Origin of the sequence: Streptomyces sp. NPDC093546 (genome assembly GCF_044765045.1) — a bacterium.
GTDB lineage: Bacteria > Actinomycetota > Actinomycetes > Streptomycetales > Streptomycetaceae > Streptomyces.
In genome coordinates this window covers 165,870-273,765 of record NZ_JBIWJG010000010.1, presented here as the reverse complement: position 1 = coordinate 273,765, position 107,896 = coordinate 165,870, and the positions used below count along the sequence as shown (strand labels likewise).

Annotated in this window: 101 protein-coding genes and 5 pseudogenes; 49 read left to right on the top strand and 57 right to left on the bottom strand. The window is 71.3% G+C overall.

Annotation, left to right across the window (positions count from 1 at the left end; genetic code table 11):
* Window positions 1-1,055 precede the first annotated feature (1,055 nt).
* From ACIRNI_RS22915 to ACIRNI_RS22900, 4 genes are all read right to left on the bottom strand, one after another.
* A complete protein-coding gene (locus ACIRNI_RS22915) occupies window positions 1,056-1,460 on the bottom strand; it encodes a DUF6223 family protein (protein ID WP_403553763.1) in 405 nt (134 codons plus the stop codon).
* Window positions 1,461-1,739: 279 nt separating this feature from the next.
* Window positions 1,740-2,165, bottom strand: coding sequence for a hypothetical protein (locus tag ACIRNI_RS22910; protein ID WP_403553761.1), 426 nt, complete (start codon window positions 2,163-2,165; stop codon window positions 1,740-1,742).
* Between the two features lie 59 nt (window positions 2,166-2,224).
* The gene (locus ACIRNI_RS22905) at window positions 2,225-3,121 is read right to left on the bottom strand and encodes an RNA polymerase sigma-70 factor (RefSeq protein WP_403553759.1); all 897 of its coding nucleotides are present in this window, start codon (window positions 3,119-3,121) and stop codon (window positions 2,225-2,227) included.
* Window positions 3,122-3,263: 142 nt separating this feature from the next.
* Complete coding sequence (locus tag ACIRNI_RS22900) at window positions 3,264-4,493, bottom strand: NAD(P)/FAD-dependent oxidoreductase (RefSeq protein WP_403553757.1); 1,230 nt, start codon at window positions 4,491-4,493, stop codon at window positions 3,264-3,266.
* A 770-nt stretch (window positions 4,494-5,263) separates the two neighbouring features.
* Between ACIRNI_RS22900 and ACIRNI_RS22895 the strand changes: the two genes are divergently transcribed.
* Window positions 5,264-5,578 (top strand): hypothetical protein, encoded by a 315-nt coding sequence (locus ACIRNI_RS22895; protein ID WP_403553752.1) that lies wholly within the window; start codon window positions 5,264-5,266, stop codon window positions 5,576-5,578.
* An 88-nt stretch (window positions 5,579-5,666) separates the two neighbouring features.
* Here the strand turns inward: ACIRNI_RS22895 and ACIRNI_RS22890 are convergent, their stop codons facing one another.
* Window positions 5,667-5,792: a hypothetical protein gene (locus ACIRNI_RS22890; RefSeq protein WP_403553749.1), complete on the bottom strand. Its 126-nt coding sequence runs from the start codon at window positions 5,790-5,792 to the stop codon at window positions 5,667-5,669.
* Window positions 5,793-6,872: 1,080 nt separating this feature from the next.
* A complete protein-coding gene (locus ACIRNI_RS22885; protein WP_403553747.1) occupies window positions 6,873-7,406 on the bottom strand; it encodes a GNAT family N-acetyltransferase in 534 nt (177 codons plus the stop codon).
* Between the two features lie 134 nt (window positions 7,407-7,540).
* Here ACIRNI_RS22885 and ACIRNI_RS22880 point away from each other — a divergent pair, with 134 nt between their 5' ends.
* The 4 genes from ACIRNI_RS22880 (at window position 7,541) to ACIRNI_RS22865 (ending at window position 10,420) form a co-directional block, all read left to right on the top strand.
* Window positions 7,541-8,236: a proline hydroxylase gene (locus ACIRNI_RS22880; RefSeq protein ID WP_403553745.1), complete on the top strand. Its 696-nt coding sequence runs from the start codon at window positions 7,541-7,543 to the stop codon at window positions 8,234-8,236.
* A gap of 143 nt (window positions 8,237-8,379) precedes the next feature.
* Window positions 8,380-9,252 carry a pyridoxal-phosphate dependent enzyme gene (locus tag ACIRNI_RS22875; protein ID WP_403553743.1) on the top strand — a complete coding sequence of 291 codons (873 nt, stop codon included), beginning with the start codon at window positions 8,380-8,382 and terminating at the stop codon, window positions 9,250-9,252.
* A 675-nt stretch (window positions 9,253-9,927) separates the two neighbouring features.
* A complete protein-coding gene (locus ACIRNI_RS22870; protein WP_403553741.1) occupies window positions 9,928-10,068 on the top strand; it encodes a hypothetical protein in 141 nt (46 codons plus the stop codon).
* Window positions 10,069-10,195: 127 nt separating this feature from the next.
* Complete coding sequence (locus ACIRNI_RS22865) at window positions 10,196-10,420, top strand: hypothetical protein (protein WP_403553739.1); 225 nt, start codon at window positions 10,196-10,198, stop codon at window positions 10,418-10,420.
* A 245-nt stretch (window positions 10,421-10,665) separates the two neighbouring features.
* Here ACIRNI_RS22865 and ACIRNI_RS22860 read toward each other — a convergent pair whose 3' ends face one another.
* The 3 genes from ACIRNI_RS22860 to ACIRNI_RS22850 form a co-directional block, all read right to left on the bottom strand.
* On the bottom strand, window positions 10,666-11,229 hold the full coding sequence (locus ACIRNI_RS22860; protein WP_403553737.1) for a hypothetical protein: 564 nt from the start codon (window positions 11,227-11,229) through the stop codon (window positions 10,666-10,668).
* A 90-nt stretch (window positions 11,230-11,319) separates the two neighbouring features.
* Window positions 11,320-11,622: a cold-shock protein gene (locus tag ACIRNI_RS22855; RefSeq protein ID WP_403553735.1), complete on the bottom strand. Its 303-nt coding sequence runs from the start codon at window positions 11,620-11,622 to the stop codon at window positions 11,320-11,322.
* A gap of 859 nt (window positions 11,623-12,481) precedes the next feature.
* A complete protein-coding gene (locus ACIRNI_RS22850) occupies window positions 12,482-12,958 on the bottom strand; it encodes a bacterial transcriptional activator domain-containing protein (protein WP_403553733.1) in 477 nt (158 codons plus the stop codon).
* Between the two features lie 757 nt (window positions 12,959-13,715).
* Here ACIRNI_RS22850 and ACIRNI_RS22845 point away from each other — a divergent pair.
* The 7 genes from ACIRNI_RS22845 (at window position 13,716) to ACIRNI_RS22815 (ending at window position 20,289) form a co-directional block, all read left to right on the top strand.
* The gene (locus ACIRNI_RS22845) at window positions 13,716-16,247 is read left to right on the top strand and encodes a S8 family serine peptidase (protein ID WP_403553789.1); all 2,532 of its coding nucleotides are present in this window, start codon (window positions 13,716-13,718) and stop codon (window positions 16,245-16,247) included.
* A gap of 313 nt (window positions 16,248-16,560) precedes the next feature.
* Entirely contained in the window at window positions 16,561-16,737 is a 177-nt protein-coding gene (locus tag ACIRNI_RS22840; protein WP_403553731.1) for a hypothetical protein, read from the top strand.
* A gap of 84 nt (window positions 16,738-16,821) precedes the next feature.
* A complete protein-coding gene (locus ACIRNI_RS22835) occupies window positions 16,822-17,004 on the top strand; it encodes a hypothetical protein (RefSeq protein WP_403553729.1) in 183 nt (60 codons plus the stop codon).
* Between the two features lie 101 nt (window positions 17,005-17,105).
* On the top strand, window positions 17,106-17,342 hold the full coding sequence (locus ACIRNI_RS22830; protein WP_403553727.1) for a hypothetical protein: 237 nt from the start codon (window positions 17,106-17,108) through the stop codon (window positions 17,340-17,342).
* A gap of 61 nt (window positions 17,343-17,403) precedes the next feature.
* On the top strand, window positions 17,404-17,586 hold the full coding sequence (locus ACIRNI_RS22825; RefSeq protein WP_403553725.1) for a hypothetical protein: 183 nt from the start codon (window positions 17,404-17,406) through the stop codon (window positions 17,584-17,586).
* 399 nt (window positions 17,587-17,985) lie between these two features.
* Window positions 17,986-19,293 carry a hemopexin repeat-containing protein gene (locus ACIRNI_RS22820; protein ID WP_403553723.1) on the top strand — a complete coding sequence of 436 codons (1,308 nt, stop codon included), beginning with the start codon at window positions 17,986-17,988 and terminating at the stop codon, window positions 19,291-19,293.
* Between the two features lie 360 nt (window positions 19,294-19,653).
* Window positions 19,654-20,289, top strand: a complete 636-nt coding sequence (locus ACIRNI_RS22815; protein WP_403553721.1) for a hypothetical protein — start codon at window positions 19,654-19,656, stop codon at window positions 20,287-20,289.
* Here the strand turns inward: ACIRNI_RS22815 and ACIRNI_RS22810 are convergent.
* Window positions 20,270-21,022: a hypothetical protein gene (locus tag ACIRNI_RS22810; protein ID WP_403553719.1), complete on the bottom strand. Its 753-nt coding sequence runs from the start codon at window positions 21,020-21,022 to the stop codon at window positions 20,270-20,272. The two genes, ACIRNI_RS22815 and ACIRNI_RS22810, sit on opposite strands and share 20 nt — an antisense overlap.
* Before the next feature lie 402 nt (window positions 21,023-21,424).
* Window positions 21,425-22,080 (bottom strand): annotated as a pseudogene (locus tag ACIRNI_RS22805) (Tn3 family transposase); the annotation flags it as partial.
* Window positions 22,081-23,547: 1,467 nt separating this feature from the next.
* Here ACIRNI_RS22805 and ACIRNI_RS22800 point away from each other — a divergent pair.
* The 3 genes from ACIRNI_RS22800 to ACIRNI_RS22790 all read left to right on the top strand — a co-directional run bounded on the left by ACIRNI_RS22800 (window position 23,548) and on the right by ACIRNI_RS22790 (window position 25,754).
* The gene (locus ACIRNI_RS22800) at window positions 23,548-23,748 is read left to right on the top strand and encodes a hypothetical protein (protein WP_403553717.1); all 201 of its coding nucleotides are present in this window, start codon (window positions 23,548-23,550) and stop codon (window positions 23,746-23,748) included.
* Window positions 23,749-24,157: 409 nt separating this feature from the next.
* The gene (locus tag ACIRNI_RS22795) at window positions 24,158-24,535 is read left to right on the top strand and encodes a phage holin family protein (RefSeq protein ID WP_403553715.1); all 378 of its coding nucleotides are present in this window, start codon (window positions 24,158-24,160) and stop codon (window positions 24,533-24,535) included.
* 364 nt (window positions 24,536-24,899) lie between these two features.
* Entirely contained in the window at window positions 24,900-25,754 is an 855-nt protein-coding gene (locus ACIRNI_RS22790; protein ID WP_403553713.1) for a DMT family transporter, read from the top strand.
* Between the two features lie 18 nt (window positions 25,755-25,772).
* Here ACIRNI_RS22790 and ACIRNI_RS22785 read toward each other — a convergent pair whose 3' ends face one another.
* On the bottom strand, window positions 25,773-26,282 hold the full coding sequence (locus tag ACIRNI_RS22785; protein ID WP_403553711.1) for a hypothetical protein: 510 nt from the start codon (window positions 26,280-26,282) through the stop codon (window positions 25,773-25,775).
* Between the two features lie 440 nt (window positions 26,283-26,722).
* Window positions 26,723-28,255, bottom strand: a pseudogene (locus ACIRNI_RS22780) (glycerol-3-phosphate dehydrogenase/oxidase).
* On the opposite strand from ACIRNI_RS22780, the gene ACIRNI_RS22775 reads away from it, so the two are divergent.
* From ACIRNI_RS22775 to ACIRNI_RS22765, 3 genes are all read left to right on the top strand, one after another.
* Window positions 28,232-28,687: a GGDEF domain-containing protein gene (locus tag ACIRNI_RS22775; RefSeq protein ID WP_403553709.1), complete on the top strand. Its 456-nt coding sequence runs from the start codon at window positions 28,232-28,234 to the stop codon at window positions 28,685-28,687. The pseudogene ACIRNI_RS22780 and the gene ACIRNI_RS22775 overlap by 24 nt on opposite strands.
* Before the next feature lie 315 nt (window positions 28,688-29,002).
* Window positions 29,003-29,128 carry a hypothetical protein gene (locus tag ACIRNI_RS22770; protein WP_403553707.1) on the top strand — a complete coding sequence of 42 codons (126 nt, stop codon included), beginning with the start codon at window positions 29,003-29,005 and terminating at the stop codon, window positions 29,126-29,128.
* Window positions 29,125-29,400, top strand: a complete 276-nt coding sequence (locus ACIRNI_RS22765) for a hypothetical protein (protein WP_403553705.1) — start codon at window positions 29,125-29,127, stop codon at window positions 29,398-29,400. The genes ACIRNI_RS22770 and ACIRNI_RS22765 overlap by 4 nt, the downstream gene beginning before the upstream one ends.
* A 237-nt stretch (window positions 29,401-29,637) precedes the next feature.
* Here the strand turns inward: ACIRNI_RS22765 and ACIRNI_RS22760 are convergent, their stop codons facing one another.
* Complete coding sequence (locus ACIRNI_RS22760; protein WP_403553703.1) at window positions 29,638-35,502, bottom strand: type I polyketide synthase; 5,865 nt, start codon at window positions 35,500-35,502, stop codon at window positions 29,638-29,640.
* Window positions 35,503-36,117: 615 nt separating this feature from the next.
* Between ACIRNI_RS22760 and ACIRNI_RS22755 the strand changes: the two genes are divergently transcribed.
* Both ACIRNI_RS22755 and ACIRNI_RS22750 read left to right on the top strand, forming a co-directional pair.
* Window positions 36,118-36,579: a hypothetical protein gene (locus ACIRNI_RS22755; RefSeq protein WP_403553701.1), complete on the top strand. Its 462-nt coding sequence runs from the start codon at window positions 36,118-36,120 to the stop codon at window positions 36,577-36,579.
* Window positions 36,580-36,820: 241 nt separating this feature from the next.
* Window positions 36,821-37,684 carry a hypothetical protein gene (locus tag ACIRNI_RS22750; protein WP_403553699.1) on the top strand — a complete coding sequence of 288 codons (864 nt, stop codon included), beginning with the start codon at window positions 36,821-36,823 and terminating at the stop codon, window positions 37,682-37,684.
* 193 nt (window positions 37,685-37,877) lie between these two features.
* On the opposite strand, the gene ACIRNI_RS22745 is transcribed toward ACIRNI_RS22750, so the two are convergent.
* Window positions 37,878-38,240: a hypothetical protein gene (locus ACIRNI_RS22745; RefSeq protein WP_403553697.1), complete on the bottom strand. Its 363-nt coding sequence runs from the start codon at window positions 38,238-38,240 to the stop codon at window positions 37,878-37,880.
* 278 nt (window positions 38,241-38,518) lie between these two features.
* Here ACIRNI_RS22745 and ACIRNI_RS22740 point away from each other — a divergent pair, with 278 nt between their 5' ends.
* Window positions 38,519-38,749: a hypothetical protein gene (locus tag ACIRNI_RS22740; RefSeq protein WP_403553695.1), complete on the top strand. Its 231-nt coding sequence runs from the start codon at window positions 38,519-38,521 to the stop codon at window positions 38,747-38,749.
* A gap of 166 nt (window positions 38,750-38,915) precedes the next feature.
* On the opposite strand, the gene ACIRNI_RS22735 is transcribed toward ACIRNI_RS22740, so the two are convergent.
* The 3 genes from ACIRNI_RS22735 to ACIRNI_RS22725 form a co-directional block, all read right to left on the bottom strand.
* The gene (locus ACIRNI_RS22735) at window positions 38,916-39,485 is read right to left on the bottom strand and encodes a hypothetical protein (RefSeq protein ID WP_403553693.1); all 570 of its coding nucleotides are present in this window, start codon (window positions 39,483-39,485) and stop codon (window positions 38,916-38,918) included.
* Window positions 39,486-39,570: 85 nt separating this feature from the next.
* Complete coding sequence (locus tag ACIRNI_RS22730; RefSeq protein ID WP_403553691.1) at window positions 39,571-40,446, bottom strand: PaaX family transcriptional regulator C-terminal domain-containing protein; 876 nt, start codon at window positions 40,444-40,446, stop codon at window positions 39,571-39,573.
* Window positions 40,443-41,087, bottom strand: coding sequence for a GNAT family N-acetyltransferase (locus ACIRNI_RS22725; RefSeq protein ID WP_403553689.1), 645 nt, complete (start codon window positions 41,085-41,087; stop codon window positions 40,443-40,445). Before ACIRNI_RS22725 ends, ACIRNI_RS22730 begins: the two co-directional genes overlap by 4 nt.
* A 145-nt stretch (window positions 41,088-41,232) precedes the next feature.
* Between ACIRNI_RS22725 and ACIRNI_RS22720 the strand changes: the two genes are divergently transcribed.
* Complete coding sequence (locus ACIRNI_RS22720; protein WP_403553687.1) at window positions 41,233-42,267, top strand: alpha/beta hydrolase family protein; 1,035 nt, start codon at window positions 41,233-41,235, stop codon at window positions 42,265-42,267.
* A 180-nt stretch (window positions 42,268-42,447) separates the two neighbouring features.
* On the opposite strand, the gene ACIRNI_RS22715 is transcribed toward ACIRNI_RS22720, so the two are convergent.
* From ACIRNI_RS22715 to ACIRNI_RS22695, 5 genes are all read right to left on the bottom strand, one after another.
* On the bottom strand, window positions 42,448-43,938 hold the full coding sequence (locus tag ACIRNI_RS22715; protein WP_403553787.1) for an alpha/beta hydrolase family protein: 1,491 nt from the start codon (window positions 43,936-43,938) through the stop codon (window positions 42,448-42,450).
* 556 nt (window positions 43,939-44,494) lie between these two features.
* Window positions 44,495-44,674, bottom strand: a complete 180-nt coding sequence (locus ACIRNI_RS22710; RefSeq protein ID WP_403553685.1) for a hypothetical protein — start codon at window positions 44,672-44,674, stop codon at window positions 44,495-44,497.
* Window positions 44,659-44,865, bottom strand: coding sequence for a hypothetical protein (locus tag ACIRNI_RS22705; protein ID WP_403553683.1), 207 nt, complete (start codon window positions 44,863-44,865; stop codon window positions 44,659-44,661). Before ACIRNI_RS22705 ends, ACIRNI_RS22710 begins: the two co-directional genes overlap by 16 nt.
* Window positions 44,866-45,247: 382 nt before the next feature.
* The gene (locus ACIRNI_RS22700; RefSeq protein WP_403553681.1) at window positions 45,248-47,305 is read right to left on the bottom strand and encodes a PA14 domain-containing protein; all 2,058 of its coding nucleotides are present in this window, start codon (window positions 47,303-47,305) and stop codon (window positions 45,248-45,250) included.
* Window positions 47,306-47,957: 652 nt separating this feature from the next.
* The gene (locus tag ACIRNI_RS22695) at window positions 47,958-48,725 is read right to left on the bottom strand and encodes an NPP1 family protein (RefSeq protein WP_403553679.1); all 768 of its coding nucleotides are present in this window, start codon (window positions 48,723-48,725) and stop codon (window positions 47,958-47,960) included.
* A 678-nt stretch (window positions 48,726-49,403) separates the two neighbouring features.
* Between ACIRNI_RS22695 and ACIRNI_RS22690 the strand changes: the two genes are divergently transcribed.
* The 3 genes from ACIRNI_RS22690 (at window position 49,404) to ACIRNI_RS22680 (ending at window position 51,271) form a co-directional block, all read left to right on the top strand.
* Window positions 49,404-49,574: a hypothetical protein gene (locus ACIRNI_RS22690; RefSeq protein WP_403553677.1), complete on the top strand. Its 171-nt coding sequence runs from the start codon at window positions 49,404-49,406 to the stop codon at window positions 49,572-49,574.
* Between the two features lie 844 nt (window positions 49,575-50,418).
* Entirely contained in the window at window positions 50,419-50,739 is a 321-nt protein-coding gene (locus ACIRNI_RS22685) for a MafI family immunity protein (protein ID WP_403553675.1), read from the top strand.
* A gap of 136 nt (window positions 50,740-50,875) precedes the next feature.
* Window positions 50,876-51,271: a hypothetical protein gene (locus tag ACIRNI_RS22680; RefSeq protein WP_403553793.1), complete on the top strand. Its 396-nt coding sequence runs from the start codon at window positions 50,876-50,878 to the stop codon at window positions 51,269-51,271.
* On the opposite strand, the gene ACIRNI_RS22675 is transcribed toward ACIRNI_RS22680, so the two are convergent.
* Together ACIRNI_RS22675 and ACIRNI_RS22670 are read right to left on the bottom strand one after the other, a co-directional pair.
* On the bottom strand, window positions 51,177-51,557 hold the full coding sequence (locus tag ACIRNI_RS22675; protein WP_403553673.1) for a DUF6233 domain-containing protein: 381 nt from the start codon (window positions 51,555-51,557) through the stop codon (window positions 51,177-51,179). The two genes, ACIRNI_RS22680 and ACIRNI_RS22675, sit on opposite strands and share 95 nt — an antisense overlap.
* The gene (locus ACIRNI_RS22670) at window positions 51,554-51,784 is read right to left on the bottom strand and encodes a hypothetical protein (protein WP_403553671.1); all 231 of its coding nucleotides are present in this window, start codon (window positions 51,782-51,784) and stop codon (window positions 51,554-51,556) included. The genes ACIRNI_RS22675 and ACIRNI_RS22670 overlap by 4 nt, the downstream gene beginning before the upstream one ends.
* A 181-nt stretch (window positions 51,785-51,965) precedes the next feature.
* On the opposite strand from ACIRNI_RS22670, the gene ACIRNI_RS22665 reads away from it, so the two are divergent.
* Window positions 51,966-53,276: a cation:proton antiporter gene (locus ACIRNI_RS22665; RefSeq protein ID WP_403553669.1), complete on the top strand. Its 1,311-nt coding sequence runs from the start codon at window positions 51,966-51,968 to the stop codon at window positions 53,274-53,276.
* A 325-nt stretch (window positions 53,277-53,601) separates the two neighbouring features.
* Here the strand turns inward: ACIRNI_RS22665 and ACIRNI_RS22660 are convergent, their stop codons facing one another.
* From ACIRNI_RS22660 to ACIRNI_RS22645, 4 genes and pseudogenes are all read right to left on the bottom strand, one after another.
* Window positions 53,602-54,243 (bottom strand): hypothetical protein, encoded by a 642-nt coding sequence (locus ACIRNI_RS22660; protein WP_403553667.1) that lies wholly within the window; start codon window positions 54,241-54,243, stop codon window positions 53,602-53,604.
* A 412-nt stretch (window positions 54,244-54,655) separates the two neighbouring features.
* On the bottom strand, window positions 54,656-55,558 hold the full coding sequence (locus ACIRNI_RS22655) for a hypothetical protein (protein WP_403553665.1): 903 nt from the start codon (window positions 55,556-55,558) through the stop codon (window positions 54,656-54,658).
* Window positions 55,559-55,594: 36 nt separating this feature from the next.
* Window positions 55,595-55,895 (bottom strand): annotated as a pseudogene (locus tag ACIRNI_RS22650) (NAD(P)-dependent oxidoreductase); the annotation flags it as partial.
* Window positions 55,896-56,552: 657 nt separating this feature from the next.
* Window positions 56,553-56,732, bottom strand: a pseudogene (locus ACIRNI_RS22645) (methyltransferase); the annotation flags it as partial.
* 62 nt (window positions 56,733-56,794) lie between these two features.
* Between ACIRNI_RS22645 and ACIRNI_RS22640 the strand changes: the two are divergent.
* Window positions 56,795-57,001, top strand: coding sequence for a DUF6207 family protein (locus ACIRNI_RS22640; protein WP_403553786.1), 207 nt, complete (start codon window positions 56,795-56,797; stop codon window positions 56,999-57,001).
* 686 nt (window positions 57,002-57,687) lie between these two features.
* On the opposite strand, the gene ACIRNI_RS22635 is transcribed toward ACIRNI_RS22640, so the two are convergent.
* A complete protein-coding gene (locus ACIRNI_RS22635; RefSeq protein WP_403553663.1) occupies window positions 57,688-57,993 on the bottom strand; it encodes a hypothetical protein in 306 nt (101 codons plus the stop codon).
* A 430-nt stretch (window positions 57,994-58,423) separates the two neighbouring features.
* Here ACIRNI_RS22635 and ACIRNI_RS22630 point away from each other — a divergent pair, with 430 nt between their 5' ends.
* Window positions 58,424-59,464: a VWA domain-containing protein gene (locus tag ACIRNI_RS22630; RefSeq protein ID WP_403553661.1), complete on the top strand. Its 1,041-nt coding sequence runs from the start codon at window positions 58,424-58,426 to the stop codon at window positions 59,462-59,464.
* A gap of 457 nt (window positions 59,465-59,921) precedes the next feature.
* Here ACIRNI_RS22630 and ACIRNI_RS22625 read toward each other — a convergent pair.
* A pseudogene (locus ACIRNI_RS22625) lies at window positions 59,922-60,137 on the bottom strand (GNAT family N-acetyltransferase); the annotation flags it as partial.
* Window positions 60,138-60,610: 473 nt separating this feature from the next.
* Here ACIRNI_RS22625 and ACIRNI_RS22620 point away from each other — a divergent pair.
* The 4 genes from ACIRNI_RS22620 to ACIRNI_RS22605 all read left to right on the top strand — a co-directional run bounded on the left by ACIRNI_RS22620 (window position 60,611) and on the right by ACIRNI_RS22605 (window position 64,118).
* On the top strand, window positions 60,611-61,414 hold the full coding sequence (locus ACIRNI_RS22620; RefSeq protein ID WP_403553659.1) for a maleylpyruvate isomerase family mycothiol-dependent enzyme: 804 nt from the start codon (window positions 60,611-60,613) through the stop codon (window positions 61,412-61,414).
* A 657-nt stretch (window positions 61,415-62,071) separates the two neighbouring features.
* A complete protein-coding gene (locus tag ACIRNI_RS22615) occupies window positions 62,072-63,157 on the top strand; it encodes a glutamate--cysteine ligase (RefSeq protein ID WP_403553784.1) in 1,086 nt (361 codons plus the stop codon).
* A 61-nt stretch (window positions 63,158-63,218) separates the two neighbouring features.
* Window positions 63,219-63,404 (top strand): hypothetical protein, encoded by a 186-nt coding sequence (locus ACIRNI_RS22610; RefSeq protein WP_403553657.1) that lies wholly within the window; start codon window positions 63,219-63,221, stop codon window positions 63,402-63,404.
* Between the two features lie 135 nt (window positions 63,405-63,539).
* A complete protein-coding gene (locus ACIRNI_RS22605; protein WP_403553655.1) occupies window positions 63,540-64,118 on the top strand; it encodes a transposase in 579 nt (192 codons plus the stop codon).
* 6 nt (window positions 64,119-64,124) lie between these two features.
* Here the strand turns inward: ACIRNI_RS22605 and ACIRNI_RS22600 are convergent, their stop codons facing one another.
* The 3 genes from ACIRNI_RS22600 to ACIRNI_RS22590 are packed head-to-tail and all read right to left on the bottom strand — an operon-like array spanning window position 64,125 to window position 65,129.
* Window positions 64,125-64,388: a hypothetical protein gene (locus ACIRNI_RS22600; RefSeq protein ID WP_403553653.1), complete on the bottom strand. Its 264-nt coding sequence runs from the start codon at window positions 64,386-64,388 to the stop codon at window positions 64,125-64,127.
* Window positions 64,389-64,392: 4 nt separating this feature from the next.
* A complete protein-coding gene (locus ACIRNI_RS22595) occupies window positions 64,393-64,878 on the bottom strand; it encodes an SMP-30/gluconolactonase/LRE family protein (RefSeq protein ID WP_403553651.1) in 486 nt (161 codons plus the stop codon).
* Window positions 64,833-65,129: a hypothetical protein gene (locus ACIRNI_RS22590; RefSeq protein ID WP_403553649.1), complete on the bottom strand. Its 297-nt coding sequence runs from the start codon at window positions 65,127-65,129 to the stop codon at window positions 64,833-64,835. Before ACIRNI_RS22590 ends, ACIRNI_RS22595 begins: the two co-directional genes overlap by 46 nt.
* A 367-nt stretch (window positions 65,130-65,496) precedes the next feature.
* Between ACIRNI_RS22590 and ACIRNI_RS22585 the strand changes: the two genes are divergently transcribed.
* Window positions 65,497-66,294 (top strand): hypothetical protein, encoded by a 798-nt coding sequence (locus ACIRNI_RS22585; RefSeq protein WP_403553647.1) that lies wholly within the window; start codon window positions 65,497-65,499, stop codon window positions 66,292-66,294.
* Between the two features lie 399 nt (window positions 66,295-66,693).
* Here ACIRNI_RS22585 and ACIRNI_RS22580 read toward each other — a convergent pair whose 3' ends face one another.
* On the bottom strand, window positions 66,694-67,638 hold the full coding sequence (locus tag ACIRNI_RS22580) for a Gfo/Idh/MocA family protein (protein ID WP_403553645.1): 945 nt from the start codon (window positions 67,636-67,638) through the stop codon (window positions 66,694-66,696).
* Window positions 67,639-67,682: 44 nt separating this feature from the next.
* On the bottom strand, window positions 67,683-68,507 hold the full coding sequence (locus ACIRNI_RS22575; RefSeq protein ID WP_403553643.1) for a VOC family protein: 825 nt from the start codon (window positions 68,505-68,507) through the stop codon (window positions 67,683-67,685).
* Window positions 68,508-68,874: 367 nt separating this feature from the next.
* Between ACIRNI_RS22575 and ACIRNI_RS22570 the strand changes: the two genes are divergently transcribed.
* The 3 genes from ACIRNI_RS22570 (at window position 68,875) to ACIRNI_RS22560 (ending at window position 71,341) form a co-directional block, all read left to right on the top strand.
* Entirely contained in the window at window positions 68,875-69,837 is a 963-nt protein-coding gene (locus ACIRNI_RS22570) for a helix-turn-helix transcriptional regulator (RefSeq protein ID WP_403553641.1), read from the top strand.
* 338 nt (window positions 69,838-70,175) lie between these two features.
* Window positions 70,176-70,751, top strand: coding sequence for a hypothetical protein (locus ACIRNI_RS22565; protein ID WP_403553639.1), 576 nt, complete (start codon window positions 70,176-70,178; stop codon window positions 70,749-70,751).
* Window positions 70,748-71,341: a TetR/AcrR family transcriptional regulator gene (locus tag ACIRNI_RS22560; protein ID WP_403553637.1), complete on the top strand. Its 594-nt coding sequence runs from the start codon at window positions 70,748-70,750 to the stop codon at window positions 71,339-71,341. Before ACIRNI_RS22565 ends, ACIRNI_RS22560 begins: the two co-directional genes overlap by 4 nt.
* An 81-nt stretch (window positions 71,342-71,422) precedes the next feature.
* Here the strand turns inward: ACIRNI_RS22560 and ACIRNI_RS22555 are convergent, their stop codons facing one another.
* Window positions 71,423-71,800 (bottom strand): winged helix-turn-helix transcriptional regulator, encoded by a 378-nt coding sequence (locus ACIRNI_RS22555; protein ID WP_403553635.1) that lies wholly within the window; start codon window positions 71,798-71,800, stop codon window positions 71,423-71,425.
* 120 nt (window positions 71,801-71,920) lie between these two features.
* Between ACIRNI_RS22555 and ACIRNI_RS22550 the strand changes: the two genes are divergently transcribed.
* Entirely contained in the window at window positions 71,921-72,796 is an 876-nt protein-coding gene (locus ACIRNI_RS22550) for an NAD(P)-dependent oxidoreductase (protein WP_403553633.1), read from the top strand.
* Between the two features lie 48 nt (window positions 72,797-72,844).
* Here the strand turns inward: ACIRNI_RS22550 and ACIRNI_RS22545 are convergent, their stop codons facing one another.
* Together ACIRNI_RS22545 and ACIRNI_RS22540 are read right to left on the bottom strand one after the other, a co-directional pair.
* On the bottom strand, window positions 72,845-73,195 hold the full coding sequence (locus tag ACIRNI_RS22545) for a hypothetical protein (RefSeq protein ID WP_403553631.1): 351 nt from the start codon (window positions 73,193-73,195) through the stop codon (window positions 72,845-72,847).
* A 7-nt stretch (window positions 73,196-73,202) separates the two neighbouring features.
* Complete coding sequence (locus ACIRNI_RS22540; RefSeq protein WP_403553629.1) at window positions 73,203-73,787, bottom strand: RNA polymerase sigma factor; 585 nt, start codon at window positions 73,785-73,787, stop codon at window positions 73,203-73,205.
* Window positions 73,788-74,080: 293 nt separating this feature from the next.
* Between ACIRNI_RS22540 and thpR the strand changes: the two genes are divergently transcribed.
* Window positions 74,081-74,665, top strand: coding sequence for an RNA 2',3'-cyclic phosphodiesterase (gene thpR / locus ACIRNI_RS22535; RefSeq protein ID WP_403553627.1), 585 nt, complete (start codon window positions 74,081-74,083; stop codon window positions 74,663-74,665).
* 166 nt (window positions 74,666-74,831) lie between these two features.
* Window positions 74,832-75,293, top strand: a complete 462-nt coding sequence (locus ACIRNI_RS22530) for a VOC family protein (protein ID WP_403553625.1) — start codon at window positions 74,832-74,834, stop codon at window positions 75,291-75,293.
* On the opposite strand, the gene ACIRNI_RS22525 is transcribed toward ACIRNI_RS22530, so the two are convergent.
* Together ACIRNI_RS22525 and ACIRNI_RS22520 are read right to left on the bottom strand one after the other, a co-directional pair.
* Window positions 75,247-75,663 (bottom strand): polysaccharide deacetylase family protein, encoded by a 417-nt coding sequence (locus tag ACIRNI_RS22525; protein ID WP_403553623.1) that lies wholly within the window; start codon window positions 75,661-75,663, stop codon window positions 75,247-75,249. The two genes, ACIRNI_RS22530 and ACIRNI_RS22525, sit on opposite strands and share 47 nt — an antisense overlap.
* Window positions 75,664-75,696: 33 nt before the next feature.
* Window positions 75,697-75,858: a hypothetical protein gene (locus tag ACIRNI_RS22520; RefSeq protein WP_403553621.1), complete on the bottom strand. Its 162-nt coding sequence runs from the start codon at window positions 75,856-75,858 to the stop codon at window positions 75,697-75,699.
* Window positions 75,859-76,253: 395 nt separating this feature from the next.
* On the opposite strand from ACIRNI_RS22520, the gene ACIRNI_RS22515 reads away from it, so the two are divergent.
* Entirely contained in the window at window positions 76,254-76,769 is a 516-nt protein-coding gene (locus tag ACIRNI_RS22515; protein WP_403553619.1) for a hypothetical protein, read from the top strand.
* Window positions 76,770-77,068: 299 nt separating this feature from the next.
* On the opposite strand, the gene ACIRNI_RS22510 is transcribed toward ACIRNI_RS22515, so the two are convergent.
* From ACIRNI_RS22510 to ACIRNI_RS22485, 6 genes are all read right to left on the bottom strand, one after another.
* Window positions 77,069-77,989, bottom strand: coding sequence for a TauD/TfdA family dioxygenase (locus tag ACIRNI_RS22510; RefSeq protein ID WP_403553617.1), 921 nt, complete (start codon window positions 77,987-77,989; stop codon window positions 77,069-77,071).
* Between the two features lie 114 nt (window positions 77,990-78,103).
* On the bottom strand, window positions 78,104-79,579 hold the full coding sequence (locus ACIRNI_RS22505; protein WP_403553615.1) for a hypothetical protein: 1,476 nt from the start codon (window positions 79,577-79,579) through the stop codon (window positions 78,104-78,106).
* A gap of 54 nt (window positions 79,580-79,633) precedes the next feature.
* Window positions 79,634-80,236, bottom strand: coding sequence for a cysteine hydrolase family protein (locus ACIRNI_RS22500; RefSeq protein ID WP_403553613.1), 603 nt, complete (start codon window positions 80,234-80,236; stop codon window positions 79,634-79,636).
* 46 nt (window positions 80,237-80,282) lie between these two features.
* A complete protein-coding gene (locus tag ACIRNI_RS22495; RefSeq protein WP_403553611.1) occupies window positions 80,283-81,284 on the bottom strand; it encodes a GlxA family transcriptional regulator in 1,002 nt (333 codons plus the stop codon).
* Between the two features lie 377 nt (window positions 81,285-81,661).
* Entirely contained in the window at window positions 81,662-81,877 is a 216-nt protein-coding gene (locus tag ACIRNI_RS22490; protein ID WP_403553609.1) for a ferredoxin, read from the bottom strand.
* A gap of 5 nt (window positions 81,878-81,882) precedes the next feature.
* A complete protein-coding gene (locus ACIRNI_RS22485; RefSeq protein ID WP_403553607.1) occupies window positions 81,883-83,076 on the bottom strand; it encodes a cytochrome P450 in 1,194 nt (397 codons plus the stop codon).
* 123 nt (window positions 83,077-83,199) lie between these two features.
* Here ACIRNI_RS22485 and ACIRNI_RS22480 point away from each other — a divergent pair, with 123 nt between their 5' ends.
* Both ACIRNI_RS22480 and ACIRNI_RS22475 read left to right on the top strand, forming a co-directional pair.
* Window positions 83,200-83,901 carry a TetR family transcriptional regulator gene (locus tag ACIRNI_RS22480; RefSeq protein ID WP_403553605.1) on the top strand — a complete coding sequence of 234 codons (702 nt, stop codon included), beginning with the start codon at window positions 83,200-83,202 and terminating at the stop codon, window positions 83,899-83,901.
* A gap of 131 nt (window positions 83,902-84,032) precedes the next feature.
* Window positions 84,033-84,674 carry a carbonic anhydrase gene (locus ACIRNI_RS22475; protein WP_403553603.1) on the top strand — a complete coding sequence of 214 codons (642 nt, stop codon included), beginning with the start codon at window positions 84,033-84,035 and terminating at the stop codon, window positions 84,672-84,674.
* A 52-nt stretch (window positions 84,675-84,726) separates the two neighbouring features.
* Here ACIRNI_RS22475 and xdhC read toward each other — a convergent pair whose 3' ends face one another.
* The 4 genes from xdhC to ACIRNI_RS22455 form a co-directional block, all read right to left on the bottom strand.
* On the bottom strand, window positions 84,727-85,536 hold the full coding sequence (gene xdhC, locus ACIRNI_RS22470) for a xanthine dehydrogenase accessory protein XdhC (protein WP_403553783.1): 810 nt from the start codon (window positions 85,534-85,536) through the stop codon (window positions 84,727-84,729).
* 1 nt (window position 85,537) lies between these two features.
* A complete protein-coding gene (gene xdhB / locus ACIRNI_RS22465; protein WP_403553601.1) occupies window positions 85,538-87,919 on the bottom strand; it encodes a xanthine dehydrogenase molybdopterin binding subunit in 2,382 nt (793 codons plus the stop codon).
* Window positions 87,916-89,382: a xanthine dehydrogenase small subunit gene (locus ACIRNI_RS22460; RefSeq protein ID WP_403553599.1), complete on the bottom strand. Its 1,467-nt coding sequence runs from the start codon at window positions 89,380-89,382 to the stop codon at window positions 87,916-87,918. Before ACIRNI_RS22460 ends, xdhB begins: the two co-directional genes overlap by 4 nt.
* 568 nt (window positions 89,383-89,950) lie before the next feature.
* On the bottom strand, window positions 89,951-91,885 hold the full coding sequence (locus ACIRNI_RS22455; RefSeq protein WP_403553597.1) for a hypothetical protein: 1,935 nt from the start codon (window positions 91,883-91,885) through the stop codon (window positions 89,951-89,953).
* Between the two features lie 406 nt (window positions 91,886-92,291).
* Between ACIRNI_RS22455 and ACIRNI_RS22450 the strand changes: the two genes are divergently transcribed.
* The 3 genes from ACIRNI_RS22450 to ACIRNI_RS22440 all read left to right on the top strand — a co-directional run bounded on the left by ACIRNI_RS22450 (window position 92,292) and on the right by ACIRNI_RS22440 (window position 96,391).
* Window positions 92,292-93,857: a TROVE domain-containing protein gene (locus ACIRNI_RS22450; protein WP_403553781.1), complete on the top strand. Its 1,566-nt coding sequence runs from the start codon at window positions 92,292-92,294 to the stop codon at window positions 93,855-93,857.
* A gap of 120 nt (window positions 93,858-93,977) precedes the next feature.
* Window positions 93,978-95,216: an MFS transporter gene (locus ACIRNI_RS22445; RefSeq protein ID WP_403553595.1), complete on the top strand. Its 1,239-nt coding sequence runs from the start codon at window positions 93,978-93,980 to the stop codon at window positions 95,214-95,216.
* 32 nt (window positions 95,217-95,248) lie between these two features.
* A complete protein-coding gene (locus ACIRNI_RS22440) occupies window positions 95,249-96,391 on the top strand; it encodes a DUF4185 domain-containing protein (protein ID WP_403553593.1) in 1,143 nt (380 codons plus the stop codon).
* Here the strand turns inward: ACIRNI_RS22440 and ACIRNI_RS22435 are convergent.
* The 4 genes from ACIRNI_RS22435 to ACIRNI_RS22420 are packed head-to-tail and all read right to left on the bottom strand — an operon-like array spanning window position 96,349 to window position 101,818.
* Window positions 96,349-98,793, bottom strand: coding sequence for a glycoside hydrolase family 3 N-terminal domain-containing protein (locus ACIRNI_RS22435; RefSeq protein ID WP_403553591.1), 2,445 nt, complete (start codon window positions 98,791-98,793; stop codon window positions 96,349-96,351). The genes ACIRNI_RS22440 and ACIRNI_RS22435 overlap by 43 nt on opposite strands.
* Window positions 98,790-99,608 (bottom strand): carbohydrate ABC transporter permease, encoded by an 819-nt coding sequence (locus ACIRNI_RS22430; protein WP_403553589.1) that lies wholly within the window; start codon window positions 99,606-99,608, stop codon window positions 98,790-98,792. Before ACIRNI_RS22430 ends, ACIRNI_RS22435 begins: the two co-directional genes overlap by 4 nt.
* The gene (locus tag ACIRNI_RS22425; protein WP_403553588.1) at window positions 99,608-100,501 is read right to left on the bottom strand and encodes a carbohydrate ABC transporter permease; all 894 of its coding nucleotides are present in this window, start codon (window positions 100,499-100,501) and stop codon (window positions 99,608-99,610) included. The genes ACIRNI_RS22430 and ACIRNI_RS22425 overlap by 1 nt, the downstream gene beginning before the upstream one ends.
* Before the next feature lie 12 nt (window positions 100,502-100,513).
* A complete protein-coding gene (locus ACIRNI_RS22420) occupies window positions 100,514-101,818 on the bottom strand; it encodes an ABC transporter substrate-binding protein (protein ID WP_403553586.1) in 1,305 nt (434 codons plus the stop codon).
* Window positions 101,819-101,957: 139 nt separating this feature from the next.
* Between ACIRNI_RS22420 and ACIRNI_RS22415 the strand changes: the two genes are divergently transcribed.
* Window positions 101,958-103,010, top strand: a complete 1,053-nt coding sequence (locus ACIRNI_RS22415) for a LacI family DNA-binding transcriptional regulator (protein ID WP_403553585.1) — start codon at window positions 101,958-101,960, stop codon at window positions 103,008-103,010.
* Window positions 103,011-103,269: 259 nt separating this feature from the next.
* Window positions 103,270-104,649 (top strand): endo-1,4-beta-xylanase, encoded by a 1,380-nt coding sequence (locus tag ACIRNI_RS22410; RefSeq protein ID WP_403553583.1) that lies wholly within the window; start codon window positions 103,270-103,272, stop codon window positions 104,647-104,649.
* A gap of 30 nt (window positions 104,650-104,679) precedes the next feature.
* On the opposite strand, the gene ACIRNI_RS22405 is transcribed toward ACIRNI_RS22410, so the two are convergent.
* Both ACIRNI_RS22405 and ACIRNI_RS22400 read right to left on the bottom strand, forming a co-directional pair.
* Window positions 104,680-105,297, bottom strand: a complete 618-nt coding sequence (locus ACIRNI_RS22405; protein ID WP_403553581.1) for a flavodoxin family protein — start codon at window positions 105,295-105,297, stop codon at window positions 104,680-104,682.
* Window positions 105,298-105,314: 17 nt separating this feature from the next.
* Window positions 105,315-105,779 carry a hypothetical protein gene (locus ACIRNI_RS22400; RefSeq protein WP_403553579.1) on the bottom strand — a complete coding sequence of 155 codons (465 nt, stop codon included), beginning with the start codon at window positions 105,777-105,779 and terminating at the stop codon, window positions 105,315-105,317.
* A 126-nt stretch (window positions 105,780-105,905) separates the two neighbouring features.
* On the opposite strand from ACIRNI_RS22400, the gene ACIRNI_RS22395 reads away from it, so the two are divergent.
* Together ACIRNI_RS22395 and ACIRNI_RS22390 are read left to right on the top strand one after the other, a co-directional pair.
* Window positions 105,906-106,232, top strand: coding sequence for an alcohol dehydrogenase catalytic domain-containing protein (locus ACIRNI_RS22395; RefSeq protein ID WP_403553577.1), 327 nt, complete (start codon window positions 105,906-105,908; stop codon window positions 106,230-106,232).
* Between the two features lie 656 nt (window positions 106,233-106,888).
* Entirely contained in the window at window positions 106,889-107,182 is a 294-nt protein-coding gene (locus ACIRNI_RS22390) for a hypothetical protein (protein ID WP_403553779.1), read from the top strand.
* Window positions 107,183-107,896 lie beyond the last annotated feature (714 nt).

Sequence of the window (107,896 nt, the reverse complement as noted above, 5' to 3'; positions counted from 1 at the left end):
TGTTCGGGGAGGGGGGGTAGCTGATTGGGGTTCCAAGTTGGGGCTTCGAGTCCGTGGTGGGGGGGGGGGGCGGGGGTGGGGGTGGTGGTCTGGGGCCGGGCACCACCCCCCCCTTTGTTTTGTGTCCCCCCGTCTCGCCCGGCCCCACCACGGTGATGATTGCTCAGCGTCGCGGCCTGCTGATGCGCGCAGCGTTTTGTACGAGGTGGCTGGCTCAGCGGACGACGCTGGGGGCTCCTGCGATTCGGCGGCGGCGGCGGGGCCGAGCGGTGCGTTCCCCGGCCGGCTCTGGCGTGCGTACGGCGGACATCGGCACACCGTCGCGGACGCCCCCGTCTCCGCCTCTTTCACGCGCAGGGACCGTGCCGCATTGCGCCGGGCGCCGTGATGGGCCAGCTCAAGGGGTGGCGGTGAGCCGCTCCTGTCACGCGCCCGGCGCGGCAACATGGTCGGGTCGTACGCTCTCCTTCTGCCCGTCGGGTCAGGTGGTGTCCTGCCGGAAGGCTGCCGGCACGTACGAGCGACGCTCCTCAGATTCATAGGCCTCCTCCCAGGGCTGGCTGTCCTGGCGGACTTGGTCGAAGCCGACGGTCACTTGCCCGATATGCACCCGGCGTGCTGATGGACGGCGATGACCTCGGCAAGTGGCTTCAGCAGCAGGAGCAGGCGGGCATCTGGGCTGACCGCCGAACAGCTCGGCGCGCTGCGGGAGCTGGGCGTGGAGTGGGCGTAGAGGCGGGCGCGCACGGGCCGGCAGGCGTTGAGCCGGCCGGACACGCACGAGCCTGGGCTGTCATGGTCGCGCCTGGGGTCTCGTGCCTGTCCGGCTGGTTCGGGTGAGTTTCCTGGGGACTGCCTCGATGCGGTCGAGGGTGTCGTCGTCCTGCTCGAAGAAGGTGTCCTTGTCCCGCGTGAGGTGGTGTGCGGGTCTGACGTGGTCGAAGTCCCGGGGCTTGTGCTGCTTGTCCGCGAAAGCCCATCGAGCTGGCCGATGACGGTGATGTGCGCGGCATCGACGGTGGCGGCCAGCGGTATGTCGACGATGCGCGAGGAGGTCAGAGGGTTTGGCGGGAGCGGGAGCGGGCCAGCCAGCCGAGGGTGACGGCGATCAGGCCCAGGAGCATGGCGAAGTAGGCGCCGCCGAGCCCGTTGCCGGTGCCGAGGCCGCCGTCGGCGGTGGCCGCGACCGTCCCGCCGACGGCCAGGGCGACCAGACCCGCCGTGAGAGCCGTGACAGCTCCGTTGCGCCGTGCCCAGGTGCCGAGGTGTCCCTGCCTGTCGGGGCGGGCCAGGGCCAGGCCGCCGCCCACCGCCCCGAGGAGGCCGGCGAGCGCCGACAGCGCGGCCCCGACCCGGCCGACGCTCACGGTGTAGACGCTTGCGGCGACCGGCTGGACCGAGGGGTCCGCGGCGGCCGGGTCGGCGCACGCGAATCCGCCGATCAGGACGGTGGCGGTCACAGCAAACACGGATCGAAGGGATTGAAGGGACATGAGGTGTCCTGCCTTTCTGATATTGGTCTGGACTGGTCATCGTGAGACCGGTGGCGCCGGGCTTTGGGCATGGTTGGGCATGGCGGCTCGCTCGCCGGGGCAGGGTGACGCCGGTGATGAGGGTCCGGGGTCCCCCGTCCCGGGCCTGGCCGACCGTTGCCGAGACGGCCCGGACGGCCCTGGTGGCGGTCGGGTTCACCGTCAAGATCACCCCCAGCCGACCCCACAGCCGTTGGCGTTCGGCGGTTACGACCTGGCGGTGGAGCGCGGCAGCAGTCGGGGGGACAGTGCCTGGACCAGGGCCAGCGTGCTGAGGGCGAACATCACCGCGCCCAGGGGGACATGGAACGAGGGCAGGTGGGCTATGCCCAGCGCGACCTGCGCCAAGGCGAGGAGCAGGAAGCCGGTGGCGTACAGAATGGGGCGGGGTGATGCGCCGCCCGGGCGCCAGGCCAGGATCGCGGCGAGCACGTACAGCATGGCGGCCGCGTACATCACCTTCGATCCGACGTCGTGCATCAGGTAGCCGTGGGGCGAGGTCAGCAGCATGCCGGCGGTGACCGCCTGGAAGAAGAGGGTCAAGGTCTGCAGGGCTGTCGCGGTCTTGAGGAAGGTGAGGCCGCCTGGTGCGGCCGTGAGGCCGCCGTGGGCGGTCGTTGTGCGTCTGGTCATGGTGTGGTGCCCCTCTTGTGGCGTGCGGCAATGGGCGGGTGCGGTCGGAGCCGTTGTGGTCAGCGCAGGGTGAGGGGGGTTGCGGAGGTGACGTGGGTCAGCTTCTCGGGGTTGCGGACGAAGTAGAGGCCGGTGATGCGGGCGTCCTCGACTCGGACGGCCATGACGCCGTCGAGCTCGCCGCCCACGTGTACGGCGAGTGCGGGGCTGCCGTTGACCTCGGTGGGCTCCCAGGTGATGGCGGTCTCGATCTTGGCGGAGCCGCCGAGGTAGAAGCGGACGATCTTCTCGGCGCCGACGATCGGGTGCAGTGCGGCCCTCTTGAGGCCGCCGCCGTCGCTGAGCAGAACGACGTCGGGGGCGAGTACGTCGAGGAGGTCTTGCGGGTTCCCGGTCTCGATCGCGCGCTGGAACGACTCCAGGGCCGCCCGGGTCTCCTTCGAAGAGGCCGTTGTGCGGGGGCGGCGAGCGCCGACGTGCCGGCGGGCGCGGTGTGCGATCTGACGGACGGCATCGGGGCTCTTGCCGACGGCCTCGGCGATCTCGTCGTAGCCGACCTCGAAGACCTCGCGCAGGACGAACACCGCCCGCTCGGTGGGGGAAAGGCTTTCCAGGACGAGCATCATCGCCATCGACATGCTCTCGGCGAGTTCGATGTCCTCGGCCACGTCCGGCGTGGTGATCAGCGGTTCGGGCAGCCACTGGCCGACGTACGCCTCGCGGCGGCGCTTCATGGTGCGCAGCCGGTTGAGCGCCTGCCGGGTGGTGATGCGCACGAGGTACGCCCGCTGGTCACTCACCCCTGCCAGGTCGGCCCTGACCCAGCGCAGCCACGTCTCCTGCAGGACGTCCTCGGCGTCGACCGCCGATCCGAGCATTTCGTAGGCGACGGTGAACAGCAGGTTGCGGTGGGCGACGAACGCTTCGGTCGCCAGGTCGGTGGTGTGGTCGGTCATCTCTCGGTTCCCTCTCCCTCGAATGCTTGGTCAGGCCGCCCGCCCCGCAGTGGACGGCCTTCGGCCCGCCGCCGTGCTTGGCCTGCCCGGCGGTTACCCGCGGTCGCCCCTGGGGCGGGTGCACACGACGACACCGGTGTTCTCAGCCATGGACGGCTTCTCCGTTTTCCACGGGCCGGACCGTCTTCGCGAGGGACGGATCCGGCGCGGCGGCCAGGCGGCGCTTGCGCTTGGGCAGGCCGAAGGTCGGGTGCGAGGTACCCCACAGCGACATCTTCACGATGCCCGCCTTGATCCGCGCGGCCTTCCAGCCGCCCACGTACGTCGGCTTCGCCTGCGCTTGGTGATCGACCATCTGCAAGATCCCGTCCCGACGCCCGAGGCTGATGTGGTTGCCGAGGTACTCCAGCTTGGTGTTCGCGATCCTGCCGCCGGTCAGGCGCCCCACGATCGCGTCCGTGGCCTGCCGGCCGGTGTAGCCGGCCGAAGCGCAGGACATCGGCAGCGGCCGGCCGTTGTCGCCGATGGCGTAGGCGCTGTCGCCGGCGGCGTAGACGTTCGGGTGCGAGACCGACCGCATGGTGCGATCGACGACGATCCGCCCGTTGCCGGTGACTTCAAGCCCGCCTCGGGCGGCGATGGGGCCGGCTGCGAACCCGGCCGTCCACACGGTCGCGTCGCAGGCCAGGGCGGTGCCATCGGCGCACAGCACCCGCGTCGCTTCGACGGCTTCGACGCAGGTGTCCTCCAGGACGGTGATGCCCAGCCGATCGCAGGCCCGGCGCAGGTGGCCGCGGGCTCCGGCGGAGAGCGGGGCGCCCAGCTCGCCGCGGGCGATCAGGGTCACCGACAGGCCGGGCCGGGATTCAGCGATCTCGGTGGCGGTCTCGATTCCTGTCAGCCCGTCACCGACGACCAGCACCTTCCCGCCTTCGCCCCGCGCGTCCAGGCTGTCCAGGCGCTCACGCAGGCACAGCGCGCCAGGCCGGCCGGCGACGTCGAAGGCGTGCTCGGCCACGCCGGGGACGCCGTGGTCGGCGACGTGGCTCCCGAGCGCGTAGACAAGCGTGTCGTAGCCCAGCTCGCTGCTGCCGTCTGCGTCGGCCACGGCGACGACCTGCCGTTCGGGGTCGACGGCGGTGACACAGGCCAGACGCAGCCGTATCCCCGTGCCCGCGAAAACGTCGGCGAGCCGTGGGGCCTCGATCTCCTGGCCGGCCGCGAGCTGGTGCAGACGCAGCCGCTGGACGAAGTCCGGCTCGGCGTTGACCACGGTGATCTCGGCGTCCGCCGGGGAGAGCCGGCGGGCCAGGGTCCCGGCCACGTAGGCCCCGGCGTAACCGGCGCCGAGGACGACGATGTGGTGCTTCATGAGCTGCTCCAATCGGGTCGCTTGCCCCCTGACGAGATGGACTGGAACGGCACCCCGAGTGCTGACGGGAACCGGCACCTGCGTATCCGTTGCCCGACCGCCTCGATCTTCTCGGTGATGCTGTCTCCTTCTGTCTCCAGGGGTTCGGCCTCAAGACACCGCGCGACTGATCCCTGTGACAGCCTGTGAGGCACATCACTCCGCAGGAGGGCTCGGCGTGCCACGTCCTCACTCACGGCGCGCGTCCGAGCCGGCAGGCGCTGCCCCGAAGCCCACCGCGGGCCAGGCCACACTCGCCCAACGGCTCTACGACCAGCCGAAGAAGACAAACCAGCACAGGCGCGGCATACTCGGCGTGCCGAGGTCGACGGCGTACGGGCACCTCGGCAAGACCACGAGCGTGTCACGCCGATCGGAGAAGACCGCGGTGCCGAAGCACCGCAAGCCACCGGTGGGTCACTCGTTTCCTGGTGTCCGCGCCAGGACTCCGCGGCGGCCAAGGACAGCGAAGCCACTCGGGATCCGTACTCGTCCCGCATCAGGTGCTGCTCACTGCGGAACCGGCCAGCCTCTGGTGGCGCGACCCGCAGGATCACCGGCTCCGGCCGCCACTCGGCCAGGGGCAGGCGATGCGTTGTCGTACCTCCCCGTGCAAGCTCGATGGCGGACACCGGCGTGGCGATCTCCCCGAACGTCCGCCGGCAGGTCAGTGACTGCTGGAACGCCCCCCGAGCCCCGCTCAACCGGCTGGAAGTCCATGCCGCCCCAGAATGCCCGCGCGCCGACTCCCCGTCACAGGCGACGCGTACGGCGCTACATGCCGCCTCCGGGTCGTCGCCGTCGTGCAGGAGCTCACGCCCGATGCGGACGGCAGGGACGAACGCACCACCGTGCTCGCCGAGCCGTGCCCGTGGTGCGAGGGAGAGCCCACCGGCCGGACGCGATCCGGGGGGCGAGCCGTACGTCGTCTGCTCGACTGGACCGAACGCCAGACGCCCGTCGAGCTGGAGAAAGGCCGACGGGCACGGCGCGCCGCCGAACTTGTGGCGCTGTACGAGGCGTTGCAGGCCGCGCGGGAGGGATGAGTGCTGGGGGAAGGGCACGCGCCCGGCGGAAGTGATGGGGGCCCCACCCCGCCGGGCGCACTGCCCTCAGGACCGGCTATCGCGCTCCTCAAAGATGGTGGCGGAACAGCTCCACGATCACCGCCCACAGGGCACGTACGCCCAGTCCGGCAGCTACTCGCAGGGCGAGTTCACGCCTGACTTTTGCCCGCATGGACGACGGCTTGTCGGCCATATCTCCTCCTCGTGGGACTGGGGCCTGCTTGGGTAGCGGGCCCACCCCCATCGGGGCCTCACGACCACAGCAGCACTGCCTACGAGAGAAGACGCCCCCAACTTAGCTTCACTTTCGGCGACTTCGAAAGGGGAGGGAGCTCACTCGACCGCCCGTGAAGTGACCGGGGCCGCCGCGGTACGCCGCGCCGACCTCGCCGCCCTCCGCACCGCGCTCACCCTGGCGCTCCAGGACGACGCCGAGCGGCTGCGGCGCAGCTCTGGGAGTCGTTCACCGGCGGTGTGTTCGGCGGCAAGGACAACGTGTGTTCCGCCCCCCCCTCGAACGGCCGAGGTCCGCCGACCAGCGCGCCGGCGGCGGAACCGCGGAAGGCCGGGACAGCAACCGGTAAGCAGCACGGACAGAGCCGACCAGGCCACGACAACGACCACCCAGGCCGGCACTAGCGGCCCGGGCACGGTACTGGGCAGCGCCGGGACAGCGCCCAAGAGGTGGAGCGGCCGCAGATGGGCGACGGCGCGCAGCGTCAGCGTCGCGAGACCGCAGGGGGCTCGGACCACTCCCACCGGCACCAGCAGCACCCCGACAGCGGCACGGGCACAGCGGCACGGGGCACGGGGCGGCAGCTCGATCGTGTCGTCCAGAAGCGTTCGGCGTGGTGAGACGCGGCACGACGAAGCCGGCGTGAACGGTGGGGACGGCGTGCAGCAGATGCCAGCACGACAGAAGGGCGGCGGGTCGGCGACGGCACGCCCGCACCCGGTGGCACGACAACGGCGCCCGGACGGCGGCCGCAACCCGTGCCGGCAGGCGGCAGCACGACGGCCGAGAAGGGGCGGCGCGCGGCCGGACGGCCGACGGGGCCTACGGCATGCGGCAGCACGACGGCCGGGCCGGCGGCGGCACGAGCGGCGCAGCACGACGTGAGCGGCGCGTCTTGCAGCACCCTGCTGCGTCAGCTCCCCTGGCCTTAGAGCCGTTGGGGTAGTCGGGCTGCCAGCGGGCACCCGGCGACACTGCCCCCTGCCGGGTGCGCTGGTGGCCTTCACGAAGCCGGTGTTCCTGACGGCCGCCGCCGACTCATGCCTGGTACTCGCTGAGGTCGATGGCGTGCACGCGGAGCGGGAGGCCGAACTGCGGGTCGGTCGTGTCGCGCTCCGGGACCATGCCGAGCTTGCGCATGACGTTCCCGGAGGCCGTGTTGGAGATGTGGGCGATGGCGACCACCCGGTCGAGGCCGCGGTCCTGAAGCGCGAACTCCAGGACCGCGTGGGCGGCCTCGGAGGCGTATCCCTGCCCCCAGTAGGGGCGCCCGATCCGCCAGCTGATCTCCACCTCGTGCTGCAGCTCGGGCAGGAACTCGGGCACGGAGAGTCCGGCGAAACCGATCAGCTCGCCGGAGCCGAGGAGCTCGACGGCGAAGAGCCCGAAGCCCTCGTCGTCCCACTCCTCCTCCCACCGCTCGATGGACTCGGCGGTCTGCTCCAGATCCTGGACGGACCCGTCGCCGATCCAGCGCATCACTTCGGGGTCGGCGTTGATCTCGGCCATGGGGACGAGGTCGTCGTCGGTCCAGCGGCGCAGGAGGAGGCGGGGCGTGAGGATCTCGGTCATGGCTCCATCCTCGCTCACTCCGCATGCCACGGCGACGCACTCACCGTCACGGTCCGCTGCTCGTCACGGCGACAGGCGCATGTCAGGTGGCCTGCCGGTGGGCGAGCAGGAGACGTACCGCCCTGGCCGTCCGCGTGCCCGACTTCCTCGACACCTCCACCTGCCGCACCGGCTCGCGGCGCTGGACCGGCTGCCCCACCGCCGACTACCACCCCGCACGGGTACCGACCCCGATCGTCCGGTTCGGCCCGGCCCTCAACGACTACCGCCAGGACGACGGCCGACTGGATGCCGCGCGGCACTGGCGCGACGCCGAGGCCGCCCGCGCCGCCTGGCAGCGCGCCGGAATGCGCCCGGACCCGATCGCCGTCTCCCTGGCCCGGATCGGCTCCGCCTGGGGTGCCGCCGTCACCACGGCCACCATCGGCGGCCGGGCCGTCTTCGGCGGAACGCTCCGCGAGATCAACGCCGGGGCCCTGGTCCACTACGACGACATCAACCGGGAATTCCCCACCGGCCTGTTCGACCAGGAGATCGTGGCGCAGCTGGCGTTCAACGTCTGGGTGACCGTGCCGGCCACCGGCGGGGCGACCACGGTGTGGCGCCACCGCTGGGAGCCGGCCGACGAGCGGCACCGGGAGGCGTACGGGTACCGGCCCGAGACGGTCGAGCACAGCCAGCACATCAGCCTCGCCCCCGAGCTCGGTGACGGGCTGCTGTTCAACCCGGCGAACTTCCACGCGGTCGAGCCCAACCCGACCGGGCGCCGTATCGCATTCGCGTTCTTCCTGGGCCTGACCACCACCGGCCAGCTCATCGCCTGGTCGTAACCCCTCACCGCAGGAGCAACCTCGTGCACCACTCACCTACGGCGACATCAAGGCCGCCGCCGACCGGATCTCCGGGCGCATCCACCCCGTCACCCTCGCCCCCCTCGACCGCGATGCGATCCGCACCGGCCACCGCGCCCCCCTTGGACGACCGTCCCGAGCAGCCGTGCGAGGTGCGGTTGGCCCTGGAGTTCATGCAGCACACCGGTAGCTCCAAGGCCCGCGGCGCCCAGAACTTCATCCAGGCCCACCGCGACGCGGGCACCCTGCCCGATGCCGGGATCACCATCGCCTCGGGCCGCAACGCCGGCCTGGCCTGCGCGTGGGCCGCCCGGCAGCAGGGCGTGCGCGCCACCGTGTTCCTCCCCACGACCGTCCCGCCCGTGAAGGCGGCCAGGCTCCGCGACTACGGCGCCGATGTCCGCCTCGTCGGCACCGAGTACGCCGAGGCGCTCGCCGCCTGCGAGGAGTTCGCCGCCAGCTCGGGCGCGCTCGCATCGCACTCCCACGACCACCCGCTGATCGCCGCCGGAGCCGGCACCCTGCTGGAGGAGATCCACCAGCAGATCCCCGACCTGGACACCGTGGTGGTCGCCGTCGGCGGCGGCCTTTTCGCCGGCGTCACGACCGCCGCCCAGCACCACGGCATCCGCACCGTGGCGGTCGAGCCGACAACCTGCCGCGCGCTCAACGCCGCCATCGAAGCCGGCCGCCTGGTCGACGTCCCGGTCGACTCAATCGCCGCCGACGCCCTCGGCGCACACCGAACCTCCCACATGGCCCTCGCCGCCACCCAGCACGACCGCGTCCACTCCGTGCTCGTCCCCGACACCGAGATCGTCCACGCCCGACAGGCCCTGTGGGACCACCGGCGCATCGCGGTAGAGCACGGCGCGGCCACCGCGCTCGCCGCCCTGCTCGCTCCGACCATCACGTACCCGACCACGACCTGCCGACCCGACCCAGGACGACAAGCCGCAGCTACCGACCCGCCAACGGCGAGAAAGTCTGCGTAATCCTCTGCGGCGCCAACACCAACCCCCGCACCCTCACGCAGCCCTGAACAGGCAACACAGACCCAGAGGCAGCCAAGCGGAAGGCCGCTCGGCTGCCTCCTTGCTGCGTCGGCGTGCAGCTCCCAGACTTCCTCGCAACCTCGCGCCAGTACCGTTCGGCGTCCCGCTGACGCGCTGGCCGCCCTCGGCCGCGCCCTGCCCTGCTGCTCACCGGCGGCCCTTGCCGCGCGCCGAGCCGGGGCCTTGCCGGCCTCGCGCACGAGCACCTCAGCCCGGCGGTGTGTGCGATGTGCGGCGACAAGATCACCAGCGTGGGTGAGTCGAGAGCAGGGGCCGAGCCGCGGCAAGCCGGTGCACGAGGAGTGCGAGAAGAAAGCTGCAGCCATCGCAGTCAAGCGGTGGGCAGCGAAGCAGCAGGAGAAGCAGGGCGGTGGGCTATCGCTGAAGGAGGAGAACCGGCGGTGCTCGCTACGCAGGATCGCATCCGTGAGCAGTGGCGTGCCCGCAGTCAGCCGAAAGCCGAGCGCGGCGGAACCTGACGCCCGGCCACGTCAGCCGTTGGCCCTACGACGGCGCGCCTGTGTGGCCGGCTACGGCACAGCGCCGCGTTTCTCCCTCTCCCCGCCCGGGCGGCCCACGATGATCGGATCTGCGGCCGTGCGGCACGGTGCCCTGATGATCCCCCAGCTCATCCTCGCCGGCCACACCCCCGAGGAAGCCGAGAAGCACGCCGCCCAGATCCCGGCCTACCGGGACGCCTTAGGCGGGGCGGCGTCGCAACACCCGCGGCTGACGCCGGCCGAAGGGCGGCGGTGAAAGCTGCGGGGCCTCACCCGTTGGTGAGGCCCCGTGAAGCGACTTGTGGTGTGCCTGCGTGGCGCACCAGAGGCTGGCCGGTGGGCTGAGAGAGACCCGGGGCGGGTGCCGCACGGCATCGTGCGGGGTGACCGCGCCACCGGACCGTCTGGCCCTGCCCGCCCGTCGACGCCGTCACGCGCGGTTGATCGCCGCCCTGACGACGCTGATCGGCGCATGTTCCGACGCAGCGGCGGCGGTGTATCAGCCGATCGCCGCCGCCCCGCCCGGCCGGAAGGCCGTGGAGGTGTCCACCTTGCCGTGCATCCAGTTCGCCGAGGTGACCTCGCGCCAGTCCGCAACCTCCGCATGACCGGCCCGCCCGGGTGCCGCGGGCTCAGGGGTGCCGGGCTCTGCCCGGCCCCCCTCGGCCGCTCTGGGGCAGGGCGTCCCGCAGCCCCGGTAAACGCAAACCGCCCCGGGAGGCGGTTGACGTGCCGCAGCATCCGCCAGCAGAAAAGGCCGCCGCCACAGGTTCGCGCGCCGCCCTGCATCAGGCGCCGGCCCGACCACGGCTCTCCGGGCATCGTAGGGCGATGCGCGGAGAGCCGGTGCGCGTCAGGAGTCGTACGCGATGTCGAGATCGCTTGAGAAGGCGGTGCTGTCTTCGGCGGCGGGCCCATCTTGTGCCGAGGATGACTTGCTGATCCCGTCGAACAGCGAGTAGTTGAAACGGAAGCCGAGGTTTGCGGTTCCGGTCTTACCCCCCACCTTCACGCGGAAGGTGTAGTTCCCGTACAGCGTGTAGTCCTTGTTACGCCGGTTGTTGGGTACCGACGTGTGCCAGAAGTAGTCGACGGCGACGTTCGAGTGCTTGTCGTGGTAGGGCAGCTGCATGTGTCCAGCCGAACACGTCATCTTCCCCGTCGCGATGGCCTGCACCTGCTTGGACGTCCGGAAGGACCAGGCCATGGGGGCAGGCTTGCCCACGGTTCCAGCCATGTTCACCTGCCCCGTGAAGGTGCCGTTGGAGTCCGTCTTCGCGTAGGACGGGGCAGACATTTTGAAGGTGTGTTTCCCCTGGTTGACGCCGGCCTGGGCAGGCACGGCACCGAGAGCGAGAACAGCGGCAAGGGCCGTCGAGCCGACCACGGCTGCCCTCTTCGTGGATATGGAGAACACGAGAATCCTGTCTGTGAGCGCACGGCAGAAGAGACCAGGCCCCTGCCAGGCGTGACGGATAGGACCGATTCGGCAGGTGCCGACGCGCGGTCAGGAATCGAAGCGGATGTCCAGGCCGGACGAGAAGCCCGGCCCGCTGTCTTCGTCGGACCGGCGGTGCGATCCGGCCTCCGGCCAGATACTCACGGCGCGCCAGTGGTACTCGTCCTGCTCGGCCGAGAAGGTGACGGACTGGCCGACGGTCAGCTCACGAAACCCCTCGGCCTGAATGACCGAGAAGTGCGCCCACACCCTGGCCGGAAGGGCGTCGGAGGCGAGCACGCCCCATCCCTCTTCGCTGTGCCACTCCAGCACGCGGCCGGTGAACACATCTCCAGACGTGGTCTCGGGCATGGCCGTTCCCGCTATTCCAAGGCCGCCTCGCCTTTCGGCACGCACTGTGGTCAGCAGCGCTCAACCGAGTCGATCACGAACCTAACAGATATGCACTGTCGCAGGAATGCGGTACATGCGTGATCTTCGTCCGGGTCGCCGCGCCGCCGACAGCAGCGCCGCGGCGGCCTACCGGTAGGTCCAGACGGCGACGGGCTCGCGCTCCCCGCGATCACGCCGTCTTACGCAGCGCGGCTCCGCGGGCGTGGCCGGCGGAGGTGGGTGGGCGGCCGCCGTGGCGGGATCCGCCGCCATGGGCGCGGAGTTGCGGCTGCGGGCTTGCGTACGGCGCCGCAGCCGGAAGAAGACGATGACTGCGAGCAGCACGGCCACGTTGATGGTCAGCAACCGTCCACACCTCCCCAACGATCGGCGCAACAGACAGGGGCTGCAGGCGCCACCCTGGCGTTCTTGCGTAGCGGGGCCTGAACGATGTTGGAGCCGGGTTGCCGACGAATGGCACAAAGCCATCGGGCCTGGCCGGATACCGCGCCGCTCGGCTTGCCCCCGAGGCGCGCGGGTACTCAGGCGGCCCCTCGCGGCCTCGGGAGTCGGCTTCATCGACCGCGAGCAAGGTCGGCAGCGGTGCCACTGGATGAACGCGCGAGCGGCGGGGCGGTGGGTGTCGTGGGCCGGGATGGTGCTTCATCGCGGCAGTAGCCGCCGAGTGGCAGCCCGGTGAGGCCTAGCCAGAGCCCGACTGCCTACGGCAGAGGCTGCACGCCAAACTGATGGCAGCCGATGCTTATGACTGCCGCTAGTTTCAGGGACCAGTTGACGCCTTCGGATTATCGGCGGTGCGCACGCCGGTGATGCACTCTCACCTTGGCATCAGTTCCTCAACGAGTTCCTTCATCTGTGGCGACGGAGAGATATTGAATTCTCGCTCAAGGAGATTTCTGTATTGCTGGTAGCATTTAAGAGCGCTCGCTACATTTCCTTCTGAGATATGCACTTCCATGACGATCCGGTGAGCGGTTTCGCGAGCTGGATCGATGGCAACCGCCGCCAATGCGGTTTGCAGTGCAGGAACGTACTGCTGAATCGCTTGAAGTTGCTGTGCCAGCGCCTCCAAGGCGTGCAGTCGCAGCTGGTCCCAGCGATCACGTTCGAGCGACAACCAGTCTTCCGGCCACTCGGGAAGCAAGTCCTGTCGCAGGTCCTCCACGAGCTTGGTCTCTAGTCCGGAGGGCGCGCGCATCCCTGCGGCCACCTCGCCGGCCACTTTCGATACGTCATGCATGTCGACTTGGACGCTCGGCGACAGGCGCAGGGACTGTCCGATGACTTCGATCACCGTGGCAGCACTAGCTCGCCGCGCGTGACACAGGGCAGAGCGGAGGTTCCCCGCGGCCCGGCAGGGAGTGCAGTCGGGCCACAGGTGTTCGGCGGCCCAGCCGCGCTGAGCACCGTCCTTCTGCAGGGCGAGGAAGGCCAAGAGGCGCTGAGCCCCCAGGGGCAGGCAGATGTTGTTGCCGCTGTCCGAGAATTCGAATGCCCTCAGCAAGTGAAGGCGTACGCCGCTTTCAAACACTCCCCCACTGTGCCCTCGGCAAGAGCCCGACGCATGTGCAGGCGGCAGCTCGGCGGTGATCGGCACGCTGCCGGTTCGTGCAGGTCACGCCCTGATCACTCCCGCGTACGGGGTCCGGGAATGGAACAGAAACGCTATGGGAACACAACCTGAACGCTGCAGGCAACGCCTTGTGTCGGGCGCCGCGTGCCCTGCTGCGGAAAGACACAGCTGTACGTCGGACCGGAGCGTTTTTTCACGGGAATTCTTACCGCCCTCGGGCTGCCCTTGAGCAGCGCACTCATGGCCGTCACACGATCCCGAAACGGCTCAGACACGCAGCGCAAACCAATCGTCGGCATTACGCGAATGACAAGGTGCGAGCCTCAGGGATAAGCACTTTCCTGCAGCTTCGGTTCCACCCTCTGGCAGGGGTTTTTTCCTTACGAAACCGAGTGGCGGGAACGACACGCCAGATGTTCGGGCGACGTCTCGGGCTGGCTCCACAGCTCATGCTGAAACGGACGGATAGGTGGCTTTGATGCACGTTCGCTCGGTCCTTGCCGGCCTCCCCTTCGAAGATGAACCCCTTGGTGATCCGGAGGTGTGCGTCGCGGTGCTGGACGGGCCGGTCGATCTGAGGCACCCCTGTTTCTCGGGAGCAGACCTCGCCAGGCTCACCACGCTCGTACCAGACAGCGCCAGCCCGGGGCTGATGTCACTGCACGGTACTCACGTCACCAGTCTTTTGTTCGGCCAGCCGGGTAGTCCGGTGACGGGCATGGTTCCGCGGTGCCGAGGACTGATCCTGCCCGTTTTCCGAGACGCTGCGGACGGCCGAGCCCCACAACTGGACCTGGCGCGGGCGATCGAGCAGGCGGTGCAGCAAGGCGCGCATGTCATCAACATCAGCGGCGGTCAGCGATCATCTGACGGCCAGCCGGAAAGCATGCTGGAACGAGCCCTTCGACTGTGTGATGACAACGGGGTGCTGGTGGTGGCGGCAGTCGGCAACGATGGATGCGACTGCCTCCAGGCACCGGCAGCCACGCCGACCGTGTTGGCAGTCGGCGCTTCCGGAGCCGACGGCGCGCCTCTGGAGATGAACAACTGGGGTACGGCATACCGCAAGAACGGCGTCATTGCCCCAGGAGAGGACATCTCGGGCGCTGCCCCGGGCGGCGGCACCAGGGAACTGACGGGGAGCAGCTTCGCCACTCCAGTAGTCGCCGGTGTTGCTGCCCTTCTCGTTGCGGCTCAACTCCGCCAGGGGCGCAGGCCCGATCCAAAAGAGGCAGGCCGGGCCATTCTCACGACCGCGCAGGCCCCGGCGTGCCTCCCCAAGGAGGCAGCCCACTGCCGCCGCCATCTTGTCGGCAGGCTGGACGCGCCACGGGCCTTCGCCCTGATCACCGGTAATAGCGCCGATGGGTCTTCCGCCGCCCCGGACGGCGAACCACAAACCGTCGCCGCGCACGCGCACGAACCAGCAATGGCTGCTGAGGTCCTGCACGCGCGCGATGAAAAGAACCACGGACCTGAGGGATACGCGATGGAAACCAACCACCTGAACGCTGGCTCACCGCAGGAGGCCGATCTGGTGTGCCCGGGCGCAAGCCCTACGGCGAACACACCGCCCGGCTCGGCGCTCGGCGACGAGGGCGCACCGTCATCCGTCGTCCCCGCCTGTGGCTGCGCATGTGCAGGAGGCGAAGTCCGGAGCGGCCAGAACGCAACAGTGGGGTCAGCTGCCGACAGTGGCGCGGCGGCGACGTCCGCCGTCACCCCGTGCTGCGGCGGTGGGGCGCCGGGCGCCTGCCGCCAGGCCAGCAGCCAGGAGCCACCGGTGAGGGTGACCAGCAGCGGTGGGGAGGAGACAGGTGCTGCGGCCGGACCGCTGCCCGGCCGTGAATCGGCGAGCGTCCCTGGTCTCTCTCCCTCCGGCATGCGCGCCGCCGCAGGACAGGGGACGGCGCCCACTTCACACCCCTTGGTTTTCGCGATCGGGAGGATCAACTTCGACTTCGGCACCGAGGCGCGCCGCGACAGTTTCCGCCAGCAGATGGGATTCACCATCGCCCCGGAACCGGACCCGCAAGGTAGGCCTGTCTACCGGGAGGCGAACCCATACGACCCTCTGCAGATGCGCAATTACCTCTCTGCGAACCCGTGGGCTTCCGACAAGCTCATATGGACCCTGGAAATCGACCGCACGCCGATCTACGCCTTGGAAGCCGAGCCAGCCTACGGGATGGACTGGGGTGGGCCGATCGAGGCGCCGCCACCCGCTACCTCTCCCTCGACTCGTCAGTCCTCCGAGCTGGCCGACGCCTACTACCCGCCGGTATCCCGGGTCTACAAGGTATTCCGTGACGCGATCTGGGGGCAGGTCGCCGAGCAGCCGCTCAAGGAGCCGGACGAACCGGATCAACCGCAGGGGTTTCTCGCCGCGCAGAGGCAGGGCGGGGGAGACACAGGAACACAGATGCGGGACTACATCTCCCGAGTGTCCATCCCCGGACTGCTGACCGGGGAGACCGTCAGGCTGTTCAGCGGCCAGACCGTCCCGAAGGTCCGGGTGGACGCGCGCGGAGTGCACTGCTGGAACGAAACGGCGCTGGTCGACGCCGTATGCAAAGCGATCAAGCAGCATGAAAAAGATAACGAGGCGAACTCCTTCGACGACCGTGAAGTAGAGATGACCATTCGAGCGTTCCTGGACAAGGTCTACTACCAGTTCCGGAACCTGGGTCAGACGTCCGCCGACCGCGCGCTCAACTACGCCGGTACCAATGCCTACAACGTCGGCAAGGAGATCGCGGAGGGGCTGCTGTCGGCCGGATACGTTCCCGGATCCCCAGCCGCCAAGAGGCACCTCTACACATTGGACACCATCACCGTACGAAAGAGCGCCTTCGAGCGCCAGGGGTCGGACTGCCAGGACGTACTCGTCAGCTTCATCGATCCCGAGAACGACAGGCGCGCCAGGGTGACCTACCTGTTCCCCGTCGACGTCAACGAAACCATCCCCATCACTCTTGGTCCGGTGCACCGCTTCCTCGGCGACTTCTAAGCAACTCCGCGCCGATGAGAGAAACCTGAGGCCCACCATGACGGAAAAGAAACCACCTGTGACGCTGCCGCTCCAAGTCCCTCCGGTGTTGCGCACCGAATGGAATGCGATTACCGCTCGAAACACGGACACAGGACTGGAAGCCTCTGCGAAGTGCAGCGACCTGACCGGGGCTGCGCGCCAGATGTGTCTCCGCTCGCTGGGCGTCTCGATCTGATGGACATCGAGGCGGCCGCGGTCGAAGGCACTAGACAGGGGAGGCCACTCCACCCGGCACACACACCGCCGAAGCCCCCGTAAAAGGAGAATCACGATGTATGCCTGGAATGAAAGGCATGAGCAGGACAAGGGCACACGCCCCCTGCCCACCGCCCTGGCGATGCCCCAACAGGCCCCGCCGGTCAACCGCACCCGCACCACGCCCGCCGACCCGGACGATCCCCACGGCGTTGAGGCCAGCGGCCTTCTGAGGACCCTGCTGGGCCTCTGACGCACCAGGCGAGTTCCCGAGCGTCGCGATCACGGCTTAGCCGACCGGTCGGCACGTGCAACCGCAGATGACAAGGAGGAAGACATGTTCGAACGGATTGAAAAGCACGAGCAGGACAAGGGCACACGCCCTCTGTCCACCGCCCTGGCGATGCCCCAACAGGCCCCGCCGGTCAACCGCACCCGCACCACGCCCGCCAACCCGGACGATCCCCACGGCGTTGAGGCCAGCATCGGCCTGGGCGACATCTTCAAGGTGCTCTTCTGACGCAGTGCATACCGCGCCGGCTGCCGGCCTTATCACCGGCTGCCGACGCGGTCGTCCTAACCCCAAGCGAGCACCTGACAGCGGGAATGGAAGTGACCGCCATGGAGCTCAACCTGCCGGTCCAAAGAGTGATCGACCGCCGCATACCGCTAGAACCGTTCCTGGTGAAAACCGCGTTCAAGGACCTCGACGGGACGCCGAGCGTGATGGAACACGAAGTGGGCGGTGCTCACGGGCATGACCCGAACGATCCCGGCCCTTGGTACTGCGAGCACGCCCCGGACAGCTGCGCGCCGGCATCAGCCATCGCCGGGAGTGCTCTCTCCGGAATCTGGTGAAGCATCGAACGACCATCTGACTGTCAGCCATCAAACCCGCACAGATGCGAAGGAGACCCCAATGAACCACCAGACGACGTGGGAGAAGCCACCGCCGACGCATAACGCGCTGCAGATGCCAGCCCAGGCCCCTCCAGTCGACCGTACTCGCGTCACACCACAGGCCGAGACCGCCACGTCCGGCGTCGAAGCCAACATCCTGCCGCTGCCGATTCTGGCCGGGGTTCTAGGAAGTCTGTTCTGAGCAGCCATTGCTCACCGGCGCCCAGCACGGCTGACGCATCACCCGGACGAGGGCGGCAGCAGTGCCACGGCGTCGCTCACAAAAGGTCGGCGGGGTACACAGCGACACGGGAGACCAGCCCGCGTATCCGCAGGACAGCAGCGCGGGCCGCCTTCCCCGCCCCCCTTCACCAGCGGGACCGGCGCCGCAGACCCGTGAGCGGCCCGGCCCCGCCCGATCCGGGAACACTATGCGACTCGATCCGCCGAAACTCGCACCGGCGATCGACTGGCGGGAGCACTCCCTGCCGCATCGCATCGGCGTCATAGCCTGAGCCCTGGACCGGCCTGAGTTCCTGGTGCATCAGCCGCCGAAGGGCCCCTTCGGCCACCCGCCACCGTGACGAGAAGGAGCGGAGCCATGGCGAAGCTGCGATCGGCGATCTCCTGGTCAAACGACAAGACCTATCTCCTCTACGACAACGACACCTACGCCGTGTACAACTCCATCACCGGCCTCCAGGAGGACTCCGAGCTCGGCATCGGCGACTGGCATGGACTGCCACGCTCGCCCGACGCGTTCGTGTGGTGGGGCGTGGGCAAGGCGTTTGCCTTCACCGGCGCCGAATATCTGCGCTACGACGGCCCTTCGGACCAGGTCGACCCCGGCTACCCGCTGGCAATCGGCCCCCAGTGGCCCGGCCTGCCCACCGGCGCCGGCGGCGGGCCCGACTGGCGCAACGGCATCGACGCGGCCGTGAACTGGGGCAATGGCAAGCTGTACCTCTTCAAGGGCGACGCGTACGTGCGCTACGACATCACCGCCGATCGGGTGGACCCTGGCTATCCCGTCAAGATCGCAGACCGCTGGACCGGCGTGTTCCCCGCGAACCTGGACGCCGTGACGTACGCGGGCGGGAGGTACGCGTACTTCTTCCGCGGCGGACAGTACCAGCGCTTCGACCTCGACGCCGACCACGTGGACGACAGCGGTACCCTCGACGCCTCCTTCCGCTTCGCGCCCACACCCTCCGGAGGCATGGCACCGGCCCGGCTGCTCACCCTCGCTCAGGCCAACGGACTGATGGCCGACCTGATACGGCGCGGCAAGCTCACCCTCAAGAGCCCGCCGTTCGTCGACGGGCCGACCGGGATCGTGTCACCGAAGCCCGCCCAACGCGTGGTGGTGAGCCCGCCGGCCTTCGACGGCATCCGCTACACCAACCAGATCGCCCCGGCGTCGACCATCATCGACAACCTCGACCAGCGCATGCTGGTCGCCCTGTACCGGCTGACCCGCTGGACCAACTCCTCAGCGCCGGACATCGCCGAGCTCCTCCACCTAGGCATCGGGCACGGCGGCCCCGACCCGAAGGACTGTCACAACCAGGGCCGGGCGATCGACCTCTCAGCGATCAAGGGCGAGGTCGACGGGGCCGGGTTCACACGATCGGTGCTCAAGCACTGGGGCGAGCTGCCGCGGCCTCCTGGGGTCAAGGTCCGCATCAGCCCGTCGGCCGACCCGCTCGCATACGGGCTGTTCACGACGGTCTTCCGGTTCGGAACCTTCGAGTGCGAGGGCAACGGCATCGGCCCGCAAAACAAGTGGCCCATGCCCGAACTGGGCGAGGGCGGCTTCGTGATCTATCCGGACCATAAGAACCCGGGCCTCGCGGCGGCCCATCAGAACCACTTCCATATACAGGTCGGCGTCACGAGACTGCCATGACGGCGCCGCTGCCTCGCCCGTCTCCAACACCGCTTCCGCGATGGCCGGGTCCGTCTGGCGCGGTCGCGCGGCCTGGTGGTGCGCTTCGAGGGCGGGGAGGTAGCCCTCGGGCGAGGTGCGTCGCTGTACGACGGAGGGCGCGGTCGGCTGCGGGTGCGGGCTGGCGGCCGTGGTTGTGGGGTCGGCCTTCGCCGGTGTGGGCGGAAGGATGTGCAGGGTGCGGATGTTCGCCTTTGGCACCCGCTCGTTGGCCGCCGCCATCAGCTTGGACGCGCTCCAGCGGAGCTTCGTGCCGTACGCGGGAGCGGCGGAGGCGACGTCCAGGCGGCCGGTGTCCGCGTCGAGCGCCACAGCCTGGACGTGACCGGCGAGCTCCGGCGCGGCCGCGGCGACGACGTCGCCGAACTGGGCGAGGACGCGGTCGCCGACGGCCGGGGCGACCATGCCGCGCTCGGTCATCATCATGCCGATCGCCGCGCCGAGCCCGAGAGGCTCGTGGCCGTCACGGCGTACGACCGCGCCGGTGCGCCGCTTCGGTTCCTTGCGGCGGCTGCCGTTCTTCTTCGCCGCTTCCCGGGCTGCGACCAGGGCCTGGCGGGCGAGGTCGATGCCGCTGAGCTCGGTGGTCACGCGATCACCGCCCCGGCCGTGTGGCCGTCCAGAAGGCGCGCGGCGAGCTCGGGCAGCCGGTCCGTCCACGGCGCGGCCGCGGCCTGCTTGGTCCGCGCCGCCTGCTGCTCGCGCAGCTGCTCCAGCCGCACCGCGAGCAGGTGCTTGGCAGTGCGCTCCCGGGCGGCCTCCGCCTTCTGCGTCGCGGCGGCGACCTTCCTCGGCAGCCTCCGGGCCGGTCGTCTCCAGGGCGGCCGGGTCGGCGATCTTCAAGAACTTCTCCCACTCGGTGGCGATGTCGCGCTTGATGGTCCGGCGGACCTCGGCGGTGACGGCGGCGACGTCGCCCGCGGCCTGTTACCAGAGCTCAGTGGCCCATGGCAGTGAGCTTGTCCCGCAATGACTTCAATTCCTTCGAAACGGTGACGTTGGGGATCTTCGCTAGGCGGTCCGCCACGGCGGCATTCTTATCCAGGCAGGCGGGGTCGTTGATGTTCTCAATGATCCATGTGTCCCCCTTGGGGTAGAACTCTCCGTCGCCACCTGCATCGACAAGGGCGATGGGGCCGACAGCCGTCTTGGTCCCGTCATGCTCGAAGACGATGTCTACCACCCCGTACCAGGCCGGTCCCCACCCGACCGTTTCCGGCCCCATCGTCAGGGTCAGGCGGTCGACCTTGTTGTCCTCGACGAGGAAGCTGATGTCCTTCGACTTCTCGTACGGCGTCTTCGGCAGCTCGTACGGCATCGGGAAGTCGTAGTTCATAGAGACCGCCAGCTCTCCGCCCGTCACGTGGCAGCCAGGCAGTTGTCCGGCTTCGCGGAGCCGTAGCGTCGCCTTCGTGATCAGGGAGGGTCCCGGTGCCCGGTTCTCGAAGGTCACGTCCACGCGCGGCCCGTGCGGACCCTTCTCCTTGTCGGGCTCGGCACCGTCGATCCCGTTCTCGATATAGGCAGCGACACGCGAAACTTTGAGCTTGGGCTGGCGTTCAGTCTCTGCCGCAGCGGCGCTTGCCTGGACCTCTCCGCTCTTTGCTTGTGAGCGCCCGCTGTCGGAGGAGTCGTTGCTGTAGTAGATGAAGAGGGGGACACCCACGACTGTGGCGGCTGCGGCGACCATGGCGATGATGTTGGGGGTGTGCCGCCAGCGCGAACTCGGATCGCTGCTAGTGACCGGTGTGCCGGTGGCCGGCGGTGCGGCTGGACCACCAGCGGATGTCGACGGAGTCGCCGACGGAGTCGCCGGTCCTGACACCGTTCCTGGTGTAGGCGTGGTTGGGGGAACTGTTGTGGGCTGCGGAGCAGAGGCAGGTGTGCCTTGCCCACCTGGCACGGTCCCGGGTAACTGGGCACCTGCCCCAGTGCTCGCGGGGCTTCCGTCCGCACTTCCGTCGGTGCTGCCTGAAGGGTTCGGCATGTGTTTCCCCCAACCAGTTGGTGGCCCAAGTCCTAGTTCTCCGAAGAAGATTATTGAGGATCTCGTGCACTGATCGGAAACCTCTAAGCCCTCTGCTCTCTGGTGTTACTCGTCGTCCCTCACATCTGGGTCGCGCAGGGGCCGCATTCCGTCGGGCAGGTCGGGGAGCTGGAAGGAGTACCGGCCGAGCATGTTGACGTGGTGGCGGACGAACAGGGAGAGGCGGGCCACGTCCTCCTCGCGGACGTCGAAACCGTCGGCGCGAAGCTGGGTGACGGCGACGTCCATGTAGCGGGTGTGGAAAAGCACCAGGCCGAGGGCGCCGATCTGGTCCTCCACGCCATCCTGGTACCGCTGGTACAGCTGCCCTGCCCGGCCGTGGGAGATCTTCCTCGCGAGGGCTTGCCGGCCCTCCTGGAGGTTGGCCTGCACCTTGATCTGCCGCCGGTAGCCGGGCTCGTAGGCGAGCCGCAGGATGTGCAGGGCCTTTGCGATCCGCCCGTAGTGGGCGATCGCGTCGCCGAGCGGGGTGGGACGCCCGCCGCGCGAGAGCGTCCGAATCACGCCGTAGGCGCGGACGGCTCCGGTAGGGAAGGAGCCGATGATCCGCAGGATGTCCTCCCAGTGCCGTTCGATCCGGGCGGGGCGATCCGGCCGCGGGCCGCGTCCTGGAAGGCGCCGTAGTCGGCGGCGCGGTCGATGCGCCACGTGTTCTGGTTCGGCAGGTCTGCCAGCTGCGGCGCGTACGCGAACCCAGCCAGAGCCGCCGCCACGATCGCCCTGCCCCGGCGAAGACGCGGCGGCGCGTTTCCAGCAGGCGTGCCACACCCCGTATTTGCGGAGGCCCGGCGGGTGTACAAGACCGAGCAGGGCCGCCCCTGGTTCCAGCACCACCCGCGCGGCGACGGTTGGATGCACGACGAGCGCGTCACCTCGGGCGCGCCGCCGACGGCCGGGCCGGATGCTGCACGGCGCACTAGAGCGCCGTACGACGGTGACACACGAGCCCCGGCGTGGAGGCGGTCCGGGCTCGACTGGCTGCTGCGGCGGCACACGGGCGGTGCGGTGCACTGGCGCGCTGGTCGACATCCGCGGGCTACTGGCTCCAGGTTCGCGGGCGCCACAAGGAGCGGTCGCCTGTCTGGCCGCCACCGTACGGCCATCGGGAGGCGACCCAGGGGAGCAGAGCACCGGGGGCAAGACAGTGCTGCACGCGGTGGCCGGCAACCCGCACTTGACCGCTGACATGGTGGCCCGCCTGCACAACAGCGCGGACCCGTTCGTGCGCATCACGGTGGCCTGCAGTCGCCATGTGACCCCCGAGGCCCGGGACCGGCTGCTCGCGTTGGTGGAGGCCGAGGACGCGGCGGGCAGCACCGACGCCGCAATCGCCCTCCACTTGTCGTCCTGCCAGCCGAGCTGGCTGCGGGACGCACCGCTCGCCGAACGGCTCACGCACCTGGACAGCCCGCACGCGGTGTTCCGGCGCGTACTGGCGACGTGCCGGGACCTGCCGGAGGAGGCCTGGCGCGACAGCCGGCACTTCGACGGCCGGCAGCTCCGCCCCTGCGCGCTGCGCGACAAGCCCACGCCTCTGCGCTCCCACTACGGGGAGCCAGCACACAAGGCGTGCGCCGAAAACTGGATCGCCGCGAACCCCGCTGAGGCCCGTCTCGGCCGGTTCCCCTCCGACGTCCAGCCCCAGGCGCCAGCGCGACGACGACCTCGTCTGACCCTCCAACAGGAGGCCCCTCATCAGCAGCAACCGCAACGTCGACCACGCCCTCGCCTACCCCGAGCCGCCCGCCTCCCCACTGTGGCACCGCCACGGCGTGCAGGCCCGGCCGCTCACCGACGCACAGCGCCAGCGCAACCGCGAGCTCCTGGAGCTCGCGCAGCACACCCACCGACCCCACTCCCCTCGCCCACCCAGACCCTGGCGGAGGCCAGCTGATACACACCAAGCACTACGCCGTCGACGGCTGGGTCGACGCGATCCCCACCCCCGGCCCGCACGGCACCGCCACCTTCGACCTGATCATCCGACCCGCCGACATCGACACGCTCGACGAGGACGCCCCGACACGGTCGTCACCTGCACCAGCGCAGACCCCCGCATCACCACGCTGGTCCTCACCAACATCCAGCTCGGTGATCTGCTCCGCGTCATCGGCACCCTGGTCCAGCCCGACGACCCCGCCGCGCCCGGCCGGCTCACCGTCGACGCGTTGGAGGTCCTGGCCGCCGCACCGATCCTGGAATCTCGCGAGCTGGTCTTCGATCGGTACGGGCCGTACGTCGTCATCTTCAACGCCGACGGCGCCGCCGTGCCCGTCTTTCTCGCGTCCGGTGAGTGGGTTGGCGAGGCGACGAGCGCCGACCTCATCGGCCCGCTGATCGACGCCTTCGAGAACGGCGGCGCCCGATGAGGCCCGCCGTTCCCGCACAGCGCACCATCCTTCAGCGGTTCCCCGTCGGCCAGCCTTGCGGCTCGCGGCCGCCGACGAGTGCGCCGCCGTTCCAGGGCGCCCAGGGCGTTGCTGCCCGCGTCGTGATGGATCTCGCCAGCGACCAGTTCCTCGTGGTCAACGACACCCGCCCCCACTAGCACCCACCACCGCGAGCGCCGCGCCCGGGCCTTCCCGACCGAGCGCGGCGCTCGCCTTCGTCTGACCAGCCGATGGCCGGGGACCCGTTCGTACGTCCGCACGGGGCGCCACCCGTGCGGACGTGCGTACGCCCCGAGCGCGGCCCCGGCGCGGCCCCGGTCCGGTCGGGCGCCGCCGCGGCGGGCGCGAACGGCGGTGTGCCCGGGCCCGCACCGGGTACCAGCGCGTCATGAGGCAGTCGGCCGAGGACGTTCACACCATGGTCCGGGAGGACACCACGGTCCGCGAGGACATCGACACCGCGCGGGACGAGGCGGCACTCGGCCTGTCGGAGGCGCGCCACGGCGTCGTGGCGCTGGCAGCCGGCGGGGCGTGCGGGCTGCTCGCCCTGCTGTCGGCCCACTCGACGCTGGTGCGCGGACTGGAACGGGTCTGGGCGACCGAGAAGGTCACGGGCGCGCTCACCGTCGTCTACGCGTCGGGCGCCTCCGTCCTGGTCCACTACGGGGCCAAGCGCATGCGCGTGGCCCGCGCCGCCTCCCGTGAGGCACTGCACTCCTCGGTGGACGTGGTCCGCCACGTGGTCGACGAGCTCAAGGACGCCTGACCACCGGACCCCGCCCCGCGGGTCCTTCACGAGTCCCGGCCGCTGGACCCCGCCGCGGGCCCATGGCCTGGGACCGGCCTCGGTCGGGCGCTGCTCCGCCGGGCTCATCGCCGAGAGCCGGCCTAGGTCGGGCGCCGCCCTGCCGGGCCCCATCGCCAGGAACCGGCCTGCCGGGCCGCCGGGGCGGGTCCCCATCGCCGGACCCGCCCGCCGGAGCCGCGCCGCCGGGACCTTCAAGGGGCAGACCGCGCCCCGCCGGGCGCCCCCGCCCGCCCCGTTCGGCGGGCCGTAACGATGGCACCCGACCGGCCGGACACGGCCGTGTCGGCGCCGTCCGCACCGTTTGCGCGGCGAGGATCGGCGGATGGGCGTCCTCCTCCCCACCCTCTTCGCGCTGTGCGCGGCGACCGCCAACGCGGTCGCCACCGTCCTGCAGCGCCGTGCCACGCTGACCGTCCCCCAGACGCAAGGCTTCCGCCCGGGCATGCTGATCGACCTGCTCCGCAAGCCCCTCTGGCTGGCCGGCATCCTGGCCGTGATCGTCGCCGGTGTGGGCCAGGCCGCCGCCCTGGCGACCGGCCCACTCGCCCTCGTACAGCCGCTGTTCATCCTGGAGCTGCCGCTCGCCCTGCTGTTCGGGTCCCTGGCGGACCGTCAGCGGCTGCCGCCGCGCCAGTGGGCGGCCGTGGCCGCCGTGGTCGCCGGGCTCGTCGTCGCCATGCTCGCCGCCTCACCCGAGGGCAACCGCACCCACGTGCCCCTGGACCGGTGGGTGATCACCCTGGCGGTGTGCGCCGCTGTCGTCCTCCTGCTGACGGCCACCGCGCTGCGCAGACCCCCGGGCATGGCCCGCGCCGGATGCCTCGGTGCGGCCACCGCGGTCTGCTACGCGCTGACGGCCTCGCTGATGAAGACGTCCATGCACATCCTCGACGACGAGGGCGTCACCGCCTTCTTCACCACCTGGCACACCTACGCCTTCGCCGTGTGCGGGATCTGCGCACTGCTGCTGCTGGAACACGCTCTTCAGGGTGGGCCGCTGGTGGCGTCGCAGCCGGCCCTCACCCTCGGCGACGCGACCGTCAGCCTGGCGCTGGGCGTGCTGCTCTACGAAGAGCACCTGCGCGGCCACTGGTGGCTGGTGCCGGAGGTGCTCGGTGTCGGCCTCGTGGTGGTCGGCGTGTTCGCCCTGGCGCGGGCCGAGAGCGCCCGCGAGTGACGGGGCCGGCCGGGCCGATCAGCCGTCCTCGTCCAGCGCCGCCAGCAGGGCCCGGGCCTCGGTGTGCGCCCGCTCCACGTCGACGTCGTCGCAGATGACCTCCAGGCCGAGGGCCGTCATGTGCGGGGTTCCGGGGAAGTCGACGTACGACTGGTAGGCGAAGTAGGCGCGCATCCCGTCGTCGGGATCGCGCCCGACGCTCAGCGTCGCGAAGCGCTCCTCCTCGGCCGGCCCCGAGACCAGCGTGCGCGTGCTGCTCTCGCTCAGGTGGAGCTCGCGCTCGTAGCGGACGGGTGCCGTCGGCAGATCCAGCACCGCGCGGGCGAACTCCCGCGCGTGCGCCGCGTCGTCGAAGGCCAGCAGTTCACTGAAGACGGGCAGCCCGGCGAGGAGCAGCCAGCGCCGGTGCCCGTCCCCCTCCGGCGGCTCGTACGCGACCGACAGCACCGCCGACCCCTGCTCCGCCGGCCGGTGCGGCCACCCGGTCGTGTGCGGCCACGTGTACGTGAAGACCTGCTCGAACCACATGCCCCGCCCTCCCCCGAAGCGGCCCCTACGAGCCATTCGTCGTGAAGCCTAGGCGGTCGCACCGACAATCGTCTCGGAACGGTGCCCCGGCGGCGTGAAGCGGTCCCTGCCGACGCGTCAGCCCCGCCGCGCGGGGTACGCGCGGAGCGTGACACGACAACACCACCAAACGAACGACGACATGAATCGAAGGCACTGATGAATCACCTCGTGACCGCTTCCCAAGACGCTTCGGCCGCACCCGCCTGGCTGCACCTGACGGTGATGGCCGTGGCCGTGCTGATCCTCTTCTACAGCCTCGCCCGGCGCAGCAACTGAGCGGCGCACAGCACTGACCCGCACGACACCGGACCGGCGCGGCAACGGCCAGCGCCGCGACCGACCAGCACCGCGACCGACCGGCTTGCGACCCGCCGGCGCCGCGACCGGCGCCCGCCGTCCTACGGGGCGTGCTGAGCCAGCCGGCCGCCCTCCTCCTGGCACAGCGCCTCACGGGCCGCGCCCAGCGCCGCCGCCCGGTCGTACGGCACCACACCGCTCCGGGTGCGCCGGTCGAGCAGGTCGCCCTCGTCGAGGGCGCCCTCGTGGCGTACCGCTCAGACGAGTTCCGCCACCGTGACCGGGTGGCCCGGCACCACGGGGCGCGCCATCTCCGGATCCCGCAGGTCCAGGGCGTGCACGGCAGGCGCCTCGGTGCCGTAGCGGCGGACGAGCCTGCGGGGGACGTCCAGCGCGGCGAGCCTGCCGGGGGAGGCGCCCCCGACCAGCGGCAGGGCGACCGTGCGGCACGGCCCCGCCACGAGGCCGTGCGCCGCGACGGCCGTGTCCAACGCGTCCTGTGCCATGCGCCGGTACGTGGTCAGTTTGCCGCCCACCACGGTCACGGCACCCTCCCGGTTCGTCAGCACGGCGCGCCTGCGGGACATGTCGGCCGTATGGGACGAACCGGACGGGTCCGAGGCATCGAGCAGCGGGCGCAGCCCGGCGAAGGCCCCGATAACGTCGGCCCTGCCCAGGGAGACGTCGAGGGCCGAGCTGAGCACGTCGAGCAGAAAGCCGATGTCCGTCTCCGGGGCCTCGGGCACGTCCGGGACGTCGCCGTCGACCGGCTCGTCCGTCAGCCCCACGTACACCCGGCCGTCGCCCTGCAGCAGCACCAGGACGAAGCGGTTCGACTCGCCGGGGATGGGGATGTGCTGGCCCGCGGTGAGCGAGCCGAGGTCCTCGGAGCGGAGCACCAGGTGGGTGCCCCAGGAGGGCCGCAGCCGTATGTCGTCGATCAGGCCGCCGGCCCAGACGCCGGTGGCGTTGACGACGGCGCGGGCCCGGATCCGGGTCTCCTCGCCGGTGAGTTCGTCCCGCACCCGTGAGCCGCCGCCGTCCAGCGCCAGCGCGTGCGTGCGGGTCAGGATCCGGGCGCCGTGCGCCGCGGCGGTACGGGCCAGGGCCGTCACCAGCCGGGCGTCGTCGCTCAGCCGGCCGTCCCAGGAGAGCAGACCCCCGCGCAGGCCGGCGGACCGGAGCACCGGCGCCATGTGCCGGGTCTCGACGGGCGACAGGGCGCGGGGTGCCGGCAGGGTGGCGCGCGAGGTGCGCGCCGAGGCGCGCAGCAGGTCGCCGGCGCGCAGTCCGGCCCGGGCCCGGGCCGCCTGCGAGCGGGAGACCAGCGGGGTGAGCGGGAGGACGAACGGCTGGACGGCGACCAGGTGCGGCGCGGTGCGTACCATCAGCACGTCCCGCTCCACGGCGCTCTCGTGAGCGGCGTCCAGCTGTCCGGAGGCGAGGTAGCGCAGCCCGCCGTTGATGAGCTTGGAGCTCCACCGGCAGGTGCCGAAGGCCAGGTCGTGGGCGTCAATCGCGGCGACCGTCAGGCCCCGGGAGGCGGCGTCGAGGGCGACGCCCGCGCCCGCCGCCTCCTGGCCCGCCACGGCGACGACACGACCGTGGTCATGGTCGACGCCGACAGGTTCAATGAAGTCAACGACCGGCTCGGGCACGCGGCGGGCGACACCGTCCTCGCATCGGTCGCGGCCCGCCTCACGGCCTGGGCGGGCCCACGCGCCGCGGTCGGTCGGCTCGGAGGCGATGAGTTCGCCGTCGTCCTGGAGCTGCCCGCCACCCACCGCGCGCTCCGCCTGGAGCAGCTGGTCCGGATGCTGCACACGCCGGTCACCCTGGACGACGGCCGCACCGTCGACGTCGCCGCCTCGGTCGGCGCCGCCACCCCTGACGCCGTCGGTTCCCGCGACCTGTCCGCGTTGCAGCGGGCCGCCAACGCCGCCCTGTACGACGGCAAGCACTCGGGCCGGGCGGTCCTGGCGAGTGCCGCGCACGCCACCGTGCCGTCCGTCAACGGGCGCCGTGCGGGCAGGCCGGGCACCGCGATCTTGGGGCGAGCCGCATGAGCCAGCCCACCGTGCCCGAGGGCGACTGGATCCGGTGCATCAGCATCAGGCAGCCCTGGGCCGTCTGCATCCTGACCGGGAAGCAGACCGTGGAGAACAGGCCCCAGCCGTCCTGGCGGCCGGGCCGGGTACTGCTGCACGCGGCCAAGCAGATCGACCGGGCCGCCCTGCGCGAGCCGCTGGTCGCCCGCACGATCCGCGGCCGTGACCTGGTGACAGGCGCCGTGGTCGGCATCGCCCGCATCACCGACTCCCACCAGAACCCCGCCGGAGCCCCGTCCTGTTCCGCTCGATCGGGATGGGCAGCGCGAGCTCGTGGACGTCGTCGAGGACCCGGTGCCAGACGCCGGGCTGCGCCCAGGGGGGCAGCCCGGCCCGTGGCGGCTGTCGCCGGACCTGGTCACGCAGGTGCTCCAGCAGTTGCCCCACCTGCGGCCGTGACCCGCAAACGAGGCAAGCCGCTGTTCGAGCCGGGCCTGGTTCCGGCTCGAGGCGATCTCCTCGAATGGCGCGACAGCCGGCACTGCGACGGCCGGCAGCTCCGCCCCTGCGCGCTGTGCGACAAGCCCACGCCTCTGCGCTCCCACTACGGGGAGCCAGCACACAAGGCCTGCGCCGAAAACTGGATCGCCGCGAACCCCGCTGAGGCCCGCCTCGGCCGGTTCCCCTCCGACGTCCAGCCCAAGCGCCGGCGCGACGACGACCACGTCTGACCCCTCCCCCAGGAGGCCCCTCATCAGCAGCAACCGCAACGTCGACCACGCCCTCGCCTACCCCGAGCCGCCCGCCTCCCCACTGTGGCACCGCCACGGTACGAAGGCCCCCAACTTCGATGGCAAACGATCCAACTTCGATGTCAGAGGACACGGGGATTGCGTACGGGAATTGCCTTATGGCAGCGGATCCGTCCGCCTCGGCGGGATCCGTCAGCGCGGAGCCATCGGACAAGCTCAAGTCGTCGACCGTCCCTTCCGCAGCCAGGTGTGCAGCGCGCGGGCGGTGTCGGCGGCGTACTCGGTCATCATCGTCTGGTGGTTCCCCGGCACCCGCACGATGTCGTGGTCGAAGTCCCAGGTGCGGACGGGCCCTTCAGCGACCGGGCCTTCCTCGCCCTGACCGCCGGGTGGGGTGGGCGGCGCGTCCGCGGCGGCCGCGGCGAGAAGCACTGGCGTCGCGAGTGTCTCGGGCAGCCAGCCGTCGAACAGGTCCACGTACGCTCCCTGGGCGGTCACCTGGTCCTCGGTCATCAGGGCGAACGCCTGATCGTTGACGACGATCCCCTGGAGCTGCCGCGAGACGTAATCCTCCGGCACGGTGTCCGTCGGGAGCCACGTGTCGAGCAGCAGCAGCGCCCGCGGCGGTACGCCCTGGGCCTCCAGCCGGGCGGCGACCGCCTGTGCCAGCCAGCCTCCGGAGGAGTATCCGGCCAGGGCGAACGGGCTCCCCCCGAGCCGCCGCATCACCGTGTCGGCCTGGAGGTCGACGACCAGGTCGCGGTCGGCCGGCAGGGGTTCGCCGTCGCCGAATCCTGGGAGGGGGAGCGCGAACACGTCGTGCAGGCCGTGCAGGTGCAGGGCGAGCCGCGCGAAGTTGTGGGGCCCGGACGGGGCGACCATCGGCGGCAGGCACACCAGGGCGGGGGACGACGGACCGGAAGCGAGCCGGACCATCCGCCGGCTCGCGCCGAACCCGGCGGCATCGTGGCACACCGGCCGCAGTTTCGCGGCGGCCCGCAGCACCCCGACGCCTTCCCTGAGCATCCCGGAGCTGGCCGCCCGGCGGTAGACCTCGCGTACGCCCGCCGCGCCGGCGGGCGCCGGGAGGCGCGGGTCCGCCGGGGTGAGGTCGGCCGGGGTGGTTCCCGTCGAGGCCGTGGCCATCGACACCTCGGTGAGGTGGCGGGCGAGGCCGGCCACGGTCGGATGGTCGAAAGCCACCGACGTGGGCAGGGTGAGGCCCGTCGCCGAGGTCAGGCGCCGGCTCAGCTCCACGGACGCCAGTGAGTCGAACCCGAGCTCCAGGAAGCGCCGTGCGGGGTCGACGTCCTCCGCCGAGGGGTGGCCGAGGACCTCCGCCGCCTGCGCGCGGATCAAGGCCAGCGCCGCCCGGCCTCGGTCAGCGTCCGGGAGGCCGGTCAGACGTACGGCGGGGCCGGGAGACGCGTCCTCCCGGGCATCGGGGGCGCCGGGTGCCTTGTCGCCACGGGTGGGAGAGGTGTCGCGCAGCGCGTCGAAGAGCCGGGTCTCCCGGCGGGCCGTGAACGACGGCAGGAAGCGGTCCCAGTCGACGTCGGCGACGGTCAGCCCGGTGTCGCCGGCCGCGACGGCCCGCCACAGCTCCTCCGTCGCCCGGTCGGGGGCCATGGGCAGCAGCCCTCCCCTGCGCACGACGTCCCGCACGGAACGCTCGGTCCCCATCCCCGCCTCCGCCCACGGGCCCCACGCCACCGCGGTCGCGTTGAGCCCGCGGGCGGCCCGGTGCCGGGCGAGGGCGTCGAGGAACGCGTTGCCCGCGGCGTAGGCCGCCTGCCCGGTGGAGCCCCAGGTCGCGGCGACGGAGGAGAACAGCACGAAGGCGTCCAGCGGCGCATCCGCCAGGAGTGCGTCGAAGTGGGCGGCGCCTGCGGCTTTCCCGGCCAGCACACCGGCGAAGTCCGCCAGTGCCGTCTCCGTCAGCGGCGCGACGCGGCCGGCGACCCCGGCCGCGTGGACCACGGCCGTCAGCGGCTCGTCGCCCGGCAGCGCGGTCAGGAGGGCGGCGACCTGCTCCCGGTCCGCGACGTCGCAGGCCCTGACCAGCACGTCACACCCCGTCGCTCGCAGCTCATCCGCCAGCTGCCGCGCACCGGGCGTGTCCATGCCCCGACGGCTGGTCAGCACCAGCCGCCGGGCGCCGTTGCGGGCGAGCCACCGGGCGCACCGGGCGCCCAGCGCGCCCGTACCACCGGTGATGAGCACGGTGCCCCGCGGACGCCACCGCGCCGGTTGCGCCCGGCGCGGCTGCGCCCTCTCCAGGCGGCGCGCGTACAGCCCGGATGCGCGGACCGCCAGCTGGTCCTCCCCTCGTGGCAGCGTCAGCGCGGCGGCGAGCCGCATCGACGCCTGGTCGTCGAGGGTGGCGGGGAGATCGACGAGGCCGCCCCAGCCGTGCGGTCGTTCCAGAGCCAGGGTGCGGCCCAGGCCCCAGAGCATCGCCTGCGCGGGCTCGGCAGGGCTTTCGGTGGCGTCGACCGCCACCGCGCCGCGGGTGGCACACCACAGGGGTGCGGGGACGTCCAGGTCGGCCAGCGCCTGTGCGAGGCAGACGGTGAGGGTGAGGCCGTCGCCGAGGGGGGCGGTGCGTGAAGTGGTGTCCAGGCCGAGCAACGAGAGGAAACCCGCGAGGTCTTCCCGGCCGGGCAACCGCCGGCGCAGGAGTTCCGTGAGTCCGGCCCGGTCGGCGTCGCCGGAGCCCAGCCTGATCGGCAGGGCCCTGCCGCCGGTGCGCTCGATGGCCCGGGACAGCCGGAACTCCGTCTCCCCGTCAACGCCCGCGGCGGGCAGCAGCAACGGCCACACCCCGGTCACGGAACGGTGGCCGGTCGCCGGTGGAGCGTCGTGGTGCCGCCACGCCTCGCGATAGCGCCACCCCGCCGACCGGTCCGGTCCGCCGCTCCGGCGGCGCTGCGCCGGCACCGATCGGTTCTGCCGGTCGAGCCAGTACCGCTTGCGCTGGAAGGCGTACGTCGGCAACTCGACATGGGTGGCCCCGCGCCCCTCGAACGGCGCCCGCCAGTCGACGTCCAGGCCCTGGACGTGCAGCTCGGCCAGAGCCGCCGGCAGTGTCCGGTCCTCGGCGCGGCCCTTCCTGGTGGCTGCCGTCGCGACCGCCTGGTCCGCGCCCTGGGGAAGGCAGGCCGGGACCATCGCGGTGAGCACGGCGTCGGGGCCGAGCTCCAGGTAGCCGGTGACGCCGTCGTCGTGCAGGCGGCGGACGGCGTCCAGAAACCGGACGGGCCGGCGGACGTGGGCGACCCAGTACTCGGGCGAGGTGAGTTGCTCCGCGGTGGCCGGCTCCCCGAAGAGGTGGGAGACCACCGGCACGGTGGGCGGGTGGTACGCGAGGTCCTCGGCCACGGCGCGCAGCTCGTCGAGGGCGTGGTCCATGTGGGGCGAGTGGAAGGCGTGGCTGACGGGCAGCCGTGTGGTCCTGCGGCCCCGTGCCTCCCACGCGGCGGCGACGCGGCCGACCGCGTCCGCGTCGCCCGCGACGACGATGGCCGCGGGGCCGTTGACCGCCGCGACGGTGACCCGGTCCCCCAGCCCCTCCAGGGAGCGGAGCACCTCCTCCTCGGCCGCTTCGACCGCCGTCATGGCGCCGCCGGGCGGACAGGCCTGCATGGACCTGCCGCGCGCGGCGACGAACGCGCACGCGTCAGCCAGCGACCACACCCCGGCGATGTGAGCGGCCGTCAGCTCGCCGACGGAGTGGCCGGCCAGCGCGACGGGCCGCACTCCCCAGGCCTCCACGAGCCGGTACAGGGCGGTCTCGAACGCGAACAGCGCGGGCTGGGCGTACTCGGTCCGGTGCAGCAGTTCCGCGTCGGCCGAGCGGTCGGGCGCGAACATCACCTCCCGCAAGGGCCGTTCGAGGTGGGGCGCCATGTGCAGGCATACCTCGTCCAGGGCGCGCGCGAAGACGGGGTGGGTGGCGTACAGCCGCCGTCCCATCCCGTTGCGCTGGCTGCCCTGGCCGGTGAAGAGCACGGCCACCGGTAGGCCGTCCATCCCGGGCCGTACACGGCCGGTGACCAGTCCGGGCGCCGACCGGCCCTGAGCCAGTGCCTCCACGGCGCCCAGCAGTTCCGCCCGGTCGCGCACGGTGGCGACCGCGCGGTGCTCGAACCGGGTGCGGCCCGCGAGGGTGAACGCGGTATCCAGGGGCGTTAGTTCCGGGCGGGCGGCCAGGTACGCGGCGAGGCGGCCCGCCTGCTCGCGTACGGCCGCCGCCGTACGGCCCGACAGTACGACGGGAACGGCGGAGACAGCGGGGACGGCGGCGTCCGTAGCCGTAGCCGTAGCCGTAGCCGTAGCCGTGGCCGTGGCCGTGGCCGTGGCCGTGGCCACGATGGCGGTGGAGTCGCCGCCCGCACCGGACGCCGGGTCTTCTCCCCCAGCCGGTGCGTCCTCGGGCGCCTCCTCGATGATGGCGTGGGCGTTGGTGCCGCTCACCCCGAACGCCGACACCGCCGCCCGGCGCGGGCTGTCCGCGCGCGGCGGCCAAGGCACCGGTTCCGGGAGCAGCTGCACGTGCCCGGCCGACCAGTCGACATGTGGTGACGGCTCGGCGACGTGGAGAGTGCGCGGCAGCACCCCGTGGCGCATCGCCATGATCATCTTGACCACCCCGGCGACGCCGGCGGCGGCCTGAGCGTGTCCGATGTTCGACTTCAGCGAGCCGAGGTGGAGCGGCCGGCCGGCGGGCCGGTCCCTGCCGTAGGCGGCGATGATCGCCCGCGCCTCGATCGGGTCGCCCAGCGCGGTCCCGGTGCCGTGTGCCTCGACCGCGTCGACGTCCGCCGCCCGCAGACCCGCGTTGGCCAGTGCCCGGCGGATCAGCCGTTCCTGCGCGGGTCCGCTGGGCGCGGTCAGCCCGTTGCTCGCGCCGTCCTGGTTGACGGCGGTGCCGCGCAGTACCGCCAGGACCCGGTGTCCCCGCCGTCGCGCCGCGTCGAGCCGTTCCAGCACCACCACGGCCGCCCCCTCGGCCCACCCGGTCCCGTCCGCGGAGGCCGAGAACGCCTTGCACCGCCCGTCCGGCGCCAGCGCCCGCTTCCGGCTGAATTCCGACAGCATGCCCGGCGTCGACATCACGGTCACACCGCCGGCGAGCGCCAGGTCGCAGTCGCCCGCCCGGAGCGCCTGTCCGGCCAGGTGCAGCGCCACCAGCGACGCGGAGCACTGCGTCTCGACGGTGAGCGCCGGCCCCTCGAAGCCGAAGGTGTAGGCGATCCGGCCGGAAACCACGCCCAGCGCGTTGCCGGTGAGCATCTGGCCCTGCGCCTCCGGTGGGGCCTCGTGCCAAGCCGGTCCGTAGTCCTGGAGGGAGACTCCGGCGAAGACCCCGGTCCGGCTGCCGCGCAGCGCGCGCGGCTCGATGCCCGCGCGTTCCATGGCCTCCCAGGAGGTTTCGAGCATCAGCCGCTGCTGTGGGTCGAGTGCCACCGCCTCCCGGGGGCCGATCCCGAAGAAGTCGGGGTCGAAGCGGTCGACACCCCTGAGGAACCCGCCGTGGCGGGTGTAGGTGGTGCCCGGCGACCGGGGGTCCGTGTCGTACAGCGCTTCCAGGTCCCAACCGCGGTCCTCGGGCAGTCCTCCGATGGCGTCCCTCCCCTCGGCGACCAGCCGCCACAGCTCCTCGGGGGAGTCCGCGCCCCCGGGCAGGCGGCACGCGAGACCGACCACCGCGAGCGGCTCCTGAACCGCGGGGGCGGGGTCGATGGCCTCCCACAGCGGCGGGCGTTCGTCGCCCTTTCCGGACGGCCCGAGGAGTGCGGACCGCAGGTGGCCCGCCAGGGCCTGGGGCGTCGGGTGGTCGAAGAACAGGGTGACGGGCAGCCGCACCCCCGTGACCTCGCAAAGATCGGCGCGCAGCCGCTCCGCCACCTCCCGGTACACGCCCAGCCGCCGCCAGGGGGACGTCATCTCGACGGACCGGTCGGTGACGCCCGTCACTGCCGACAGCCGCGCCCGAACCAGATCGCGCAGGGCCAGGTGCTGCTCCGGCTCAGGAAGGCGACTCAGCCTGTCACTCCACGGGGTGGTGTCGTGTTGCACCAAGGGTCCGTGCGCATTCGCCACGCTTCACTTCCCATGTTCCGTACTTCCCATGTTCCGTCGCCACCGCGCCCGCCCCCGCCGTCCGCTCCTGCCGGAGCCCCTCGGCGCGGACGGGCCCGCCACTGTGGGGAGCCGTGTCGGTTAGGTTCAACGGCACAGCCTTCACCGCGTCACGCTTTCGGCGGTACTGCCGTGGTCCGGACCCGCGTCACATCGGTGATCGCTGGAGGGCAGGGCCGAAGGGGCAGAGGTTCCGGACGGCTTGCGCATGCGGTCACCATCCAGGGCGAGCGGCAGGTACAGGGGCGCGCCCGCACGGACGGTACGGCGGTGGCGGTAGGGCGGTGGTACGGCTCCTCCGGGCGCGAGGCCGGGGCCGTCGAGCCGGCGCCCTCGGGGCGGTCTCTTCGGGGCGTGCCTTGGGACTCGCAGGCGGGCGACGTGGGGAGCGGAGGACGTGGCGCACCGGGGGCCCTTTGTGCCATCACCCTGCGGCCGGGCGCCCGGGCCCGACGTCGGCCGTATGCCTCTCACTCGCCGCCACCCACTCGGCCCATGTGATCGACGGCTATAGGCTCGTTGCTGCGACTGCCTCGTGACCAGGAGGAGGGCATGGCCGAGTTGGTGCAGGAGCAGCTGTTGGACGTCGAGGTCGCCTATCGGGGCTTTGGCTTCGAGGAGTCCGACGACAGTGCGGTCCCCCTGCCGTTCGGAGACGGCTACGAGTGGGGCGTGTTCCTGAAGCAGCATGAGCGCCGCTTCGACGTCTTCAGCGGCGGACATACCCACACCGCCGCGGTGACCGTCCGGGTCTGGGACGGTGAGCCCGACGTCGCGCAGGATGGCTGGGACGAGCAGGGCGAAGTCGACTTCGAAACGACGACCGGGGACGTCGCCGTGTGGGCCGCGGCTCTTGGCCGGTCCGACCACCTGATCCGCCTGGGCCGGCCGGGATGGTGGAGGGTGCGGGTGGGATGCGCGGGACGGGCCGAGGTCGAGCGGGTGACACGCATCGAGGGTGTCGCGTACGGGGTGGAGAAGTATGTGATCGATTTCTGGCCGAAGGCGGTGTGAGGGCCGCAGCCGGCACGGCTGTGTGAGCTCGCGCCGGCCGGGGCCCGCCCGCTGGGTGGTGAATACGCCGAAAGTGGCGCCGTCCTTGTCGGCGGGGGTGCCGACGCCAGTGGAGTCGCGCAAGGGGGTGACCACGGCCCCCGCCCCGGCCCGGTCGGCACGCCGTCACTCTCTGGGCACCGGAACCTCGAAGCGCCGAAATCGGATGGCCGACAGTCTCCCCCGCGGTCATCCTGACCCGATGGGAGACAGAGCCAACGTCGTCGTGGTCCGCGAGAACCGCACACATGAGCTGTACCGGACCGGCTGGGCGGTCGGCATCGACCTCGATCTCTTGGAAGGGCCGACGCCGGTGCTCGCCATGCTTTCCGGACTCCGCCAGGACGGCTGGTGGTTGGACGAGACCATGGCCCAGGGCGGGATACTGCTCGACCTCGGCCGGAAGGTGCTCCTGTTCTTCGCTTGGGAGGGCCCCAGCACCGAGCTCCGCCACCGCGCGGCCATGTTCGAGCTGATCCGAGCCGCGTGGCCGGGCTGGGAGGTCCGCTGGCTGTACGACGGCTCGGCCGAACTGCGTGAGTACGTCGGGCTGGACCCGGAGTACGTCCGCTGCCGCGATACGCCCCTCTCTTTGGCCCCGTTCCTCGCCCCGGACGACGAGGACTTGGCCGGGCCCGACCCAGGCGGTGTGGTGATCACGGTCGGCACCAACCGCTGCCACGTCGCCTCTGACGCCTTCGACCACCCCGTCCGCGAGGGCGCCGCCCTGCTCGGGCGCCTGGCAGACGCCCCTGGGCACGGAGGCTGCCGCCTCCACGTCAACTCCGGCATCCACATCGACCCGGAACGCCGCCAGCTGGGCTGGTGGACGCTGTACTCCTCGCCGCAGGCTTACCGCGTACCAGAGCTGTGGCCGGGCTGGACGGTGGAGTTCTGGCAGGACGACTGGCAACGGCACGTCAGAACCAGCGACCGCTTCTCTCCGGCGGCCTTCGACGCCGGAGAGGAAGCCAGAGCCGCGGTGCTCGCCGAGGCCGGGGAGCGCCGGGCCGCCCGGGCCCGTAACCGCGCGCAGGTCACCGGCCCGCGGACCTCACCGGCTTGATCCCAGGCGGGGATGGCCGCAATCGGCCTGATCATGGATCACTGGCCGACGCCACGCGTAGCAGCTCGGTAGTCGGCGGGCACGAGTCACGGTTCTCGTAGGTCGGCAGCGTTCTGTTCACCGCTGTTGGCGGGTTCCGCTCGCGACGGAGGGCGGTCGGCGAGCCCCTCTGGGGCCCGCCGACTTCTTCGCATCACCTGTAGATCGCGATGGGCGTTCCGCAGGACCACGAACCGGCCCAGGAGCAGGCGGTGATGGAGCCGGACAGGAACGTCCCCGGGAAGGGGTACGTGAGGGTGCCCGGTATCCACTTCTTCGTGCCGTTCGCCGCCTCGACGACCCGCGAGTTGGTCGACCCCTCGGTCGTGTTGATCTTGAGGTAGACAGCGGAAGATCCGGAGTAGGAGCCCAGGTCCGTCAGGCTTCCATTGATCTTCACGCCCGTGCTGCCGACGTAGTAGGAGCCGGTGAACCTGGCATCGCGTGCGGAGGCGTCGACGCCGGCAGCATGTGCGGAGCTGCTGGCCGCGAAGGCGAGCAGTCCGGCAGAGGCCACTACGGCGGATGATTTGGCTATTCGGGACAGCCGAGACATGAGGGGATCCTTCCAGTAGCAGAGAGTGGGCGTCACGGAGATATCCGGCGACGCCTGGCAGCCTGTACCAGGCACTGCCGCCTCACAACGGTTTGACCTGTCCGGGACAGGAACGGGACAGGCTCGGACAGCCTGTCCCGCTCTGCGATGCCGGTGGTCGCCCGCACCTTCCGTGAGCACCCGCCAGCTACCGACAGTCACAGGAAGGAGAGAGTTCTCCCCTCCGTGCAGGAGCCGACTTGCCCGGCACCTCGCTGCTCACCCTGATGACCCCGCACGCGGCCATCAGCGCTGCCGACCACCTCCGGGCCGTCCAAGCCGACGACGTCGACGCCGCCCGCGAGTTCGCCGGTGCCGAACCACGGATGCCCGAGCTGCTCGTCCAGCTCGTCGACCGGCACCGCCGCACCGCACCGGCGCGCCACGGCCGAGCGGGCTCCTCGCTCACACACCCCTTGACCACGGCCTGACCGGCGGCCCGAATGTGCCGCAGCGAGAGGGGAACGTGCCGGGAGCCGTACCTGGTCAAGAGGGGGCGGCGGACGCACAGTCGCGACCCCGCGCGGGACGGCGCCGGGATGCGGTTCCGGCTCAAGCCGCGGCGCGTCGCGGGCTCACACGGTCACGTTGGAGCCGTCAGGGGGATGGCAAGGCCCGCACGTGGTCGGGCGAGAGGTGCAGCTCATACGGCAGGCAGCAGTCGGAGCAGAGGGTCGCGACCAGTGTCCCGCAGGCGCAGACCTGGTTCAGTCCCCCGTCGGGAGTCGCTCCGCAGCATGCGGCGGAGGCGTGCCGCGTCGTCAACCCGCGGCAGTCGTCCGGGTTCACGACGATGTTGCCTCGCGGCCCCCGCGAGACCAGTGGCCGCCCGTCGATGTCGTAGTGCGTTCCGTGCCGTGGCATCACCGGGCCGGGTGTCTCGGCGACGACGAGAGGCGGGCCGTACGGTTCCGTCTCGATCGCGTAGCAGCCGGACGGCACGGTGGCCGGCGACGGCCCCATTTCCTCCGCGTCCCACCAGGCGTGGTCGGGAGCCTCGGGCACCGCCGGCAGACGCTTCAGCGGCCCCGTAAGCACAGCGCCGCAGGCAGCGCACGCGAACACGGTCAACTGCGCGGTCCGCTCGACCATGGTGGCGTCGGGCACGGCGGTCTGCTCGCTGTGCAGCTGGGCACGGGCCCCATCCTGATGGCGCTGATCTTCCATGGAGGGACCGTAACGAAACGCGCCGATCGACCCGCGGCCGCCTCCGCCGCAACCAGACGGACGACCGTGGCCGCGGACGTCGTGTTCAGCGCGCCGCACCCTCTGCCACCTCTCGGGTGATGTCGGCGTAGAGGCGGAAGAGGACCGGGCGGGCTTCGCCGTGCTCTCGGTGGTGCAGGGCGGCCCAGCACCGGGCGATGAGCTCCCGGGCCTGGGTGCCGGGCCACGGCTGGGGCAGGAGTTGGGGCGGCAGGAGTGGGTCGGGTTCCATGGCGCGAGTGAGTTCGGCGGCCAGTTCGACCGCGAGGGTGAGAAGTGCGGAAGGGGAGAGCCGGTCGGGGCCCGTGAGCACGGCGAGGCGGGGCTGCGCGAGACGGCTGAGGCGGTGGTAGCGCTCGGCGATCTCCTGCAGGGGCCACAGCCGGCGGGCGAGTTCGGCGGGCTCCTGGGTGGCGCCCCTTCGCAGGTCCGTCGTGGTGAGGAGGGTGAGTGCGTCGTGGGCGCCGAGGCGGCGGGCCGCTTCCTCGACGTACGGTTCCCAGGTGTTGGCGCAGACGTACAGTCCGCCCTGGAGCGGGGCACCGCCGAGGTGGACGAGGGCCTCGCGCAGGGAGTCCCGGGCCGTGCGCGCCGATTCGGGTACCGCGAAGGCGGCGAGGTGCCAGACGCCGTCCCAGGGCGCGAGCCCGGCGTCCTGCTGGAACGCGTGCCGCAGGAAGTCCGCGTTCGGGGCGAGGGCGCGCATGGTGTCCGCGGTGGCGTGCAGCTCCGCCTTGCGGCCTCGGCCCTCGTGGGTGAACCGGCCTTCGGCCACGAGGCGTTTGACGCACAGCCGCACCTGCTGGTCGCTCATGCCCAGGGTGTTGGCGACGCTGTAGAGCTCGTCCGCGCGGACGGTGCCGTCCTCGCGGATCAGCGCGTGGACGAGCATGCGGGTGGGGATCTCGATGCGTTCGGTCATGGTGTGCTCCATCCTCTCCGCCCGTTCGCCCCGACAGGGCGGTGCATGGTGGTCACCGCGCCGAAACCCATGAGCCCGCGAAGCCAGGGCATGTGCTCGGTCCGTACGGCCGTGAAGCCGCGCCGCTCGTACAGGGCCCTGGCCCGTGGGTTGGTGTCGATCACGTCCAGTCGGATCTCCCGGCAGTCCCCCTCGGCCGCGACCGCCGCCACTTCCTCGATGAGCAGGCTCCCGACACCGCGGCCACGTACGCCGGCGTCCACGGCGATGCCGTCCATGACGAGCTGCCCGGGCGCCGGTTGGCGTTCGAACAGGGCGAGGAGCAGGAGCCGGTGCAGTCCCCGCAGGTGCCCGTACGCGCGCAGTACGGCGGCGGCCGAGCCCCCGGTGAGGGCCCGCCCGCCGAGCTGGTAGCCCGCGAGGCCGACGAGCCGCCCGTCGAGGAACGCGCACACCGCGCGGTCGGCGTTCAGGTGGGCGGCGAGGAAGGACACCGCCTTGTCCGGCGGGTTCAGGGCGGGGCCGAGTTTGCGGCCGAAGGCGTCCCAGTACAGCTCGGCCGCCCTCCGCTCGGCTCCTTCCGGTATGCCCCGCCAAACTGTCACCGGCCCGGCGCCCGTGTCCGCCGTGTCACGTTCCACGCCGTTTCCCCCTCTTGGCGCCGTATCCTCTACCTGAAACTATCATTTTATAAACGATCGTTCCAGTGGTGATAGTTCTGATGCTGCGCACACCGAATAGAGGCGGTCAGATCCCATGGGTCCAAAGATTCACCCCCGACGGCGCGTGCTCCGCATCGCCGTGTGGTCGCTCGTCCCGGTCCTGGTCGTGGCCGCCGGTCTCGTCGGCGTGGTGCTGTGGCAGAACACCTACGACATGGCGGAGCAACGGGTCTCGATACGCCACGGCGGCCACACCCTCAACGGCGTACTGGCCACTCCCAAGGACGGCCGCAAGCGGCACGGCCTGGTCGTGTACGTCCACGGCGACGGCCCCGTCAACGCTACCCACGACGGCGGTTACAAGCCCATGTGGGAAGCGAACGCCAAGGCCGGGTACGCCTCCCTGTCCTGGGACAAGCCCGGAGTCGCGGGCGCACCCGGCGACTGGCTCGACCAGTCCATGGACGACCGGGCCGACGAGGCGGCCGCCGCCATCGCCTGGGCGCGCGCCCACCCCGACATCGATGGCGACCGGATCGGGCTCTGGGGCGCCAGTCAGGCGGGCTGGGTCGTGCCGAAGGTCGCCGCCAAGACGCCCGTGAGCTTCGTCATCGCCGTCTCGCCCGCGATCAACTGGCCCCGGCAGGGCCGCTACAACCTTCTCGCCGAGCTGCGCGCCGACGGTGCGTCGGCGGCCCGCACCCAGGCCGAGATCGCCAGGAGCGAGACGACCCGACGGCTGCTGGAGCGTGGCGCGGCCTTCGAGGAGTACGTCAGGGCGATGGGCGGCGACGCGGACGGCATGACCGCCGACCGCTGGGGCTTCATCTCCAAGAACTACACCGCGGACGCCACGCGGGATCTGCGCGCTCTGCGCGGCGTACCGGTACTGCTCACCCTCGCAGGCCACGACATCAACGTGGACACCGCCGACACGGAGCGCGGCTACCGCAGGGCGCTGGACGGAGGCGGTGCGCTGACGGTCAAGCGATACCCGGACGCGGCCCATTCCCTGCTCAAACGGTCCATCGAGCAGTCGGACCTCAGGACCACGCTCACCGCCCTCTTCGTCCCCCGTTCGCTCTTCGCGGACGGATTCCTGGACGACCAACGGCAGTTCCTCGAGGATCTCGGCCGAGACGGCAACGCCAGTCCATGAAACTCCCGCACGGCCGGCCACGGCGTGTGGCGCACGTTCGCGTGGACCGCCCGGTGCACTTCGAAGCGGTTGCCGACAGCCGCAGGCGCGCTTCTCCCCGCGGCGGACGTGCGGCGACGGCTGGAGACCCAGCCGTCGTCGAAGAGGCCGCCGTGCCGTCGGCTGCCGTGGCACGACCGATCAGCGGCTGTTGTCCGGGAGGTGGATGCTGAGGCTGCCGTAGTCCGACAGAACGCCGGCCAGGTCACCGGGTTCGTGCCGCAGGGTGGTGTCCAGAAAGGCGAGCGTGGCCGCGGCGACGACGTGCGGGCTGTGGGTGCGGCCCAGGGAGCCGACGATCGAGGGCACAGGCGGCAGGTACAGGGGCCCGTCCATGAAGGTCAGGTGTGCGGCGCCGGGGATGGTGAGCCGGTAGCTCGTCGCGGTGTTGGGCTGGAGGGCCTCGGTGAGGCGGGGTGGGTAGCGCGGGTCGGTGGCTGGGGTGATGGCCTGGGTGAGCGCGAGCGTCGGCTGCTGGAGGGAGGGAGAGGTGGGGCCGTGGGGGTAGCCGTCCAGATCGATGACGGCGTCGAACCTGCGGTCCTGCCGGGCTGCCTGGAGAGCGGCGGCACCCCCCATGGAGTGGCCGGTGGCCGCGGCCCGACTGGTGTCCAGGCGTCCGGTCAGCGGGCCGGCGATCTCGCCTCGGTCCAGACGGTCCAGCTGGGTGAGGACGAAACTGAGGTCGGCGGCCCGAACAGCCGTCCAGACAGCCGCCAGCTTGTCGTCCTTGTCCCGGTCTCCGGTGGAGTCGGTCTTGGTGTTGATGGTTCGGCCGTCGGTGAGGACGACGGCGGCGGAGTCGTACGGGTGGTCGAGGCCGACGACCACATAGCCATGGCTGGCCAGTTCCTCCGCCCAAGCGGTGTTCTGGGTACGCACTCCGCCCGACCCGGGCGAGAACAGCACGATCGGGAACCGTCCGCCCCCGTCGGCCACCGGGGCGTTGAAGACCGCATGGGTGCGGGCACGCGGGACGCCGTCGACCAGGAAGCCGGGCAGGCCGACTTGGCGAACGAGGGCGTCGGAAACGGTACGCGCCTCCTGCTCCGTGCGTCCGAGGTACTGGGCCTGCCGCGCGCCTGCGGGGCTCTTCCGCGCGGGATACCAGAGCTGGATCACCACCGTGCGGCGGTCGTGCGCAACGGCGGTGAACGTCTCGGGGCGGTGTGGGTCGGTCCACTGCATCACCCGGGTGCCGACCGCGAAGCTGCCCGACGGCTCGGGGAACACGGGTACGGGAAAGGCCCAGGCGGCCACCGGGCCCGTGGCAAGCAAGCCGAGACAGGCCGCCGACCCCGGCAACGCCAGCCACCACCGGGCCCGCCGCGCCGGCCGGCCGGTACGGCGTCGCAGCAGGGGAACGAGGGCGAACGGCAACGTGACGGCAGCGCCTGCCAGTACCGGCAGCATCTGCCAGCGGATCCCCACCACACCCAGCGTGAGCGTGGACGCCACGAGAACCGCCACCGCCGCGTTCGTGACGTACGGGCGGGCCGCAGGGGGGAGCCAGCGCGCCACCACCAGCCCAACGGCCCCCAGCAAGACAAGAAGTTCCAGAGGGGACATGTACAGCCCCGCGATGATCTCGGTCACCCGGCCATCCTCGGGGCAGGGCAGACGATGCCACATCCGTCCCAGGTCGCGACCGCATGCGACCAGAGTCGCAAACGAGCACGCCAGGTGAACCACCGCTCCGCGACTGCAGGAGGTAGCGAGTTGCTTCTGCTGCGATGGTCTCTCGGCGGGGCGCCATCAGACGGTCAAGTCGTGTACTTCGCGGGCCCGCGGCTACCGGCGCGCCGCCGGCCCGCGCCGGGGCGGGAGGTCTGCGTTCCCTGTCCCGGCGTTCCGGCTGCTCCGATGCTCCGACCTCTGCTCGATCGTCCACTGCCCCACGGAGGTCGTGTGCTGACGGTGTACCACTACCGGGAGCATCCCGCGGTCCGACTGACGGCCGGCACCCGGCAGTCGTACGCCGTGCGGTGAACAACCGGCGATGTCGTCCAGCGCCACCGGGCGCCGGGCAGCAGCACGGCGCGGCGCGGGCGGCCCGGCACGGCGCGCGGCGAACGGTCCAGACGTGCGCCGGGGCGGCGATGGCCGGCCGTACGCCGACCTCTCGAAGGGACGGACACCGGGAAGCGGCGCAGGGCGGGAAAGCCGGGTCTATGAAGAACCCCGGTGGTCAGATCGCGGTGGGTACGTAGGGCGCTGCCGCGACCTGGGCCATAGTCCGCAGTTTCGCGAAGTAGGAGGCGCAGTACTCCTCGTTGATCAGCGGGACGATCTTGTCGAGGTCGGCGATACAGCCCCACAGGCAGGCGATACCACTGTCGTCGAGTCCGCCCTTCAGCTCCCTCCGCACGGGCCGGCGACGTCGGCGTCCAGGAGGACCAGGTCCACGCCGTCGAAGTCCACGCCTCCTACTACCGGTACGAGTTCGCCACCGTCGCCGTCACGCATTCCCTGTTCGCCCTGGAGCACGTCCTCGCCGAGCGTCTGGGCACGAACGAACCGCTCCGCCGCCTCATCGAGCGGGCCGCCGACGCAGGGCACGCGGCTGTTCCCCCACTCCGGCCCGGACGCGGCGCTCGACCTGATCGACTCCCGATCCACCCCCGGAGGGGTGACGATCCAGGTCTACCGGCCCACCGGCCGCCCGCAGTACGTGACGGCCACGCCGACCTCGAGCTCACGAGGTGGGCGCCGCACTGACGTACGTCCGCGAGCTTTCGCCAGGGCCGGTGTCCGGCACGTGATCGCTCATCGCTCCAGCCGGCAGGTGCTCCCCGCAGTCGCCTGCGGCAGTGCGCCCGCCCCGGCCCCGTGAACCCTGGAGGTCGTCGAGCCCTTCGGGCCGGTCCTCCCACGGATCCACGGTCCGGCCGAGGCGGGGGCGGTCACCCTCTTCCAGCCCGCTGGGGGCCGGTTCCAGTCCCTAGACTCGGTCCTGGACGACGGTGTACCACGGGAAGACCCCCACCACGCTGCCGTCGGCCCGTACGGCCTCCAGCGTGTAGAAGTACGTCTCGCCCCTGATCGCGGTGGAGTCCGTGTAGCTGCGCGTCTCCACGGGCAGCAGCCCGCCGTGCAGGGGCTCGTACGCCTCGGTCTGCGTGTTCCACCGGTTGATCCGGTAGCCGGTGACCGTGCCGCACAGCACGGTGTTGTCGCACTTCCAGTTGATCGACGGCTCCGGGGAGCCGATCACCGTGGTGTGGGCCGCGGTGCCGACCGGCCAGTCCTTGAGCACCTGCACGGACGGGAGCAGGTTGAGCTCAGTGGCCTCGACGATCGAGATCCTCGGGTCGCTCAGCCACAGGGCGTTGCCCCAGCGGTCCTTCGCCAGGACCGCGTACACGTGCCACTCGCCGTCCGGCAGGTCGCCGCAGAGGGCCGCGAGCGGGTCGGCCGTGCCCATCCGGCAGTCCGCCGAGATCCACCGGACCGTGCCGTCGTCCTGCCGGACGCCGACCCAGACGCTGTAGCCCGCGAGGTCGTCCTCGGTCGAGGCGGCCCAGCTCACCAGCACGCCGTCCTTGCGCGGGGTGGCCTTCACGCCGGTGACCGGGGCGGGCGCGACGCTGTCAGCGGTACGGAGGGTGACCGGGGCGGACGGCTCGGACTCGTTGCCGGCCGCGTCGACCGCGGTGACCGCGTAGGTGTAGTACGCGCCCTTGGTCATACCGCTGTCCCTGCAGTGGCCCTCCATGGGATCGGAGCCCTGCACGCTGTAGTAGCCGCAGGTCACGCGGGTGAGCTGGGCGGGGTCGAGCGTGGTGCCCGGCGAGCGGTGGACACGGAAGTGCCCGCCGTTGTCGTGTTCCTGGAAGAACGTGCCCGGCATGGTCCATTGGATGTGGTTGCCGTCCTGGCGGGCGTCCCCGGCGGTGAGGGTCGGGGCCTGCGGCGGGGTGCGGTCGACGCCGTCGCCGACGGCCGTGGCGGAGAACGCGCCCGCGTTGCCCGCCGCGTCGAACGCGCGGACCTGGTAGTACCGGGTGTTGTGCACCGGCACGGTCCGGTCCTCGTACGTCGCCCCGTTGGTGCTGCCGAGCAGCGTGAACGGGCCGGTGTCCGTGCCGGCCGCGTGGACCTCGTACCGATCGGCGTCGGCAACGTCCTGCCAGCGCAGGGTGTTGACGAAGGAGTCTTCTCTTTGGACGGTGATCCCCGTCGGCGCCGCCGGGCCCGTGCGGTCCACCGTCGCGGCGGTGACGTCGAGGCTGCCGGTGGACTCGCGGCCGGCCTTGTCGACGGCGCGGACCTCGTACAGGAAGGTCTGCCCGGTGGCGGGCGGCGAGTCGACGAAGGAGGGGGAGGCGAGCGGCGAGGCGCCGCTGACGTTCGCCCACTGGGCGGTGCTCAGCCGGCGGTAGACGCGGGAACCGGCGAGGTCCATCTCCTTGTTGGCCGCCCAGCGCAGCGTGGTCTTGGCGGTGTCCCGGCTGTACGTAGCGGTCAGACCGGTCGGGGCCAGCGGCTTGACCGTGTCGACGCTCGCCTCGGTGCGCGGCGTGTAGGTGAAACCGGCGTAGGCGGAGCCGGTCCAGGCGACGTAGTCCACGCGGATCGTGTGGCGGCCGGCCGGGATGTTCAGGTCCACGGTCTTGCGCGCGGTGGTGGAGACGTTCCGCCACAGGTCGATCTTGCGCACGCCGTCGACGTAGACGCGCATGCCGTCCTGGGTGGCCGCAGAGAGCCGGAAGGGGCCACCGGAGCCGAAGTCGCGGGTGAGGGACCAGCGGATGGAGAAGTTGTCGTTCGGCAGCGTGACGCCGGCCGGGTCGCCGGAGCCCATGTTCTCGTTGATCGCCGAGTCACAGGCGGTCAGCTTCGGGGTGCCGCTTAAGGACGCGTTGGCGAAGTACTGCGCCGTCCAGACCGGAGAGGCGCACGTGACGGCCGCGGAGGCCGGGACGGCGGTGATCAGGCCGCCGGCGGCGGCGAGGGCGGCTGTCGCGGCCAGCGCGCTCAGCCGGGTACGAGTCTTCACAGAGAAAGGGGTTCCTTTCGGATCAGGCGGACTGACGTGAAACGTCAGACGCCTGTGTGACTCGTGAGGCAGGGGCGGGGTTGCCCCAGCACTCGCACGTTTTTTCGGGGTGGAGGTGCGGGTGTGGGGGCGCGTCCTGGCCGTTCGCCCGGAGCCGCGCAGCGCCAAGGCGAGCAACCGACCGTCGCCGTCGCCACGCTCGACCGACCACGCCCGTCCGTCAGTCCGTCGGTCCGTCGGTCCGTCAGGAGCCGCACCTGCCGCTATCGGCGGTCCAGGGCGTGGAACCGGTCCCGATAGGGCTGTACTTGATGGGTCGCCGGCCCCGAACCGCTGTCCGACTTCTGCACCGTACGACGTCGGCCAAGCCCTGGCCGACAACGTGGACGCCGCTGTACGAACACGGGTGGCTGGGACCGCTCCCTGCGGGGCCACGTCGCGGTGGCCTTGCGCCGCCTGGGCCTGTAACCCGCCTTCGCGTGAGCGCGCGGGACGCAGCCCGCAGACCGGCCCGGTGCTGGACCAGTACCGAACTCATGCGCAACCGGCGGGCGGCCTGTTGATCACCCACCAGTCAAGCCGCCAGGCCAGCACGCCCCGACCTCAATCGCGTACCAAGTCGTAACCGGCAGCTTGACCGACCGGGCAAGTCCTAGGCGTACGGGTCGAAGGGGACGCCGGCCGGCTTGGCCTTCGCCAGGTGGTCGGTGAAGCTGCCGTCCTTCAGTCCGAAGTGGGCGCTGCCGAAGTCCGCCCGGCTGAGCTCGTCGCGGAGGCCGGGCGGGTAGCCGTCCCAGCCGATGAGTGCGGGGAACTGCCAGGTGCCCTGGTGGTTCTCGGGCGGCTCGTCGTTGCCGTTGGCGGCGCGGAAGCAGTGGGTACCGATGCCGTCCTTGTGGTAGACGATCTTCGGGTGGGTGCCGTCCCAGCGGATGGCGTCCCGGCCGTGGACGGTGAAGGAGCCGTGGTTCGAGGTGGAGACGTACTGGGCCTGCCCGTTGTGGATCCAGACGACTACGTGCTCCCAGTCGTGGCGGTGGCCGCCGAGACCGCTGCCCCAGACCGCCTGGTCCTTTTCGAAGTAGAGGCCGTAGAGGACCGCGCACCAGCCGTTGTCACAGAGCGCGCGGGAGTAGCCGTTGGTCTGGGTGAGGACCCAGGAGCCGCGGCACTGGCTGCTGACCGTGCCGGACGGGGTGAGTCCGGGGTTGAGGGTGCCGTCCGGGCCGATCGCGGCCGTCGGGTAGCAGCCGTCGGTGTCGTAGTCGTACGCGGGCTGGAAGGTCTGCTCCAGGGCGGACGCGTTCGCGGGAAGCGGGGGCGGCGGTGCGGCGAACGCGCCTTGCGGGAACGTGAGGAGGAGCGCGAGGGCGGCGCCGAGGACGGCGGCCCCCTTCGTGACGCGGCGCGAGGTCTTCAACTCCGGCTCCCTGCGGGGGTCGAGGCGATGGGTTGAGGGGTCGCACCGCGTGCCGGACGGTGGACCGGACGATCGCGCGCTGACATGCCCACTCCAAGCCGGCTCCAAACGGCCGGCAACCGCCCGACGGCTGCGAACGTCGTGATCAGGAGTGCCGGGCAACGATCACCGGACGCCCCGGGGAAGGACGGATGACCGTGACGGGACGGAGAGGAGAACCGGGAGTGGAGGGCGCGCCCGAGCCGGACGGCGGACCCGCACGGCCGCCCGGGCCGGTCGGCTGCGGGCGCGCGGCCGCGGGCGCTGGTGGCAGCGAGCTCTCATCGGGAGCGCCGCCGTGACCGGCGGGGGCCTCTTCCACCGGATCGTGCCCGCGCCGTGCGCATCGCGGTGGCCTACAGTCGCCATGTGACCCCCGATAACCCGGGAACCGGCTGCACAGGACCTTGGTCATGACCTTCGAACCCGGCGCCAACTCCTTCGGCAACACCCCCGCGCGGCGGACGGGCAACGCGGCAGATCAGGCCGAGGCCGGCGGCGAACTCGACGATGCCGAAACCACCCAGACTTCCCGCGCCAGGCGCTGCGTGGTTTCGTGGACGAGCCGAATCCGCGGGTACGTCTCCTCGCTTTGCAGGACCCCGATCTGCCCGTTTCGGAACTGCGGCGGCTTGCCGCGTGCGAGGAGTCGTCCTGCGCGCGGCCGTGGCCAAGCACCCCAACGTCGATGCCGAGCTGCTGGACCAGCTGCTGGCGGACCCGGAACCCGAGGTCGCCGACGAGGCCGCGGCCAATCCCGTACTTCCACGGAGCCGGATGGACCGCATCCTCGCCGAAGCCGGCCTCTGACAGCCGCCGCCCGGGACGCCTCAGAAGTGGACCCGACAGTGAAGTGGCAGTCGAAGGTCCGGCTGCTGCTCCAGCAGACGCAAGCGCAGTCGATCCTCTGCTCACGCACCACCAGTGTGTGGTTCGGCGGCCGGCCTCTCGCAGTTACGGACCGCTTCCCCAAGACACTCCATGAGGCAGTCCCCCTACAGCGGAACACACGCCGGCTGGCGCAGCCCGCTCGCGGCTGCGGGCCGACCTCGACGTCGCAGCGGGGCCCGGAGCGGCGAGGGCGAACGGGTCCCCGGGTGCGGCGGAGGCGCGGACCAGGCGCGCGCGGTACAGCAACCGGCTCGAGCGGGCTGCCGTGCGGCGGCGCAGCTTCCGAACGGCACCGGACAAGCACACGATGCGGCCACACGGCGGGACGGCGACCGTACGACGACATGGCCTCGACGCAGCGCGCGGCGGGAGGACGGGACGCAGCGGTGGCGAGCCCCCGACACGGGCGATGGAGGTGGCACCGTACGGCGGGCGGCGGGGACCGTCCCGAACGCGCGGCCGCGCGAGCGCCCCGGGCCCACGGCGGAGGCGGAGCGCTTACGGAGGCGGAGCGCGGCGTGGCAGCAGCACGGGTGAGCGCGGCCAGCGCGCGCGAGGCCGTTCCGCGGGCAGCGGAGCGGCGACACGGCGTACCCCCGGGGAAGGAAGCCGGCGCCGGGCTGGCACATACGAGGGCTACGCGCCATGCCGGTGGCCCAACGCCGCGAGCGCGCCCGCATCCGTAGAAAGAAGGTCATCCGCTGCGGCGGACGACTGGCGAAAGCCGCGTGACCATGCGAACAACACCGGCGACACTGACGCCATGACCCTTGATCGCGAGGCACTTCAGACCAGCTGGAACCGGACCCGTGGCCACCTCGACGCCGCCCGGGGCCAGCTGACGGGCCTGCCGAACATCGACCTCTCGGCGACGCTTGAGTTCCTGGAGCACAACGAACTGGGACTGGCCTTCGACTGTCTCGTCGATCTCGGTGACGACCTCAACCTGCCGCTCAACTTCTGGCAGCACCTCGACCGAGCAGCTCGTGACATGCGGCTCTACAGCGATGCGCTGCGCAAGTCCCACCTCACGGCCGCCGACCTCTGCCGCCGCCATCTCGCAGCTGCCTCCGAGCAGGAATGACCCGCCAACCCGGCAAAGCTCCCCGGCCAGAGCACTAGACGGCCGTCGACCGGCACGCAGCGCCGGAGCGCCCCAGCACCGAAGCAGCCGGCAGCGGGCGGCGCGCTGGTGGCCGGAGCGCAAGGGGCACCTGCGGGTGCCGCTCGGCGCGGACTGGCAGGGCTACCCGCTGGCGCGGTGGGTCCGCTGGCAGTGGGCGGCGTACGCCTCCGGACGGCTCGACGGGCAGCGCGGCGCGGTAGGAGGGCTGGGGATGGTGTGGGACCCGGCCGAGGCGGACTGGCAGGACAACCTCGCGGCCGCGCGGCTGTACATGGGCCGGTACGGGACGCTGGCGGCTCCGCGCACCACGGTGGTGGCCGAGCCCGGCGGGCAGGCCGAGCTGACTGCGGCGAACGACCCCCCGGGCACGCGGTACAACGGGCGGCGGGCGCGGCTCAGTCGAGGATGCCGGGCTCCGTGCCGGGCCGGCGGTACGGGCATTCCTCGATCCCCGGCCTCATCAGCGCACGACGGGCTTCCTGCTCCGTAAGGGGCGTGGGGTGGCCCGGCATGCGGCAGTCGGCCAGGTGGACCCGGACCGGGGTACGGGCCTGGTCACGGCGGCGCTCCAACCGGTATGCGGTCGTCGGTTCGAAGGGGACGGAGGGCTGTGGTGCGGCGGCCTGTTCTCGGCGGCGTACGGCGATGGCCTGGCGGACGCGGTCGAGGTAGAGCTCGAGCCAGTTCTCGATGACGAGGAGGCGGGGTAGGTCCGGTGGCAGGTCCGGAGTAGCTGCCGCGTCCCGTCCCGGTCGCGGGGCGGGGAGCGGGTTCACTGTCCGGCCTCACGCTGGGCGAGCTCCTTCAGCTCCATCCGCGCCGCCGGCGTCCCGGCCGGGCTGGACCAGAAGGGGTGAGCGGCGATCCGGGAAGACAGCTCCAGCAGCTCGCGGCGCCCGACGGTCGGGCTGATCGCCGACGCGGGATCCGCGAGGCGCCGGTAGGCGGTGTACCAGGAGGTCTGAGCTCGGAGCAGGTCGAGAGGAAAGTCGTGCGCATCCACACCCCGATTAGATCGCATGTTCGATTTCTGGGGCAACCGCACATCCCGGCACACCGGAGGAACCCCACCGCCGCAGGCCTGGCACCGACTGCGGCGGCACGGCGGCTCCGTGATCGGGGCGGTCGGTGTTCACGGAACAGCACCGGCGTGCCGTTCCTTGTCGATGGGGTATTCGTCAGCGGTGATCTCGGCTGACTTCCTCTTCGCCCTGTTCGGGGCCGGGGCGCTCACGGCGGCGGTGGTTCCGCGCCTGGTCGCCGGGCGCCCTGTGTCCATGCCGCTGGTGTTCCTGCTGTGCGGGTTGGCGTTCCAGCTCCTGCCCGTGCCTCTCCCTCAGATCGATCCGGTCCGGGACCGGCTGTGGGTCGAGCACCTCACGGAGGTCTGCGTCATCGTCTCGCTCATGGGCGCCGGCCTGGCCCTGAACCGTCCCTTCGGCCACGGCAGGTGGCGTACCTCCGGACGACTGCTGGGCGTGACCATGCCGTTGACGATCGCGGCGACGGCCGTGCTCGCGTGGTGGCTGCTGGGCTGGCCGGTGGCCGCAGCACTGCTGCTGGCCGCCGTACTCGCTCCCACCGACCCCGTACTCGCCTCCGAGGTGCGAGTCGGTGCGCCCACCGAATCCGAGCACGACGAGGACGAGGTGCGCTTCGCGCTCACCAGTGAAGCCGGCCTCAACGATGGCCTCGCCTTCCCCGTGGTCATGGCGGCGATCGCCCTGGCCGGCGCGGGAAGCAGCCTGCCGGGCGGCCGGATCGGTCATTGGCTCCTCGTCGACGTGGGTTACCGGTGCGTTATCGGCGTGCTCGCCGGCCTCGCCGTCGGCAAACTTCTTGGCTGGCTCTTCTTCCGCGCCTCCCAATCGGCGATGCGCCTGTCCGAGCACCGGGAGGGCTTCGTCGCCCTGGGCGCCACCTTCTTCGCCTACGGGCTCACCGAGCTTGCCCACGGCTACGGGTTTCTCGCGGTCTTCGTCACCGCCTGCCGCATCCGCGCCGCCGAGCGCGCACACGGCTACCACACCGTGCTGCACGACTTCGTCGAGCAGATCGAGCGACTACTCACCGCCGCGCTGCTCTTCCTCCTCGGCACCTTCATCGCACAGGGTGCGCTGGCGCCCCTGACCTGGCAAGGGGCAGTGGTCTGTCTTCTGCTGCTGCTCGCCGTGCGCCCCCTCACCGGCTGGCTGGCCCAGCTGGGCACGGCGGCCGGCCCCCGCGAACGCGCCGTCACCGCGTTCTTCGGCATCCGCGGCATCGGCTCGCTGTTCTACCTCGCGTACGCGCTCGGAACCGAGGGCTTCCGGGTACCGGCCGAAGACCTGTGGGCCCTGGTCACCTTCACCGTCCTGGTCTCCGTCGCCCTGCACGGCGTGACCGCCACACCCGTCATCTCCCGCCTGGACCACCTGCGCCAGCTCCAGGCCCGCCGCAAGTCGCACGTCCGGCACGGACCGGACGAAGACGACGTGGCGAAGGAACGGCTGTGAAACACACCCCGCCCACACCGATCACCGCGGGCTGGGCACCCAGCCACCACCACGTGCGGCATCCGCTCCACCACCCGCCGACACCATGAGGACGACGAGCTGCCCAAACACGGCTCCCCGACCATGAGGGGAGCAGCACCGCCCGGTCCTGTCAGCGAAGCACGGTCGGCCGGCGCGCAGGGCGGCCGGGCCGCTGGCTTTGTACACGAGAACGGGATCTCAAAACGATCAAGCGCAAGATGTACGGCCGGGCCGGCTTCGGCCTGCTGCGGGAGCGAGTGCTCCTTGCCTGACCACAGTTCTGTCGCTCGACGAGCGGGGCCGTTCAGCTGATCGCGAGCGGCGTGGGATCCAGGCCCAGCTTGTTCCGGCATGCGTCGACGGCCCGCATGACCCAGGCGGTCACAGCGTCGCTATCTGCCGCAATCGCGTGAAGCTCACGAGCCTTCTCCTGGGCTTCGACCATCCACGGCACCAGCGCGTCCTCTCGAAGGATTCGCTCGAAGTGATCGCGGGCCGCGTCTGGGTCCCCGGCCAGAGCGGCCGCGATCCCAGAGTCGAAGCTGTCCCAGAGGAATCCCCGCCGCACCGGCCTCGACGTCAGGTACCGGGCGACGTCCGGCAGTGCCGGGAACTTCTCCCTCAGCGCGGTCACGTTCGCAGCCGCCTGCCGACTGAGTTCGAGTGCCAGCCGCGTGAACTGCTCCTCGGTGCGAAACAGCTCGGAGCCGATCCGGACTGCGTCTGCATGGAAGGCCAGGTGGTCCACGTCGTGCCACAGCCACATCGCACCGACGTACAGACCGCTGCCGGCAATCCGCGGCGGAGTGAATTCCACAACCCCGAGCCACCACCCCTGATCATCAATCCACAGCCGCGACCGCCCGCGCTGGACCAGGCCGAGGGGCTTCAGGGACTCCCGCGCCGCCGCGGTAATGATCCGGAGCACCGGACTGCGATCTGCCATGACCTGCATTATCGACTGTCCCGCCGACACACCGTCGGTCGCAGTGGCACATCACCATCGCAGAGCCGTCCAACAGCACTGAGCGTCACCGCTCCACAAAAGTTGGACCAGAACCGTAACTGGTAAACAAAGCCACCGGCCCGCCTCGAGCGCGCCGGATAGACCGGCGGACGACACCGCCGTCGCCGCGTACACGGCGGGCACCGCGTAGTGAACCACCTCGACGACATCACCGGCAGCATCACCGTCGGCAAGGCCGCCGACCTCGTCGTCCTCGACCCGGGCCCGTTCGCGGGGCCCGGGTCGAGGAGATCGCCCCGCGACGCGGGTGCTCCGGACCTCCGCGGAAGGCCGACGCGTGTATACCGCGCCGGACGTCGGAGCCGAGGACCGCCGGGCCTTTCGGCAGGGGTCAGTGCTCCGGCAGTTCCCATGAAGCGAACCAGTGGGGGAACGGTCCGGCGGAGGGCGGGAAGGCGAACGGCGGGGTGCGGTCGGTGAGCAGGCGCAGCACGAACTCGCCGGTACCGCAGTCGAAGCGCTGCCACTCACCGTCCAGGTACTGCACCAGGACCGGCCAGTCGTCAGGATCGGCCGGTCCGGTCAGCCAGTGGAAGGTCAGCTCCTGCTCGGAGGTCCCCCATATGAGCACGCCGCCGGGCGCGGGGTGGACCGGGTGCGGCCGGTACAGGTCGGCGTACCGCGCCATGTCCCGGCCCCACGAGACCAGATCCGTGCCCAGCGCACCCGGCACCAGCAGGTCCAGGTACTCGTCGAAGCTGCCCGCGCCGAAGGCGTCGACGATGTCCTTGTAGTCACCGGGCAGCGCGGTGCCCAGCGCGGCCTCCGTCGCGGCCCAGTCGACGCCGCGCCGATCGGGCTCCGTCCACCCGGTGACCTGCCGCAGCAACTCCACCCACCCGACACCGGGCGGGCGGGTGAACGCGCGCCGGGCGAGGACCGCGACGCGGCGCGGGCCGTCGGCGGTGGCCGTCACGCCGTATCCGAACCAGTGCTCGGTCAGCACCCACCCGCGCAGCTCAAGCAGCCCGCCCTCGCCGCCGATGGGGAGCCCGCCGTCCCCGCCCACCGGCGGACCGTCGGGCACCCCTGCCGCCGTACCCCCGACGACCCACGCACGTACAGGCAGACCCGCCCCCTCGACCACGTCCGCGGCGACGCGCTCCAGCTCGGCCAGATCCTCCGCGTCACTGGGCACACAGACATGCCCTGCCCCATGAGTGGGCAGCGGGCAGTGCAGTTCAGGCGCGCGCCAGGCGTCGTTCAGACGGGCGCGCAGTGCGGATGCGTCCATGCGGCCAAGTGAACAGCACGGCACTGACAACGCGAGTCAGTCGCCCGAGATCAGCCGGAGCGAGGTGCCTGCGAGAAAGGCAGTGATGTACTCGACGGCCTGGGTAAAAGGTACGGGAATTGCCTTCCGTGACATAGCCGAGGTGCGGGGTGGCGGGGACGTTCGGCAGAGTGCGACGCAAGGGGTCGTCGGCGGGAAGCAGCTCGGTGTCGAAGACGTCGAGTCCGGCGCCGGCGATCCAGCCCTCGCGCAGGGCGCGGAGCAGGGCCGCACGGTCGACGATGGCGGCGCGGGAGGTACTGATCAGGTAGGCGTGCGGCGGCATGGCGCGCAGTTCGCGTCGATGGGGATGAGCGACCCTGCCGCGCTCGGTCATCATCATCGTGAGCGCCGCGCCGAACCTGAAAGGCTCGTGGCCATCACGCTGTACGCCCGTTCCGGTGCGCCGCCTCGGCTTCGCCGTGCGGTCGGCGCAGCTCTGCTTCGCCGCCTCCCGGGCGGCGAGCAGGGCCTGGCGCGCGCGGTCGACGCGGCTCAGCTCGGCCGTCACGCGAGCACAGCCCCGGCCGCCTCGCCGTCCAGCGGGCGCGCGGCGAGCTCGGGCCGCCTCACCGACCAGCGGACGCGCGGCCAGCTCCGGCAGCCGGCCCGTCCGCGGCGCGGCCGTGGCCCATGAATCATCCTCGGGCGCGACGACGGTCATCGTCTCGGCCTGAAGGTCCCGGACAGTGCCAGGCACCAGATACGCGGCGGCGAGCCAGAAGCTGTCCGCCTCGTCCGGTGGCAGAGAGAGCCGTGTGGAGTGTGCCGAGCCGGGGTGGGCCTTGATGCGGGCATGGTGGTCGAGAGCGCTGAGCCACCGGTACCCGAGCAAAGGCCGGTACCGACGCGGTCTGCCCCGCAGGACCGCTTCGACAGCACCCGCCGGGGGGCGGGTGACGAGCAGCTGCCCGAGCCAGCTCGGCGTCCGGGTCGCGAGCGTCGTCAACAGCCGCCTTCCCGGCGCGAGCGGCTCGACCCACGTCGTCGGGACGCAGGGCACGCCGGTTCCGGGGTGGATCCGGTCGTACGGCGCCCGGGCCTCGTGCCCTCCGAGCGCGTCATGCTCGACAACGGCCGTGCCCAGAGCGAGCCGGCCCGGGTTCCGCCGGGCGAAGGCCGCCATGTGAGGATCGCGCTCGACACCGGACGGCGCGGTCTCGGCTCCACGGGCGGGCGCAGCACCACGAACAGCACATCGCCGAGCCCGGCTTGGTCGTCCGGGACGTCACCGCCGTAGACGAGGACACCATCCGCGCGGTGATGGAGAGCCTGCAGCAGCAGTGGGTGACCTCCGGCATCACCCCGGTGTGGCGTACGCCGGGCGAGGCTGGGGTCAAGGCGCGGGTGTACGCGGATACCCGACGCCCGGTACTGCGTCCGCATCACGCTAACCCTGGATGAGCAGCCCCTGAAGTCTTTCCGGGAGCCGAGGAGCGGCCGCCCCCTCCCGGCCCGGGCATGCTCGGCCGTCCACCGCTCCCACCCGACCTTCAACAAAGGCTCTTGCCACTGACTAGGTGATCTTTCTGGAGCCCCTGCGCGGACGATGCGCGCCCACCGGCGTCGGTGTCGGGGAGGCTCCCGCCAACGAGGCAGGCAGCTGCAGGACGCAGCAGCGCTGTGCGGCCGATGGGGTAAAGACGTTCGTGCGCGCCTCGTGGCCACCCAGGAGGAGCTGGCCGGAGCAGGGGCCGGTGATTGCTTCGGTGCTGCCGCACCGCCGGAATCCGGCAAAAGGGGGGCGCCGCATCCCGCCCGGTCCTGTCAGCGAAACGCACCCCCTCTGCCTGTCTACGGCCGGGCCACGGCCTGCGCGACCGGCGCCGCGTGAGGCGGCGGCCCGAGTCCCTCGCACAGGGCTGCCTCCCCGCGCTCAGCGAACCGGCCGTCCGGGCCGAGCCGTCGGCTGGGGTACGGAGACCGCTGAGCAGCACATCGCCGAGCCCCGGCTCGTGGTCCTGGACATCGCCGCCATGGCGGCGATCCGGATGGGCATCAGCAGGTGCCGGTAGCCCTCTGCATCCCGTTGGCGCCTTGACGGTGACCAGTACGGCTTGCGGTGGAGTTCACACCACGGCGCCGGGCGCTCACTCGGCGACGTCGATGTGAAGGTTCTCCGCAGGCTGGTCGGCTTTGTCCTCCCTGGGCAGCCCCAGGTCACCGCATTGGTTAGCCGGGGCGCTCAACGACAACGCGAGCACTCCCGCGACCAGACCTCCAGCGGTATGCCACGCGGGGCTCGCGGTGTGCGTGGAGCCCTGGTTGACACACTGGTTGTCGTGCGCGCTGTTGCCGAAGCCGATGACCGAGGTGGCGCCCGCCGCGGTGGCAGCGCACACCACAAAAGCGGCTGCGGCCACGGCGATCGAGATTCCCCGCTTGCTCACTGACACGGTGAACAACCTCCTGCGTATCAGGGAAAGTGCCGGTGTACCGGCACGACGTGTACGTCGCCGACAACGACCGCGCCGCCTGCCGCGTCGCGGCCGTCGCTGCCCGGCGACACAACGGCAGGGCACCGACGCCCTGCCGGACCCGTCGAGGGGCGAGCAGTGGGGCGAAGCCGGTGGGTCGGCTGACAACGGCGGGCCATGGCACGGGACTACGGTCAGGTGGACCAGAAGCACCCGGGCCAGGCCGCCGGGGCGTGCGGCCCGCACCGTACGACGCGCACAGCGCCGGGACAGCCGAGCGCCCCGGGCAACTGGGGCCGTCCGCAGGCTCGCTCCTCCCCTGCGGTCAGCTCCCCGGCCCCGATCCAAGACCGATTGTCAGTGGTGGGTGAGACGATCACAGCATCAGGTCGAAAGAGGGGGAGCAGTCATGTCCGGAAAGCAGAACTACATCAATCACGTTGCTCTTGTGCTGGATGCCAGTTCGTCCATGTCACACCTGAGCCGCAAGGTCATCGAAGTGGCCGACCAGCAGATCGCCTATCTGGCCCGCCGGTCGCAGGAGCTGGACCAGGAAACCCGCGTCACCGTGTACGTCTTCGCGCAGAAGGTGGAGTGCGTCATATACGACAAGGACGTGCTGCGGATGCCGTCCTTGAAGCAGCTCTACCGGGTCGGTGGAATGACGGCGCTGCTGGCGGCCACGCTGAAGTCGCAGAGTGAACTCGCGCAGACGGCTCAGCTGTACGGAGACCACAGCTTCCTGACGTTCGTCCTGACCGATGGTCAGGAGAACGCGAGTCATCGGTGCCCGGGCGCCCCTTCCCGCGATCAGCGGGAATTGGTGCAGGCCGTGGCCAAGATGATCGAGACCCAGGAGGACAACTGGACGCTGGCCGTTCTCGTGCCGGACCAGATGGGCAAGCGAGAGGCCATGCAGTACGGGTTCCCCAAGGACAACATCGCCATCTGGGACGCCACGAGCACACAGGGGCTGGAGGAGGCCGGGCAGGTCATCCAGGAGGCCACCGAGAAGTTCATGGTGGGCCGCACCAAGGGCATCCGGGGATCGCGGGCGGTGTTCTCCACGGGCGCGGACGCGGTGAACAAGGAGACCATCAAGGCAGCCGGTCTCACACCGGTGGACCCCTCCCAGTACCAACTGATACCGGTGACTCGCCCGGCGGCGATCCGGGAATGGGTCATCGAGAACGGGCACACCTACCGCACCGGTTGCGCCTTCTACCAGCTCAGCAAGTCGGAAAAGATCCAGGCACGGAAGCAGATCGCCGTGCTGGAGAAGAAAACGGATCGCGTGTACACGGGGCCGGAAGCCCGGGCCCTTCTCGGTCTGCCCGACATGGAAGTGCGCATCAAGCCCGACCACAACGACGACTTCACGATCTTCGTGCAAAGCACAAGCGTCAACCGGAAACTCGTACCCAACACTCGGCTTCTTCGGATGAGCTGACACCGCGGAGCCCCTCCGGCTCCAGGACCAGTGCAGCTCCTTCCTCCACTGGGAATAAGCAAGGCAAGGCCAGGCAGACAACCCAGCCGAAGCCAAGAAGTCCAAGACCACCGCCGACGACCAAGCGGCCGACTGGGCCGCAGGGCGCGTCCAGGCGCTCACGCAGGCGCCGCGCGGAGGGTCTGCCGACGACATCGAGGGCGTGCTCGGCCGCACCGGGGCAGCGTGATCGGCGCTGCCGAGCACGTGGAGAGGCGCGTCGTAGCCGAGCTCGCCATCACCGTCGGCGTCGGTCACGGCGATGATCTGGCGCTCGGGGCCGACGGCGGTGACCCGGCCAGGCGCAGCCGTATCGACGAAGCCGTGACAAGCGCTGGCGGCGGGCTGCCTGTTTCCTCCCGCCCGCCTCGGCACTTCGGGCGGAAGTGGCGTGGAGCGGCAGGATGACTTCGTATTCCCAGGGCCTCTCATGCAGTTGTTCCCACGCGGTCCGGGTGAGTTCGTACTCGACTTCACCGTGCTCGGAGCCCTCGATCGCCTCGCGGCTGGTGGGTCGGCCACCGTTGATGAACCGCATGACCTCCGGGTCGTTGTCCAGGACGAACAGGTGGTCGGTGTCGGCCGCTGTGAATGCGCGCAGGACGAGCCGGTCGGTCTCCACGAAGTTGGACATGCCGCGATCTTCATCAGGGGCCGGCCATGCTTGCCACCGGCTTTCCGGTCGGCGCCGGTTGGTGGTGTTCATGCCGCGCAGGGCTACCCGGCCTCGCCCGTGCCGTCGCGCGGCGCGATCCGGCGGCCGGGGTCGCTTCCTGTCCGAATCCGGCCACGTCGGTCGCGGTAACGTCCGGGCGCAGCCGTGCGTAGCGGATCGGACGACGTTCGAGCGCCGTATTACGTGGCCTTCGATCGCGTGCACGCGGGCGCGGCCTGACCGCTGGCCGTACGCGGCCCCGTCACCGGCTCCCTCGCAACGCCGTGACACCGCCGCTTGCGATGCGTCGGCCGCAGACCCATGTTCTCCCCGGCCGCTGGAAGCGTCTTCACGTGCAGCTGTTGTTCTCATTCCGCCTGCACGGCTGCTCCTGGTCGCATGCACATGCCGCCGGTGTGGGTGCCTTGTAGCCTGGGTGGAGGAGGTGCGGTATGGCCCCGCCTACTGTCTCTGCCAAGGACATTCCCCGGACTTCCGCGGCTCGGGCGCGCGCGGTCAACGAGGCGGAGGTACGAGCCTCGCTCGCGATCATGGGTGCGTTGGATGTCGGGGCCTGGTCGAGGCCGACGGTGTGCTCTGGGTGGACCGTCCGGAACATGGTGGCCCACGAGGTCGGTCAGTTCGAGGAGCTGCCCAAGCCCTGGCTCTTGATCACGCGAGTTCGACGGGCCCGTCGGAGGCATCCCGAATTGGGTGCGCTGGACGGCCATAACGAAAGCCAGGTCGAAGATCGTGAAGGGGTCCCAGGAGAGCGGTTGGTCGCGGAGTTCGCTCGCATCGCCCCGAAGGGGGTGCGCTCGTTGGCCCGTGTGCCGGCTTCGGTACGGCGTCGGATCCGCACGAGCATGATCTTCCCGGAGGCGAAGGCGCTTCCCGAGGACTCCATGGAGTACCTGAACTGCGTTCTCCTCGCCCGTGACACCTGGATGCACCGCATCGACATCTGTGACGCCACCGGTACCGAGTTGGCGCTGGACGCGCACGACGGCGAAATCATGGGCCAGGTACTGCTGGATCTGGCGCTTGATTGGACCGGTCCGTCCTGTCTGCTGGAGCTTTCCGGCCCGGCCGGTGGCCGATACCGGCTCGGCAGCGGTCCCCCCGTGGTCATCCTGCGGGCCGATGCCCTTGACTTCGCCCGCCACCTCTCGGGGCGGCCGCCACGAGGTGAGCTCACGTTCGAGGGCGACGGGGCGGCCGCGGCGGCTCTCACTGCGGCGCGGGTCCTCTTCTGAGCATCACCGTTCCCACCGGTACCCGACACACGACGGGGCAAGCTCCCGCCGCCTGCCGACCATGACCGCCAGTGCAACGCCCGGCCCACTATCCCAGGGCCACCGCCCCACCCTCCCCACGCGGGCCCGGGCCGTCCGCGTCGTCGGCACGGTACTGAGCGGCCACGGCCGTCGCCTGTCTGGGCTTGTTCCTTCTGGGCATGGACCTGACCGTCCCTGGACATCGCGGTCCCCGCCTTGAGCAGGACTTGCGCCCCTCCACGACACAGGTCCAGTGGACGGTCGCCGGTTAGACACTGCTGCTGGGCGGCACGGCCTTACCTTCCGACCGGTGACCGGCGCCGCGCGCCGCACAGCTGCCCCCGTAGCCGCCTACTGGCGGCTTCGCGAGGTGGCAGCCCGTTTGCGGAACGTCAGCCCTTCCAGGCCGCCGTTGTTTCCGCGGGGCCGCCCCCGGCGATCAGTATCTGTGTCCGCTCGCGCACGTCCCGCTCCCCGTAGTTGAGAGATGTCGTCTTTGCGTTCTATCTCGGGCTTACCGTCCGTGACAGCATGATGACCATGACGAGTACAGGGCGTACGTCTGCCGGTGCACAGGGACTGCTCCCAGGCCATGGCCGAAGCCGAGCAACCGCAGGCAGGCGGGCCCCGTTGACGGTGGGAGCGGAGGAGGAATTCCTCCTGGCCGATCCGGTGTCGCGCGCGGTGAGCGCGGAGGCGGACAACGTGGTGGCCGAGGCGTCGGGTGAGCTGGGCGATCGCGTCGGTACGGAGCTGACGCGCTACCAGGTCGAGGTGCGAACCGACCCTCACACCAGCCTTGCGGACTTCGCCGAGCAGGTCCGTTCCACGCGCACGGCGGTCGTACAGGCCGCCGACCGCCGCGGTCTGCGCGTCGCCTCCAGCGGCACTCCCGTCCTCGGCCAGGCCTCCCCGCCGCCGCTGACGGCCGGCCCACGCTACGCTCGGAGCGCGGCGATGTTCCGTGCCCTGGACGACGAACAGAGCGTCTGCGCCTGCCACATCCACGTCGGGATCCCCGACCTCGCCACAGCGTTGCAGGTCAGCAACCACCTGCGCCCCTGGATCCCGGTCCTGATCGCCCTCACCGGCAACTCGCCCTACTGGGCGGGGCGCGATACCGGTTACGCCAGCTGGCGCAGGACAGCGTTGGGACGCTGGCCTGTGGCCGGGCCACCGCCGTACTTCGAGTCCACCGCCCACTTCGAGGACCTCGTCGCCGCCTTCATCGCCACCGGCAGTGTCATGGACCGCGGTGGCCTGTACTGGGACATCCGGCCCTCCCACCACGTGCCCACGCTCGAATTCCGCGCCGCCGACGCGACCGCCACCCCGGGAGAGACCGTGCTGCTCGCCGGCCTCATCCGGGCGATGACCGCTACCGCCTTGCAGGCCATCACCGCCGGCGAGGCGATTTTCCAGCCCGGGCCTGAGATGCTGCGCGCCGCTTGCTGGCGCGCGGCCCGCGACGGTCTGGCCGGGCAGGGCATCGACCTGTCCACCGGCCGCCTGTCCCCCGCCGTCGACCAGGTCGACCAGCTCCTGGCATGGGCGCAACCCGCTTTGAAGGAGCACGGCGACGCGGAACTGGTGAGCACACTCTGGTCACGCGTGCGCGCCGCCGGCGACGGCGCCGACCGGCAACGTGCCGCGTACCGACGCAGGGCCCGTCGCACCGATGTCGTCGACCATCTCATCTCCACGTTCACCGCGTCGGGTTGAGATCTCCCGCCCGCTGCCGCAGACGGGCCGATCCGGCCGGAGTCGGGTTCCGCCCCTGTCCGTGTGTGAAGGGCAACGACGCACGAGCGGCGGGGACTGCAGGGACCTGCCCGCCCTCGCCGTCAACATCCGTGCCGACGCCGAACGCCGCTACGGCGGCGCAGAACACGGATGGCGGGCCGGCGTCGAATGGACGCTGCCGTGGATCGAGGACACCGCCGGCCAGCTGACCGCGGGCAGGTCGTAGGCAGTGGTGCCGGCTTGGGCGTCAGGGCGTGCCGCCGGAGTAGGAGAAGCGACAGTTCACGCCGGGGCCGGGTGTGCGGGGTTCACCGGAGCCCGGGTCGTACGGGGGCGGCCGCCAGCCCGCCGGGAGAGCTCGGTGGACAGGGCGACGCCGTCGTCGACTTCCGCGATCAACCGGGGCGGATCGACGTCGCACGCCTTCGTGGCGCGGTGGCGAGTGCCGCTGCCTCGGGCAAGCGACGGACGGTCGGTGCCGGCGGTGGACGTCTCGCCGTGGTTGCGGCCGGATGCCGACACCTGCTCGAACCGCTCGTTCTGTCACACCTTCGGCCGGGGCCTGGGTAAGCACCAGATGGTGCCTGGCTGGCCCTACTCGATCGTGGCCGCGTTGGAGACGGGCAGGGCTTCCTGGAGGACCGCGCTGCTGGACACGATCCGCCTGGAGCCCGGCGCGGACCTGGCCGCGGCGACCACCGAGCAGGTCCGCGAGGTCGTCGAGCGTCTCGTCGTGGCCGGTCTGCAGCAGGCTGACGACCCAAAGGCCCTGGTCGTGCTGGACGCCGGTTACGACGGACTCTGCGTTGCGTACCTCCTCGCGGACCTGCCGGTCGAGGTTCCCGTTACGACGTCGGACGCTTCCTGGCCACCTGGCGAGTCCTCCACCCGACCCGCACACCACAAGGCCGGCACGAAGCCCCGACACGCTAGCGGGTAGGCAAGCTCAGACGCGTAGAAGGAATCCACCGATCTGGTACTCCAGCCCCTCACGGAACTCCAGGTGCGGGATGGCGCTCTGCATCGCCGAGTACAGCGCGGGCGGCACCTCGTAGACCGCAGTCTCAAGGAAGTCGTCGTCCCGGCCGGGGAACAGGTCCCTGATCCTCAGAATCTCCACTCGGTTGAGGCCTGTGACGTGTGCGGCTTGCTCGTCGCTGTCCCAGCCGATGAGGTCCCACCCAAGGGTTTCGGTGTTGATGTCGTTCACGCGCCTACGGTAAGCGCGAACTGCGTGAGGTTGAACGGTAAGCTGAGAGCCTGCGGTCCTCCGCACGGGCTCCGGCCGCCGCGAAGACGCTGCCGTCCGACAGCGTGCCGTCGTCCCATACGTCGAAGACCCGGATGAACCCCGCCCGGGTGTCGGAGACGTACACCTGCCGTTCGTGGGGCGAGAAGACGACGCTGATCGGCGCGCCGAAGCCGTCGGCGACCAAGCGGACCCGGCCGGCGACCGGGTCGATTCGGTACACGGTGTCGGAGCCGAGCTCGCTCTCCGCCCGCCCGGTAGCCCTGTAGGCCGTGGTGATGCCGAAGTCCGGATCGGAGAACCGTGTCGAACCGTCGGACTTCACCGTCGGCGTCCAGGGTGTTGCCCTTCGGAGCGGCAGGGAGCCCGTCACCAGCATCCGGTCGTTGGGGATGTCGCACCAGCTCAACTGCCGCCAGGCGGACAGGTGGACCGGCCCTTCGGCTGACACACGTTCACCGGGTGCTGCCATCGGCATGCCCTTGGCTGCCCGGACGGCAGTGCCGTCATAGCCCTGCCCGCGTCGCCGGACGGCCGTGAGCGGTCGAAGTAGGCGGTGCCGCACCCGCATGTGCAGCGCGCGCTCACGCTGACGAGCGGACCCTGCTTTTGCAGCGCGACATGCACCCGATCATCCGCGCTCGGGAGCAGCGCCGCCACGTTGGACACGTCGACCACGTCGGCGGGCAGGCTCTCGGTCATGCCGTGACCGTGCTTGCCGGGCGCTTGGTACGCCGCCGTGCGCGGTGGCGGAACCGGTTCCGATGCCGATCTCCAGGTGCACCGTGAGGTGCGGGAATCCGCTCGGCCATCGCCGGTGGAGGAGGCCGTGCACCGGTGCGGCAGGGCTTTCCGGCAAGGTGACGAGAAGTCCGTCCTGGTCGGCTAAGGTGTCAGGGCCATTACAGCCATCAGCGGGTGAGCGCCGTTCTGCCGTGGCCGGGTATGCCCGCACGGCGGGCGCGCCCGCCACCGCGGACAGTCGCGCCGTGGTACGCGGACGGATCTCCGTATCCATGTATCCATCCGTCTGGGCGTTCGTACGTTTCATGTGTTCGGGGGAGCATCAGTGAACACCCGCCGGGGCGCGTCCGCGTCCCTCCGGTCGATACCCAGTCCGTTCGCGGTCGCCACGGCGATGACCGCCCCGTCCCGGCCCGACCGGATCGAGGACCCGCTCATCACCGGCCTGCAGTGGGCCCGTACGGCGGTGGGCTTCGTCGCCACCGCCTGGCTGCTCCTGGCGTTCCCGCTGGCCGAGGGCCGCGAGAAGGTCGTCCTGGGCAAGCTGGAGGACCTGCTCATCGGAGGCGGGCTCACACTCACGGTCGGTTTCGTGGCGGTGACGGCCTTCATCGTCGCGGCCCGCGCGCCGCTGGGCCGCCGGTACGCCGCCCGGCTGCTCGGTCCGCTGTGCTCGCTGAGCGCGATCGCGTTGGGCGCCGGAGTGTCGTATGTGATGGTCAAGATGCTCAAGGGCGAGATCATCTCGACGGCCGACATCGGCTACCACGGCATCCTGATCGGCCTGTTGGTCATGGTGCTGTTCTTCGTCGGCGCGGTGGTCTGCGCGCTGGTCCTGGTGTTCGCGCTGCTGTGCACGATCGTCGCATTGGTGTACGGGGTGAACTCCTGCTTCCGCCTGGGCGATGTGCACGAGCTGCTGCCGGCCCTGATCTCCCCGATGCTGGTGTGGTCCCTCTTCGGGCTGGGCCTGTTCGACGGTCCCGACGTGGCGGCTCCGCCGCTCGTCCTCTACACCTTCCTCCTCGGCGGCCCCCTTTCGGTCACGGCGCTGTCGGTCTGGGAGGTGCGCAGGCTGCGGGCCCGGTGGGGTGTGACGCTGCGGGGGGCGCTGGGGAGATAGCCCGGATGCCGACATCCTCAGGACCGTCGACGGCAAGCGCCTGCTCGACACGTGCCGCGCTGGTCACGAGTACACCCGCCACCAGCGGTCCTCCTCGGCACGAGCCACTTCGGCGCCCGTACTGACGCGCGTCGAAAGCGGAGCTTCGGCAGCGGGGAGGGCAAGAGGGGCGTGGGGCAGGGTGGCGCGGCGGGACGTGCAAGCCGGAGCCGAGCCGGAGCGGGCGTTCGCGCTGGCGCATGCGTGGTGGTGCGGTGGTGGAGCAGGCCTGCGCTGAGCGGGGACCAGCCGGCCGCGCGGATCGGGGGTTTTCTGTGCCGTCCGTCTGACTGCACGCCCTGCCCCGGCCCCCGGGGCGTCGGCCGCTCGGACGGCTCAGTGGGGGCCGGAAGACGGGGGTCAGACGGGGTTGTTGACCTGGTGGTCCAGGTCGAGGGTGAGCTGGAGCGCGTCCAGCACACTCGCGGGGGCGATCTGGTTGTCCGCCTCGCCGCGTACCACCTCCAGGACGTGGCCGATCATGGCGGTGTACTGGTCGGCGGGCGGGAGCGTGAGCTCGTGCGCACCCTCGGCGGTGTAGGCGGTGACGGTGCCGGAGGGTTTGCCGTCGAAGCCCATCATGGACGTGGCGTCCAGTACGCCGTGCTCGAAGGTGGCGGTGTAGCCGCTGCGGGCCCCCCACGCTTGAGGCATGAGGGAGGAGATCGAGCTGCGGGCCGCCGCGCCGTCGAAGCGGAAGGTGGCGTCGATGGCTCCGGAGTCCTCGCCGCGCGCCACCGTGGTGACGGTGGTGGCCTGGGGCAGGCCGAGGGTGCGGGTGATGATGTCCATGTCGCTGTGCAGGGCCTCCAGCGGCAGGACCTTCAGCCCGAGCGAGGCGCCCGGCCACAGGTGCGCGGTGAGGTTCCACAACGTCAGCTGCTCCAGGCGCCCGTAGGCGCCCTGCTTCACCGCGTCGAACAGGGCTTGGTTGGCCGGGATGAACCGCTCGAACATGTCGACGAACACGTGCTTGTCGCTGCGGGCGGCGGCCTCGACCACCCGCTTTGCGTCTTCGATGTCACCGGCCAGCGGCAACTCGACCAGCGCGTGCTTGTCCGACCGAAGAGCGCGCAGCACGAACTCGGCGTGCAGCGGGAGCGGCAGGCAGATGTCCACCAGGTCGAAGGAGTCGTCCTCGAACGCGGCGTCCATATCGGTCGAGGAACCGAACCCGAACTGGGCCGCCACCTTCGCGGTCTTGGCCGCGTCCCGGCCGAACATCACCACCTCCACGTCGCCACGAGCGGCGTAGACGGCGGCGTGCGCCCGTCCGAAACCGGTTCCCAGCAGTGCGATCTTCATCGTTCGTCTCCTTGCGGTGCGTGTGTGGTGGGGGCGTAGTGGGCTCAGTGAGTCGTGGGCCGGGTGAGGAGGCCGAAGCGGTTCCCGTGCGGGTCGCGGATACGGGCGCGGGCCGGGCCGCCGGGCGTGGAACGCGGCTGATGCTCGACCCGTGCGCCCTTCTCCTGCGCCGCTGCAGCGGTGGCGGCCATGTCGGTGACCAGGAAGGTGGGCATGACGTAATCCACCGCGCCACGGTGTTCGCCGCTGTGATCCCACAAGAGGCCGGAGGGATACTCGGCGCCGGGGCCGAAGACGGCCAGGCTGGGCACCTCGCCGCCGGCGTCGTCCTGCTCGAACCGCCAGCCGAACCCCTGCGTGTAGAAGTCGATGGTGGCCTGGACGTCGGTGGTGCCGATCTCGAAGCCGTCCATCGACCCGGCCTTCGGCGTGAAGGCGGCCTCCTGCATGTACTCCTCGGTCCCGGCGATGCGCTGCTCGAAGCGTGCGGAGGTGGTTTGGGAGAAGAGGGAGAACAGGCTGCCGCGCGGGTCCTTCAGCCGGACGAAGACGGTCACGTCCCCCACCGGCGTGGCTGGTACCACGACCGTGGCGCCCAGCTCGGTGAGCTTGTCGACGTCGGCGTGGACGTCGGTGGACAGGATGGAGAGGTTGATGGCTTCCTCGCCGGTGTCGCCCTGCTGGATCGCGCCCATCGGCCACGGCGCGCCGGAGGCGAGGATGCGGGTGTAGGTGCGGCCGTCGATGGAGGAATCCGGATCGACCTCGAAGGACCAGCCCAGCAGAGGGGCGTAGAAGCCGGTGATGGCCTCGGGGGTGGTGGTGCCGATCTCGAACCAGACGACCTGGCCGGGAGAGATGCGGCTCATGAGGATTGTTCCTTTCGTGCGACCGCGAACGTGGCATGTGTTCGCGGGTCGGGTTCTTCGTGTCGGACCTGACCTCACCCCTGGGGGCGGGGCCACATGCTGGGCCGGATGAGTGAGCCCGCGCGGTGCCCGCGGCGGGTCAGGCCGCCGAAAGCGTGGTGTCCTGCTGCTCGGGCCGCCCACGCGGACGACGGTGACACCGACCGCATCCATGAACGAGGCGATGAGCACCACGGTCAGCGCGACCCACCTGCACGGATCCCCCGTGTTCATTGGCGTTTCGGGGGTGTTTGCTCTCGGACATGCCGTCCAAGCTAAGGGCCTATTAGGACATCCGGCGTCCGTAAAGAGGAGCAATCTGGAGGGCATGACGACCGACCTGCCCGCCCGGATGCTCCGCCTGCTGTCCCTGCTCCAGACCCGCCGCGAGTGGTCCGGAACCGAACTCGCCGAACGCCTCGGCGTCACCGGCCGCACCATCCGCCGCGACATCGGCCGCCTGCGTGACCTGGGATATCCCGTCGAAGGCACCACCGGCCACGCCGGCGGCTACCGCCTCGCCTCCGGTACCGCCATGCCCCCGCTGCTCCTCGATGACGACGAAGCCATCGCCACCGCCGTCGCCCTGCGCACCGCCGCAGGCCACCTCACCGGCATGGAGGAGACCTCACTGCGCGCCCTGGCCAAACTCGAACAGGTGCTGCCCGGCAGGCTGCGCACCCAGGTCGCGGCCGTGCAGCAGACGACGGCCACCATCGGGTGGGAAACCCGAGGCCCACGCGTCGACCCCGCACTGCTGGGCGGACTGGCCGCGGCCTGCCGCGACCACGAGATCGTCACCTTCGACTACACCACCCGCCGCAGCGGCACCGCCTCCCGCCGTGCCGAGCCCCACCACCTCATCGCCTCCGGCGGCCTGTGGTACCTCCTCGCCCACGACACCGACAAAGACGACTGGCGCACCTACCGCCTCGACCGCATCACCAACCCCGCCCCCACCAGGCGGTACTTCACCCCGCGCCCGGTTCCCGGCAACGACCCGGCCGCCTACGTCTCCGACAAGATCGCCACCGCTCCCGCCCGTTACCGCGCCATCGCGACCGTGCAAGCCCCGGCCGACACCGTCCGCCGCCGCACTTGGGCCCTGGCCGGCCGGATCCGTCCCCTCGACGGGACCACCTGCACCGTCGACTGCTCCAGCAACTACCTCCCCGCCATCGCCCAGGCCCTCGCCGCCCTCGACGTCGACTACACCCTTGACACCGACCCTGAGGTGACCGCCTACCTCCACCAGACCGCCGTACGCATGCAGCACGCCACCCACTCATGACAGGCCGACCGGCACCCACGCCCGGCCGGCGGACCCGTGTGGCACACCCCGCGCCGGACCGGTCCTGGAAAGCGGTTCCTGCCAAACCGGCGAGGCGCCGCCGGTTCGGCGGGATGGACGCGCGGGGCTGCGGCCTGTTCGCGACGGCGTACGGCAATGGTCTGGTCACTCGGTCGCGGTAGAGGTCCAGCCAGTTCTCGATGGCGAGAGGGGCGTATCCCGCCCGGTGTGCCGACGGCTGCGGCTGCGCTTCTCTCAGGTGTCGGCGTCCGCGGCGTTCGAGGCGGCTCTGCCGCATGCCTGGCCGTACGCACTCTACAAATGTAGAGTCCCGAGGTATGAATGGTCTTGCAGGCACCCTCGTTCCCCGCCCGGACTTCGGCTCCCGGCACCAGATCGTCATCCCGGCTCCGGTGGAGGCGGTGTGGGCGGCGTGGCAGGAGATGGAGCAGGCCGGTGGCGACGGGTGGGGGCCGCTCGTCCGTGTGCTGTTCGCCGTGCGGCGGCAGCTCGGCCGCCTGAAGAGCCGGGGCGGCGGCACGGTACCGGAGGAGAACGTCAGGGACCTGAAGGACAGCTTTCTGCTGCTGGCCGAAGAACCACCACGAGAGACGGTCCGCGGGATCGTGGGGCAGTGGTGGACCATGGGCCCAGCCGGCGGACGGCCGGACGTCACAGGGCTGCGTGAGTTCCTGGCGTTCGACGAACCCGGCTACGCGAAGGCGACCTTCAGCATGCGGTTCACCGTGGACGCCGCCACCGGCGGTACGCGTGTCGTCACCGAGACCCGGGTCCTGTGTCTGGACAAGGCGGCTCGTCGAGCCATGGGCCGGTACTGGCGGCTGATCGGGCCGTTCAGCGGCCTCGTCCGCCGGATGATGCTCGGCAGGCTCAGGAAGCGGGCCGTCGCGTGAGCAGGGACAGGAGCCCCCGCGTACAGGCGCTGCTCACCGCGGCGGTGGAAGTGATCGCCGACGAGGGCCTGCGAGGGCTCACCCACCGGGCGGTCGACGGGCGGGCGGGGGTGCCGGCCGGGTCCACCAGCTATTACTTCCGTACCCGGCAGGCGCTCCTCGCCGCTGTGGTCGCGTTCATCGCCGAACAGGAAGTGGCGGACATCGAAGCGGCGACCGTCTCCGAAGAACTTGCCGCGGAGCCGCCGGTACGCCAGATGGCGGACCGCTTCGCCGGCGTACTGGCCCACTGGCTCGGCTCCGAGCGCGACCGCACCCGCGCGCGCCTGGAGATCGTCCTCTTGGCGGCACGCCACCCGGAAGGGGAGCTGGGCTCCGAACTGCTCCGCGCCCGGGAGCGGTTCGTCGGCCAGGCGCAGCTGCTGGCGACCACGCTCGGCAGCCCGCATCCGGAAGAGGCCGGGCGGATCATGGTCGCCTTCGCCGAGGGGCTCACGTACGACGGGGTGACGCGGTCCGGCCCGGACACCACGGACCGCGCGGCCTTGCGACGGATGCTGGAGAGGGTCCTGACCGCCCTGACGCCGTAACACGCACTTGCTGCGACCCGTACGAAGACGGCAGGGACGCCGCCGGGCCGGGTGTTTCCTCCCGTGGGGGCGCTCCGACTTCTATCGCCGAGCTGTCGCGGCAGCGTCGCCGGAGACCTTTTCGGCCCCGATCCGCCGCATGCGTTCGGTTCCCCACTCGCCCAGGGAGGCCAGGGCCACGTTGAGCGAGACGCCGTGCTCCGTCAAGGAGTACTCGACCTTCGGCGGCACCTCGCGGTACACCTCGCGGTGCACGAGCCCGTCTTCTTCCATCTCCCGCAGATGTTGGATCAGCATCTTCTCGCTGACACCGGGCAGGCCGCGTCGAAGCTCGGCGAACCGGCGCGTCCCGTGGTGGTGGAGCTCCCAGAGGATGAGCGATTTCCACTTGCCGGCGACCACGTCCATCGCCGCGTCGATGCCGCAGAAATAGGGGCCGCGTCGTGCTGCGGTAGCCATCCGCCCTCCAAGAGGTACTTACTCATGGGTGAGTACCCCACTCATTAGTCCGTACTGGTCAACTTTAGCGGCTGCGGAGAGGATCGAGGAGAAGGACGAACACGAGGGGGAACGCCAAGAATGACAACCGACAACAGCGTCCAGGTGAGTGTCCTCGGGCTGGGAGCTATGGGCAGCGCTCTCGCGAGCGCCCTGGTGAAGGCCGGATACGCGACCACGTGCTGGAACCGCTCACCGGGGAAGGCGGACGACCTCGTCGCGCAGGGCGCCAAGACCGCCGACACGGCCGGCGACGCGGTTCGGGCCGGCCGGTTGGTGATCGCATGCCTGCTGGACCACGCGTCCGTCCATGAGGTGCTCGATCCGCTCTGCGATGAGTTGGCGGGACGAACCCTGGTCAACGTGACGACGACGACGCCTGCTCAGTCTCGGGAGTTGGCGGATTGGGCCGCCCGAGCCGGAGTCGCGTATCTGGACGGCGGCATCATGGCCGTACCGCACATGATCGGCCGGCCTGAGGCGTCGATCCTTTACAGCGGATCTGCCGATGTCTTCCAGCAGTACAGGCCACTGCTCGACCTGTGGGGAACCAGTACCTACTTCGGTGAGGATGCCGGGCTGGCGTCCCTCTACGACCTCGCCCTGCTCGCGGGCATGTACGTCATGTTCGCCGGATTCATGCACGGCGCCGCCATGGTCGCGCCGGCCGGGGTGACGGCGGGCGAGTTCGCTGCCAAGGCCACACCCTGGCTGGCCGCCATGACCGGCGCCTTCCAGGGTTTCGCCGCAGTCATCGACGGCGGGGACTACACCGTCGAAGGGCAACAGAGCCTGCGGTTCTCCGACCTCGGTGACGTCCTGGGCGCCAGTTCCGAGCAGGGCGTCAGCACCGAGGTGGTCTCCATGGTGCAGCGGCTCATCCAACGTCAGGTCGATGCAGGCCATGGAGAGGAAGGCTTCGCCCGAATCATCGAGAGCATCAAGCAGCCGGGCTGAGGACTCGCGCACCCGGGGCGATCCAGGATCACCCCGGGTGGCGGTTCCCTAGCGTTTCGCGCGGGTCAGGTCGCACCTCCCGTTCGCGCAGGACCGGCGCAGTCGGCCGGCCGAGACGGTTTCCGCGAGGCCGATCGCCCAGCACATGGGGCAGCCGCGCAGCGCGATCAGGCCCACCGGGGCGAGCAGCAGGCTCGCCGGGCCGGTGATCGGCAGGAGGGACAGGGAGGCGGCAAGCGCGCCGAAGCCGAAGGCGCCGCGGGTCAGATGGCGTGGGACGGTGGCGCTCGCGAAGCGGCCGCGTGGTGGTGATACCAGTGGTGTCTGTGGTGCCGGTGTGGCGTGTGCACCGGCACCAGGGTCGGCGAAGTGTGTCGTCGTGGTCGCATCGGGGGTCATCGTCGGTTCACCTCGTGTCGGCCGGTTCGTCGCGCAGGGCTTTGCGTACCGCGGAACGGGCCCGGTGGAGGCGGGACTTCATCGCGGCGGTGCCGAGCCCGAGCCGGTCGGCGACGGTGCGGCCGGGCAGGCCCTGGATGTCCCGCATGACCAGCACCTGCCGCTGGTCGTCGGGCAGGGCCGCGACGGCCGCTGCGACGCGTTCGGCTTCCAGGCGCAGCAGGACGTCCTCCTCGGCGGACCGCGTGGTGCCGCCGAGCGTCTCGAACCGGTCCGGCGTACCGAGCCCGCCCGCCTCGGCGTCCGGTCCGCGGTGGAGCAGGGCGCGGGTGCGGCGCAGGCACTCGTTGCGCACGATCCGGAACATCCACGACGCCAGCGCCCCGGAGGCGCGCAGCATGCCGATCTTTCGGTAGAGGATGATCAGCGCTTCCTGGGCGGCGTCCTCGGCGTCTTGAGGTGTGGCGCACAGCGAGTGCGCGAACCGTTGCACGTGCGGGTAGGAGCCGTACACGAGCGCGGTGAGCGCCTCGACGTCGCCGCGTTGCGCCGCGGCGACCAGGGTCGCGCCGGGCCAGGTGCGGTCAGCCACGCTGCCGCCTCCGGCGGCGCAGCAGGGTGGCGGTGCACGCGCACAGCAGCAGCACGGCGGCCGCGGCGGCGATGACGACGGTGGTCATGGGGGTCCTTCCGGTCGGGGTGCGCGGCGGACGCGGTCGTCCGCACACCTATGAGAGGCACGACCGGCGCGGAAGGATTCACCCCTGTCCGCACTCCGGTGGTTCGCCGTACGAGCTACGAGGTCGGTAACGGGTTTCCCTTCCCGGCGTTCCCGCGTGCCACGGGGAAAGCGGGGACCGGCGCCAGTGGTGTACGAAGTCCTTCGTGAACGAACAGATTCCGGCCGAAACCATCCGTGTCTTCATAGCCCTCGCTCCGCCCGACGACGCCAAGGAGGAGCTGGCGCAGGCGCTGCGGTCCGCCTATGACGCCCACCCGCGCCTGCGGTGGAACCGCATCGAGGACTGGCACATCACCCTGGCGTTCCTCGGTGAGCTGCCGCGGTCCACCGTTGCGCTGCTGCAGCCGCCCCTCGCGGAACTGGCGGCCGGGCGCCGGCCCCTGCGGCTGGCGCTGCGCGGCAGCGGGCACTTCGACGAGCGGGTGCTGTGGAGTGGAATCGGCGGGGACCTCGAAGGTCTGCAGTCGCTCGCGGGAGAGGTGCGGACGTTGGTCAAGGACCATGGTGTCGCCTTCGTCGACCGGCCGCTGAATCCGCACCTGACGCTCGCCCGGGCCCGCCGCGACGACACCTCCGGCGTGGTGCGGGCCGCCGCAGGACTCTCCGCGTTCACCGGCCGTACGTGGCAGGCCGAGCGTCTGCACCTGGTCGGCAGCAACTACGGCCGTGGCCCCGGTCCGATCCACTACCGGGACATCGACTCCTGGCCCTTTTGCGGCACGGGATGAACCCGCTCGGAGAAAAGCGGACCGGTTCTGTCCGCTCAAGGTGTCAGGGTGACCCCACGGACGGAGACGATCCGCAGCCGGTCCCCGGCGGACCGTTCCCCGTGCGGGAAACCCGCAGGAAGCCCGCAGGAAGCCTCAGGAAACCCACGACGGACGGAGCAACCCGATGAGCCGCCACATCCAGGTCACCTTCGACGCCCACGACCCGCGGGCGCTGTCGTGCTTCTGGCGCGACGCGCTCGGCTATGTCCACCCGGGCCCGCCCGGAGTCGACCTGCCCGAGGGCGCCGACCCGCTGGCCGCGTGGGACGACTTCCTCGCGCGGATCGGCGTACCGGAGGAGGAGCGCAGCACGCGGTCGGCCATCGAGGACCCCGAGGGGCACGGCCCCCGGCTGTTCTTCCAGCAGGTCCCCGAGGACAAGGTCGCCAAGAACCGCGTCCACCTCGACATCCGTGCGGCTCCCGGGCTGGAGGGAGAGGAGCGGATGGCGGCGCTGGAGGCCGCCTGCGACCGGCTCGTCGCGCTCGGAGCGACGCGGGTACGCCGCTTCGAGCCCGCTCCCCCGATGAGCGCCGGCTTCATCGTGATGGCCGACCCGGAGGGCAACGAGTTCTGTCTGGACTGACCGCGGGCAGGGCCGTCAGGTCCTTGAAGAACGGGTGGCTGTAGGAGTGGTTGCCCAGGCCGTGCCCGGCGGCCGCGATCCTCCGGACCACCTGGGGGTTCCGGTCGGCGAACTCGCCCGTGAGGAAGAACGCGGCAGGCGTCCGGCGGCGGGCCAGCTCGCCGAGGACGCGGTCCAGGCCGACGTCGTTCCACGCCGCGTCGCACAGGCGGGGCCCGGGGCGGCAGGGCCGCGGCGGACGAGACGGCGAACAGGGGTGGCGGCTGCCACGAGCAGGCGGCGGGAGAGAGAACCGTGTACGGCGAACAGACCACGCGTTGTCATACCGCCCTCGTCGGCCGGCCGCCGCCCGCCCTTGCGCCTGGACCACGCCGTGTCCGTACGCCGGGCGCGTTCGCCGCCCCTACCGGGGCGTGTCGGCACTCGGGGTCGTGTCCGGGACGCAGATGATCCCGTCGAACGCCTCCAGGGCGGGGATCTCGATGAACGTCGTGTCCAGGCGCGTCCGGACCGGCTGCGCCAGTCCGTGCCGGCGTGCGTACGCGCGCAAGTCGCAGGCGTCCACCAGCGCCGGCTCCCCGGGGACCCCGGCGAAGAGCGCTTTGACACTGTCCGGCGCCGCCTCGGGAGTGGCCGCCGGGCCCCAGCCATGCCGAGCGGATGCTCCTCGACGAGGAACCGCAGGACGCGGTGGCGCAGCAGGCTGTCTGGCGTGGCTGGAGGTCTGCTCTTGGAGCGATGACATCGAGGTCACGCTGTCCGCCGCACGTCGGTGGCTGCGGTCGCGCCGTTGAGCCGCCGATGCCGGGCCACCGTGTCGGCGGCGGTGTGGCCGGTACGACTTGTGCGTGCGCCCGGGTGACACGCGGGCCGTTGAGCTGCGGTGCGGAGGCCCGCCCTTCTACGAATCGGCGTGATGAAGCACGAAGCACACCGCTGCCTGCCCCGTGGGGGAAGACCATGAACAAGCACCTCGCCGCCGCCCTCGCCGTGGCCGCCACGGCGGTCCTCGCCACCACCGGCTATCTCACCCACCAGTACGTCACCTCCCCCGCCGCGCCGCGCGAGGCCATCGCCCGCCATGCCCCCGAGAGCGCCCGGGAAGTGGCGGGCAGCGCCGACGACGTCTTCCACGGCACCGTCGTCCGCCACGCCGGGCGGCGTACCATCGCCGAAATCCCCTCGGAGCTGTACGAGGTGCGCGTCGGGCGCGTCTTCAAGGGCGGGGTGAGCGGCACCGTCACGCTCACGCAGCCCGTCGGCAACCCCCGCCTGGCGGTGGGCGGGAAGTACGTCTTCGCCACCGCGTCGTGGCACAACGAAAGCGACGAGCACGCCGTTCTGGCGAAGGCCCGCCCCACCCCGGCAGCCGACCTCGGCGCGCCCGTACGGGGGGTGGGCGGCGGCTCGGCGCCGACCGTCGCCGAGTACTGGCAGGACGCCGTCGACCGCCAGATCGTCGCCGCCCGCGGCTGACCGGCGACCGCCAGTGCGGGTCACCCGAGGTGGCCTCCGGGTGCGCCTGGGTCTTCAGCGCCCAGTACGCGCCCGAGCAGCCGGCCGGCAGCGGCGGGAAGCGGTGGTCCTTCACGTCCGTGCTCCAGTGATGCTCGCCGCCGCAGTCGCACTCGTAGATCCCGCTCGCCGGGACGATCTCACCGGGGTGCCACGACGTCTTCTCCTCGCCCATGCCACCAGGTCTGCGACGCCGGTCCCGGGACCGCTGCCCGAGCGGCCGCGCGGGCGGGTGTGGACCCGGCCAGGGAAGCCGGGTGTCAGTCCACCCACACGCGTACGAGGCACCGCCGGCGCAGCGGATCGTGAGGGGTGTCGGTGAAGGCGGTGCGGCCGTGCAGGACGGCCGCGTTGTCCAGCAGCAGGAGGTCGCCCGGGCGCAGGCGGACCGGGACGGCGGTGCCGGGGGCGGTCAGGATGTCGTCGAAGGCGTCCAGGGCCGCCAGGTCCGCGGCCGACAGGGGTGCGGCGGCCTCACGCTGGCCGCGTTCGATCCAGTGGCGGTTGTACTGGACCAGCAGACGGCCCTCGTGCCGACGGAAGACGGGGTAGACGCGGTCGAAGCCGTCGCCACGGCCGAAGTGGAAGTCCCGGTACAGGCGGGGCAGGGCCGCCGGGTGGCGGGCGAGCAGCCGGTCGTGCACGGTGTGGCCGCTGGCGAGCAGCGACTCGCCGCCGCGAGCCGCCTGGCGTACGCAGAGGAGGCCGAGCAGGCGCGGCGGCCCGGGGGGCCCTGCACGGTCGGTGTGGAAGGCCAGGTCCCCATCGTCCCTGCCCTGGTGCGCGGGGTCCGCCGACGGGTGGCCGGCCGGGAGCTGTGCGGTGAGGACCGCATGTCCCTGACGGGCGGTGTTCGGCGGTCGAGGCGTGCCCAGGTACGAGCCGAACCAGTGGGCCAGGGCGCAGCACTCCTCCTCGGTGCGGCCGTCGAGCGGCCATCCGCGTACCACCGCCACTCCCGGGCCGCCGCTCAACTGCTCTGTGACGCGGGTGACGAGCGCGGCCGGTGGGGGCGGCAGGGCCGTGCCGGCGGCGCCCGGTCCCGCGCTCCGAAGGTTCTCCGCCCAGGCGGACGGCAGGGTGATCAGCCAGTCGTCTTCCCGTAGGGTGCCCCGGCTCCAGGCTTTGGGGCCGCCGACAGCGTCGGGGTCGGCTGTCACCATGCCGTCGGCTGTCACCATGCCGTCCTCCACGTCCCGCACCGGACAGGGCACAAGCGAGCGCTCCCAGCCTTTCCCGCCGGTGCCGTGGCGAAACGGCGTCAGGCCAGGTGCTCCCCTGTTCACCTGAAAGCCTCAGCCGCCCACGCCGGCTTCCCGCTTGCGCCGCTCGAGCACATAGTCGCTGAACAGGTGCCTGCTCCGGTCGAGGAGCTCGCCGACCTCGGCGGCGCCGTGCGGTTCGTCCGTCGCCGGGTGCCAGCGCTGGACGGACTGGCCGGCCCAGGTGCGGAGCTTGTCGTCCGGGTCGTTCAGCAGTCCCACGGCGGCGCGCAGCGCCACGATGCCGCCCCGTGCGTCGAGCAGCCGGAACGCGGCCAGGCGCACGTGCCGCAGCCGGTGGGGCCCGGTGCGCTCCATCAGCCATGGCGCGGGCAGCTGCTTCGCACAGGGCAGCAGGGAGACGGTGGCCTGGCGTACGACGGCGGGGGCCGGGTCGTCGAGCAGGGGCCGCAGGCGTGCCACGTCCGTGACGTCCAGGGCTCGCAGCCCCGCGAGCGCCTGGGCCCGGACGCCCGCCGCCGGGTGGTCGACGAGCGGCCACAGCGTCCCGGCGTCCGCACGGTCTCCGCACTCGGCCAGGCCGATGACCGCGCCCGGCGCGATTGCGGGGTCCTGCGGCTCCGCGCACCATCGCCGGTAGCGGGCGGCCGGATCGTCTCCGTGCTGCCGCACCACGTACCGCGCGCAGGCGCGCACCAGTGCCGACCGGTCCGCCAGGTACGCCTCCGCCCGGTGCGGCTGCCCGGCCGCCCGCAGGGCCGTGACGCCCGCCGAACGCGTACGCGGGTTGCGGGCGGTCAGCAGCGGGGTGAGCACGTCGTCCGGCACGTCGCCCAACACGTCGCCGTCCCGCAGGTCGGCCAGAGTGGCGAGGGCCGCACTGGCGCAGAGGTCCTGGACGACGGTGTCAGCGTCCTGGTGGGCGGCGCGGGCCAGTTCGGCGGGGCTCAGCAGCCGCCGCGCGAGGGCGAGGCGGTACGCGAACCGCCGCACGGCGCGGTCCGGGTCGGTGAAGAGCGCCGAGAACCGCTCACGGGGAGCGTGGCGCAGGGTCTCCTCCAGCAGGCCCTCGCCGAAGGCGCCCCTCTGCCGCCTGCCGACACGCAGGATCAGCGCGGCGAGGGCGACGGCGGCGGGTACGTCGAGGGCCTCGCGCAGGACGTGGCGGGCGCGTTCGCGTACCGGTGCGGCCCAGTCGGCACAGCGGACGACGACCAGCGGCAGCAGGTCGGGGCGGTGCCTCGACCGGTGCACCGCCGCTTCACGGACGCGCCCGTCGCGGTGGCAGAGGGCGAGTGCGAGCCGGGGATCGTCGAACCCGCCCAGCTCGTCGATCCGCGGGCGGGCGTACCGGCGTGCCCCCGGAACGCCGAGCCCGTACCACGGGACGTCCCGCACCCCCGCGTCCAGCGCCAGCCACGCGCAGGGATCCGCGGTGGCCAGCGCGCGTTCCAACGGCATGCCGTCGGCGAGGCGCAGGGCCGCGGCCACCCCGCCCTGGTACGTCTCACGCGTCGCCACTCCGGCTCCCGCTCCCCCATGTGCCATACGGGCCATCCTAGGGAGCGGGCCTCGGCTCCTCCCAGGCCGTCAAGACGGCCGTCAGGGCGTGAGGTCCCGCACGCGGCGCGCGACGGGGCCGAACAGGTCGCCGATGGTGGTCAGGGCGGCGTTGTGGAGGACCTCGGCGGGCAGGGCGGTGCCGTCGGGGGCGGGGAGCGAGCGGGTGGCGGTGGCCTCGGCGACGACGGTGGGGCGGTAGCCGAGGTTGAAGGCGCCCTGGGCGGTGAAGGTGACGCACATGTGGGTCATGAATCCGGCCAGCACCAGGTCCGGACCCGCGCCCAGGTCGCGCAGCGTCTTCTCCAGCTCGGTGTCGTGGAAGGCGTTGGGGAACCTCTTGACCACCACCGGCTCCCCCTCGACCGGGGCGACCTCGGGGCTGATGGCGCCGATCTCGGCGCGGATGTCGTACGGGGTGCCCTCGCCGCCGTCGTTGACGACGTGCACCACGCGCGTGCCCTGCGCCCGGGCGGCGGTCAGCAGCCGCGCGCCGGCGGCGAGGGCCACCTCGCCTCCCTCCAGGGCCATGACGCCGGTGCGGTAGGTGTTCTGGAAGTCGATCATGATCAGGGTGGCGTCGGCGAGCGTGGGGAGCTCGTTGTTCAGCCCGATGACGTCGCGCAGTGTCGTGGACGTAGGCATGGCTGTCTTCCTCTCGGAGGTCGGATGGGGTGGAACCGGCCTGTCGTCAGGCCGTGGTCGTGGTCGTACGGAAGCGGCGCCGGTACGCGGCCGGGCTCGTGGCGATCTGCCGCCGGAAGGCGCGGTGGAGGGTTTCCACGGAGCGGAGCCCGGTGACCCGGGCGATGTCCTCCAGGGACTGGTCGGTGGTTTCCAGCAGGCGGCGGGCGGCCTCGACCCGCAGGGCCTCGACGTACGCGGCGGGTGTCGTCCCGGTCTCCTGGGTGAAGACGCGGGCGAAGTGACGCTCGCTCAGGCACATGCGCGCCGCCAGCGCGGCCGCCGACAGGTCCGCGGTGAGGTGGTCGGCGACGTAGAGGCGCAGCTCGTCGATGTCCCTGCGGGATGCCGGCGGGCGGCTGATCGGGACGCTGAACTGGCTCTGGCCGCCCTGGCGTTTGAGGTACACCACCAGGTGCCGGGCGACCGCAAGCGCAAGGTCCTCACCGTGGTCCTCCGCGACCAGGGCGAGGGCCAGATCGAGGCAGGCGCTGATGCCCGCTCCGGTCCACACCCGGCCGGAGCGGATGAAGATCGGGTCGGGGTCGACGGCGACCCGAGGGTGGTCGGCGGCGAGCCGGTCGGCCGTCGACCAGTGGGTGGTCGCGGCCTTGCCGTCCAGCAGGCCGGCCGCGGCCAGCAGGTGGGCACCCACGCACACCGAGGCGATCCGCCGTGCGTGGGGTGCGGTGTCCTTGATCCAGTCCACGACGTGGCGGTCGATGCGGGGCCGGGGGCCGTCGGTGTGCGCCTCCACCGCGCCGGGGACGAGGAGGGTGTCCACCGCGTCACCGACGTCGGCGAAGCCGATGTCGGTGAGGAGGCGCACGCCCGCGGAGGTGGCCACCGCCTCCCCGGCCCGCCCGGGTCCGGCCAGGCGCACCTGGTAGCGGGCGCGGCCGCCGGACTCCCGGTTGGCCAGCGTGAAGACCTCGGCCGGCCCCGTGACGTCGAGCAGATCGACGTCGGGGAAGACCGCGATCACGACGCGGTGACTGATCTTGGACATGTCCACATCGTCGGGCCCGGCAGGTACGGCCGCAATGACGAGCTCCTGTCACATCCGGACATCGACACCTGCGACCGCACGAGCCGGCTCACCGTCGCTCACGCCGAACTCGTCGAGCCCGCCGACTTCAAGCGGCTCGGCAGGCTGGACGTCGTCGCCGCCATGGGCTTCCACTGGGCCAAGCCGACCCCCGACTCCGTCGGGCCATCAGCCGGTCATCACCCGCACCGCCGCGCCCGACAGCCCCTACGCCGAGCAGGGCCCGATGACGCCCGATCTGCGCCTCAGCCGGGTGGCGGCCCTCCGCGCGGCCACCCGTCGGGTGGCCGGGCGACCGGGTGGCCGGGGCACGGCGCGTTTCAGGGGCGCGGCGCGACTCAGGGGCGCGGGCCGAGGGTGCGGTGGCCGTCGCGGACGACGATGGCCAGCGCCGGGCAGGAGTCGGCCGCGTCCAGGGCGCGTTCGTCGGGGGCGAGCTCCTCGCGTACCGGCTCGGCCTGCGCGCCCTCCAGCCGGAACAGGTCCGGGGCGAGACCCGCGCACATGCCCGAGCCCATGCACTGGTCCCGGGCGATCTCCAGGGTCCAGGTCACGGCGGTCACCACCCCACCGGCATCGCGCGCGGGCCGCGGACCAGCATCTCGTTCTTCCAGGCGACATCACCCGCGAGGCGGATCCGGGGAAAGCGGGTGATCAGCGCCTGGAGCGCCTCCTGGAGTTCGAGGCGGGCCAGCGGCGCGCCCAGGCAGTGGTGGACGCCGTGGCCGAAGCCGAGGTGCTGCACCCCGGTGCGGGTGACGTCCAGCCGACCCGGTGCGTCGAACTTCAGCGCGTCGCGGTTGGCCGCGCCGACCGCCACCAGTACCGGCTCCCCCGCGCGTACGAGGGTGCCGCCCACCTCGATGTCCTCCTTGGCGTAGCGGGGGAACGCCGCGGCGCTGCCGAGGGGGACGAAGCGCAGCAGCTCCTCGACCGCGCCCGCGATGAGCTCGGGCCGCTCACGGAGCAGCTGGAGCTGGTCGGGGTGTTCGAGGAGCGCGTAGAGGAAGTTCGGGATCTGGCTGGCCGTGGTCTCGTGGCCGGCCACGAGGATGCCGACGCACAGGTCGACCAGTTCCAGCTCGGTGAGCCGGTCGCCGGTGTCACGGGCCTCGATCAGCCCGGTCATCAGGTCCGGGCGCGGGTTTTCGCGGTGGTCCTCGATCAACGCGGCCATGTAGGCGCGCAGTTCGTCGCGGTTGCGCTGGAACTCCTCGGCGGTCAGCGAGCTGGTCGACAGGGCGGCGTCGCTCCACAACCGGAACTTCGGCCGGTCCTCCTCCGGTACGCCCAGCATCCGGCAGATCACGGCGACCGGGATGGGCAGCGCGTAGGACTCGACGAGGTCGGCGGGCGGTCCGGCGGCCTCCATCTCGTCGAGGAAGGCGTGCGCCAGTTCCCGTACCTGCGGGCGCTGCTTCTCCACCTGGTGCACCGTGAAGGCCTTCGCCACCAGCGTGCGCAGCCGGGTGTGCTCGGGCGGGTCCATGCTGAGGATGCCGGCGTCCTGCCGCCCCTCCGACTGGCGCGGCTCGTCGTGCTGCAGCGCGTCCGCCCGGCTGAAGCGCCGGTCGCCGAGGACCAGGCGGGCGTCGGCGTACCGGGTGGCCAGCCAGGCGGGCTCGCCGTAGGCCATCCGTACGCGTAACAGTCCGGGGTGTTCGAGCGCCTCCGTGTACGCCTCGGCCAGGCCGAGCCCTTCGGGTTCGTTGAACGGGTAGACGAGCGGAGCCTGCTCGTCAGTGGTCGTCATCGGGGGTGACCTCCCTGGTGTAAGCAGCTGCTTACGAACCTATGGTGGGGCGGGTGGACAGTCAACGGCGCCTGGGGCGAGGGGCCTTGGACGGTGCGCCGGACGAGTGAGGGGTGGCGGAAAGTGGCGGGTGCGAAGGTGGTCGCGAAGGCGGAGGCGGAGGCCGTGCCGGGGGCCGGCGGGGCGGAGGCGGAGCGGCCGCGGGCGGGTACGGCCACCCGGGACCGGCTGCTCATGGCCGCTTCCGCCCTGTTCGCCGAGCGGGGGTACGAGCGGGCGACGGTACGGGAGATCGCCGCACGCGCGGGGGTCAACCAGGCACTGCTGTTCCGCCATTTCGGCTCGAAGCAGGCCCTGTTCGGTGAGGTGGTCGCGCGGGGCGGGCACGCGCAGCTGCGCAGCACACCCCCGGAGCAGTTGGTCGAGGTGGTGGTGCGGAGCCTGCTGCGCCCCACGGCAGAGGGGAAGCCCGCGGAGGCGGAGCACGCGGGGGTGGACCGGTCGCTGGAGACGCTGCTGCGGTCGGTGGGCGGCGACGACGAGGTGGCGGCGGTGGTGACGGCGCTGGGCGACGAGTACGCCCGCGCCCTGGCCACCCTCAGCACCGCGGACGACCGGGGGCTGCGCGCCGACCTCGCCCTGTCGTGGCTCCTGGGCATCGGCCTGATGCGGGTGGTGGTGGGCAGGCAGCCCCTGGCCGACGCGGACGCGGACGACGTGTGCCGTCTGGTCGGGAGCGCGCTGCGCCACCTGCTGGAAGGGCTGCCCTCGCCGGCGGAGCGCCATGGGGCGGCCGAGCCGTGCACCGACGAGGCCGCACGGTGACGAGGCCGCGCGGTGACGAGACGGGACCAGCCGGGCATGTGGGCACGGGCCGGGCAGGCCCGCGGACCGTCCGGGCGGTGCCGAGCGCCCCGCTGCGCCATCCTGCGAGGCCAAGGCCGTAATCTGGCCTCATGACTACTGCCCAGGCATTGACGCCCCGTGAAGCCTTCGAGGTGCTGTTGGCTGGCAACAAGCGGTTTGTCGCTGGTTCGCCGGAACATCCCAACCAGGACGCTGCTCGGCGGGCCGAGACCGCGCCGGCCCAGTACCCCTTCGCCGTGATGTTCGGCTGCTCCGATTCCCGGCTGGCCGCCGAGATCGTGTTCGACCGTGGGCTCGGCGACCTCTTCGTCGTACGGACCGCCGGGCACGTCACGGGCTCCGAGGTGCTGGGCAGCATCGAGTACGCGGTCAGCGTGCTCGGCAGCCCCTTGGTCGTGGTCCTCGGCCATGACGCCTGCGGCGCGGTCGCGGCCACCCGCGCCGCCGTCGAGGAGGGCACGACCGCGGGCGGCTACGTCCGGGACGTGATCGAGAGGGTGACTCCGAGCGTGCTGGCCACCCGCGCCGCCGGCCGTACCGAGGACGCGGACTTCATCAGCGAGCACATCCGGCACACCGTCGATCTCCTGCTGGACCGCTCCAAGGTCCTGTCCGAAGCGGTCGCGGGCGGGCGGGTCGCGGTCGTGGGCCTGTCGTACCGGCTCGCCGACGGCACGGCCCACCTGGTCACCGCCCGCGGCCTCGAGTCGGAAACCGCCTCCGCCTCCTGACCTCCTACTCCCCTGGCCGCCGGCCCCACGACGGGCCGGCGGCCCCCGTGTCTCAGCGGCGGTCCCGCTCGAAGGCCAGGAGCAGATCCGCCGCGACGCTCACCGCGATCGTGGCGGGTTCCTTGCCGGTGATCCCGGTGACGCCGATCGGGGTTCTGATCCGGTCGATCGCGGCGGCGTCGTGGCCGCCCTCGGTGGCCAGCCGGTGCCGGAAGCGCGCCCACTTGGCGGCTGAGCCGATCAGTCCGATCGAGCCGAGAGCGGGGGTGCGCAGGGCTGCGTCGCACAGCGCGGCGTCCTCGGCGTGATCGTGCGTCATGATCAGGACGTGGGTGCCGGGCGCCAGCTCGGCGAGCACCTCCTCCGGAAGCAGCGGCGTGTGGTGCACGTGGACCTGCGCCACCGCGTCCGCGAGCACGCCGAGCCGTTCGTCGGTGAGCATGTCGGAGCGGGTGTCCACCAGGTGCAGGTCCAGGTCGTGGCGGGCCAGGACGCGCGCCAGCTCCAGGCCGACGTGCCCGACGCCGAAGATCGCCACCGCCGGGACCACCGGCAGTGGTTCGAGCAGTACGGTGACGGCTCCGCCGCAGCACTGCACGCCGTGCCGGCCGGTGACCTTGTCGTTGAGGGCGAAGTCCATCAGCTCCGGCTCCGCGTCGGGCGTGGTGACCAGCTCGCGGGCCCGATCGATCGCGACGGCCTCGATGTTGCCGCCGCCGATCGAACCCCAGGTGTCGTTCCGCCCCACGACGAGCTTGGCGCCGGCCCTGCGGGGTGCGTGGCCGCGCACGGTCGCGACGGTCACGAGCACGCCGGGTTCCCGGCGGGCTCGCAACCGCGCGACCGCGGCCACCCAGGTCATGTCAGGCATTGCTCAGAGCGGTCGCGTGGGCGGGGGCCTCGCTGCCCGCGTCGCCGCCGCCGGCCGCTTCGATCGCCCAGTACACCGCCTCCGGTGTCGCGGGCGAGGCGAGTTCCACGCTGACTCCGTCCGGCCCGAACGCCGCGGCGGCCTGCCGCAGCGCCTCCCGGACCGAGAAGGCCAGCATGAGCGGGGGCTCGCCCACCGCCTTGGACCCGTACACCGCGCCCTCCTCGGTGGCGTTCTCGAGCAGGGTGACGTGGAACTCCTCAGGCATCTCCGAGAAGCTCGGCAGCTTGTACGTACTCGCCGCCTGCGTCAGCAGCCGGCCGCGGTGCGGCCCGTCACCGGTGTCCCAGCGCATGTCCTCCAGCGTCAGCCAGCCCGCGCCCTGCACGAAACCGCCCTCGACCTGACCGATGTCGATCATCGGGGACAGGCTGTCGCCCACGTCGTGCACGATGTCCACCCGCCGGATGCGGTACGCGCCGGTGAAGCCGTCCACCTCCACCTCGGTCGCGGCGGCGCCGTGTGCGAAGTACTTGAACGGCGAGCCCCTGAACGCCTTCGCGTCCCAGTGCAGGCCCTCGGTCCGGTAGAAACCGGCCGCCGACAGCTGGACGCGCTGGAAGTACGCGGTGCGCACCAGGTCGTCCCAGGCCAGCTCCCTGTCGCTGCCGAGGATCCGCGCGACGCCCTCGACGATGCGTACGTCCGAGGCGTTCCCGCCCAGCTGGGTGGCGGCCACCTGCAGCAGCCGCGCGCGCAGCTGCTCGCAGGCGTTCTTCACCGCCGCACCGTTGAGGTCCGCTCCGGCGCTGGCGGCGGTGGCGGAGGTGTTGGGCACCTTGTCGGTCCGGGTCGGGGCCAGCCGCACCTTGTGCAGCGGGATGCCCAGCGTGGTCGCGGCGACCTGCAGCATCTTGGTGTGCAGGCCCTGGCCCATCTCGGTGCCGCCGTGGTTGATCAGGACGGAGCCGTCCTTGTAGATCAGCACCAGCGCGCCGCCCTGGTTGAAGGCGGTGAGGTTGAACGAGATCCCGAACTTCAGGCCGGTGATCGCGAGCGCCCGCTTGGTGTGCGGGTGCGCGGCGTTGAAGGCCGCGATCTCGCGCCGGCGGTCGTCGATGCCGGCGTTGTCCTTGACCTGCTGCCAGACGGCGGAAATCCGTTCGGGGTGGGTGACCGGCTGTCCGTACGGCGTCGTCTGGCCCTGGCCCGGCCGGTAGAAGTTGCGCTCCCGCAGCTCCATCGGGTCCAGGCCGAGCAGCGGCGCGCACCGGCCCATGATGTCCTCGATCACCAGCATGCCCTGGGGTCCGCCGAAGCCACGGAAGGCGGTGTTGGAGACCTTGTGGGTCTTGGCGATGCGACCGGCGACGCGGGCGTTGGGGATCCAGTAGGTGTTGTCGATGTGGCACAGCGCGCGGGCCACCACCGGCTCGGACAGGTCCAGGCTCCAGCCGCCGTCCGCGGTCAGGGTGGCGTCGAGGGCCTGGATGCGGCCGTCGGCGTCGAAGCCGATCTTCCACGTGGCGTGGAAGCCGTGCCGCTTGCCGGACATGGTCAGGTCCTGCGTCCGGTTGAGCCGCAGCCGCACCGGCCGGCCCGTCAGCCGGGCGCCGAGCGCGGCGACGGCCGCGAAGCCGTGCGGCTGCATCTCCTTGCCGCCGAAGCCGCCGCCCATGCGCAGGCACTGCACGGTGACCTCGTGGCTGTGCAGCCCGAGCACGTGCGCGACGATCTCCTGCGTCTCCGAGGGGTGCTGGGTGCTGCTCTGGACGAACATCTGCCCGGCCTCGTCGACATGGGCCAGCGCCGCGTGCGTCTCGAGGTAGAAGTGCTCCTGCTCGGAGAACTGGAACTCGCCGGTGAACACGTGCGCGGAGTCGGCGAAGCCGGCGTCCACGTCGCCGGTCTCCATCACGGGCCGGGCGCCGTGGAAGCTGCCCGCCGCGATCGCGTCCCGCAGCGTGACGATGGAGGGCAGTTCGTCGAGTTCCACCTCGACGGCCGCCGCACCGAGCCGGGCCGCCTCCAGGGTCTCGCCGAGGACCCAGGCCACCGCGTGGCCGTGGAACATGACCTCGTCGGGGAAGAGCGGTTCGTCGTGCTTCATTCCGGCGTCGTTGACGCCGGGTACGTCGGCACCGGTCAGCACGCGGACCACACCGGGCACGGCGAGCGCGGGCTCGGTGCGCAGGGCCGTGATCCTGCCGTGGGCCTTCATGACCTGGACCGGGTAGGCGTGCAGCACGTCCTTCGTGCGGTGGACCAGGTCGTCGGTGTAGAGCGCGGCGCCGGTGACGTGCAGGTGGGCGCTCTCGTGCGGCATCGAGACGCCGACGACGGGCTTTTCGGGACGCTCGGACAAATGGCTCATGACGACACCGCCTCGGTGGTTTGCGCGTACAGCTTCCGCAGGCTCTGGCCGAGCATCGCGGAGCGATAGCCGGCGCTGGCGCGGTGATCGTCCATCGGCGTGCCCTGGGCCCGCAGCACCTGGGCCGCCGCCTCGACGTTCTCCGCCGTCCACGGCTTGCCCTCCAGGGCCGCCTCGGCGGCGAGGGCGCGGATCGGGGTGGCGGCCACGCCGCCGAGGCCGATGCGCGCCTTGCGGACGATGCCGTCCTCGATGTCGAGCGCGAAGGCGACTGCCACGCTGGAGATGTCGTCGAAGCGCCGCTTGGCGATCTTGTGGAAGGCCACGACCGGTGACAGCGGCAGCGGGACGCGTACCGCGCGGATCAGCTCACCGGGGCGGCGCACGCTCTGCCGGTAGCCGGTGAAGTAGTCGGAGAGGGGGATCTCACGCTCTCCGTCGGCGTCGGCGAGCACCAGCGTCGCGTCCAGCGCGAGCAGCACCGGCGGGCTGTCGCCGATCGGGGAGCCGGTACCCAGGTTGCCGCCGAGGGTCGCGCTGTTGCGGATGAGCCGGGAGGCGAACTGCGGGAACAGCTGCGCCAGCAGCGGGACGCTCCCGTCGAGGCGGCGTTCGATCTCGGTGAGCGTCAGCGCTGCCCCGATCTCGATGTGGCCGGACTCGGTGCGCAGCTCCCGCAGTTCGGGCAGCCGGTCGACGGCGACCACGCAACGCGCGCGGCGGGAGCGGATGTTCACCTCCACGCCCCAGTCGGTGGATCCGGCGACCACCACCGCGTCGGGCCGCTCGCGCAGCAGCCGCAGCGCTTCGGCCAGGGTGCCGGGCCGCAGGAACGCGCTGTCGCCCTGGGTGTACGCGGTGGCGACCGGCTGCGGCGGGGACTGCTCGCGGCGCTGGGCCAGCGGGTCGTCCTCGGCGGGCTCGCCGACGGCGAACGCGGCATCGCGGATCGGGCGGTACCCGGTGCAGCGGCACAGGTTTCCGCTCAGCGCGTGCAGGTCGAAGCCGTTCGGCCCGTGCTCGGGGTCGGTTTCGCCGTCGGCGGGCGCCGCGTGCGCGCAGCGGCCGGGCCGGTAGTACTCGGCGGCCATGCTGCAGACGAAGCCCGGTGTGCAGTAACCGCACTGGGAGCCGCCGCGGACCGCCATCTCCTCCTGCACCGGGTGCAGTACGGCGGGCCCGCCGGCTTCGTCGGTGGTGGCGAGACCCTCGGAGGTGACGATCTCCTGACCGTCGAGGGCCGCGACCGGCACCAGGCAGGCGTTGACCGCCACCCAGTCGGTGGGCTTGTCCGTCCCGGGGCGGGCCACCAGCACGGAACAGGCGCCGCATTCGCCCTCGGCGCAGCCCTCCTTGGTGCCGGTGAGACCGCGCTCGCGCAGAAAGTCCAGCACCGTGGTGTGGGGTGCGGCCGGGGAAATCGGTGCTTCTTTCCCGTTGACCGTGATCCGCGCCGCTACCACAGCACGTCCTCGTTTCCGGGCGCGGTCGATCTGTTTGTCCAAGTCGCCATGTGAAAGCCTTCTATTTCGGTGGCGCAGCTCAAGAACCCGCATGAATGGGCACGTAACGACGTGCCGCAGGCGGTGAAGGAAAACAAAAGGATGCCGGGGCCTCAATCGGGCAGACCGGAAGAAAGGCCGCTTAGCAGCCGTGTGCGACGCGACCCGGAACCCAGGCGGCCTGGTGGGCGAGGCGATGCAGGTCGGAGAAGGTGAACATCCGACATCGCCTCCTTTCCAGCGCTCACGGGTCGGTGCGCTGAAATTACGTCCCCGCAGGTCCATCGGTCAAGCTCCGGATGAGCCTTACGGACCCGACAGACATCAGCGGTGCGGTTGGTGGCCCTGTTACCCGAGTTGGCCGAAATGAGCCGCAGAGCGGCGAATCCGAGGACGAGGAGCAGCCAGCCCGCGAACAGGTCCCCACGGCCTCATCGTAGGCCGTGGGCGAGCGGGCCCCGAGGGGGCGGCGAGTCCGCGAGCTCCCCGCCCACCGCACCGTCGTGTACAGCGCTTCAGCGCTCCGCGGTCAGGAGCTCGCGGTCAGCAGCTCCTCGATCGTGCCGAGTTCCGGGCTTCGCGGATCGCAGCCCGCCAGTCGGTGGTACAGCCGATGCCAGGCAGCTTCGTCCGCCACCGGCAGGTGCGTACGGACCAGGGCCGTGAGCTGCTCCACCGCTTCGCCGATCTGCGGCGGGGCGTCCGGTCGGTGCCGGGCGTCGCCGAGGTGGCGCAGGACGCACGGGCCCCGGCCCACCCGCCGCAGCAGGTCCTCGGGGGTGACGAGCCCCTCCGTGAGCAACTCCTCGAGGGGGCCCGTCTCCTTCTCCTGATCGCTGCTGTAGCCCAGTCCGGCCCACAGCGTGCTCCCGTCCGCGAGCCAGTTCGCGGCGTAGGAGCGGTGCCTGCGGTAGTCGCCGCGTATCGCGTCGATGTGGCGGGCCGCCACGTCGGGCGGTGTGCCGGGGCGGTTCACCATCTGTGGCCAGTACCGGAACGGCTCGCGGGCGTGCTCCGCCTCCAGGTAATCCCAGTCGGGGTTCGCGAGGAGCTCCATCAGCCGGTCCGCGGCGCGCGCGCCGGCCCGCGGGCCGAGGCGGCGCAGGCGCGAGGCGAGCTTCGGCGTGGTCAGCTCCTTGTCCGCCCGGGCGCGGAGGGCCGCGAGCGGGTCGGCGGTGGCCAGCGCCTTCTCGCAGATGCGGGTGACCGCCGGGCCCACGAGTCCGGTGGCGAGCAGGGCCGACAGCCGGGCCGGTCCCCCGTGGCGCAGCACGTTGAGGCAGCCTGTCAGCTGCTCCGGCATTTTGAACGACTCCCGGTGCGTGCTGGCGAACGCCGCCTCGACGAGTTCCGGCTCGATGGCGTGGAGGCAGTCGGGAAGCGCTCCCCACGGAATGCGGTCGACGTACGGTGCGAGCGGCACCGCCGGGTCGGTGAGGGCCTGGCGGCGCTCCTCGGCGCAGACGTAGAAGTGATTGTCCAGGACGGCGAGGTGGACCTTCGGATCGCCGTACTCCAGGAGCCGTAGCGCGGTGCCCCGGGTCAGGTCGATTCCGCGGGCGATCACCAGCAGGGCTTCACGGTCACGGCTGCGCAGGAGGTACTCAAGGACCGCCCTCGGCGTGCCGTGGCGGAGGGCGACGACGTACTGCGCCAGCAACCTGCCCGTACCGGGCGGAAGTTCGGGCATCAGGGCGTCCAGGACGTCGGCGTCGCACCGCAGCAGTACCTCGCCCGTCGGCCACCACCACTGACCGTGGAACAGCCGGTCCTCGATCGCGCGGCCCGTGGGCGGGCGGTCGGGCAGCAGGCGGGCGGGGTCGACCGCCTCCGTGTCCTGGGACCGCTGTGCCAGGGCGGGCCAGCTGAGCCGGGTGTCGGGGCCTGCGCCACCGGGCCGGCACGCGTCGTCGACAGTGGTGAGCAGCTTGAGCCAGGCGGTCGGCTCGGTTCCCAGGGTGGTCGTCAGGTACAGCCGCACCTCCCGTTCGAAGGCGCGGCGGGCCCGGCCGAGGTCGGATTCCATGGGGACCGGCATCGTCCAGCGCGCCGGGTACACCTCGACGACGTCGCCCGCCGTGAGCGTCCCGGCCTCGTACGCCGTCGCCAGCCGGTGATCGAGGGCGGAGCGGCGGCCGGCGGCGAGCGGGAATTCCGCCACGTCATGCCGCAGGCGCTCGAGTGCCTCGCGCCCGTCGGCCGGAGGCGTCGGGTGGAGCACCTGGGCGTCCGCCGGCAGGTCGCAGCGGCGCCATGCCTCGGCCAGCCACTCGGGGCGGCCCACCGACCGGGGGTACCGGTTGCGCGGCGTACCCCCCAGACGGCGCACCACCTCGGCATCAGCGGGCAGCGGAGGGGCGTCGCCCCCGTTCTGTTCGGCAGCGAGGCGACGCAGGAGGTCGATGGCGGCCACCGCCGCCCGGTGGACCTCCACGTACCGTGCGTCGTACGGACGGTTCCCCATGATGTGTCTCCCCCGATGGTTGTTCTCCGATCAAGAACAGTGGACCACGGAGGTCTGACAGTGGGACGGCGGGACCCGAGGGACATGGCCAGGTGCTCCGAGCGCGCCGACTCCCGGGGTGCCCGCACTGAATTCGGTGGCGTGAGGCTCGGCGGCCTGTGTAGGGTCGGCGCCGCGACCGCGCCTGACGATGCGCTCGGCTGCGGCTACTTCTTCTGACAACCAAGTGACGCCGCCGCCCCTTTGATCTCGCCAGGCGCGGGCGTCTTCGCCCCGGCGGTCTCGCGGCCGGGGCCGTTCCGTTCGTTGGATCCGGGGGGATTCGCTGCCTCGTTACACCCGACGCGTCTCGAAGATGTGGTCCGAGATGCTCGTGGCGCCGCATGTCGCGGCGGCCGCCCGCGCCATGCCCGCCCCGACACCGCGCCTCCACAGGCTCGCCGTGCCGGAGTTCCGCACGTACCCGGGCGGTCCGGCCTTCGTCCGGGAGCCCCGCGAGGAGCTCTTCCTCCTCGCCGTGGGCAACTTCGTCTCCCAGCAGACCTTTTACGAAGGCGGCCGGGAGCGGGACGACCGGTACGTCCGGCTCGTCCGCCAACTCGCCGTCGAGGACCCGGTGTGGACCGCCGGTCTGCTGCGCTGGCTGCGCGGCGAGGGCAACATGCGTACCGCGTCCATGGTGGGCGCCGCCGCGTACGTACGGGCCCGGCTCGAAGCCGGGGCCACCGAGGGTCCGTCCAACAGGTCCGTGATCGACTCGGTGCTCCAGCGCGCCGACGAGCCCGGCGAGTTGCTCGCCCACTGGTTCACGGCGTACGGGCGGAACGTGCCGCAGCCCGTGAAGCGGGGCGTCGCCGACGCCGTACGCCGGCTGTACACCTCGCGGTCGCTGCTCAAGTACGACACCGCGGGCAGGTGGTTCCGCTTCGGCGACGTGCTCAACCTGGTGCACGCCTCCCCGGACCCGGGCAAGCCCTGGCAGGGCGCGCTCTTCCGGTACGCCCTGGACCGCCGCCACCACCCGGAGCGTGCGGTGCCGCCGATCGCCGACCAGGTGCTGACCGCGCACCGGGCGCTGACGGGGCTGCCGGCCGCCGAGCGGCGCGCCGTGGTCACCGGACCGGACGCGACCACGCGGCTGGCGGCGGCGGGCATGACGTGGGAGGCCCTGGCGGGCTGGCTCCACGGCCCGATGGACGCCGCCGTCTGGGAAGCCGTGATCCCCTCGATGGGGCCGATGGCACTCCTGCGCAACCTGCGGAACTTCGACGAGGCCGGGGTCTCGGACGAGGTCGCGGCGCAGGTCGCCGCACGGCTCTCGGACGCCTCCGAGGTCGCCCGGTCCCGACTGTTCCCCTTCCGCTACCTGGCCGCGCACCGGCACGTGGCGTCGCCGCGCTGGGCGGACGCGCTGGAACGGGCGCTGGGCCACTCGCTGGCCAACGTACCGTCCCTGCCCGGCCGGACGCTGATCCTGGTGGACCGGTCGGACTCCATGTTCTGGGACACCGTCTCCGAGCGGTCCACGCTGACCCGGGCGGACGCGGCGGCCGTGTTCGGCACCGCGCTGGCGATGCGGGCCGAGCGAGCGGACCTGGTGGAGTTCGGCTGGGGCAGCGCGGCGGTGCCGTTCGAGCGCGGTGAGCCGGTACTGGAGGTGATGAAGCGGTTCCGCAGCATGGGGGGCACCTACACCGCGAAGGCGTTGCGGAAGCACTACCGGGAGCACGACCGGGTCCTGATCGTCACCGACGAGCAGACCGCCGCCTACGACCCGGGCGGGCCGACCGAAGCGGTCCCGGCCGGCATCCCGGTCTACACGTGGAACCTCGCGGGCTACCGGCCCGCCCACGGCCCCACGGGACCACACCGGCACACCTTCGGCGGCCTCACGGACGCCGCGTTCCGGATGGTCGGACTCATCGAGGCCGGGCGCGAGGCCGCTTGGCCGTGGACCACCGACTCGACCTGAGCCAGGCCGATGCGGGCGATCCGGCCCCGTACCGCCGATCGGGCGAGAGCCGCGGGGCAGGGGTTCTCGTCCCTCATGGCGTTCCGTGGACCCACGGCTCACGTGCCTAGGGTGATCGCCATGACCGGTACGTCCTCTCGGATCGAGCACGGCGCACACCGCGGCCGGCGACGACGCCTCGGCTACCCGGCGGCGGCCGCCGTCTTCGCCATCGGCATGGCGGGCACGACACTGCCCACGCCTCTGTACGGGCTGTACCGCAAGGAACTGGGCTTCTCCGAGCTGATGGTGACGGTCGTCTTCGCCGTCTACGCGGTGGGCGTGATCGCCACCCTCCTGCTGGCGGGCAACCACTCCGACCGGGCCGGGCGCCGCCCGGTCCTGCTGTACGCCCTGGGGCTCGCCGCGGCGAGCGCCGTGTGCTTCCTGCTCGAAGGCGGGCTGCCGCTGCTGTTCGCCGGCAGGATGCTGTCCGGGTTCTCGGCCGGGCTGCTGAGCGGCGTCGGCACGGTAACCGTGATGGAGCTGGCCGCACCGGGGCAGAAGTCCCGCGCGGGATTCGCCGCGACGGCGGCGAACATGGGCGGACTCGGCTGCGGGCCCCTGCTGGCCGGACTGCTGGCCGAGTACGCCCCGCTGCCGCTCCGGCTGCCGTTCCTCGCCCATCTGGCGCTGGTGGCCGTCGCCTGCGTCCTTGTCCTGGCGCTGCCGGAGACCGTGGCCGAGCCGCGCCGCCGGACGCCCCTGCGGCCCCAGGGGCTGCACGTACCGCCCGAGACGCGCGGGGTCTTCGTCCCCTCGGCGCTCGCCGCGTTCGCGGGCTTCTCGCTCCTCGGACTGTTCACGGCGGTCGCCCCGAGCTTCGTGTCGCAGACCCTGGGCGTGACCAACCTGGCCGTCGCGGGGCTGGTGGTGTTCGCGGTGTTCCTCTCCTCGACCGTGGGGCAGTCGCTCACGGGCCGGCTCACCCTGGCCACCGCCGCACCGCTCGGCTGCCTGGTGCTCGTGGTGGGGCTATTCCTCGTCGGCGCGTCCCTGTGGGTGAAGGCCATGCCGCTGCTGGTGGCGGGCGCGGTCTGCGGCGGGCTGGGGCAGGGCCTCGCGTTCCGGGCGGCGGTGACCGCGGTCGGGAACGCCGCGCCCGCCGAGCGGCGGGCCGGCACGATCTCGTCGTTCTTCGTCGTGGCGTACGCCGGGATCTCGCTGCCCGTGGTGGGGGTGGGGGCGCTGACGATGTGGCGGGGGCTGGAGCAGGCGGGGCTGATCTTCACCGCGTGTGTGACGGTGCTGGTCGCCGTCGTCGGTCTGCACCTGGCGCGGCACCCCGCCGGGCCCCGCCGGATGGACTCCGCCCGGTGAGGCGGCATCGGAGGCGCGGCGCGGAGGCGGGCGTGACGTCGCGTCGTACCGGGCGACGGCGGCGTATCGCGTGGGGCGTCTGCCTCGCGGTGTGCCTGGCGCTGCTGCCGGCGGCGGCCTGGGCGTCGGCGCGGGCCGCGCGCCCGGCGGACCGGGCTCGAGACCAGGACGCGCCTTCGGCCCCGGCGCCCCGGGCGGAGGTCGTGGCCCTGGTCGCGGGCCAGGGGGACGGCGACGTCAACCGGACCCGCGACCGGTTCGCCGTGCACGCCACGGACCTGGGCGTGATGTGGCGGGACAGCCTCGGCCGGGTGGCGGTCGCCTTCGGCGACACCTACGGAGAGGGCTGGGGAGGCAAGGGCGCCGGGCCCGCCACCGCGGACTGGCGCTTCAACACGCTGGCGCACTCCACCGACGGCCGCCTGGACGACGGCATGCTCATCGACTCCATGGTGACCGACCGGCCGGGCCACGCGGCCCGCTTCCTGCCCGGTGACCCCGGCCTCGACGAGGTCACCGTCATCCCCACGGCCGGTGTGAGCGCGCTGGGCCGGGACTACGTGCACTACATGTCCGTACGCTCCTGGGGGCCGCCCGGCAGGTGGGTGACGAACCACGCGGGCATGGCCTGGTCCGACGACGGCGGCCGCACCTGGACCAAGCCGTCCGCGGCACGGTGGGACAACGCGGGCGGCACCAGCACCTTCCAGATGGGGGCGCTGGTGCCGTGGGGCGGCCACGTCTACCTCTTCGGTACGCCGAGCGGCCGGTTCGGAGACGCCCGTCTGGCCCGGACGACCGCGGCGGCCCTGCTGGATCCGGCGGCGTACGAGTACTGGACCGCCGCCGGCTGGCGGGCGGGCGCGCAGGCCGACGCCGTACCGGTCATGCGAGGTCCGGTGGGTGAGCTGTCGGTGCAGTACAACACCCATCTGGGCAGGTGGCTGGCGCTCCACCTGGACGAGTCCCGTGCCGCGATCGTGGCGCGCACGGCCCCGCATCCGACGGGGCCGTGGAGCGAGGGCCGGGTGGTGGTCGACGGCCGGGACCATCCCGGCCTCTACGGCGGGTTCCTGCACCCGGCCACCACCGGGGCGGAGGTGTACTTCACGATGTCCCGCTGGGACCCCTATCACGTGCTGCTGATGCGCCTGCCCGTCGACGGGCTCGCCTGAGCAGGGCCGATGCGCGCGTGGAGCCGCCGGGTGTGGTCCACGTACCGGGCGGCCCCGGTGAGGCGGACCCTCGCCACCAGGCGGGGGTCCGCGCTGGAGGCGGCCAGGCGCAGCTCCAGCTCCCCCGGTTCGACGACACGCCGGCCGTCGCGGCCGGTGAAGGAGGCCAGGTCGGCCGGGACCGTGACCTCCAGCCGGCGCGACTCCCCCGGCGCCAGGGTCACGCGCGCGTAGCCGATGAGGCGTTGCACCGGCTGTACGACCGACGCGACCGGGTCGTGCAGGTACAGCTGGACGACCTCGGTGCCCTCCCGCTCGCCCGTGTTGCGGACCGTGAGGGCGAGGGCGAACTCACCGTCCGTCCCGGTCTCGTCGTTCGCGACCGCGAGTCCGCTCCAGGAGAAGGTGGTGTACGACAGGCCGTGGCCGAAGGCGAAGGCCGCGGTCGGGTCGATGCTGGACACCTCGGTGGCCTGGGCCAGCCGGGCGGCGAGGTAGGTGGAGGGCTGCGCGCCGGGCGAGCGGGGGACGCTGACGGGCAGTCGGCCCGACGGGTTGACGCGGCCGCTGAGCACGCCGGCCAGGGCTGCCGTACCGGCCACGCCGGGGAAGAAGGCCTGCACGATCGCGGCCGCCTCCGTCACGGCGCGGCCGAGCGCGTACGGCCGTCCGGCCAGCAGCGCGGTGACGACCGGCGTCCCGGTGTCGAGGAGGGCGTCGAGGAGCGCCTGCTGTACGCCGGGCAGGGCGAGCGAGTCGGCGTCGCAGCCCTCGCCGCTGGTGCCGCGGCCGAAGAGCCCGGCGCGGTCGCCGAGCGCGGCGACGACGACGTCGGCGTCCCGGGCAAGGCGTACGGCCTCGGCGATGCCGGAGGTGTCGTCGCCGTCGACGTCCGCGCCGCGGGCGGTGACGATCCGTGCGGCGGGGAACTCGCGCTCCAGTGCCTCGCGCAGGGTGGGGAGTTCGATCCCGGCGGGGGTGCCGGGGTGCTGCGTACCGACGTGGACGGGGAAGGAGTAGCAGCCGAGGACGGCCGTCGGCTCGTCGGCGTTGGGGCCCACGAGGGCGATGGTGCGCGGCCGGGAAGGGGACGGGGACAGCGGCAGGGTGCCGTCGTTGGCGAGGAGGACGATCGCCTGGTCGGCGATCCGCGCCGCGAGTTCCCGGTTGGCGGGCGAGTCGAGGTCGACCGTGCCGCGCAGTGCGGCCGGGTCGTCGAGGTCGGCGCCCTCCAGCGCGGGTGGGACGGGGCTCCAGTCGGCGTCGAGGAGGCCGAGTCGCGCCTTCTGGGTGAGCACCCGGCGCACGGCCCGGTCGATCAGCTCCTCGGGCACCCGGCCGCTGGCGACGGCGTCGCGGAGGGGGGCGCCGAAGGTCTTCACGGTGGGCAGTTCGACGTCGACGCCGGCGCGCAGGGCGGTGGCCGCCGCGTCGGCCCAGCTGCCGGCGACCCCGTGGAGGGTCTTGAGGAAGGCGATGCCGAAGTAGTCGGCGACGACGGTGCCCTCGAAGCCCCAGGTGTCGCGCAGCAGCCCGGTGAGCAGCGGTTCGTCGGCCGCGGAGGGGACGCCGTCGGTGTCGGTGTAGGCGTGCATGACCGAGCGCGCCCCGCTCTCCCGTACGGCCATCTCGAACGGTGGGAGTACGACGTCGGCGCGCTCGCGCGGCCCCATGGCGACGGGGGCGAGGTTGCGTCCGGCGCGCGAGGCGGAGTAGCCGGCGAAGTGCTTGAGGGTGGCGACGATCCCGGCGGACTCCAGGCCCTGGACGTACGCGGTGGCGAGGGTGCCGACGAGGTACGGGTCCTCGCCGATGGTCTCCTCCACGCGGCCCCAGCGGGCGTCCCGTACGACGTCGAGGACGGGGGCGAGGCCCTGGTGGACGCCGACGGAGCGCATGTCGGCGCCGATGGCCGCGGCCATGCGGCGGATCAGGCCCGGGTCGAAGGTGGCCCCCCAGGACAGGGGGACGGGGTAGGCGGTGGCCTTCCAGGCGGCGAACCCGGCGAGGCACTCCTCGTGGGCGAGGGCGGGGATGCCGAAGCGGTTCGCGGAGGCGATGCGCTGCTGGGTGCGCATCAGGGAGAGGGCGCCGAGGGCGGGGTCGACGGGGGCGGTGCCGAAGGGGCGGGTGAGCTGTCCGAGACCGGCGGGCAGGAGGGCGTCGAGATCGGCGGGCTCCTCCATGTCGTGCTGGTGGGGGGCGACTTCGCCGCCCTGGTCGGAGGCGCCGACCCATACCCCGTAGAGCTGGGCGGTCTTCTCCTCGAGGGTCATCGCGGAGACGAGGGCGCGGACGCGGGTGTCGATGTCCTGGGCGGGGTCGTTCGGGACGGGGGCATCCGGGACGGGCGCCGCGGACGGCAGCTGGGCTTCGGCCGTGTCGGCCGGGTTGGTGGTCACTTTCCTCCCACACCCATCAGGCCCTGGACCAGGGCGCGACGGGCGAACAGGTAGACGAGCAGGACGGGCAGCATGGACAGGACCACGGCGGCCAGCAGTCCGGGGATGTCGACGCCGTGCTCGGTCTGGAAGTCGTACAGACCGAGCGTGATCAGCTTGGTGGAGTCGGACTGGGTCAGGACGAGCGGGAACAGGAAGCCGTTCCACGCCTGGAGGGCGGAGAACACCACGACCGTGGACAGGCCGCCCTTGGAGAGGGGCAGCACGAGCCGGAAGAACACCCGGCGCGGCGAGGCACCGTCCACGGCCATGGCCTCGTACAGCTCGGGCGGGATGTCCCGCATGGCGCCGCTGAGGACGAGCGCGGAGACCGGCAGGCAGAACGCCGCGGTGGGCAGGACGACGCCGATGAGGTTGTCGTACAGACCGGCCTGGCTGATGAGGTAGAACATCGGGACGATCACGGCCTGTGCCGGGATGGCCAGGCCGAGCAGGAAGAGCCGGAAGGCGCCGGAGGTGATCCGGCCGCCGCCGCGCACGATCGCGTACGCCAGCGGTGGCACGAGCAGCAGCACCAGGCCGACCACGGCGACGGTGACGAGGACCGTGTTGAGGAAGTACTGCCCGAAGCCGCCGGTGAGGGCGCTGCGGTAGTTGTCGAGGGTGAGGGCCTCGGGGAGGGCCAGTGGGCCGTTGCGGGCGTAATCGGACCGGGAGCGGACCGTGGCCATGAGCATCACGTAGAGCGGGAGGCCGACGAGGAAAAGCCAGAGCAGGGAGCCCGCGCCCGCGAGGTAATGGGGTCGTGGCTTCATCACAGGCCTTCCGTGGAGCTGCGCATCTTGTCGTAGCCGGAAGCCCGCACCACGACCAGCGAGACGACGGTCGCCGCGGCGACGAGGACCAGGGCGACGGCCGATCCGGCGCCGAAGTCGAAGCCTTTGAAGGCCTTTTGGTACATGTAGTAGGCGCTGATGGTGGTGTCGGTGCCGGGGCCGCCCTGGGTCAGGATGAGGACGGTCTCGAAGGTGGTGAGCCCGCCGACGACCATGAGGACCACCGAGGTGATCATCGCGTTGCGCAGCTGGGGCAGGGTGATGTGGAAGAAGCGGCGGTAGCGCCCGGCGCCGTCGATGAGCGCGGCCTGGTACAGGACGGGCGGGATGGCCCGGGCGGCGCCCTGGTAGATCAGGGTGTGGAACGGCGTGAACTGCCAGGTGGACACGAATGCCAGGACGCCGATGGCGGTGGCCTGCCCTCCGAAGAGGTTGCCGTCACCGAAGAGCCAGGCGGCCCGGGAGGGCACACCGAAGTTCGGGTCGAGCACCGCGCGCCACAGCACCGAGACGGCGGTGGTGGAGAGCAGCAGCGGGACGAAGTAGAGGGCCGACAGCACCGCGCGGTTGCGCTGGTGTCCCGCGGCCCAGACGCCGAGCAGGATGCTCAGCGGGGTCTGGACCGCCACGCCGAGCGCGGTGAGCAGGAGGCTGAGCCAGATGCTCTCGATCATGACGGGGTCGCGGAAGACCCTGGTCCAGTTCGCCGTGCCGGCGAACTCGGGTGGTCCGAGGCCGTTCCAGGTCGTGAAGGACAGGACCGCGACCATGAGGAGCGGGACGAGCGCGAAGAGGGCGAAGAACACGGTGGCGGGGAGCGCCCAGCCGAAGCCGGGGCGGCCCATCCGGGTCGTCTGGGGCTGTGGGGTCATGTCGGTTCGGGGTCAGACCGTCGGGAGGGCCTGCATGGCCTTGATGAAGCCGTCCGCGTCGATCCGGCCGTTGAGGAAGCTCTGCACGGCCTGGTGGATGGGCGTGATGGCGGCCGGCGGGTAGGCCTGGTCCCAGGAGAGCTGGAACGAGGGCGCCTTCTTGACCAGGTCGAACTGGTAGCGGGAGTACGCCGGGTTGGCGGCGGTGCCGAGGAACTTCTCGGTGTTGGTCGTGGTGGGCAGGTTGCCGACGGCGAGCTGTTCCTTGACGAAGGTGTCGGAGTACATCAGCTTCAGGAACTCCGCGACGGCCTCGGGGTGCTTGGTCTTCTTCAGCACCGAGTAAAAGTTGTTGGTGTTGCCGACGAGGTTGGTCTGGTCGCCCTTGCCGCCCGCGACGGTCGGGAAGGCGGTGTAGCCGAGGTGCTTCTCGGCGAACTCCTTGTCGGCGTCCTGGTGGGTGGCGTACGCCCACGAGCCCATCAGCTCGAAGCCCGCCTTGCCGCTCGCCAGGAGCGCGGGGGAGCCTCCGTCGGTGAACTTCACCGAGTCGACGTTGGAGCCGAAGGCGCCGGCGTCGACGAGCTCCTGGAGCATGCGCAGGGCCTTCCTGCTGTCGGCGCTCTCCCAGACGCTCTTGTCTCCCTCCAGCGCCTTCTGGAACAGCTCGGGGCCCGCGACGCGGTCGTAGAGGTACTCGAACCACATGAGGGTCGGCCACTTGTCGCCGCCGCCGAGCGCGATGGGCGTGACGCCCCGCTCCTTCAGCGTCTTCACCGCGGCGAGCAGCTCGTCCCAGGTGCGGGGCGGCGCGATGCCGGCGTCGGCCAGCACCTGCTTGTTGTGGAACAGCAGGACCGGCTGCGTACCGCGCATGGGGATGCCGTACGGCGTGCCGTCGACGACGGCGGTGTTGAAGACGGACGGCAGGAACCGGGACAGCAGCTGCGGGTCGTCCTTGGTGAACTCGTCCAGGGGCAGCAGCAGGTCTGCCTTGACGTACGGTTCGATGCTGCCGCCGCCCCAGTTGAAGAAGACGTCCGGGGCCTGCGGAGTGCTGATGACGGTCTGCAGCTTCTGCTGGTAGTCGGCGCCCGGGATGGTGTCCAGGACGGCCTTGACCTTGGACGTCTTGTTGAACTCGTCGACCAGCCGCTTCTCGACCTTGTTGGTGGCGTCTCCGTAGACCAGGACGTGGAACTCGCCCTCGCCGGACGACGTCCCACCGGCGCCGCCCCCGCAGGCCGCGAGGCTCAGGGCCATGGCCAGGGTTACGCCGGCCGCGAGCAAACGGGGGGACCGCGCACGTGTCTTCATCGCCTAGCCTCTCGAAAGTTTCTGGCGTACGAGCGAAAGTCGCTGCGAGTCCTGGACAGTAGGGCAGCCTCCCGCAGCCGTCAACGGGGGCGGCGGCACAGCCGCACCACGGCCGGCGGAGGTGCCCTATCCTTCGGGCATGCGTGATGACGACGGTGCGGTGGGCCGGGTGACCCTGGCGGAGGTGGCCGAGCAGGCCGGTGTCTCCCTCTCGACGGTTTCGAAAGTCCTCAACGGCCGATCCGACGTCTCCCTCCCGACGCGCACCAAGGTCGAGCGGCTCCTGGTCACCCACGGCTACCGGCGCCGCGCGCAGGGAACGCCCCACGCGCCGCTGATCGAGCTGGTCTTCCACGAGCTGGAGAGCGTCTGGGCGATGGAGCTCATCCGGGGGGTCGAGAACGTCGCGAAGCAGCACAACGCCGGCGTCGTCCTCACCGAGAGCGGCACCCGCCACTCCCCCGGCCCGGACTGGGTCGAGGGGGTCCTGCGGCGCCGCCCGCTCGGCGTGGTCCTCGTCTTCTCGACCCTGCCGGACGACGTCAAGAAGCAGCTCAGGTCCCGCGCGATCCCATTCGTCATCATCGATCCGGCCGGTGATCCCGAGCCGGACGTGCCCTCCGTCGGCTCCGCCAACTGGTCGGGCGGCATGGCCGCGACCCGCCACCTCGTCGACCAGGGGCACGAGCGCATCGCCATCATCACCGGGCCCGAGGACATGATGTGCTCGCTGGCACGGCTCGACGGATTCCGCTCCGCCATGACGGTGGCCGGCCTGGCGGTCGACCCGCGCCACGTGCGGTTCGGCGACTTCCACGTCCAAGGCGGTTTCTCCCACGCCATGGAGCTGCTCGACGGGCCGGACCGGCCCACCGCGATCTTCGCCGGCAGCGACCTCCAGGCACTCGGCGTGCTGGAGGCGGCCCGCCTGAAGGGCCTCAGCGTGCCGGGCGACCTGTCGGTCGTCGGATACGACGACGTCCCGCTCGCCCAATGGTCGGCCCCGGCGCTGACGACGGTCCATCAGCCGCTGCGGCAGATGGCCGAGGAGGCGGCGCAGATGCTGCTGCGGCCGCGCGACCCCGGGAAGGCCGCGCTGCGCATGGAGCTGGCCACGAAGCTGGTGGTGCGCAAGAGCACCGCACCGCCGTCGCCGTCGGCGTCGCCGTCACCCCGGGGAGCCTCGGCCTGAGACGAGGCACTCTCGTCCTGTCCGGGCTGTTGACCGCCCGGAGCGTCGGCCGTATGGTCTGGCCAACCTTCGGAAGAAGTCCCGAAAGTTTCGAAGCGGGGGACGCCGCTTCGGAACAGGGATACAGGGACTACGTGCCGACGCGCGCCATTCGGCGGGGCGCCCTGCCCGGCATGTCCGTCGACGAACGACAGCCGACCCATCAGCCCGTCCGGACGGTCCTCCGGTCGTCCGGCACCCCCCAGAAGAGGACCACGACATGGTCATGCGTACCTCCGTGCGCCCCGAACCCGCCCACCCGGGCAGGCGCTCCCGGGCGCGCCGCTTACTCACCGCCGGTACGGCGTTCCTGCTCGCCGCGGCCGGCGTGGCCGGCCTGTCCGGCACGGCCGAGGCCGCGAGCACCCTCGCGTCGGCGGCGTCCGCCAAGGGCCGCTACTTCGGGACCGCCGTATCGGCGCAGTACCTGGGCGAAGCGCCGTACGTCTCCACGCTCAACACCGAGTTCAACTCGGTGACGCCCGAGAACGAGATGAAGTGGGACGCCCTGGAGGGCACCCGCAACTCGTTCACGTTCACCTCGGCCGACCGGATCGTCAACCACGCCCTGGGCAGGGGCATGTCGGTCCGCGGCCACACCCTGGTGTGGCACTCGCAGCTGCCCGGCTGGGTGGGCGGGCTGGGCGCCGCCGACCTGCGGTCGGCGATGAACAACCACATCACCCGCGTCATGCAGCACTACAAGGGCAAGGTCGTCGCCTGGGACGTGGTCAACGAGGCGTTCCAGGACGGCAGCAGCGGCGCCCGGCGCAGCTCGCCCTTCCAGGACAAGCTCGGCAACGGGTACATCGAGGAGGCGTTCCGCATGGCCCGCGCCGCCGACCCCGGCGCGAAGCTCTGCTACAACGACTACAACACCGACGGCGTCAACGCGAAGAGCAACGCGGTCTACGCCATGGTCAAGGACTTCAAGGCGCGTGGCGTGCCGATCGACTGCGTGGGCTTCCAGTCCCACTTCAACAGCGCGTCGCCGGTGCCGGCCGACTACCAGGCGAACCTCCAGCGCTTCGCCGACCTCGGCGTCGACGTCCAGATCACGGAGCTCGACATCGAGGGTTCCGGCACCGCGCAGGCCACGAGCTACGGCAACGTCGTCAAGGCGTGCCTGGCCGTCTCGCGCTGCACCGGCATCACCGTCTGGGGCGTCACCGACAAGTACTCCTGGCGCAGCAGCGGCACACCGCTGCTCTTCGACGGCAACTACGCCAAGAAGCCCGCGTACCACGCCGTCCTGGCCGCGCTCGGAGGCAGCGGCGGAGGCGGCGGGGGCGGCGCGACCTGCTCCGTGTCGTACACCAGGACGGCGCAGTGGAACGGCGGCTTCAACGGCCAGGTGACCGTGACCGCGGGCGCCGCGCCGATCACCGGCTGGACCACCACGGTCACGGTGACGCCGCCGCAGAAGGTGTCCGCGACCTGGAACGGCTCACCCACCTGGGACAGCAGCGGGAACGTCATGACGATGAGGCCGAACGGCAACGGCAGCCTGGCGGCCGGAGCCTCGACCAGCTTCGGGTTCACCGTCATGACGAACGGCAACACCTCGGCCCCGGTCCTCGGCGGTTGCACCGCGTCCTGACGCTCCGTCACCCTCCCGTCCAGCGTGAGGCTACCGCTCCCCGGCCTCCTCCTCGTAGGGGAACCGGGCGAGCGGGGCCTCACGCTGGAAGAAGGTCTTGGCGCGTATCGCCGCCCGCTCGTCGTTCCGCACCTGCCCGGGCCGGGAACCGTTGCCGAACAGCACCCCGCCGAACCGCATCCCCATGTACGCGGCCGAGTGGTGGAGGCTGGTCACCAGGCCGTCGGCGACGACCTCCTCCCGGTGGGCCATGACCGTCACGCCCCACAGGGTCCGGCCGGCCATCCGCTCCTTGAAGTCCGAGTCCGGCGCCACCAGCCAGCCCGACCAGTAGTCCAGGTACCGCTTGGCGTGCGCGGAGAGGCTGTACCAGTACAGGGGCGAGGCGATGACGATGTCGGTGGCCTCTAGGGTGGCCTGCCGCAGCGTCTCCTCGGCCTCCCCCGTCGACCAGCCGGCGGTCTCGTGCCGTCCGTCCTGGAAGTCCGGCAACGGCAGTTGGGCCAGGTCCACCCAGCGCTGCGGCGTGCCGGCGGGCAGCTGCTCGGCGGCGGCTCTCGCGAGGATCTCGGTGTTGCCGTCCGGCCGTGAGCTGCCGAGGACGAAGAGGAACGAGCGGTCCGTGTCGTGCGTCGTATAGGTGGTCATGTCGTCTTACAACCGCGTCACCGCGCGGGTATTCCGTCGGCGGACCGGTGCGGCGGCTCCGTCCCCCACGGGACGACCACGACCTGTACGTCGTCCTCGTAGACGATCCGCCCCGGCGACGACGACTCCACACGCTCGCACGCCACTCCGTGCGCCGCCAGGAGGTCCAGGTAGCCGCTCACCCGGTCCACGAGGTGCACGGCCGTGGTCTTGAACCAGGCGACGGCACCGGGGTTCACGTCCGGGTCGTAGACGGTGGGGTCGGTGGCGGACGGGTCGGGGTAGGCGGCGTCGTACCAGTCGTTGCCCGCCCGCCAGAACCGGTACTCCTCCTCGGAGAGCCTGCCTTCCCTGGCCAGTCCGTTGGCGAGCGCGAACACGCCGGGAAAGTGCCCCCGTTGGCCGCGGCTCGTGCCCTGGAACCTCACGTACGACGCGCTCCCGCCCTCGCCCACCGGTCCGCCTCCGTCCTTCTCCGCCATCCGTCGATGCCGCGATCTTGACAGCGTAGGTTGACGGCGTGACCCAAGGGAAGAAGACCGCGATACGCGCGGGAACCGGTTCTGAGGAGGCGTCATGGCTACCGCCGTCAACGCGACCATGAGGTCGTGCTAAACAAGCCCGGGCCGGTCACGAACCTGCGGCTGTGCCGGCCGCCCGTCCCCGAGCCCGGCCCCAGGTGGGTGCGCGTCAAGGTCGAGGCGTTCGGGCTCAACCGCTCCGAACTGCACACCCGCCTCGGCCTGGCCGAGGGCGTGACCTTCCCGCGGGTCCCGGGTATCGAGGCGACCGGCACCGTCGACGCGGACCCGGACGGCGTACTGGAGCCCGGGCAGCGGGTCGCCGCCATGATGGGCGGCATGGGCCGACGTTATCTGTGGTTCCAGATGCCAGCTGAGCAGGCCAGCTGGCATCTGGACCTATCGGGCATGTAGGGCACGTACCGCATGAACCGCCGGATCGCAGACCTTCTTTACTCCTATCACGCGTCGGTGAGCAGACCCGCGCTCACCGGACACCCGGTCGGCCTCACGGCGCTCATTCGCGGTCACGGACACCAGCGCGGGATCGCAGGCGCTCCGCCGAAGCTGTCTCGATTCAGCGGGCTGGAGATGAGCAATGGCGAGCCTTTCCCCCAGGATCCGACGACAGATGGATCGTTGAGGACAGCCGCGACGAGGGCGTTGTGGAAGGGCTGACCCATGCCGCACTCTCGCGTTGCCGTTCATGATCCGGGCCAGATTCCAAGTGAAACGCGCAGGTTAATCCGCCATTTATTTATCGCGGCCCGTCGTCTCGCGCTGCGCATACTCCCCGTCTGTTTCGCCAGTAGCCGTCGAAGTTTCGCCGCCGTGGGTGTACCTGTCGTGTCATGATGCACCACCACAGGCCCGAGGCCAGTGTGCACCGTGAAAAAGCGCGTTTCCTCGTATTTTATCAGCGGTAGGGCCTATCTGTGTCGCAAGATCCTCTGTCTGGTAAACCATCCCCCACAAGGATTACCCGCGCATAGTCCGCCCCTCTGCTGAGTAAAGCCCGTTTATCCATCGAATGGCGATGGACAACAGCAAAGGAGGAGGCAGCTGTGAGCATGATTCAGACTGGCAAGGTGTCCTTGGACTCCAAGCACCCGGTGGAGACCCAGGGCGGCGATCTCTCGACCTTCACCCGCGTCAACTTCCCCACGCCGTTCCCCCAGGACAGCGAGGTCGTCGTCTTCGCCCAGGTGCAGACGTTCCACGGGCCCCACACGCCTGGTGTGCGTATCGCCAATGTCAACCGCACCGGCTTCCACATCCGCATGAACGAGCTGTTCGGCGCGAATATCATGAGCGACGGTCCCCACGTGTTGGAGGAGATCGGCTGGCTTGCCGTGACCGTCTGATCCAGATTAAGGGGGGTGTGGGCCGAGCAGCAGAGCCCTAAACGGGCTATGGGATTGCACCAGCCTGTGGATACCGGAACCACCGGTGTGCCCGCACCCTCCTTGCAACCGTATGTTCAGGCGCCCGCTAATGCTGCTAGCAGGTGGTGGCCGGTAGCCCTGGTGACTTTTTGACCTTAAATAGGGCTCGTTTTCCTCTCCAAGGCTGCCCACAGCGACTAGTGCCGCGTCAGGTAACGCTCGCCTTGTTCGCGATCTCCGGAGGCGTTCTCCGGTGGCATGATTGTTTCGGCGTCAGCTACGAGGGTTGCTTGTCCCGCTCGCGCCGCGTCAACCGCGCGGTCCAAGCCTCCCCGCCTGTGACCTGCGAGCATGCAGGATGAACGAGGCCCGACTGGTTAACATGCCAATACATCGCAGCTTATGCGGAAATCGCACGTGCCACCACGGGCAAGCAGCAACGAGAGGCATGAGTGGGCGCTGCGGTACCTCGTCGGCCGCCGGTCCGCCCTGGCGCACGATCTTGTTTCGGTCGAAACGAAGTCGGCAGCAACCAGACATGACGACATGCCTGACGACCCCTTGGATATCGGTGAGGCATGTTCTGAACCGTGGTGCCGCGTTTCCAGGTGATCCCGTTCGCCTCGCAGCTGCCGTGGGAGACCTCGGCGCCGTACCGGAGCCCCTCCAGACCGCCTATGGCTCTCCCTGACG

What these genes read in the sequence shown, in the direction of transcription:
- ACIRNI_RS22910 (WP_403553761.1), bottom strand. Translation starts at nt 2,165, where the DNA reads ATGACCAGACGCACAACGACCGCCCACGGCGGCCTCACGGCCGCACCA.
- ACIRNI_RS22905 (WP_403553759.1), bottom strand. Translation starts at nt 3,121, where the DNA reads ATGACCGACCACACCACCGACCTGGCGACCGAAGCGTTCGTCGCCCAC.
- ACIRNI_RS22900 (WP_403553757.1), bottom strand. Translation starts at nt 4,493, where the DNA reads ATGAAGCACCACATCGTCGTCCTCGGCGCCGGTTACGCCGGGGCCTAC.
- ACIRNI_RS22895 (WP_403553752.1), top strand. Translation starts at nt 5,264, where the DNA reads ATGCCCGCGCGCCGACTCCCCGTCACAGGCGACGCGTACGGCGCTACA.
- ACIRNI_RS22890 (WP_403553749.1), bottom strand. Translation starts at nt 5,792, where the DNA reads ATGGCCGACAAGCCGTCGTCCATGCGGGCAAAAGTCAGGCGTGAACTC.
- ACIRNI_RS22885 (WP_403553747.1), bottom strand. Translation starts at nt 7,406, where the DNA reads ATGACCGAGATCCTCACGCCCCGCCTCCTCCTGCGCCGCTGGACCGAC.
- ACIRNI_RS22870 (WP_403553741.1), top strand. Translation starts at nt 9,928, where the DNA reads ATGATCCCCCAGCTCATCCTCGCCGGCCACACCCCCGAGGAAGCCGAG.
- ACIRNI_RS22855 (WP_403553735.1), bottom strand. Translation starts at nt 11,622, where the DNA reads ATGCCCGAGACCACGTCTGGAGATGTGTTCACCGGCCGCGTGCTGGAG.
- ACIRNI_RS22845 (WP_403553789.1), top strand. Translation starts at nt 13,716, where the DNA reads ATGCACGTTCGCTCGGTCCTTGCCGGCCTCCCCTTCGAAGATGAACCC.
- ACIRNI_RS22840 (WP_403553731.1), top strand. Translation starts at nt 16,561, where the DNA reads ATGTATGCCTGGAATGAAAGGCATGAGCAGGACAAGGGCACACGCCCC.
- ACIRNI_RS22835 (WP_403553729.1), top strand. Translation starts at nt 16,822, where the DNA reads ATGTTCGAACGGATTGAAAAGCACGAGCAGGACAAGGGCACACGCCCT.
- ACIRNI_RS22830 (WP_403553727.1), top strand. Translation starts at nt 17,106, where the DNA reads ATGGAGCTCAACCTGCCGGTCCAAAGAGTGATCGACCGCCGCATACCG.
- ACIRNI_RS22825 (WP_403553725.1), top strand. Translation starts at nt 17,404, where the DNA reads ATGAACCACCAGACGACGTGGGAGAAGCCACCGCCGACGCATAACGCG.
- ACIRNI_RS22820 (WP_403553723.1), top strand. Translation starts at nt 17,986, where the DNA reads ATGGCGAAGCTGCGATCGGCGATCTCCTGGTCAAACGACAAGACCTAT.
- ACIRNI_RS22810 (WP_403553719.1), bottom strand. Translation starts at nt 21,022, where the DNA reads ATGGTCGCCGCAGCCGCCACAGTCGTGGGTGTCCCCCTCTTCATCTAC.
- ACIRNI_RS22795 (WP_403553715.1), top strand. Translation starts at nt 24,158, where the DNA reads ATGAGGCAGTCGGCCGAGGACGTTCACACCATGGTCCGGGAGGACACC.
- ACIRNI_RS22790 (WP_403553713.1), top strand. Translation starts at nt 24,900, where the DNA reads ATGGGCGTCCTCCTCCCCACCCTCTTCGCGCTGTGCGCGGCGACCGCC.
- ACIRNI_RS22785 (WP_403553711.1), bottom strand. Translation starts at nt 26,282, where the DNA reads ATGTGGTTCGAGCAGGTCTTCACGTACACGTGGCCGCACACGACCGGG.
- ACIRNI_RS22775 (WP_403553709.1), top strand. Translation starts at nt 28,232, where the DNA reads ATGGTCGACGCCGACAGGTTCAATGAAGTCAACGACCGGCTCGGGCAC.
- ACIRNI_RS22755 (WP_403553701.1), top strand. Translation starts at nt 36,118, where the DNA reads ATGGCCGAGTTGGTGCAGGAGCAGCTGTTGGACGTCGAGGTCGCCTAT.
- ACIRNI_RS22750 (WP_403553699.1), top strand. Translation starts at nt 36,821, where the DNA reads ATGGGAGACAGAGCCAACGTCGTCGTGGTCCGCGAGAACCGCACACAT.
- ACIRNI_RS22735 (WP_403553693.1), bottom strand. Translation starts at nt 39,485, where the DNA reads ATGGAAGATCAGCGCCATCAGGATGGGGCCCGTGCCCAGCTGCACAGC.
- ACIRNI_RS22730 (WP_403553691.1), bottom strand. Translation starts at nt 40,446, where the DNA reads ATGACCGAACGCATCGAGATCCCCACCCGCATGCTCGTCCACGCGCTG.
- ACIRNI_RS22715 (WP_403553787.1), bottom strand. Translation starts at nt 43,938, where the DNA reads ATGTGGCATCGTCTGCCCTGCCCCGAGGATGGCCGGGTGACCGAGATC.
- ACIRNI_RS22685 (WP_403553675.1), top strand. Translation starts at nt 50,419, where the DNA reads ATGACCCTTGATCGCGAGGCACTTCAGACCAGCTGGAACCGGACCCGT.
- ACIRNI_RS22660 (WP_403553667.1), bottom strand. Translation starts at nt 54,243, where the DNA reads ATGGCAGATCGCAGTCCGGTGCTCCGGATCATTACCGCGGCGGCGCGG.
- ACIRNI_RS22655 (WP_403553665.1), bottom strand. Translation starts at nt 55,558, where the DNA reads ATGGACGCATCCGCACTGCGCGCCCGTCTGAACGACGCCTGGCGCGCG.
- ACIRNI_RS22630 (WP_403553661.1), top strand. Translation starts at nt 58,424, where the DNA reads ATGTCCGGAAAGCAGAACTACATCAATCACGTTGCTCTTGTGCTGGAT.
- ACIRNI_RS22620 (WP_403553659.1), top strand. Translation starts at nt 60,611, where the DNA reads ATGGCCCCGCCTACTGTCTCTGCCAAGGACATTCCCCGGACTTCCGCG.
- ACIRNI_RS22590 (WP_403553649.1), bottom strand. Translation starts at nt 65,129, where the DNA reads ATGACCGAGAGCCTGCCCGCCGACGTGGTCGACGTGTCCAACGTGGCG.
- ACIRNI_RS22580 (WP_403553645.1), bottom strand. Translation starts at nt 67,638, where the DNA reads ATGAAGATCGCACTGCTGGGAACCGGTTTCGGACGGGCGCACGCCGCC.
- ACIRNI_RS22575 (WP_403553643.1), bottom strand. Translation starts at nt 68,507, where the DNA reads ATGAGCCGCATCTCTCCCGGCCAGGTCGTCTGGTTCGAGATCGGCACC.
- ACIRNI_RS22570 (WP_403553641.1), top strand. Translation starts at nt 68,875, where the DNA reads ATGACGACCGACCTGCCCGCCCGGATGCTCCGCCTGCTGTCCCTGCTC.
- ACIRNI_RS22565 (WP_403553639.1), top strand. Translation starts at nt 70,176, where the DNA reads ATGAATGGTCTTGCAGGCACCCTCGTTCCCCGCCCGGACTTCGGCTCC.
- ACIRNI_RS22555 (WP_403553635.1), bottom strand. Translation starts at nt 71,800, where the DNA reads ATGGCTACCGCAGCACGACGCGGCCCCTATTTCTGCGGCATCGACGCG.
- ACIRNI_RS22550 (WP_403553633.1), top strand. Translation starts at nt 71,921, where the DNA reads ATGACAACCGACAACAGCGTCCAGGTGAGTGTCCTCGGGCTGGGAGCT.
- ACIRNI_RS22545 (WP_403553631.1), bottom strand. Translation starts at nt 73,195, where the DNA reads ATGACCCCCGATGCGACCACGACGACACACTTCGCCGACCCTGGTGCC.
- ACIRNI_RS22530 (WP_403553625.1), top strand. Translation starts at nt 74,832, where the DNA reads ATGAGCCGCCACATCCAGGTCACCTTCGACGCCCACGACCCGCGGGCG.
- ACIRNI_RS22515 (WP_403553619.1), top strand. Translation starts at nt 76,254, where the DNA reads ATGAACAAGCACCTCGCCGCCGCCCTCGCCGTGGCCGCCACGGCGGTC.
- ACIRNI_RS22510 (WP_403553617.1), bottom strand. Translation starts at nt 77,989, where the DNA reads ATGGTGACAGCCGACGGCATGGTGACAGCCGACCCCGACGCTGTCGGC.
- ACIRNI_RS22505 (WP_403553615.1), bottom strand. Translation starts at nt 79,579, where the DNA reads ATGGCACATGGGGGAGCGGGAGCCGGAGTGGCGACGCGTGAGACGTAC.
- ACIRNI_RS22500 (WP_403553613.1), bottom strand. Translation starts at nt 80,236, where the DNA reads ATGCCTACGTCCACGACACTGCGCGACGTCATCGGGCTGAACAACGAG.
- ACIRNI_RS22495 (WP_403553611.1), bottom strand. Translation starts at nt 81,284, where the DNA reads ATGTCCAAGATCAGTCACCGCGTCGTGATCGCGGTCTTCCCCGACGTC.
- ACIRNI_RS22485 (WP_403553607.1), bottom strand. Translation starts at nt 83,076, where the DNA reads ATGACGACCACTGACGAGCAGGCTCCGCTCGTCTACCCGTTCAACGAA.
- ACIRNI_RS22475 (WP_403553603.1), top strand. Translation starts at nt 84,033, where the DNA reads ATGACTACTGCCCAGGCATTGACGCCCCGTGAAGCCTTCGAGGTGCTG.
- xdhC (WP_403553783.1), bottom strand. Translation starts at nt 85,536, where the DNA reads ATGACCTGGGTGGCCGCGGTCGCGCGGTTGCGAGCCCGCCGGGAACCC.
- xdhB (WP_403553601.1), bottom strand. Translation starts at nt 87,919, where the DNA reads ATGAGCCATTTGTCCGAGCGTCCCGAAAAGCCCGTCGTCGGCGTCTCG.
- ACIRNI_RS22455 (WP_403553597.1), bottom strand. Translation starts at nt 91,885, where the DNA reads ATGGGGAACCGTCCGTACGACGCACGGTACGTGGAGGTCCACCGGGCG.
- ACIRNI_RS22450 (WP_403553781.1), top strand. Translation starts at nt 92,292, where the DNA reads ATGCCCGCCCCGACACCGCGCCTCCACAGGCTCGCCGTGCCGGAGTTC.
- ACIRNI_RS22445 (WP_403553595.1), top strand. Translation starts at nt 93,978, where the DNA reads ATGACCGGTACGTCCTCTCGGATCGAGCACGGCGCACACCGCGGCCGG.
- ACIRNI_RS22430 (WP_403553589.1), bottom strand. Translation starts at nt 99,608, where the DNA reads ATGAAGCCACGACCCCATTACCTCGCGGGCGCGGGCTCCCTGCTCTGG.
- ACIRNI_RS22425 (WP_403553588.1), bottom strand. Translation starts at nt 100,501, where the DNA reads ATGACCCCACAGCCCCAGACGACCCGGATGGGCCGCCCCGGCTTCGGC.
- ACIRNI_RS22420 (WP_403553586.1), bottom strand. Translation starts at nt 101,818, where the DNA reads ATGAAGACACGTGCGCGGTCCCCCCGTTTGCTCGCGGCCGGCGTAACC.
- ACIRNI_RS22415 (WP_403553585.1), top strand. Translation starts at nt 101,958, where the DNA reads ATGCGTGATGACGACGGTGCGGTGGGCCGGGTGACCCTGGCGGAGGTG.
- ACIRNI_RS22410 (WP_403553583.1), top strand. Translation starts at nt 103,270, where the DNA reads ATGGTCATGCGTACCTCCGTGCGCCCCGAACCCGCCCACCCGGGCAGG.
- ACIRNI_RS22405 (WP_403553581.1), bottom strand. Translation starts at nt 105,297, where the DNA reads ATGACCACCTATACGACGCACGACACGGACCGCTCGTTCCTCTTCGTC.
- ACIRNI_RS22400 (WP_403553579.1), bottom strand. Translation starts at nt 105,779, where the DNA reads ATGGCGGAGAAGGACGGAGGCGGACCGGTGGGCGAGGGCGGGAGCGCG.
- ACIRNI_RS22390 (WP_403553779.1), top strand. Translation starts at nt 106,889, where the DNA reads ATGATTCAGACTGGCAAGGTGTCCTTGGACTCCAAGCACCCGGTGGAG.